83 protein-coding genes (1 of these 83 running past the window's edge) are annotated in these 115,343 nt (G+C 40.3%); 38 read left to right on the top strand and 45 right to left on the bottom strand.

Annotated elements, in window-relative coordinates:
- The first annotated feature begins 126 nt into the window (after window positions 1–126).
- The 3 genes from I8748_RS29650 (at window position 127) to I8748_RS29660 (ending at window position 3,486) form a co-directional block, all read left to right on the top strand.
- The gene (locus tag I8748_RS29650) at window positions 127–969 is read left to right on the top strand and encodes a methyltransferase domain-containing protein (RefSeq protein ID WP_198128071.1); all 843 of its coding nucleotides are present in this window, start codon (window positions 127–129) and stop codon (window positions 967–969) included.
- A gap of 261 nt (window positions 970–1,230) precedes the next feature.
- Window positions 1,231–2,565: a TrkH family potassium uptake protein gene (locus tag I8748_RS29655; RefSeq protein ID WP_198128072.1), complete on the top strand. Its 1,335-nt coding sequence runs from the start codon at window positions 1,231–1,233 to the stop codon at window positions 2,563–2,565.
- Between the two features lie 225 nt (window positions 2,566–2,790).
- A complete protein-coding gene (locus I8748_RS29660) occupies window positions 2,791–3,486 on the top strand; it encodes a potassium channel family protein (protein WP_198128073.1) in 696 nt (231 codons plus the stop codon).
- A 73-nt stretch (window positions 3,487–3,559) separates the two neighbouring features.
- Here I8748_RS29660 and hemW read toward each other — a convergent pair whose 3' ends face one another.
- Complete coding sequence (gene hemW / locus I8748_RS29665) at window positions 3,560–4,753, bottom strand: radical SAM family heme chaperone HemW (RefSeq protein WP_198128074.1); 1,194 nt, start codon at window positions 4,751–4,753, stop codon at window positions 3,560–3,562.
- A 253-nt stretch (window positions 4,754–5,006) separates the two neighbouring features.
- Between hemW and I8748_RS29670 the strand changes: the two genes are divergently transcribed.
- Window positions 5,007–6,083: a PIN/TRAM domain-containing protein gene (locus I8748_RS29670; RefSeq protein WP_198128075.1), complete on the top strand. Its 1,077-nt coding sequence runs from the start codon at window positions 5,007–5,009 to the stop codon at window positions 6,081–6,083.
- Between the two features lie 208 nt (window positions 6,084–6,291).
- Here I8748_RS29670 and I8748_RS29675 read toward each other — a convergent pair whose 3' ends face one another.
- From I8748_RS29675 to I8748_RS29700, 7 genes are all read right to left on the bottom strand, one after another.
- Window positions 6,292–6,894, bottom strand: coding sequence for a hypothetical protein (locus I8748_RS29675; protein ID WP_198128076.1), 603 nt, complete (start codon window positions 6,892–6,894; stop codon window positions 6,292–6,294).
- A 110-nt stretch (window positions 6,895–7,004) separates the two neighbouring features.
- Entirely contained in the window at window positions 7,005–7,559 is a 555-nt protein-coding gene (locus tag I8748_RS29680; RefSeq protein WP_198128077.1) for a methylmalonic aciduria and homocystinuria type D protein, read from the bottom strand.
- 295 nt (window positions 7,560–7,854) lie between these two features.
- A complete protein-coding gene (locus I8748_RS29685) occupies window positions 7,855–8,061 on the bottom strand; it encodes a glycogen debranching protein (RefSeq protein ID WP_198128078.1) in 207 nt (68 codons plus the stop codon).
- Window positions 8,062–8,081: 20 nt separating this feature from the next.
- The gene (locus I8748_RS34760; protein WP_214662811.1) at window positions 8,082–8,300 is read right to left on the bottom strand and encodes a hypothetical protein; all 219 of its coding nucleotides are present in this window, start codon (window positions 8,298–8,300) and stop codon (window positions 8,082–8,084) included.
- A 116-nt stretch (window positions 8,301–8,416) separates the two neighbouring features.
- Window positions 8,417–8,821: an ExbD/TolR family protein gene (locus tag I8748_RS29690; RefSeq protein WP_198128079.1), complete on the bottom strand. Its 405-nt coding sequence runs from the start codon at window positions 8,819–8,821 to the stop codon at window positions 8,417–8,419.
- A complete protein-coding gene (locus tag I8748_RS29695; protein WP_198128080.1) occupies window positions 8,805–9,458 on the bottom strand; it encodes a MotA/TolQ/ExbB proton channel family protein in 654 nt (217 codons plus the stop codon). The genes I8748_RS29690 and I8748_RS29695 overlap by 17 nt, the downstream gene beginning before the upstream one ends.
- Before the next feature lie 137 nt (window positions 9,459–9,595).
- Window positions 9,596–10,390 carry a DUF928 domain-containing protein gene (locus tag I8748_RS29700; protein WP_198128081.1) on the bottom strand — a complete coding sequence of 265 codons (795 nt, stop codon included), beginning with the start codon at window positions 10,388–10,390 and terminating at the stop codon, window positions 9,596–9,598.
- A 421-nt stretch (window positions 10,391–10,811) separates the two neighbouring features.
- Between I8748_RS29700 and I8748_RS29705 the strand changes: the two genes are divergently transcribed.
- From I8748_RS29705 to I8748_RS29715, 3 genes are all read left to right on the top strand, one after another.
- Complete coding sequence (locus tag I8748_RS29705; RefSeq protein ID WP_198128082.1) at window positions 10,812–12,518, top strand: CHASE2 domain-containing protein; 1,707 nt, start codon at window positions 10,812–10,814, stop codon at window positions 12,516–12,518.
- Window positions 12,515–12,811 carry an ArsR family transcriptional regulator gene (locus I8748_RS29710; RefSeq protein ID WP_198128083.1) on the top strand — a complete coding sequence of 99 codons (297 nt, stop codon included), beginning with the start codon at window positions 12,515–12,517 and terminating at the stop codon, window positions 12,809–12,811. Before I8748_RS29705 ends, I8748_RS29710 begins: the two co-directional genes overlap by 4 nt.
- Before the next feature lie 174 nt (window positions 12,812–12,985).
- Window positions 12,986–13,750 (top strand): MinD/ParA family ATP-binding protein, encoded by a 765-nt coding sequence (locus I8748_RS29715; protein WP_198128084.1) that lies wholly within the window; start codon window positions 12,986–12,988, stop codon window positions 13,748–13,750.
- A gap of 58 nt (window positions 13,751–13,808) precedes the next feature.
- On the opposite strand, the gene I8748_RS29720 is transcribed toward I8748_RS29715, so the two are convergent.
- The gene (locus I8748_RS29720) at window positions 13,809–14,555 is read right to left on the bottom strand and encodes a class I SAM-dependent methyltransferase (RefSeq protein WP_225896587.1); all 747 of its coding nucleotides are present in this window, start codon (window positions 14,553–14,555) and stop codon (window positions 13,809–13,811) included.
- 225 nt (window positions 14,556–14,780) lie between these two features.
- Entirely contained in the window at window positions 14,781–18,755 is a 3,975-nt protein-coding gene (locus tag I8748_RS29725; protein WP_225896588.1) for a CHAT domain-containing protein, read from the bottom strand.
- Window positions 18,756–18,972: 217 nt separating this feature from the next.
- Between I8748_RS29725 and I8748_RS29730 the strand changes: the two genes are divergently transcribed.
- Window positions 18,973–20,775 (top strand): tetratricopeptide repeat protein, encoded by a 1,803-nt coding sequence (locus I8748_RS29730; RefSeq protein WP_225896589.1) that lies wholly within the window; start codon window positions 18,973–18,975, stop codon window positions 20,773–20,775.
- A 414-nt stretch (window positions 20,776–21,189) separates the two neighbouring features.
- Here I8748_RS29730 and I8748_RS29735 read toward each other — a convergent pair whose 3' ends face one another.
- Window positions 21,190–23,169 (bottom strand): ATP-binding response regulator, encoded by a 1,980-nt coding sequence (locus I8748_RS29735; protein ID WP_198128087.1) that lies wholly within the window; start codon window positions 23,167–23,169, stop codon window positions 21,190–21,192.
- Between the two features lie 1,767 nt (window positions 23,170–24,936).
- On the opposite strand from I8748_RS29735, the gene I8748_RS29745 reads away from it, so the two are divergent.
- Complete coding sequence (locus I8748_RS29745) at window positions 24,937–30,858, top strand: translocation/assembly module TamB domain-containing protein (RefSeq protein ID WP_198128089.1); 5,922 nt, start codon at window positions 24,937–24,939, stop codon at window positions 30,856–30,858.
- Window positions 30,859–30,960: 102 nt separating this feature from the next.
- Here I8748_RS29745 and aroF read toward each other — a convergent pair whose 3' ends face one another.
- The 6 genes from aroF to I8748_RS29775 form a co-directional block, all read right to left on the bottom strand.
- A complete protein-coding gene (gene aroF, locus I8748_RS29750; protein WP_198128090.1) occupies window positions 30,961–32,019 on the bottom strand; it encodes a 3-deoxy-7-phosphoheptulonate synthase in 1,059 nt (352 codons plus the stop codon).
- A gap of 111 nt (window positions 32,020–32,130) precedes the next feature.
- A complete protein-coding gene (locus tag I8748_RS29755) occupies window positions 32,131–32,643 on the bottom strand; it encodes a PAM68 family protein (protein WP_198128091.1) in 513 nt (170 codons plus the stop codon).
- Window positions 32,644–32,654: 11 nt separating this feature from the next.
- Entirely contained in the window at window positions 32,655–32,924 is a 270-nt protein-coding gene (rpsO, locus tag I8748_RS29760; RefSeq protein WP_096554880.1) for a 30S ribosomal protein S15, read from the bottom strand.
- A gap of 339 nt (window positions 32,925–33,263) precedes the next feature.
- The gene (locus tag I8748_RS29765) at window positions 33,264–34,934 is read right to left on the bottom strand and encodes an alpha-amylase family glycosyl hydrolase (RefSeq protein ID WP_198128092.1); all 1,671 of its coding nucleotides are present in this window, start codon (window positions 34,932–34,934) and stop codon (window positions 33,264–33,266) included.
- Window positions 34,935–35,456: 522 nt separating this feature from the next.
- Entirely contained in the window at window positions 35,457–36,311 is an 855-nt protein-coding gene (locus I8748_RS29770) for a cyanophycinase (RefSeq protein WP_198128093.1), read from the bottom strand.
- Between the two features lie 342 nt (window positions 36,312–36,653).
- On the bottom strand, window positions 36,654–36,857 hold the full coding sequence (locus tag I8748_RS29775; RefSeq protein ID WP_096554874.1) for a hypothetical protein: 204 nt from the start codon (window positions 36,855–36,857) through the stop codon (window positions 36,654–36,656).
- A 315-nt stretch (window positions 36,858–37,172) separates the two neighbouring features.
- On the opposite strand from I8748_RS29775, the gene I8748_RS29780 reads away from it, so the two are divergent.
- Window positions 37,173–39,083, top strand: coding sequence for an ATP-binding protein (locus tag I8748_RS29780; RefSeq protein ID WP_198128094.1), 1,911 nt, complete (start codon window positions 37,173–37,175; stop codon window positions 39,081–39,083).
- 664 nt (window positions 39,084–39,747) lie between these two features.
- Here I8748_RS29780 and I8748_RS29785 read toward each other — a convergent pair.
- Complete coding sequence (locus I8748_RS29785) at window positions 39,748–40,050, bottom strand: acylphosphatase (RefSeq protein ID WP_198128095.1); 303 nt, start codon at window positions 40,048–40,050, stop codon at window positions 39,748–39,750.
- A 378-nt stretch (window positions 40,051–40,428) separates the two neighbouring features.
- On the opposite strand from I8748_RS29785, the gene I8748_RS29790 reads away from it, so the two are divergent.
- The 5 genes from I8748_RS29790 (at window position 40,429) to I8748_RS29810 (ending at window position 45,197) form a co-directional block, all read left to right on the top strand.
- On the top strand, window positions 40,429–40,806 hold the full coding sequence (locus I8748_RS29790; protein ID WP_198128096.1) for a DUF1823 family protein: 378 nt from the start codon (window positions 40,429–40,431) through the stop codon (window positions 40,804–40,806).
- Window positions 40,807–41,099: 293 nt separating this feature from the next.
- A complete protein-coding gene (locus I8748_RS29795; RefSeq protein WP_198128097.1) occupies window positions 41,100–42,758 on the top strand; it encodes an alpha-amylase family glycosyl hydrolase in 1,659 nt (552 codons plus the stop codon).
- Window positions 42,759–43,159: 401 nt separating this feature from the next.
- On the top strand, window positions 43,160–44,200 hold the full coding sequence (locus I8748_RS29800) for a 3-deoxy-7-phosphoheptulonate synthase (protein ID WP_198128157.1): 1,041 nt from the start codon (window positions 43,160–43,162) through the stop codon (window positions 44,198–44,200).
- Between the two features lie 71 nt (window positions 44,201–44,271).
- Window positions 44,272–44,457: a hypothetical protein gene (locus I8748_RS29805; protein WP_198128098.1), complete on the top strand. Its 186-nt coding sequence runs from the start codon at window positions 44,272–44,274 to the stop codon at window positions 44,455–44,457.
- Window positions 44,458–44,693: 236 nt separating this feature from the next.
- Window positions 44,694–45,197: an Hsp20/alpha crystallin family protein gene (locus I8748_RS29810; RefSeq protein ID WP_198128099.1), complete on the top strand. Its 504-nt coding sequence runs from the start codon at window positions 44,694–44,696 to the stop codon at window positions 45,195–45,197.
- Window positions 45,198–45,622: 425 nt separating this feature from the next.
- Here the strand turns inward: I8748_RS29810 and I8748_RS29815 are convergent, their stop codons facing one another.
- A complete protein-coding gene (locus I8748_RS29815; protein WP_198128100.1) occupies window positions 45,623–47,626 on the bottom strand; it encodes an amylo-alpha-1,6-glucosidase in 2,004 nt (667 codons plus the stop codon).
- 626 nt (window positions 47,627–48,252) lie between these two features.
- Window positions 48,253–49,083 (bottom strand): dienelactone hydrolase family protein, encoded by an 831-nt coding sequence (locus tag I8748_RS29820; RefSeq protein ID WP_198128158.1) that lies wholly within the window; start codon window positions 49,081–49,083, stop codon window positions 48,253–48,255.
- A gap of 559 nt (window positions 49,084–49,642) precedes the next feature.
- Here I8748_RS29820 and I8748_RS29825 point away from each other — a divergent pair.
- The 5 genes from I8748_RS29825 (at window position 49,643) to I8748_RS29845 (ending at window position 52,117) form a co-directional block, all read left to right on the top strand.
- Window positions 49,643–50,254, top strand: coding sequence for a Uma2 family endonuclease (locus I8748_RS29825; RefSeq protein WP_198128101.1), 612 nt, complete (start codon window positions 49,643–49,645; stop codon window positions 50,252–50,254).
- 89 nt (window positions 50,255–50,343) lie between these two features.
- Complete coding sequence (locus I8748_RS29830; protein ID WP_198128102.1) at window positions 50,344–50,838, top strand: hypothetical protein; 495 nt, start codon at window positions 50,344–50,346, stop codon at window positions 50,836–50,838.
- 216 nt (window positions 50,839–51,054) lie between these two features.
- Window positions 51,055–51,345, top strand: coding sequence for a prevent-host-death protein (locus I8748_RS29835; protein ID WP_198128103.1), 291 nt, complete (start codon window positions 51,055–51,057; stop codon window positions 51,343–51,345).
- Entirely contained in the window at window positions 51,329–51,724 is a 396-nt protein-coding gene (locus I8748_RS29840; RefSeq protein WP_198128104.1) for a type II toxin-antitoxin system VapC family toxin, read from the top strand. Before I8748_RS29835 ends, I8748_RS29840 begins: the two co-directional genes overlap by 17 nt.
- A 177-nt stretch (window positions 51,725–51,901) precedes the next feature.
- Window positions 51,902–52,117, top strand: coding sequence for a hypothetical protein (locus I8748_RS29845; RefSeq protein ID WP_198128105.1), 216 nt, complete (start codon window positions 51,902–51,904; stop codon window positions 52,115–52,117).
- 171 nt (window positions 52,118–52,288) lie between these two features.
- Here I8748_RS29845 and I8748_RS29850 read toward each other — a convergent pair whose 3' ends face one another.
- The 9 genes from I8748_RS29850 to I8748_RS29890 form a co-directional block, all read right to left on the bottom strand.
- Window positions 52,289–53,311 (bottom strand): hypothetical protein, encoded by a 1,023-nt coding sequence (locus tag I8748_RS29850; RefSeq protein ID WP_198128106.1) that lies wholly within the window; start codon window positions 53,309–53,311, stop codon window positions 52,289–52,291.
- Window positions 53,312–53,365: 54 nt separating this feature from the next.
- On the bottom strand, window positions 53,366–54,847 hold the full coding sequence (locus I8748_RS29855) for a hypothetical protein (RefSeq protein ID WP_198128107.1): 1,482 nt from the start codon (window positions 54,845–54,847) through the stop codon (window positions 53,366–53,368).
- Window positions 54,848–54,864: 17 nt separating this feature from the next.
- Window positions 54,865–55,200, bottom strand: coding sequence for a hypothetical protein (locus I8748_RS29860; RefSeq protein ID WP_198128108.1), 336 nt, complete (start codon window positions 55,198–55,200; stop codon window positions 54,865–54,867).
- Between the two features lie 12 nt (window positions 55,201–55,212).
- Entirely contained in the window at window positions 55,213–57,966 is a 2,754-nt protein-coding gene (locus I8748_RS29865; RefSeq protein WP_198128109.1) for a CHAT domain-containing protein, read from the bottom strand.
- A gap of 277 nt (window positions 57,967–58,243) precedes the next feature.
- On the bottom strand, window positions 58,244–58,873 hold the full coding sequence (locus I8748_RS29870) for a response regulator (RefSeq protein ID WP_198128110.1): 630 nt from the start codon (window positions 58,871–58,873) through the stop codon (window positions 58,244–58,246).
- A gap of 6 nt (window positions 58,874–58,879) precedes the next feature.
- A complete protein-coding gene (locus I8748_RS29875) occupies window positions 58,880–61,288 on the bottom strand; it encodes a cache domain-containing protein (protein ID WP_198128111.1) in 2,409 nt (802 codons plus the stop codon).
- A 619-nt stretch (window positions 61,289–61,907) separates the two neighbouring features.
- Window positions 61,908–67,403 (bottom strand): trifunctional serine/threonine-protein kinase/ATP-binding protein/sensor histidine kinase, encoded by a 5,496-nt coding sequence (locus I8748_RS29880; RefSeq protein ID WP_198128112.1) that lies wholly within the window; start codon window positions 67,401–67,403, stop codon window positions 61,908–61,910.
- A gap of 523 nt (window positions 67,404–67,926) precedes the next feature.
- Window positions 67,927–68,655: a hypothetical protein gene (locus tag I8748_RS29885; RefSeq protein ID WP_198128113.1), complete on the bottom strand. Its 729-nt coding sequence runs from the start codon at window positions 68,653–68,655 to the stop codon at window positions 67,927–67,929.
- Window positions 68,656–68,824: 169 nt separating this feature from the next.
- A complete protein-coding gene (locus I8748_RS29890; RefSeq protein ID WP_198128114.1) occupies window positions 68,825–68,998 on the bottom strand; it encodes a hypothetical protein in 174 nt (57 codons plus the stop codon).
- A 304-nt stretch (window positions 68,999–69,302) separates the two neighbouring features.
- Here I8748_RS29890 and I8748_RS29895 point away from each other — a divergent pair, with 304 nt between their 5' ends.
- Together I8748_RS29895 and I8748_RS29900 are read left to right on the top strand one after the other, a co-directional pair.
- A complete protein-coding gene (locus I8748_RS29895; RefSeq protein ID WP_198128115.1) occupies window positions 69,303–70,637 on the top strand; it encodes a KamA family radical SAM protein in 1,335 nt (444 codons plus the stop codon).
- A 38-nt stretch (window positions 70,638–70,675) separates the two neighbouring features.
- The gene (locus I8748_RS29900; RefSeq protein WP_198128116.1) at window positions 70,676–71,650 is read left to right on the top strand and encodes a DMT family transporter; all 975 of its coding nucleotides are present in this window, start codon (window positions 70,676–70,678) and stop codon (window positions 71,648–71,650) included.
- A 206-nt stretch (window positions 71,651–71,856) separates the two neighbouring features.
- Here the strand turns inward: I8748_RS29900 and I8748_RS29905 are convergent, their stop codons facing one another.
- From I8748_RS29905 to I8748_RS29940, 7 genes are all read right to left on the bottom strand, one after another.
- The gene (locus I8748_RS29905) at window positions 71,857–73,500 is read right to left on the bottom strand and encodes an acetolactate synthase large subunit (RefSeq protein ID WP_198128117.1); all 1,644 of its coding nucleotides are present in this window, start codon (window positions 73,498–73,500) and stop codon (window positions 71,857–71,859) included.
- A gap of 152 nt (window positions 73,501–73,652) precedes the next feature.
- On the bottom strand, window positions 73,653–75,020 hold the full coding sequence (locus I8748_RS29910) for an NAD-dependent succinate-semialdehyde dehydrogenase (RefSeq protein ID WP_198128118.1): 1,368 nt from the start codon (window positions 75,018–75,020) through the stop codon (window positions 73,653–73,655).
- A gap of 284 nt (window positions 75,021–75,304) precedes the next feature.
- Window positions 75,305–76,921 (bottom strand): adenylate/guanylate cyclase domain-containing protein, encoded by a 1,617-nt coding sequence (locus I8748_RS29915; protein ID WP_198128119.1) that lies wholly within the window; start codon window positions 76,919–76,921, stop codon window positions 75,305–75,307.
- Window positions 76,922–77,218: 297 nt separating this feature from the next.
- Window positions 77,219–78,106 carry a ribosome biogenesis GTPase YlqF gene (gene ylqF, locus I8748_RS29925; protein WP_198128121.1) on the bottom strand — a complete coding sequence of 296 codons (888 nt, stop codon included), beginning with the start codon at window positions 78,104–78,106 and terminating at the stop codon, window positions 77,219–77,221.
- A gap of 501 nt (window positions 78,107–78,607) precedes the next feature.
- Window positions 78,608–79,045 carry a cupin domain-containing protein gene (locus tag I8748_RS29930; protein WP_198128122.1) on the bottom strand — a complete coding sequence of 146 codons (438 nt, stop codon included), beginning with the start codon at window positions 79,043–79,045 and terminating at the stop codon, window positions 78,608–78,610.
- Between the two features lie 637 nt (window positions 79,046–79,682).
- Window positions 79,683–80,384 carry an SDR family NAD(P)-dependent oxidoreductase gene (locus tag I8748_RS29935; protein WP_198128123.1) on the bottom strand — a complete coding sequence of 234 codons (702 nt, stop codon included), beginning with the start codon at window positions 80,382–80,384 and terminating at the stop codon, window positions 79,683–79,685.
- A gap of 298 nt (window positions 80,385–80,682) precedes the next feature.
- Complete coding sequence (locus I8748_RS29940) at window positions 80,683–81,129, bottom strand: GNAT family N-acetyltransferase (RefSeq protein WP_198128124.1); 447 nt, start codon at window positions 81,127–81,129, stop codon at window positions 80,683–80,685.
- A gap of 967 nt (window positions 81,130–82,096) precedes the next feature.
- Between I8748_RS29940 and nifD the strand changes: the two genes are divergently transcribed.
- The 4 genes from nifD (at window position 82,097) to purB (ending at window position 87,350) form a co-directional block, all read left to right on the top strand.
- On the top strand, window positions 82,097–83,587 hold the full coding sequence (nifD, locus tag I8748_RS29945) for a nitrogenase molybdenum-iron protein alpha chain (RefSeq protein ID WP_198128125.1): 1,491 nt from the start codon (window positions 82,097–82,099) through the stop codon (window positions 83,585–83,587).
- Window positions 83,588–83,688: 101 nt separating this feature from the next.
- Window positions 83,689–84,426, top strand: coding sequence for a DUF3598 family protein (locus tag I8748_RS29950; RefSeq protein ID WP_198128126.1), 738 nt, complete (start codon window positions 83,689–83,691; stop codon window positions 84,424–84,426).
- Window positions 84,427–85,336: 910 nt separating this feature from the next.
- Window positions 85,337–85,825: a hypothetical protein gene (locus tag I8748_RS29955; protein ID WP_198128127.1), complete on the top strand. Its 489-nt coding sequence runs from the start codon at window positions 85,337–85,339 to the stop codon at window positions 85,823–85,825.
- Window positions 85,826–86,054: 229 nt separating this feature from the next.
- Complete coding sequence (gene purB / locus I8748_RS29960) at window positions 86,055–87,350, top strand: adenylosuccinate lyase (RefSeq protein WP_198128159.1); 1,296 nt, start codon at window positions 86,055–86,057, stop codon at window positions 87,348–87,350.
- Window positions 87,351–87,542: 192 nt separating this feature from the next.
- On the opposite strand, the gene I8748_RS29965 is transcribed toward purB, so the two are convergent.
- Window positions 87,543–88,148, bottom strand: a complete 606-nt coding sequence (locus tag I8748_RS29965; protein WP_198128128.1) for a DedA family protein — start codon at window positions 88,146–88,148, stop codon at window positions 87,543–87,545.
- 110 nt (window positions 88,149–88,258) lie between these two features.
- Window positions 88,259–89,230 (bottom strand): alpha/beta fold hydrolase, encoded by a 972-nt coding sequence (locus tag I8748_RS29970; protein WP_198128129.1) that lies wholly within the window; start codon window positions 89,228–89,230, stop codon window positions 88,259–88,261.
- Between the two features lie 270 nt (window positions 89,231–89,500).
- Between I8748_RS29970 and I8748_RS29975 the strand changes: the two genes are divergently transcribed.
- From I8748_RS29975 to I8748_RS29985, 3 genes are all read left to right on the top strand, one after another.
- Window positions 89,501–90,283, top strand: a complete 783-nt coding sequence (locus tag I8748_RS29975) for an ABC transporter permease (protein ID WP_198128130.1) — start codon at window positions 89,501–89,503, stop codon at window positions 90,281–90,283.
- Window positions 90,284–90,763: 480 nt separating this feature from the next.
- Window positions 90,764–91,141, top strand: coding sequence for a hypothetical protein (locus I8748_RS29980; RefSeq protein WP_198128131.1), 378 nt, complete (start codon window positions 90,764–90,766; stop codon window positions 91,139–91,141).
- A gap of 29 nt (window positions 91,142–91,170) precedes the next feature.
- Window positions 91,171–93,660 carry a caspase, EACC1-associated type gene (locus I8748_RS29985; protein ID WP_198128132.1) on the top strand — a complete coding sequence of 830 codons (2,490 nt, stop codon included), beginning with the start codon at window positions 91,171–91,173 and terminating at the stop codon, window positions 93,658–93,660.
- Between the two features lie 26 nt (window positions 93,661–93,686).
- On the opposite strand, the gene I8748_RS29990 is transcribed toward I8748_RS29985, so the two are convergent.
- The 5 genes from I8748_RS29990 to I8748_RS30010 form a co-directional block, all read right to left on the bottom strand.
- Complete coding sequence (locus I8748_RS29990; RefSeq protein WP_198128133.1) at window positions 93,687–93,908, bottom strand: type II toxin-antitoxin system HicA family toxin; 222 nt, start codon at window positions 93,906–93,908, stop codon at window positions 93,687–93,689.
- Window positions 93,905–94,114, bottom strand: a complete 210-nt coding sequence (locus tag I8748_RS29995; protein ID WP_198128134.1) for a type II toxin-antitoxin system HicB family antitoxin — start codon at window positions 94,112–94,114, stop codon at window positions 93,905–93,907. The genes I8748_RS29990 and I8748_RS29995 overlap by 4 nt, the downstream gene beginning before the upstream one ends.
- Before the next feature lie 255 nt (window positions 94,115–94,369).
- A complete protein-coding gene (locus tag I8748_RS30000) occupies window positions 94,370–95,176 on the bottom strand; it encodes a Uma2 family endonuclease (protein WP_198128135.1) in 807 nt (268 codons plus the stop codon).
- An 84-nt stretch (window positions 95,177–95,260) separates the two neighbouring features.
- Window positions 95,261–95,899, bottom strand: coding sequence for a Uma2 family endonuclease (locus I8748_RS30005; RefSeq protein WP_198128136.1), 639 nt, complete (start codon window positions 95,897–95,899; stop codon window positions 95,261–95,263).
- A gap of 243 nt (window positions 95,900–96,142) precedes the next feature.
- Complete coding sequence (locus I8748_RS30010) at window positions 96,143–96,493, bottom strand: hypothetical protein (RefSeq protein ID WP_198128137.1); 351 nt, start codon at window positions 96,491–96,493, stop codon at window positions 96,143–96,145.
- Window positions 96,494–96,745: 252 nt separating this feature from the next.
- Between I8748_RS30010 and I8748_RS30015 the strand changes: the two genes are divergently transcribed.
- From I8748_RS30015 to I8748_RS30030, 5 genes are all read left to right on the top strand, one after another.
- Complete coding sequence (locus I8748_RS30015) at window positions 96,746–97,651, top strand: DMT family transporter (RefSeq protein ID WP_198128160.1); 906 nt, start codon at window positions 96,746–96,748, stop codon at window positions 97,649–97,651.
- Window positions 97,652–98,385: 734 nt separating this feature from the next.
- Entirely contained in the window at window positions 98,386–99,279 is an 894-nt protein-coding gene (locus tag I8748_RS30020; protein ID WP_198128138.1) for a fatty acid desaturase, read from the top strand.
- Between the two features lie 118 nt (window positions 99,280–99,397).
- Complete coding sequence (locus tag I8748_RS30025; protein WP_198128139.1) at window positions 99,398–101,083, top strand: M14 family metallopeptidase; 1,686 nt, start codon at window positions 99,398–99,400, stop codon at window positions 101,081–101,083.
- A 671-nt stretch (window positions 101,084–101,754) separates the two neighbouring features.
- On the top strand, window positions 101,755–101,907 hold the full coding sequence (locus I8748_RS34765) for a hypothetical protein (RefSeq protein WP_214662814.1): 153 nt from the start codon (window positions 101,755–101,757) through the stop codon (window positions 101,905–101,907).
- A gap of 104 nt (window positions 101,908–102,011) precedes the next feature.
- Complete coding sequence (locus I8748_RS30030; protein ID WP_198128140.1) at window positions 102,012–108,203, top strand: calcium-binding protein; 6,192 nt, start codon at window positions 102,012–102,014, stop codon at window positions 108,201–108,203.
- Between the two features lie 287 nt (window positions 108,204–108,490).
- Here the strand turns inward: I8748_RS30030 and I8748_RS30035 are convergent, their stop codons facing one another.
- Window positions 108,491–109,384, bottom strand: coding sequence for a 2OG-Fe(II) oxygenase (locus I8748_RS30035; RefSeq protein ID WP_198128141.1), 894 nt, complete (start codon window positions 109,382–109,384; stop codon window positions 108,491–108,493).
- Window positions 109,385–109,706: 322 nt separating this feature from the next.
- A complete protein-coding gene (locus I8748_RS30040; protein WP_198128142.1) occupies window positions 109,707–110,384 on the bottom strand; it encodes a class I SAM-dependent methyltransferase in 678 nt (225 codons plus the stop codon).
- Between the two features lie 67 nt (window positions 110,385–110,451).
- Here I8748_RS30040 and I8748_RS30045 point away from each other — a divergent pair, with 67 nt between their 5' ends.
- The 4 genes from I8748_RS30045 to I8748_RS30060 all read left to right on the top strand — a co-directional run.
- Window positions 110,452–110,859, top strand: coding sequence for a hypothetical protein (locus I8748_RS30045; RefSeq protein WP_198128143.1), 408 nt, complete (start codon window positions 110,452–110,454; stop codon window positions 110,857–110,859).
- Between the two features lie 476 nt (window positions 110,860–111,335).
- Complete coding sequence (locus tag I8748_RS30050; protein ID WP_198128161.1) at window positions 111,336–112,109, top strand: hypothetical protein; 774 nt, start codon at window positions 111,336–111,338, stop codon at window positions 112,107–112,109.
- A gap of 527 nt (window positions 112,110–112,636) precedes the next feature.
- Window positions 112,637–113,395 (top strand): hypothetical protein, encoded by a 759-nt coding sequence (locus I8748_RS30055; RefSeq protein ID WP_198128144.1) that lies wholly within the window; start codon window positions 112,637–112,639, stop codon window positions 113,393–113,395.
- A 194-nt stretch (window positions 113,396–113,589) separates the two neighbouring features.
- Window positions 113,590–115,343: the 5' portion of a TIM-barrel domain-containing protein gene (locus I8748_RS30060; RefSeq protein ID WP_198128145.1), read on the top strand. Its footprint extends 1,333 nt past the window's final position; only the first 1,754 of its 3,087 coding nucleotides appear in the window; its start codon is at window positions 113,590–113,592; its stop codon lies beyond the right edge, outside the window.

Here is a 115,343-nt window from a genome sequence, read left to right on the forward strand (position 1 = left end):
CCATGCCCAATGCCCCATGCCCCTAAAAAAAACATATTCGTAGGCTACCATGTATGTTTTTAATTAAATAAGGATGTTTTTGGTTCCAGAGAAGATCACCCCATCACCTTTACCACTGCTTTCCTCATGAGTGCAACACTATACCAGCAAATACAGCAGTTTTACGATGCTTCCTCCGGTTTGTGGGAGCAGATTTGGGGCGAACACATGCACCACGGCTACTACGGGGCTGATGGTAGCCAGAAAAAAGATCGCCGTCAAGCGCAAATTGATTTAATCGAAGAAATACTTAATTGGGCTGGGGTACAAACAGCGGAGAATATTCTCGATGTGGGTTGTGGCATTGGTGGCAGTTCTCTTTACTTAGCAGATAAATTTAATGCTAAGGCAACAGGGATCACTTTGAGTCCAGTGCAAGCTGCAAGAGCCGCAGAACGCGCCCAAGAGGCTGGTTTGAGTGCCAGAACTCTGTTTCAGGTGGCTAATGCTCAAGCAATGCCCTTTGCAGATAATTCTTTTGACTTGGTGTGGTCTTTGGAAAGTGGCGAACACATGCCAGATAAAACTTTGTTTATGCAAGAATGCTATCGAGTGTTAAAACCTGGTGGTACTTTGATTATGGTGACATGGTGTCATCGACCAATTGCTGAGACACCACTAACAGCAGATGAACAAAAACACTTGCAGGATATTTATCGGGTGTATTGTTTGCCTTATGTAATTTCCTTACCAGAGTATGAAGAAATTGCTCGTCAACTACCATTAAACAATATCCGCACTGCTGACTGGTCACAGGCTGTTGCCCCCTTTTGGAATGTAGTCATTGATTCTGCGTTTACTCCCCAAGCGATTTTCGGCTTATTGCAAGCTGGTTGGACTACTATTCAAGGTGCGTTATCGCTGGGGTTGATGCGTCGCGGCTATCAGCGCGGGTTAATTCGCTTTGGCTTATTGTGCGGGAATAAATAGTTATTGGGCATGGGGAGATGAGGGGGATGAGGGGGATGAGAGAGAATATTCCCAATGCCCAATGCCCCATGCCCAATGCCCCATGCCCCTAAAAAAAACATATTCGTAGGCTACCATGTATGTTTTTAATTAAATAAGGATGTTTTTGGTTCCAGAGAAGATCAGCCCCACTGCTCCTCCTGGTAAGAATTTCTCAGTTTTACCATAAGCAACCGTCAGCAGAGAGTTGTGAAATTTTTAATTTTTCATTGTTAATTGTTTATGACTGTTCCTCGCACAGTTTGCCTAGGATTTATAGCTGTCATCACCATAGGAACCATTCTGTTGATGATGCCTTTTTCTACTAGCGATGGAACTTGGAATGACCCAATTGTGGCGCTGTTCACCTCGACATCCGCAGTTTGTGTTACTGGTCTATCAGTGGTTGATCCTGGTACTTATTTTTCCTTTTGGGGTGAGTTGTTTATTATGCTGTTAGTTCAAATTGGCGGTTTGGGCTACATGACAAGCACCACCTTTCTCATTCTGCTGATTGGACGCAAATTTGATTTGCGGCAAAAAGTCGCCATTCAACAAGCTTTAGACCGACCAGGAATGCATGGCAGCGCTCAAGTTATTCGCTCAATTATTGCCACAACTTTAATTTTTGAAATCACAGGAATATTTTTACTCTTGCCTGTATTTGTCCCTGATTATGGTTGGGATAAAGGTCTGTGGTTGGCGATTTTTCATAGTGTAAATTCATGGAATAATGCAGGTTTTAGTCTATTTAAAGATAACTTGATTGGTTATCAGTCATCTTTTTTAGTAGTCTTCACTGTGACACTGTTAATTATCTTTGGAGGAATTGGTTATCAAGTAATTTTAGAAATGTATATTTGGTTGCGCGATCGCCTACTCAAACGCCAGGTATGTCTAGTATTCTCTCTAGATTTTAAAGTTGCAACTAGCACAACCTTAATACTTTTATTTTTGGGTACAATTGCATTTTTATGTATAGAGACAAGAAACCCAGAAACATTTGGCTCACTTAATTTCAAAGACCAGTTATTAGTAGCTTGGTTTCAATCTGTGACTCCTAGAACTGCTGGCTTTAACACCATTGATATCGGCAAAATGACCACTGCTGGTCTATTTATCACCATTGCCCTGATGTTTCTTGGTGCAAGTCCAGGTGGTACTGGAGGCGGCATCAAAACTACTACAGTGAGAGTTCTTACCAGTTGCACTAAAGCAATTCTCCAAGGAAAAGAAGAAGTTTTATTGTATGACCGGAAAATAGCAATAACTTTAATTTTGAAAGCCGTTGGCGTTTTAGTAGGTTCTTTCGCTACTGTAATTCTGTCTACAATTTTAATTGCTTTGACAGATCCAGAATTGGATTTTATTAAGATTTTGTTTGAAGTGGTATCAGCCTTTGCAACAGTAGGTCTTTCTACAGGTATCACAGGCACCGTTTCTACAGCAGCAAAACTGATCTTAATTGCGACAATGTATGTGGGAAGAGTAGGTGTCTTACTACTGATGGCTGCTGTACTAGGAGACCCCCGCCCTAGCAGGGTTCACTATCCTGAAGAAAATTTACTTGTTGGGTAATTGGGAATGGGGAATTGGGAATGGGGAATTGGGAATGGGGAATTGGGAATGGGGAATGGGGAATGGGGAATGGGGAATTGGTAACGAAGGGAATAACAACTGACAACTGACAACTGACAAATGACAACTGATAAAATAAAATATTAGGCAAAAAATAAAATTTTAATAATCTGGTCTAACCGTTTTTTGCCCTAAATACAGGGAGTTAACACAAGGATATTAACTGTGAATCTTTCATCGTTAGGTTTTTTTCGCAGTTTACGTAAAGATAACCACCAATTTGCTGTAATTGGGTTAGGTCGTTTTGGTAGATCTGTCTGTTCAACACTAAGTAGATTAGGTTATCAAGTGTTGGCGACAGATATTGATGAAAAACGAGTATCACAAGCATTGAATGATGAAATAGTTGGTCATGCTTTACAACTGGACTCAACTGAACCTGGTGCGCTGAAAGAAGCCGGAATTTTTGAATTTGATACGGTAATTATTGCAATTGGAAACTATATTCAAGAAAGTATCATCACCACTTTAAATGTTAAAGAGGGCGGTGTACCCCATGTGGTTGCCAAAGCCTCTAGCGAAGTTCACCAAAAGTTGTTAAAACGAGTGGGAGCAGATCATGTTGTATTTCCAGAATATGAAGCAGGTTGTGCCTTAGCACGAACACTCACTAAACCATCTATCTTAGATAGATTTGACCTTGATCCAGATAACAGTATTGTTGAGTTAATTGTACCTGATGAATTTCATGGCAAAACAGTTGCTGAACTGCAACTTCGGAACCGCTATGGTTTGAATTTACTGGCGGTGAGTCAGGATGGTAAATTTAAAATTAATCCTGAACCAAATAGGCGTTTAGAACGTGGTTCAGCGATGGTAGTTATTGGTTGCAACAAAGATATTAATCGTTTACCAATTTAGTCATTGGTCAGTAGTCAGTAGTTAGTGGTGAATTACAACTAACTCTGATAACTAACAACTAACAACTGACAAATCACCCCAAAGCACTAAATAACTCTGCTAACATGACATTAGAAAATAAAAATCCTTGGGGATCGCACAAGCGTAATCTCCCTTCTACAACTTCTACCAAACCTTGATCAAAATACGATCGCAAACACTGGTGAATTTCCTGCACCTTATCCTCACCAAACTCCCTGGCTAAGGCGGCTAAACTCACACCTTCTGCTAAACGCAACCCCAACATTAAGGTTTCTAACAAAATTTCCTCTGGTGGTGTAACTTGACAATCAATCACGCCACCATTGGCAATTAAATCTTGCACCCATTGATAATATTCCTGAGTTTTACGCGGACGAGTGAAGCGTTTCCCCTCTATATAACTCGCTGCACCCATACCAAAGCCATAATAAGGGCGATTTTCCCAATAAACCCGATTATGCTTGCACTGATGTCCTCTTTGGGCATAATTGGAAATTTCATAATGTTCAAAACCTGCACTAGTCAAAACTTGCTGCCCCATCTGGTACATTTTGACTGTGGTTTCATCCGTTGGTAAAGGACTGTCACCAGGTTTGTAGTAACGATGAAAAGCTGTGCCTGGCTCAATGATAAGATCATATATGGATATGTGAGTTGGTGCGATCGCTACGGCTTTATCTAAAGATTCTTGCCACTGATCTAAAGACTGATGCGGCAAACCTGAAATTAAGTCTAAACTAAATTCGGGAATCTCAGCTTGCTTGATTAATTCTACAGCTGCAAAAATATCGCTAACTGAGTGCGATCGCCCAGCAATTTTTAACAATTCAGCCTGAAACGCTTGTACACCAAGGCTTACCCGATTCACACCTGCGTTTCGATAGCCTGCTATATGCGCTAAATCAAATGTACCTGGGTCAATTTCCATCGAAATTTCCGCACCAGAAGCAATGCCAAAATGCTTGTCTATAGCTGTTAGTATACGTTCTAGCTGTTCTATTGATAGCAGTGAAGGAGTACCACCGCCAAAGAAAATTGTCTTGAGGGGTTGACCAAAGGCTGGTGAAATGGCAATTTCTTCACATAGCACCTCAACATAATGGGAGATAGTACCAGATGTTTCACCCCGATTGCGATCGCCCACCACAAACACAGGAAAATCACAATAAAAACATCGCCGTCTGCAAAAGGGAATGTGTATGTAAGCAGAAGTCGCAATGCTAGAAACATTAATTTTTTGACTCATTGTGATCAAGAATTAATTAATTCAAGAGAAAATTACCAATAATGCGAATTAATACTTTGTTTACAGTTTTTTATCGTTTTACTACAAAATTATGAAAAATATTAACAGAAAACACTTTGGTTATAATGTTTGCAGATATTCCCTGCTCAAAACCCTAATGTAAGCAAATATTGATTAATCTCTCTAATTGGGAAAATGAAAGATACTTGACTTGATCTATCGGGTAACACAATCGCAGGAAAACAAGACAACCATGCTTGACGCCATTATCATTATCTCATTTATCGTAGCAGCAGCGGGAATAGGGTTCTACAGCATAGAACTACTACCTTATGGCGCCCTAGAACGGGTGACAAACCTAGAAGCTTTACGCTTAGTTGTTGCAGTCTTTGCCGCCATTATCGGCGGTGCTGTCGGACTCAGCTTTCAAACCACATATCGTCGCATAGAAGCACAAGTTCGAGAACTACCCCTCGAAGTCATTTTAACTCGTGCCATTGGCTTAGTAATTGGGCTATTGCTAGCTAACTTAATGCTGGCGCCACTATTTCTGCTACCCATTCCCACAGACTTTAGCTTTATTAAGCCGCTAGTGGCAGTTGTTGGTAGCATTATACTTGCTGTCACTGGGATGAATTTGGCAGATACCCACGGTCGCGGCTTATTGCGGTTTATTAATCCCAACACCGTGGAAACAATGGTAGTGGAAGGAACACTAAAACCTGCCAATACCAAAGTTTTAGATACTAGCTGTATTATTGATGGTCGTATAGAAGCACTACTAGAAACAGGTTTTCTGGAAGGGCAAATTATCGTACCACAATTTGTTTTGCAGGAGTTGCAACAAGTCGCCGATGCCAGCAAAGACCAAAAGCGGGTACGGGGAAGGCGAGGATTAGAGATTCTCAACCGCATTCGGGAAGCTTATCCAGAACGCATTCTCATCAACCCAGTAGACTACGAAGATATTTCTACCGTAGATGCAAAATTAGTGCGTTTTGCCCAAGAAATCAGCGGTACACTATTAACCAATGACTACAACTTATCGAAAGTTGCCAGTGTTCAGAAAGTACCTGTATTGAACGTCAACGATTTGGTAAACGCCGTTCGTCCCACTTATTTACCTGGCGATAACCTTGACTTGAAAATTCTCAAAGAAGGCAAAGAACCCAGTCAGGGAATTGGCTATTTAGACGACGGCACAATGGTAGTTGTTGAGGAAGGTAGCAGCTATGTAGGTGGTGAATTGCGGGTAGTAGTCACCAGTGCTTTGCAAACCTCAGCAGGAAGAATGATTTTCGCTAAACCCCAAGCTTCAGCAATAGCGTGAGGGAAATGTCCGGGAAAATTCAATTTCAATTGTTTAATCGGTGCAGTCAACCTGCACCGATTTTATCTACTGATTTTTGCTCTCTGGTGCTGTTTACTGTCTATGCTAGCGCCTATACCAAGAGAGCTTTTTTACAACCTACCCAACTTTTAAAACAACCTCTAAATGTATCTATTAGATTTATTAAATATTGAGTAGGCTTTTTTTCTTATTCACTGTCTTTAAATCTTTGCCTGACAGCACTGCGGATATTTTTGAAGGTTTCATCCTGAATTACATCTTCAGATGTATCTGTACCATCGATATTATATTTGCCGTAGTAAACACCAATGGGAAAATAAGTTTGACCATCAAATCCTTTTTTCAAGAATAAAAGATAACGCCCTTTCTTAAAGGGCTGATAGTCATCAATAGCTCGAATATAGGGTTTTCCGTCTTCAGCCGTTAACACAGCTGCTTGTTGTCCAATTGTAATTGTTTGACCTTTAAGGAAAAAATTGCCTTTAAAAACTTGGCGAATTTCCCCCTGCACTTGAGAAATTGGTGCGCCAATAGTACCATCAGCAGCGACTTCCGGTACGGACTTGGCTTCTTCAATTGATTGATTTATTTTAGCGATAACAACCAAATCAGAGGTGCTAATCAGACCATCTAAGGTTTCTGGAGCAATGAAACTGCCACTTTGTCGATATACGGGAATACCGTTAATCTGCTCTTGAACATTATTAGATGTAGGAGGCTTAGCGATAGATACCGCCTCTATTCCCACAAAACCAATACAAAATAAAATCAACAATAGTTTAGTTTTCATTAATCTCCCCATTTGGCGCGTAGGTGGTTCTATTTTCCGTTACCTGTGCGTAAGTCCTGAAGGGTGATATGCCAAACATCATATGACAACTAACAACTAACAACTGACTATCAACTAACTTCCTTCCATCCATGCATGGGTGCTATAGATTTTGTCACCGATTCGATAATGAATGGGGGTGCTTCTGAGATCAAGATGCTGGGATAAACTGCTGTACCCCAAACAGGATGCACTAGCACACAACATTTATTTTTAATAACTGGATATTTTAGTAAAGCTTTGACAACTGCTGTATCGTTGTGGGGAATTACTCCAGGGTGGGAAAGTAAAGGATAGCCTGTGCGGGGGTCTATGAGATCTGCTAAGTAACCGCGATCGCGTAAATTAAAGGCTAGGTCACAGCCAAATCTCATAAACTTTTCTCGTAGGCGTTCTTTTTCTGTTTCTATTTCTGGGGTAGATTCCACCAATTGATATCGTGATTGTTGTAAGACAATCACAACCCACAAAAAAGGTTGCTGTTTCCAATCTGGTAATACCTGTTCGCGGTTGGCACAGATATACTCACTGGGAGGATGAATTGAAATTTGAACCGCTTGTCCCGTTTTGCCAACCAAATTAATAGGACAGCCTTGCTCCGAAATGTAAACTTGAGGATAGTTCACTAGAGTAATTCGGTTTTTGCAAGTTGTTAATTTATTCCTTGGGATCGATGATAACTCTTAATACTTCATAAAAATCATTAAATTTACCTCACAAGTAAGATTTTTTTAGCTGTTTTAAATAAAATTTATAACTTTAACCTGATTTTTATAGTTTATTAACCTTGAAAGTTAAGAGTGCTGAGTTAGGAGTTTGGAGTTGGGAGTTAACAGTTAGGAGTTAGGAGTTGGGAGTTAAAAGTTAAATTATTTACCCATGCCCCATTCCCAATTCCCCATGCCCCATTCCCAATTCCCATTAATCAAGTTTTAAAGCATTAACTGGAACTTCATCCCAAGAATCGACTATCCGTAGTCGTGCTATCCAACCTGTTGATTTTTGTGTCTCAGTCAAATTTTTCTCAAAGGATTCATGACAATCTTTGGCTTGAGACTCATCACAACAAGCAATACAGGCATAAATCATGCCAGAAGGATCTATCTGCTCATTTACCCAAATGGTCATGGACTATCCTCTAAAAATAATCATGGTGCTTTTAAAATACTATTAAAAATGGCAAAGTAGGTAGGCACAAATAAAGCTAAAAGGTAAAGGTTGTCATTTGTCATTTGTGAGCCACTGCGGTCTTGGGGTCTCACGCCACATGCGCGGCTGTCGGCAGAGCGCGATAGCGCACTGGCTCCCCAAGTGAACCACGTGGCGTCATTGGTGAGGGTTCCAAGTAAATTGACATCTTGTAACATAGTTTTGCCTTCGGGTGAATCCTTCTCCAAAGGAGAAGGGGGTTCCCCCCCGTTGAAGGAAGTGGCGTGGAAACCCCCTGTACCTGCGCCTCCCTCACCAATTACCTATTCTTTAGTTATGGTTTTTGGGTAGCGATCGCTAATTTTGCTCCCTGCACCTGACGCACCTGATCCATTACTGCCACTACTTTACCGTGAGATACAGTTTCATCAGCATTAATAATTACTAATGATTCAGGGTTACTACCAACTAAAGCCTTGACTCGCTGTGTCAAATTCTCAACTGCAATTGCTTCCCGGTTAACGCTGACTTCTCCTTGTTTATTTACCGTAATGGTAATTTTAGCGGGAACTTGCTGTTGTTTTGCCGTTGCTGCCTTTGGTAAATTTACTGGTAAACCTTCTGAACGCGTTAAAAATAACGTTGACATGATAAAAAATGTCAATATTGCAAATATCACGTCAATCATCGGCACGATGTTAATCTGTGCTGGTAAATCTGGTTCATCTTGTAGACGCATAAGTTTTTTCTCCTCTTTCATAGCGACGGCGGTAGATTAATTCAAGTTGTCCGCCATATTCCTGAATCTGTGCTATTTGACGCTGATATAATCCCCGAAAGGCATTGGCAAAGAAAAGTATAAATATAGCAACTATCAATCCTGATGCTGTTGATACTAAAGCTTCACTAATCCCAGAGGTTACGCCTGCTGTTTTCGTACCTCCCACATCACCGAGATTGAGAGAAGCAAATGAGGCTATCAATCCTAAAACTGTGCCGAGAAGACCTAAAAGGGGTGCAAGACTGATGATTGTATCGAAAATGTTTTGAAAGCGTTTGAGTATTGGTATCTCAGCTTGCGCTTCGCTTTCTAATGCCAAACGAAATTCCTCTGGTGTGGGTTCCTCCAATTCTAAAGCGGCAAGAAAAATACGTGCCATTGGTAAATCTGCATTTTGCTGAAGTTTATCCATTGCACTGACGACATTATCATGTCGGTAGAGATTTAACACTTCTCGCACTACACGGTTTTGACGTTTGTTAAGCTTCAGCCAAAACCTGACACGTTCAATGATCAATGCTACACCCAACACCGAAAACCCCAATAGCGGCCACATGACCACGCCACCAGCTGCAAACAGATTACTAATTGCCATCTACTCTTTTTCTCTCAATTAGACATTGCACACCTAGATTATCAGATTACTTACTGAAAATATTTATCTTTTGTTTACCGAATAATTGCCTTAAATCCAGTTTCCATAACATAAGTACGGCGATTTTGATGTTCAACTTATTGAGAAGCTGTAGCAGTACTCAGTTGAATTATAGGTTGGTTAGCGATCGCATCTAGACCGACAGATTTGAACAAGTCTACCCAATCACGAAGCAAGGTGAGGTCACTAGGATTTGTGGCACGTAAATCAGCGAGAGTTTTTAAGGTATCATTCCAATAACCGTTGTCTGCGTAAATAAACACACGTTGTCTATTTGTCGCTGTTTGCAACTGTTGAGTTACCGTTGCAGTTGGTTGCACTCGTTGTATCCAACCGCTAGTAACTGGATCACCGCTGCGATCGCCTCCGGTAGGATCGCAAAGTAGGGAAAAGCGCCAACTGTATTTCTGACCAACCTTTAACCCAGGAAAATCGGCTGGTAGAGTATAACTCATAATGCCTTTATTAGCATTTAAAGGCACTGTTTTCTCTAGGAGTATTTCGTCTCCTGTTTCATTTTGCAGGAGAAATGCTGCTTGTGTTGCCGAAGTTTGAGGTACACTGACAAAAAATGTCGGGCGATCGCTTAATGTTAATTGCACTGGAAGGTCAGTAGATGCCATTGTCACAGGTTTAGCCGGTACCACTGCACTGATTTCTTGAGGACTGCATTCCCCACGCGCTGCACCAGATTCTAAATTGCGGGAACCCCGAATATTAGGTACTTTGAATCTTAGTAAAGAACGGCGACGCGGTACAAATCTTTGGGCAATTGTATTTGCAGGAATGGCTGTTGCTGCTACAGTGGTGAGCAAAAAATCTGTGGATAAAGTTAAGCCTAGTGTCAGCAAAAGTAAAGTTTTTTTAAGCATATTTTGTCAGAGGCAGAAGGCAGAAGGCAGAAAGCAGAAGGCAGGAGGTAGAAACTCTCGATATCTGAATTTTGAGTTATAGATTTTCTACCTCAGTTAAAAGCAAACTGTTGTAATTATGTTCACCTACTTAGCAAAAGTCAGTCTGCACAGATGTAAATTATTTTTATTACAAAAAATATCATGTTTGAACAGTATATTTTTGAGCTAATGACTAGCTCATTTTTAGGAAAGTTCCTATTTTTGTATAAAATCATTAAAGATTCAATAGTAATATCAATTTAATTAAAGTTTACGACACATAGTAGGGGCGTACAGCTGTACGCCCCTACTAAAAACATTTTTTACCAAATTAGTGAAAAAATCAGGATCAATGTTATAACTTTACCTAATCTACAGGGAGTTTTGAGGGAATACACTCATGGTAGGTGATAGTTCAAAACCTCACAATTTACTTTCATCATTGTTGAGTGTAGGCAGTACTGTAATTGTTACTAGCTTAGCGATTACAGGGATAATCATGGGATTGCGGACGTTAGGTAGCTTGGAAGGACTGGAGTTAGCTGCTTTCGATCAGCTAATTAGAATGCGTCCTGATGAAGGCCCAGACAACCGCTTTTTAATAGTTGGCATCAATGACGTAGACATTCAAACACGCAAAGAGTACCCGATTCAAGATGGTACATTAGCCAAGGTTTTGGCGAAACTAGAGGAACATGAACCGCGTGTAATTGGTGTAGATATTTTAAGAGATGTGCCGCAAGGTGCAGCAGCAGGTCGTGCAGAGTTGGTTAAGCGGTTGTCTCAGGGCGATCGCATTGTAGCAGCTTGTGTGGTAAGTAAAGCCGATTCTCCTGGGATTGCCGCTGCACCAGGCATTCCAGAAGACCGTGTGGGAGTTGCCGACTTTCCTGTAGATGCTGGTGGAATTGTTAGACAAGGTATGGTGATTACCATTCCTCAAGCCTCGAAACTGCCAGCAGCCAATCAACATATCTGCAATTACGCCAATGCAGAAAATCAACTGCCATCCTTGAGTTTTCAAATGGCAGTGCGTTACTTAGAAGCAAAGGGAATTGAAGCGAAACTGACAAAATCTGGCGAAATACAATTTAATTCCACTGTTATTAAACGTTTATCACCTAATGCCAGCGGTTATCGCAACGCCAATACCGGAGATTACCAAATACTACTGAATTATCGTTCTGCCAAAAACGTCGCCAAGCAAGTATCAATCAGCGACATACTTGCAGATAAAGTTGATCCAGCTTTAATTAAAGACAAGATTGTGATGATTGGTTACACAGCACCCATTGTCAAAGATGATTTTTACACACCGTATAGTGGGGCAGCCCAAGACAGTCAAAAAATGCCTGGAGTGGCGGTTCATGTACAAAATGCCAGTCAGATATTGAGTGCAGTTTTGGATCAGCGATCGCTATTTTGGTATTGGGATCAGTGGCAAGAAAATGTGTGGATCTTCGCTTGGTCTTTGGTAGGAGGATTCTTAGCCTGGCGGATTCGCAAACCTTGGCTGTTAATTTTAGGTACTGGGGTTGCGATCGCTGGCTTATTTGGCAGTGCCTATATAATATTTCTCCAAGCTGGTTGGATACCCTTAATACCGCCAGCATTGGGACTATTAATAACTGCTGTTGGTGTAGTGTTGATAGATAGATATGCTGCGACAATTGTCAAGACTGTGAAAGGTTTCTTAAAAATCAATATTGAAATTGACGAAGCCAAAAAGGATGCAGAAGTAGCTGCGATCGCAGAAAGTGATTATTTTTTGGAATTGCAGCAAAAAGCCAAAGATTTGCGGAATAGAGACAACAAAGAAGTTTCGCCAACAGCAACCACACCTATTGTCACCGACAACTTAGAATCAAATAATCTGAGTCTCCAAGAAGTAATTGACATTCCAAAAACTTCTCAACCAATCGCAGAAATAGATTACTTGCAACAGGTGCGTGATAGACGTAATCAACTCAATTTACAACAAAATAATACTGATACCAACAACTTAGAAACAAGCCAGACACAAACAACAGTTGAAGATCAAGAAGAAATAGAATATTTGCAGCAATTACAACGCCGAGGTAAAAAGCTAAGAGAAACTGAAAAATGAATAACCAAGACTTTGAACAATCATCAGCACAAGAAAGTATTGCAGACCTGATAAATTTACCTGATGAACAGCGACAAATTGTAACTTTCATCATTCGTCAACAAAAAGCCACTTTAGCAGAAATTGCAGTTCATACAAATCTGCCAGAAGGAGTTATACAACAGCACCTAAATAACCTAATAAATCAAACATTTATTCAGGAAATAATTGAAACTGACACTATTTACTATCAACCTAAATTGCCTAGTAAAAATAAAAATCAACTTAATCAAAACATTTGGAACAAACTTTAAAACCTCAAAATGTATACTCTCTGCGTCACGGACACTTTCCTCAACGGGGAGGAACCCCCGCACGGAAGTGTCCTCCTCTGTGCCTCTACGTGAAATAAAAATTCATGATCATTTAAAAACAAACAAGTAATATCAACTGACAACTGACAACTGACAACTGACACAATACTAATTATGTCAAAAATTGTATCAATTCATTCATTTCGGGGTGGTACAGGCAAATCGAATTCAACTGCTAACCTAGCCGCAATAGTTGCTCGTCATGGGTATCGCGTCGGTATTATTGACACTGACATACAATCACCAGGTATTCACGTCCTTTTTGGTTTTGATGAGCAGAAAATGAAATACTCCCTCAATGATTATCTATGGGGACGCTGTAATATAGAAGACACTGCCTATGATGTTAGTTCAATTTTAGGTAAAACCAAACAAGCAAATAGCCATATTTACTTAATTCCTTCCAGTATTAAAGCTAAAGATATTACCAAAGTGTTGCGGGAAGGCTTTGATTTTAATTTGCTCAATGATGGCTTTCAAGAACTACTTAATACACTAAAGTTAGACTACTTATTTATAGATACACATCCAGGATTAAACGAAGAAACTTTACTTTCAATTGTCATTTCTGATATTTTGGTACTTATACTGCGTCCCGATCGCCAAGATTTTCAAGGTACTGCCGTTACAGTTGAAGTAGCCCGTAAATTGGAAGTCCCAAAAATGTTACTGTTAATTAACAAAGCATTACCAGCGCTAGATTTTGATGCTTTGCGCCAACAGGTAGAAAAGACTTATAACGCACCTGTAGCTGGTATTTTGCCAGTAGCAGAAGAATTAATGCAATTAGCAAGCAGCGATGTTTTCTGCTTGCGTCACCCAGAACACCCCTTTAGTAAAGTGATGGAAAAAGTTGCTCAAATGATTATGCAAAAATAAAGGGAATTGGGAATTGGGAATTGGGAATTGGGAAAAAATTTCTCCCTCATTTTATCAACTATTTAATGCATTCAATACCAATTAAAGGCGGATAGTTAAGGAAATCTTGCCAAAACTCTTGACTCTCTTCCTTTAGCGCATCTGGAGAAAGAAGTGGTTTTTGCCACCGCACTTGTTTAAATCCGGCAGTTTGAAATGCCCATTCATAAGTATCTCGGCTCAAGTAATAATTATCGAAGCTGAATTCTTCACCATCAACAACAAATGTGAATTTGATAGGTGTACCTTCTGCAAGCGGTTCAGAAATGCTTTTAATAAATCCATATTTTTCTGTTGCCAGAAAAGAATCTGGGGATTGTTCATTATTATCATTAACAGTAACAAAACGCCCGCCTGGTTTGAGGTTGGCGTATATGCTTTGACACATCAAAAGCAATTGTTCTTTGGTTTGGGTATAATTTAGTAGATATGCAGCCACTACCAAATCAAAGCTACCAATCACACCCAGTTCTTGTACATCAGCAATGATATATTTAATTCCTTGTGGTTTTAAGGCTTCTTGTTGTCTTGCTAGTTCGATCATTTTTTCGGAATTGTCCACTCCAACTACAGATGCAGCACCCTGGAGTTGGAATTGTCTAGTATAAAATCCTTCACCGCAAGCCAGATCCAAGAGTGATTTGCCTGCGATATCACCTAGCAGATGAAAAAATGTATATGCCTCTACATGGAGTCGAAAAGGCAATTCTTTAGATTTTTTATACTGCTTAGCTATAGTGTCATAATCAGTTGTCATTTTCGTCATAAGTGCCTAATTCCTATCTTTGTGCGGGCAGTCCGTTCAAGTCGGCAAAGCCTTTCGGCAGTTCCTCCTGGGGGAAACCCCCAAGATCGGACTGCCGACGCTCCTGCGTCGCTAACGCTGCGCTAACACCACACGGCTGCCCTTGTCTTAGTGCCTTTTGTGGTTTAAAATTTTTTACCACTAAGACACCAAGACACAAAGTATTTTCAAGTTAGTTATTCCCCTTCACCACGGGTTACCAATCATTGTAAAGGCAGACCAAAAATAGGGATGTTTTAAGTTTTTGTTGCCGAGTTTGATAAGGGCTGGCGGTAGATTGATATTAAGACTAGAGGTTTTGAGTTTACCATCTTCCAAGCGCACCTGTCCTTTGAGCATTGCTATTTGTGCTTGGCGGAGTGCTTCTGCTTTAATGGGGGCTTTTTTTAATTGTTCGTAGAATTCGCTGATTAATCCTAATGTGCCTTCATCTGATACGTACCACAAACTCGCCAGTGCTGACTTGGCACCAGCTTGGACTGCAAAACCAGCAAAACCTAACTCTGCTTCTCTATCACCTACGGCGGTACGACAGGCGCTTAGTACTACTAACTCTACAGGAGGGTTATTCCAACCGAGTTCTCGCAACTCATTCATTTTTAATTGTTTATCCCATAGTTGAATGAAGGAATTAGCGGGGACACCAGGCTTAAATTGTCCGTGGGTAGCTAGGTGGATAATGCCAAAGGGTGTTCGCTGACGTTGTGCTTGCAGATTTTTCAAGGTAAAGGCTTCGTTTAAGAAAGATTTGCCTGGCCACAAGCTTGAGGTAATTGTAGTCAATTCTGTAGGTACGGCTGGTAAAGGCTGTTGGTTGGTGAATTCAGATGCACCCATACCCAAAACTTCAGCTTTTTTAATGTCTACATAGCGAGTATCGGTGAGGCTAAGGCTAGGCATTAAGCCGACGCTGTAACGTTCTACTAAGTATTGTTGACCATCGTGAAGGGCTGCTACAGGTAAGCCTCGCAATCCCTCATCCATGATAAATACTAGATTGGTGATTTTTCGGTCTTGGAGGTCGGGGTCAATTGATGCAATTAGCCATTTGTATAATTGCTGGGCTGGTTCTAAGTAGTTTTTCAGTAATGCTGGATTTGTAACTCGAATTTTAAAGGTTTGGGCAAGTTCGATAATTTCCTTGCGCGTGATTTTTAATACTTTGCGAATTGGTTGACCTTTGGCGGTGACAATGAGCAATTCTAGGCGATCGCTTGGGGATGCTACATTTAATAATCTGGTTTGCTGTTGCTGATTGTCAGCTTTGAGTGTAACTGGTACAAAGCTGACGTAGATGAGTGCAGGTTTGACGCCAGTTGCTTTTTCAATATTCTGCAAGATATCTTGGGCTTCGTTGAGGCTTTTAATCTCAGGTTGGCTGCTAATTCCCAAGTATTGCTGAACTTGGTTTGTAAAACTGGCGTCAATTTGTGCTGTCTCTGTGTCGAGTACACTTGTTGGAGAAGAGTTGTTCACCACAGGTAGTTGTTGTGTGGTGGGGGTTTTTTGCAAGATTTCTGGGTTAATAGAATCTATGGATGTTGGTGTTGGCGTTGGTGTTGGTGTTGGCGTTGGTGTTGGTATCGGCGTTGGGGTAAAGTTGAGAGTTATTGCTTGTGCGGATGAGTAAGAAACGCGATCGCTTGCTTTAATTGTAAAACCTAAAATGTTACCAGTGGTGTTTGCTGGCGGTGTGTAAACCAAAACTGTATCATCTGTAAGAGTGGTTCCCTGTGTGACTGGCGTACCATCTTGTAATGTCAAAGTACCAGATTTTAACTCATCAAAAACTACGCTGATATTGTCTTGATTATCATCCTTACTTGTGACATTCAAATCTCCAAATTTGAATGTGACTGACTGATTTTCTTCAGTTGTGGGTATGCTAACATTCGTTGTCACAGTAGGCGGAGTATTAATATAAATAATCGAAATACCGCTAGGTGTACCATCAGCAGTTCCTCCATTTTCTAATACTGGAAATGAGTTGATTGTCGAAGCTGGTGTAATTGCATTAATTCCTGTATTAATACTTCCCTTTGTACCATTTTGGCTAGCATCACCAACAATAAATGGGACATTATCAGGCCCACCATCATGTTGAATTACCACAGATCCTGGTTCACTGTCTCCACTCGTCAAGATAGTATTACCGGTTGCAGTTTCACCATCAATCAAAACTTCTCCTATACCTTTGACAACTCCATTAGCTAAAACATTGACATTACCACCTTTAGCACTACCAATAATAAAAGCATTAGCACTAGTGTTGATACTGTCAAAAGTGATATTACCTTTTGCTTCTAAAGTTACATCTTCACCGACAACAGTACCATAGTTACTGGATGCAGAGGCATTAATAGCATTGGTAACGATATTTCCTTGGGCAATGATGCTGATTTTTCCACTTGTACTGTTGCCAGTAGAATCATAATAGCCATTATTTAGAATAGCCCAGGTATCAATATTACCTGTTGTCACATTTCCTGACGCTTGGATGTCTACCGAACCAGCAATAGAATCAATAGTGATTTCGCCAGGTAAATTGTTAGTTGACGAAGAATTAATCTTACCTGTTGTAATATCACCATTTAAAGCTTCTAAAATAACTCTACCTGCTAATCCCAAATCCGAATCGCTTGTATTAATATCACCAACTTGAATATTTGCAGGTGATGATGTAACTCCTGTTGCACTAAAAGTTGTACTAGATTCTATTAAATCAGGAGGAATATTCGCGGCTGATTCTAAACTACTCAAACCTGCTCTTAAAATTAAAGCTGGTTCATTAGCTAAAATCTGCTCATCTGCCGAACAATCTGTACTGCATATTTCATAATCTGGACTGGTAATTGTAATATTTCCCGCAGTAATACTACCTCTAGATTCGACTTTCAAAGCTGGGCCTACATAATCACCAAAAGTTACATCTTCTTCAGAACTAATTATTGGATCATAAAGACTGATAAAATTGCCAGCTTCACCTTGAGAATTGAGGATTGAAAATTTACCAACACTGAAAAAGTGAGCATCAATAGAAATTGTGCCATCACTAACTAAAGTTAAGTCACCACCACTAATTAAAGGAGTATTATCAAGATGATTTAATGCTAAAATATCAATACCTTGACTACCTTGAATATACAGATTACCGCCAGCAATAGCAGAAAAAGGATTTGCAGCACTATCACGAACTCTGACGGTATCTTTTGCAAGTAAATTTAAGTTACCATTTGTAAAAAGTTGACTTTCTGGTAATGTTAAATTGTGATTAGCTGTGAGGATTGCAGTATCAGCAGTTGCTTTGTTGACTACGACATCGCCATTTTCAACTCGCAAACCAGAACCAGTCAGTTCTACCTCACCATTATTGTTAACTATCAATTTTGAAGCATTACCACCGCCGCCACCAGTCAGCAATGTAGCTAGGGAATTTGGTGATTGATTGTTGGTGTTAGCGGATGCATTAATTGGTTGAATTTCTAAACTTAGGGGGTTTCCTGGAATGCTGAAACGTACCAAACTTGTACCAGGTACAGCAGCAACGCTGATGTTACCATTTGGTGCAGAAAGTTCTCCTGTACTGGCTACAGTACCGCCTAATAAAGTTAAATTACCTGATTGAACTGTGAGATTTCCTTGATTTGCGATCGCACCCACAATATTAGAATCAAATGCAAAGCTATTAGGTGTACCAACCAGTGTTGCGTAATTATTCCAGCCGCTAGCATTAAACCAGTTTTCGCCAAAGCCGATGCGGTTAGCAGTGGTAGCTGTAAAAGAGGCTGGTACATTTAAACTAGCATTGGCACCAAATATAATTCCAGCTGGGTTCATTAAATATAAGTTGGAATTACCACCAGTGACAGAAATGATTCCGTTAATTAATGAAGCCTCGCCACCTGTAACACGCCCTAAAATATTTTGAATTGATGGCTGTGAAAGAAAGTTTGCAGTTTGATTGGCATCAAGTCCAAATTTTGAGAAGCTGTGAAATAAGTTAGCGCGATCGCTACTCAAACTTCCACCACTAATATCAATATTATTGCCTTGGTTTATAATAACTGTACCTGTGCCATCATTAGCAGGAATAATTGATTGTGCTTTGGCTGAATCAGGAAACAGCCACAGCAAGTAAAAAGGAATAAGTAAAAAAGTCAAATAATTACACTTCACTATAGCCATCCTCAACAATTCTTAAAAATCTCTCTTGGCGTCCTTGGCGACTTGGCGGTTTATTCAATAAAACTTACCCTTTTATAAAAAGTTTAGTATACTATAGTACTCCTATTTATTTTTTGAAATTTACGTAGATATAGTAGGCAAAGCCCAGCTAAATTAATAATTATTAACAAATTGACAAAGATTAAGAATATTTATGAACTATTTTTGCTTAAAAACTAGAAAGCGTCTGCTATCAAATCCTATCAATCGCATTCAGACATTCCCTATGTGGTTAATAAAAAATATCTTGAGTAAAAAACTCCAAGCAAGCAATTTAGGCTGGATGCTGACTTTTGCTTTTTTAATGGCTAATGGATGCGTCATCAAAACTGTATTAGCCGAAGAAAAGTTAGAAATACAAGATTTTGATTACTGGGCAAGTTTTTGTAACTTACTGCAAGAAGAAAAGAAATATCCTGAAGCGATCGCAGCTTGCAATCAAGCGATCGCGCTGAAGCCAGAATCACCAGAAATCTGGATGAAGCGAACTGAAATATTAATCAAACAAGCAAATTATACTGAAGCTTTGGTGTCAGCAGATCGTACCTTACGCCTGAAACCCAAATATGCTTTAGCTTTAGCCCAGCGGTGTCAAGCATTATTGAACTTAGGAAAATATGCAGAGGCAATTGCTGCTTGTGATTTAGCACTACGTGCAGATGAAAATTGGGGAAATAATACAGCAGTCATAGCATGGTATCATAAAGGTTTAGCAGAAAGTAAATTAGCACAGTTTAATGAAGCATTAACCTCATTTAATCGTGCCCTAGCAATTAATCCCGAAAGTTCTTTAACTTTAGTTGCTCAATGCCAAGCTTTATCAAATTTAGAGAGGTTTACTGAAGCGATAAAAGCTTGCGACTTGGCAATCACAACTAATAAAGATTGGGAAAATAAAACCCCAGCAATTGCATGGTACACCAAAGGTTTATTACAGAAAAAGAATGGAGAAATAGCAGCAGCGATCGCTTCATTTGATCAAGCGATCGCCATTAATCCCAAAGAAGCTGATATCTGGCTGGAACATGGCAGATCTCTATCTTTGTTAGAGAAGCCAGAACAAGCAATCATTTCTTATGAATTTGCCGTGAAACTTAGTCCTAATTATTCCTTAGCCTTGGCAAGTCAAAGTACAGCCTTGAATAAATTAGGCAAATATAAAGAAGCACAAACAGCTAGCGAACAAGCACTTCAAGGTGATAATCGTTGGGGTGATACCAGTGCTGCACTCGCTTGGGAACAGCGAGGAATTGCCTTAGCAGGACAAGGGAATTATGAAGAAAGTATAGCATCTTTAGACAGAGCGATCGCTTTAAATCCTAAATACGCCACAGCTTGGAATAATCGTGCAGCGACACAATGGTATTTAGGCAGATATTCAGAAGCAATTGCTAGTAGCGATCGCGCCACTACAATTAATCCTAAATATGCTCAAGCTTGGTTTAATAAAGGTAGAATTCTGAGAACATTAGAAAAATATCCAGAAGCACTAGCAGCTTACAACAAAGCATTAGAAAATACAACTAATTTAACTGATAATTCGCTGTTAGCAAATATTTGGGCAAACCGCAGTGTAGTGTTGTGGCATTTAGCCAGAAATCAAGAAGCTTTAGTTTCTGCTGATCGCGCCATTAGCATCAATCCAGAATTATCACAAGGATGGTATAACCGGGGTGTAGTGTTATTAGATTTAGCAAGATATGAAGAAGCAATGATAGCTTACAATCGTGCCAATAATCTTACACCCAATAATGCTAACATATTAGCTGGTAAAGGAGTAGCCTTGCTAAAAATGGGCAAATTTAAAGAAGCGATCGCTGCATTTGATGAAACTTTAAAACTTGACCCCAAAAACACTTTAGCCCAAACCAATCAAAGTATTGCTCAAAAACGTTTACAAGAACAGTTAGAACAGCAAAAACCTAAAGTATTACCAGCACCGAACAAAGGTGTGTAAACTCTATGGCAAATGCAATATAGCTGTTCTCACTTCGTTGCAATACAGTCAAAACCCTACCTGCATTTGCTTTTTGCAAACGCTACCCTCTTCGCTTGCAGGGAGGGTTGAGGGTGGGGTCAAAGCGTACCATATGCAAAGTATTTAGAAATACTAAATGATTTAATAATCATGTGTATCTTGAGTTAGAGGATTATTGCATAAATTAGATGTTGTATTTGAATAAAGCAATTCTCAATTGGTTTCATTTCAAACATTGCTATTAAGGTCGCAAAAATTTGCACCAATACAATGTAATGAACACAATCGAGAAAAGCTATGTGTGTAAGGAGTGATGTGAGGAGTAAAGACAAAAATATTCTTTACTCCTCATCCTTTATAAAAATATTTATTATAGTCTCCTGTTTTCCTTTACTATTTACTATTAAGAACTTTTTGTACATTATTTAATAAGTCACTTGAAGTATAAGGCTTAGCCAGAAAAGTTTTGATATTATTACCAAACACTTTAATTTTTTCCTGATATGAAGCTAGCCCACTAACACCAATAATTTTGACTTCTGGATTTATCTTTTTCAACACCTGGATAGTAGTTGGCCCATCCATTGAGGGCATCATCATATCCATCAAAACTACACTAATTTGTTGCTGATGTTTTGTATATAAAGCAATAGCTTCAATGCCATCACTGGCAACTAAAACTTTATAAGCATTTTTTTCTAATGAGATTCTAGTAATCTCACGAATTGTATACTCATCATCGACAACGAGAATTAATTCTCCGTTTCCTATAGGTAATTCTTGATAGCATTCAAATGTATCTTCTATGCTTTCTTTTATTATTTCCTGTGTCACAGGTAGACAGACTTGAAACTCTGTTCCTTTTGCTATTTCACTAACTACATTTACAAAACCACCATGACTTTTAATGATGCCTAGTACAGTTGAAAGCCCAAGCCCTGTGCCTTGACCAACTTCTTTAGTTGTAAAAAATGGCTCAAAAATTCTTTCTATAATTTCTTTAGAAATTCCTCTGCCTGTATCAGCAACAGAAATCAACACATAAGAACCTACTTTGGCATCAATATTCATACGAGCATACTGGCTATCTACCCAAAAATTCCTTGCAGAAATTTGCAGAGTACCACCATTAGGCATAGCATCACGCGCATTAATACAGAGGTTCATCATTACTTGGTGCAGTTGAGTAGGATCACCAGATATATGCCAAAGTTGTTGTTTGGAAATATTAATGTCGATTTTAATATTTTTGGGAAATGTTTGCTTAATCATTTTTTCTGTTTCCAAAATTAAGTCCTTCACCTGTAAGGTTGTAAACTTATCTTGGACTTTTCGTGAAAACCACAGCACTTGTTTGACCAATTCTGCTGCCCGTTTTATATTTGTTTCCATAATCGACAGCCATTGTTGGCTTTTTTCGTCGAGGATTTTTCTTTCGAGAAGTTGAATTGACATCATTATTGGTGTCAGCGCATTGTTAATGTCATGTGCAATACCACTGGCTAAAGTGCCAAGACTCTCCATGCGCTGAGCGCGAAGAAACTGTGCTTCGAGTTGTTTTTTTTCTGTAATGTCGGAGTTGACAATTAAAATAGATTTGATTTGCCCTTGCTCATCGTGTACTAATGTCCAGCGACTATCAACAATAATTTCCTCGCCTTGTTTGGTGATTTGATATAATTCACCTTGCCATGAACCAAACTCAGCTACAGATTTTTGGATATTTTCCAGTTTGGCTAAAGTTTCTTTGGGATACAAAACTTGATTAGCATTTTTTCCGAGTACTTCTTGTGTCATCCATCCATATAGACGTTCTGCTCCTTTGTTCCAAAATTGAATTTGGTTATCCAAATCTCGGACAAAAATTGCATCTTTTGTAATGTCGAGTAAAGCAGCTTGTTGGCGGATTTTCTGTTCTGCTTGCTTGCGCTCAAAGATTTCTAACTCTAAACGCTCATTTTGCTCTGTAAGTTTTTTTGTGAGATTTCGCAAGTGCAGATGAATATTCACGCGAGCTAAAACTTCTTCGTGTTCTAGTGGTTTGGTGATATAGTCTACTGCCCCAATATTTAACCCTTTGACTTTATCTATTTTGTCAGCCAAAGCAGTTAAAAAAATTATCGGAATCTCTTGAGTTGATGAAGAATTTTTTAAACGACGGCAGGTTTCAAATCCGTCAATACCCGGCATTAATATATCTAATAAAATGAGATCTGGTGATGCATATTCTGCCATTTCAACCGCACTTTCTCCATCTTCAGCCACCAGAACTTTAAAGTTGGCATCTTCTAATAAATTGAACAATACTTCTAAATTAGTTGGAGTATCATCGACAATTAATATGATTCCTTGTTCTATTTTATTAAAATCCATTTCTGCCTCTTATTAAAGATTTTTTGAAACCCTAAAATTTTTTTGATTTTAAAAGCTGAGCAAATTGATGCAAATGAGTAGTAAGTAAGTCGGTGGAAATAAACCAAACTATGTTACGAAACGTAAAAGGGCTTGAAACCCTTACAAAACTATGTGAATAAAAATGAACTAAACTAAAACCCTCTTCCCTCCTGCCTTACCCCAACTACAAATATTTACACCAACCTACTTATTGTCTTCATTGTTGATACTTTCTTTTACCTGACGGTAAGCCATACTCTACCCTCCAAGAACGCTCTTCGAGGGTACGGATTCTGCGTTCGCGTAGCGTCCCCTATAAAAGGAGTACGAGTTCTGCTTTGCAGTAGGGGTTCGGAGATAATACTCGTATCTTGAGATCGCAATCTACGAAAACCCTTACGCGCGAGGCTCATTCCTCCCTAAAGGTAATGGCAGTTTCTCTACTTCGAGATACTCACTGCGATCGCATTTACATCTTTTTCTTCATCAAGTCATGACAACTCTCAGTCAACCTGTAATTTTTGTAACAGGGTGGCTTCCAAACCATTTATCACAAGTGTTCCCATCTCTTTGCTACTGGCTAGGTAGTCTTCTAGTTTAGCCGTTCTCAGTTCTGCACTCACAAGCCCGGCTCCTGTTTTATTTTGCCAACAGATAATATTTTCTGACAAATTCTTTCTATCTGCACTAATTATGTAAATGAAAGTAAAAAGAGTTAATCAAAAGTAAACTAACTTCAAAAGGCCACAGCTATAGCTACAGCTGGTTGAGAAACCAGGTAGCCGATGAGCTAAGTTGATAGTTTTGTGCGATCATCGCTAATTGCAATTCTAGCTCGTCAATCTATCTAAAGCAGCTCAATCTCAATCTTCAGGATTTAATAATTATTCAACTGCAAAAATTTTTAGCTGGCTTTGTGAGTAATCACTATCACAAGATAATTTGTGGATAAAATTGAATATGACAAAACTCCTCACTATGAAAATCTCACCCACAAAGCAAGAGAGGCATAAAGAGAAAGATTGAGTTTTTATAGTTCTGTATAACAACCTCATAATATTTACGTAAATTATATTACGCTATTTCTATTGGATTCCGTATAGATACATAATTCATAAATTTGTTAAATGCTCTCTAGCTATTAAGAAATCATTCTAAGTTAGAATATTTTGAAAGGTGGGAATACTGAATTAGAAGTATGATTTAATTCAAGGTATCAATAATGGGGATGAAGATATGCAAATTTACTTCTACTTGACTGAAGATTGAGAGCAATTTTACTTAGCCCAAAGGCTTCTGCACAGGAATTAACTTTGGCAAAGGTAGCAACGCAAGACCGCTTCCAGTCGCTAAACCATGACTGTGGAAGTGTCCTTCTGTGCGTGAGATAAATCATTTGACAAACACGCAATGGCAATAAAAAACTCATGACAGCAAAAAAATTCTGCTTGTCCCTGTTTCTTTGCGTCCCTACTTCTGTCAAAATGCAAAATCTATGAAACCTCCAGATTTAACAATAGAGTACAAAGGCAAGGGAAACAACATAAGTGAAGTGTGGAGCAATTTTGTGGATTGATACAAGTACTAGACAATGAGAAATGAAACACGAGGCCACTATCTTAACAGCCACCCAGGTAATCCAAAATTTCAAATTGGTTTGTATGCTGGAATTGGCATTGTGAATCCATGTGTTCGTTAGCGCTAGTAGTCTGCCTGCTACATCCAGCAAGTAAAAAGTGAAACCACATGACTAAATCTTCTAATCAAGAACATCACTTAAATTCTCCCGTCCGCAGGCGTTTGTGGTTGCTGGTGTTGACTCGCGGAGGCATTGCCTTTGGCGGACTTTTGTTGGTTGGGGTAATAGGTGGTATTTGGCGGTTGTGGATATTTGTGCAAAAAGATTTAACGCCATTGGCACAAACAAATCTCACAACCACACTCAACCGTCCAGTAAATCTGGGAAAAGTCACAGGATTTTCCCTTAAAGGAGTACAGTTTGGCCCTTCAGCTATCCCAGCCACACCACAAGACCCAGACAGGGTTGCAACTGACGCTGTGGAGGTGGGTTTTGACCCATTGCTATTACTTTTCAAACGCCAGTTAAAACTAGATGTGACTTTAGTCAACCCCGACGTTTACGTTGAACAGGATGAGAAAGGGCGCTGGATTAGCCTTAGCATCAAGTCTACTGGTAAAGGCGGGCCGATTAAAACCGATTTGGACAAACTGCATTTCCGCAATGGGAAGTTGGCACTGTTACCGCATCCGAAGGCTGGGGGAGCAGAGGGAGCAGGGGGAGATAAGGAATCAACATCCTCCTCATCCCCCTCATCTCCCTCATCCCCCTCATCTCCTGTGAAGTTTTCGCAAATTGGCGGCACTGCCCAACTTTTGAACAAAGGCCAGCGGATCAGATTTGATGTGGAAGGTAAACCAGATGATGGTGGTGGTATTTCGGTTCAAGGAGAAACACTTTCTAAGGTATTAGCAGGTACCTTCCACTTACGAGGACAAGACTTACAAGCTTCTAATGTGACTCGCCTTGTCAAGTTACCTCTAACTTTAGAGACGGGTTTAGTCAATGGCGACTTACAAATTCAACAGGAACCGCAACAGAAGCCCTTGTTGTATGGTAGCGCTGAGTTACAAGGGGTAACGATTCAAATACCCAAAGCACCACAACAATTACTCAATACTCAAGGAAACCTCCGCTTCCAGGGAACGGAAATACAGTCAGACTATGTTACAACTAGCTACGGCAAAATTCCCTTAGTAGCTGGGGGAACCATTGATACTCTAGCTGGTTTTAAGGTGGCGGGGCGTGTGAATTCGGTGAGTTTGGCAAACGCTCAGGAAACTCTGAAAATTAAATTGCCTGTACCTACCAGCGGGAAAGTAAAAGCAGACTTGCAGATTTTGGGGCCTCCCACTAACCCGGTGATCTCTGGTACTGTAAGGACAATTGATACTGCTAGGGTTGACAAAGTTGATTTTAAGAGCATTAGTGGTGAGTTTGAGTTTCCCACGACTGATGCTTTTGTCACCTTGAGAGATATTCAAGGGTTCGCAAAAGTTGGTGGAGAAATCACAGGCGCAGGTAGAATCGATGTTGGTAAAAATCCTCAAGTAAATTTGAATTTCGCAGCTAAGAATGTTCCTGGTAATGCGATCGCTCAAGCTTACGATGCAACACCCGGCTTTATAATTGGCAATGTCTCTGGTACAGCCCAATTGTCTGGGCCTCCCACTAATGTCAAGACTTTGGTAAGATGGCAGGCTCCTGAAGCAACCTATCCCGGAACTGGTGAAGTAATTGTCCACTCGAATCGCACTTACTCGTTTCGTAATGTGCTTCTCAATGTCGGCGGTGGTGTAGTCCGGGCATATGGCAGTTTTGACGACCAACGTTGGCAAGCCTTTACCCAATCTTCAGGTGTACAGGTAGAACGCTTTGTCGATAAAAGTCAATTACAAAATGTCTCTTTAGCGGGGGCAGAATTTCAGGGTGGTCTTGTTCTCTCAGGCAATAGAACACCATTTGAAATTGTCAGCATTCGCCCTCAAGGAGCAAAAGTGCAAATTGGTGGCGGTACAGTTGCAATTTCTCAACTCCAACTGCAAGACCAAGGCTTTTCTGCTCAATTAATCGCCAATAATATACGATTAGGGCGGATCTTGCAAAATTCTCCCCCGGCTTTGGCTGGGGCTTTGGCGGGTAAATTCCAAATCGCAGGTGACAGAGAAAATTTCAGCCTGAAAACTCTGCGTGGTACTGGTACGGGAAAACTCAACGTTGCTGGTGGCACAGTCACAGCCACAAATATCAACTTAGCTAATGGTGTATATCAAGCGCAACTGTTAGCAAATAATCTGGCTGTACAGGAATTGGCAACAACTCCCAAGCAATTTCAAGGCAGGTTAAATGGTAAGTTCAACGTGGCAGGTTCGGTTGAATCCTTCCAACCGCAAGCAATTCAAGCTACTGGTCAGGCACAGGTGAATGTTGCTGGCGGGACAATTACCGCTGCTAACATCCAACTGGCTAACGGTCGTTATCAAGCCCAAGTCAAAGCTAACAAAGTTCCTTTACAACGTTTAGCAACTGTGCCACCACAGTTTCAAGGAGCCGTCAATGGTGAATTGAATGTGGCAGGCTCGGTTGAATCTTTTACACCACAAACAATTCAAGCTACTGGTCAGGCACAGGTGAATGTAGGAGGTGGTACAATTACAGCCTCTAATATCCAACTGGCTAACGGTCGTTATCAAGCCCAAGTCAAAGCTAACAAAGTTCCTTTACAGCGGTTGGCGGCTGTACCACCACAGTTTCAAGGAGCCGTCAATGGTGAATTGAATGTGGCAGGCTCAGTTGAATCTTTTGCACCACAAACGATTCAAGCTACTGGTCAGGGACGAGTGGATCTTGCTGGTGGGACAATTACAGCCTCTAACATCCAACTCGCTAACGGTCGTTATCAAGCAGCTGTGAATGCTGGGGGTGTGCAATTAAATCGGTTGAATCAGCAGTTGCGTGGTCAGTTTGGCGGTCAGTTGCAAGTGGCTGGTACACTAGGAAGTTCTGCATTAGCTGATGTGCGTGCCGCTGGTCAGGTGCAGTTATCCCAAGGTTTGGCGGGAATTGAACGACCTCTGACTGCCTCGGTTGCCTGGAATGGCCAAAAGCTCTCCATTGACCAAGCGACTGCCCCTGGCTTAAGTGTTAGTGGTGATATTTTAGCCAATGCAAGAACAGCAGGCATACCGGAAATTACGCAGTTAAATCTCAACATCCAAGCACAAAATTACGATCTCAAACAGTTACCTATCAACTTGCCTCAGCAAGTTGGTTTGGCAGGGAAAATAGATTTTAACGGACAAGTTACTGGTAAGCTGCCGTTGCCTAATGTTAAAGGTCAAATTGCTGCACGAGATTTGGTTGTCCAAGGTTTCGCTTTTGAACCCTTGCTACGTGGAAATATTGTCTCAGCACAAGGACAAGGTTTAAATTTAGACTTAATGGGAAATAGCGATCGCATTGACTTTAACCTCGATGCCAATAATCGCCCGAAATCCTTCTTAGTCAAGTGGCAGCAAGCAGTAGCCATCGGTAACACTCAAGGTGATAATTTGGCTCTCAACCTCACCAACTTTCCCTTACAAGTATTGAATTTGACACCACCAGCAAGTCTGCGTTTGGGCAAGGGGAAAGTGGCTGGCTTGTTAAGTGGGGATTTGCAAGTGAACCAGCAGACATTAGCAGCCAGTGGTAATCTAGCGATCGCATCACCGAAAATTGGACGCATTCAAGGCGATCGTTTAGCTGCTGTCTTCAACTACGCTAATGGTAAAGCTACCCTCGCTAGTAGCGAATTTGTCAAAGGTGACAGTATCTATGCGTTTGCTGGTAGTGTTGGTCAATCCTCCCAAGGGCCACAACTGCAAGGTAAACTCAACGTCAAGCAAGGTAATATCCAAGATGTGCTGACGGTAGCACAGATATTCGACTTACAAGATTTGCGACGTGGTGCAGGAGAGTCCAACTATGGCACCGCAGCAGACCTAACCACCAACCCCGCAGGTTTGCCAGGTCAGCCTTTATTAGATCAGATTAAGCGCTTTTATGAGATAGATGCCAAGTTAGCAGAACAGCAACAGCAGCGCATCGATGCCAACCCAGTGCCGGATTTAGCAGATTTAAAAGGAACTTTCAACGGCGAAGTTGCTTTAGATACAGCCACAGCCAACGGTTTGTCAGTGCAATTTAATTTGAATGGTCAAAATTTTGTTTGGGGTAGAGAAGACGAACCAACCCGTTATTATACTGCCAACCAAATCATTGCTGAAGGCAGTTTGGAAAAAGGTGTTTTGAAGTTGCGACCTTTTCGCATTGAATCTCAAAATAGCCTGTTTGCCTTCAGCGGTAACATTGGTGGTAACGAACAAACCGGACAATTACTGGTAAATAATTTTCCCATCCAGCTAATCAATAATTTTGCCAAACTGCCGATTGATATCACAGGTAATCTCAACGGTTCAGCAGCTTTGGCTGGTAGCCTCGCCAATCCCCAAGCCAGAGGCGAATTGGCAATCACAGACGGAACACTTAATGCCAAGCCAGTACAAACCGCAACAACTAGTTTCAGTTATAACAATGGACGCCTGGACTTTGGCAGTACTGTCTCGGTTGCTGGGCCGGAACCTGTGAATATTACAGGTAGTATTCCTTACCAGTTGCCTTTTGCTACTGTGGCACCAGATAACAATCAAATTAGTTTGGATGTGAAGGTGAAAAATGAGGGATTAGCACTGTTAAATCTGTTGACTAATCAAGTAGCCTTTGAGAAAGGTGAAGGAGAAGTAGACCTCAAGGTCAGGGGAACCATACAACAGCCAGAGTTAAATGGAATTGCCACTGTTAACGATGCCACTTTTTCAGCGCAAGCTTTGCCAGGAAAAGTCAGACGTGTCACAGGCAAGGTTAATTTTAATTTTGACCGCATCTCAGTAGAGAATCTTCAAGGTAGGTTTAGCCGAGGTCAGGTAGAAGCTGCTGGAGACATTCCCATCTCTAATAAACAACAAGTAACTATCAACAATCCTCTCACTGTTAAAGCCGATCAGTTAACCATGAATCTCAAGGGACTTTACCAAGGTGGTGCTAGTGGCAATTTGCAGATCACTGGTTCTGCACTGAATCCTTTAATTGGCGGTAAGGTGAATTTGTTTGATGGTAAAGTGTTGCTGGCAGAATCTAGCAACTCTAATCAATCTGCTGATAACAATATCAATTTATCACTGATAAAAGAGAATAAGCAGAGTAAAACTGAAACTGGAAATGCCAATACCAAGTTTAATAATCTAGAAATAGAGTTAGGCAAAAATGTAGAAGTTACTCGTCCGCCAATTCTTAGCTTCCAAGCAACTGGCAATCTCATAGTTAATGGGTCATTCGCCGAACCGATACCTGATGGCACTATCCGCCTTAAACAAGGTGGAGTTAATTTGTTTACTACCCAGTTTAAGTTGGTTGGTGGCTATGAAAATACGGCAACCTTTAAATCTAGTCAACCTCGTGACCCCATCTTAGATGTGAAGTTATTTGCCAAAGTCTTAGACGTAGTTCAAAGTAGTGACTTCAGCCGTGCAAATACTGTCGGCTTAGCAGCCTTAGATAGCGTCCGAGTCGAAGCCAGTGTGAAAGGCCCCGCCAGCAAACTCAACGAAAATCTGGAACTAACAAGCAGTCCTTCACGCAGTCAAACAGAAATTGTGTCTTTGTTAGGGGGTGGGTTTGTGGATACTGAGGGACGTGGCGATAGTACTTTAGGTCTAATTAACATAGCCGGTTCAGCTGTATTTAACAACTTTCAATCAGCTTTTAATCAAATTGGTAGTGCCTTTGGTTTAAGCGAACTGCGGATATTTCCTACTATCATTTCGGATAATCCTGAAGCGGGAAAGAGTACTTCAACTTTGGAATTGGCAGCGGAGGCTGGGATTGATATTTCTAGCAAAATTTCAATTTCTAGTATTAAAATTTTGACAGCAAGTGATCCTTTTCAATGGGGTATAAATTACCGCATTAATGATCAATTTCGTGTGCGTGCTTCCACTAATTTAGAAGATGACAGTCGCGCAGTAGTGGAGTTTCAAAGGCGGTTTTAATTAAAGGGAATTGGTAATTGGGAATTGGGAATTGGATTTTAATATTAGTCATCACATCTGGCCCATTACCCATTACCCATTCCCCATTCCCCATTCCCTAACCTAAGCGATCGCTACTGCTGGTTGTGGCCAACGTCCCACTGCTTTACCAATCACCGCTAATTCTTGCATTAAGTGGTCGAAACGGTCTGGTGTTAAAGATTGGGGGCCATCTGATAAAGCTTTGGCGGGGTTGGGGTGAACCTCAATCATTAAGGAATCACAGCCGGCTGCGATCGCTGCCATTGCCATTGAAGGCACAAATTCAGACCAACCTGTACCATGACTAGGATCAATCATAATTGGCAGGTGAGTCAATTTTCGCAATACTGGCACTACCGATAAATCCAGGGTATTTCTGGTATACTGGCGGTCAAAGGTGCGAATTCCTCGCTCACATAAAATCACGTTGGCATTGCCTGCTGCCAAAATATATTCCGCTGCCATCAACCAATCTTCAATTGTTGCTGCCATTCCCCGCTTTAAGAGAACCGGTTTCGGCTGTGCGCCCACTTTTTTCAGCAAGGAGAAGTTTTGCATATTCCTTGCCCCTACTTGAACTACATCAGCAACTTCCACGATTTTATCTAAGTCGGCAGCATCCATCACTTCTGTAATAATGCCGACTCCGGTAACTTCCCGCGCCTTTGCCAATAATTCCAAAGCACTCTCGCCGTGTCCTTGGAAGGCGTAAGGTGAAGTTCTGGGTTTGTATGCGCCACCACGCAAAAACCTAGCGCCTGCTGCTTTGACACGCCGCGCCGTTTCCACAATCATTTCTTCATTTTCTACGGAGCAGGGGCCAGCAACCACTACCAAAGGATGATGTTCCCCAAACACAACGGGGCCTTCAGGGGTATCAACCACTACCTCAGAAGCTTCTCCATGTCGATACTGGCGGCTAGCCCGTTTATACGGCAGTTCTACCCGCAATACTTGCTCAATCCAAGGGCTAACTTCCTGAATTTGTAGCGGGTCTAAATCGGCAGTTTCTCCTACTAGACCAATTACTACTTTATGTTGACCGATAATTTTTTCTGGTGTCAAACCCCAGCCTTTTAGCTCATCACTAATGCGGTTGATTTCCGCTTCCGGGGAACCACTCTTCATGACTACGATCATAGTTATAGAAGTATCATAAATTTTTAGTTAGTAATGTTGAAGTTATACAAAACTTCAACATTCTAAAATGTAACAAACATCGCAGTTATCTGAATACCTGAGCGCTGAGCGTCATGTGTTCTTCTGCCGAGTTTCGCGCCAAACTGCTACCATTCGTCCCCAATTGGTACCGAATTCACCCAAGCCTAGCAGGCTTCCGGCTCTTTCTTCATCCCAAGAGGCAGAGAGAACACCATAAGTGATTCCCAACACTCCTAAACCAAAAAATCCCATATTGACCAGTAACACAGCGATGGGAGGCAGTTTAATGTCGGAGTAGATGGCAAGCAGATAACTAACTACTAAGGTGATAATACCCAAAGCTGTCGGTATACCACAGAATGCAGCCACGCGCCGAATCATCCGCTGGCTGACAACTTGGGGAATTGCCATCTCTTCTTTACTGAAGGGTGGCTGCTTGATTGCCTGTTTTTCAGGCTCTTTTGCTTTTTCTTTTGCCTGTGCTGGTGGAGTACTAGTAGCTTTTACAGGTTTTTGTTTTTGGCGCTTTTTTTTAGGTTCAAAAGGCAAGCTAGTATCGGCAGCAGGAGTTTCGCTTTGGCGCTCAGATTCTTCAGCAGACATAAGCGATTTTCCTATCCACGAATACCGAGACGAGCAATTAAGGCTTGATATTTCTCCCGGCTGTCATTCTGGATGTAAGCTAGAAGACGTTTACGCTGTCCAATCAGCTTTAACAATCCCCGCCGGGAAGAATGGTCTTTTTTATTGGCTTGCAGGTGTAAGCTGAGACGGTTAATCCGCTCAGTTAGCATAGCTATTTGGACATCGGCAGAACCAGTGTCAGTTTCATGAACCTGGTAGCTGGAAATTATTTCTTGTTTGCGCTGTTGCGTGAGAGCCATGATTAATACAATTTGTACTTATTCTAAATGTATGCAGCAGTCTCTCATAATATCACAGCCATCAAGCTGTATGTGGGATTAATATGATTGAACTGGGGACTGGGGACTGGGGAACTCGGGGCCCCCACTACCGCCAGGGAGGAGCCACTGCGGTCTTGGGGTCTCCCCAAGTGGAGTATGTGGCGTTGGGGATTAGGGGCAATGGGGACTGGGGACTGGGGACTGTGATAGTTACTGGCTTGAAAATACTTTGTGTCTTGGTGTCTTTGTGGTTTAAGATTTTTTACCACAAAGGCACAAAGAGTTTTTATTCGTTTTAGTATGCGTAGTTGATGACGGCTACTGAGAAACAAATATTTTAGCTGTATGGGCTGGTAAAGCAGTAATTATACTATTGTTTCCTACTCCTATTTTACTGTTGGTGAACCAATCTCGCCAATGTTCGGCAGTTGGAAAGTCAGGAATCTGATATTGATCTAGATTTTGGTCAGAGAAATTTGCTACAATGACGACACTCGAACCCCATTCATAACACCGATGGAATGCTAGCACTTTAGCGTCTGCATTTTCGTGGATAAACTCTATATTGCCACTTTGTAAGGCTGGAGTTTGCTGCCGTAAGGCGATGAGTTTTTGATAATACTCAAATAAATCACGATTTTCAGGGTTTGCCAATAAAGACCAAGAAATTGGCTTTGGCTGAGTTACGTCTTCACTTTTGGCTTGATATTCGCCAAACTCTTCACCCATCCACAGCATGGGGATACCCATCGCTGTCATCAGAAGAACGACTGCTAGTTTGGCTCTACTGAATGCTTCTGTGTCAAAGATACCGCGATCGCCTAGTTCTCGCAATACACGCTGGCGATCATGAGTTGCTAAATAATTGATTGTATTGATAGCAGTGGTATACCCTTGTTTTCTGGGGTCTAAAATTTCCTTTAATCTTGCTAATTCAAATTGCTCCCCAGTAATATGGGGAATCACAAAATAGCGAAAGCTTTCATGCCAACAACCATCTAATGGCCCTTCTGGTTTGACTACAGTGTTTGTATCAGGAATATGTTCGGCAATGGTGTAAAAGGGTTTGTTACCAGCATGTTTTTGCGCTTGCTTAGCCAGCCAGTCTAGAAATTCAAAGTTAGCCAATTGGCGCACGGCATCAAAGCGAATTCCATCAATGTGATATTCTTGAATCCAAAACTTCACCACGTCGCCGACATATTTCCATGCAGGCTTAACATCTAATTTTTCATCGTAATTGTTATAGTTAAACTCTGGCCCCCAGTAGTTACCTGGGTCTTCAGGATAATGCATGTGTTCGTAGTACCAGTAATTCCGGTCAATCAGCATTAATGGACATTCTTCATCTGTGTGGTTGTAAATTCCATCCATGATCACCCGAATGCCTCTACTATGACACTCGTCAATTAAGCGTTTTAAATCCTCTGTGGAACCATAACTAGATTCTGTGGCAAAGAAATGCCGTACTTTATAGCCCCAGCTATAATTCCCTGGATACTCATTGACTGGCATTAATTCAATGGCATTAATCCCTAATTCGCAAAGATAATCTAACTTTTCAATTACCCCTATATATGTACCTTTTTTGTCTGGATCTACTGCATTGGCTGTAAAATCGGCAACGTGCAATTCATATATGACTAATTCATGATTATTCTGTAAAGGTTTGTCGTCATGCTGCCAAACATAAGTATCAATAATTTTCTGACCATCTTTAATTCGCACTATACCGTGTTTTCCTTTTTCATTGACATCTGTTGCATATGGGTCAATGACATCTATCCATTCATCAGGTGCAAAATTTGGGCTTTTGGTTTGAATACGAAATTTATATTGATAAACACCGTCTTCTAATTTGACTTCAGTCCGAAAATAACCGTCTTCACTTTTTTGCATTGGGATTGGTTGCCAGTCGGAAAAAGACCCTATCAAACTAGATTGTTGATTCCGAGGAGCAAATAATTTAAATTCAATTGAGACAGCCATTTTCTACCTTTATGTTATTAATATTTTCTACTGATACAGATTCTCGATGTTGCACTGAATTTTTATGAAAACGAACCGCCAAGGACGCCAAGAACGCCAAGTAAGAAAGTATATTTATTAAGTGCAAGTTATATCAAGTTGGATAGTTAGTTATGATTACCCATGCTAAAGAAGAACAGAGGGGAGGATGCCGTAAGGCGGGTGGGATACTTGATAATTCTATAAGTAACTAAGCGAACTTGATATTAAAAGAATATTGTATCAATAGAGTTATTTTTTCAGATTAGCTTAGGGAAAACTTCTCGCTCAAGTAATAATAAATAAGCCCCCTTTCTTTCTTAAGAAGGGGGCTATAGTATTCTAGATTTTGATAGGTAAGAGATATTTAAAAGATAAATATCACTATTAAAAAATATTCCATGCCTACTCAAGTTAAATGTATCTGTTACAAGTTATACCCATTCTATGCCTCGAAACTCAGATAATATCTGTCTTTCCTAATTACGAATTACGAATTACGAATTAGTTGATTGTGGAACCAACTGGTACAGATTCGTTAACTACAGAACCATTTGTGAGAATAGGTTGGCGGGTTTTGAGGTCAAATTTGTACCCATGTGGCAATATGTGCAGTTTTGCTCCGAAAATGGCTAGCGGCTCATCTTTCAATATTTCGTGACTATTGTTATAGTGAGCTTCTGATTCATCGACAACGGTGACGCAACCTTCGCCAATGATTTCAATTTGGTCATCGGTAACTACCATAGCAGTATTTTCATCAATGCCGAATCCTAATACCGCAGGTTCGAGGATCAAGGCAGAAATTAAGCGTCCTAGGCGACCACGTTGGGAAAAATGCTGATCAATCACTACCCCAGGTAAAAAGCCCATTCCAGGCCCCATTTCGACAATTTCCATCCGAGGATTGGTTTCGGAATCGCCTTCTACAATCATTTTATCTGGCATGACGGCGGCTCCAGCACTGGTACCTGCGATGACTGCACCTTCAGCAAAACGTTGGTGAATAGCTGTGTCAATCTCGGTGTCTTTGAGGATGCTTGTGATGCGGGCTTGATCGCCTCCGGTGAAGAAAATGCCTGTAGCTTTAGCGATCGCTTCTAAAGCTGTGGATGAAGATGCATCTTCACGGGTTTCTGTATCAACTATGCGAACTTTTTCGGCCCCTAAGCGCTCAAATACTCTAATATAATTCTCTCCTACCTCTCTTGGTAATTCTGTCGCGGCTGTCAGAATCACAATATTCGCTTTTGTACCTCCAGCACGGCGAACAAACTCGCGCAGAATTTGAGAATCTCCGTCTTTATCTTCAGCTCCCCCAATAATTACCAATTGTCTTTTGGTTTGACCTTCTGCCATGATGCCTCCTGAATAAGAGTTAATTCATATTAATATCAATAAAGCATGACAATTCCTGTTATCAAATCGTCCTTTAGGAGGATTACACCGTATAAATTTAGGTTAAAAAATATATTAATTTACTGACTAATGGCTGATTACTGATGACCGACAACAGCCTCTAGAAATAATATTCTAGAGGCTTGATTTTTTTGAGGGTAGAGTGTTAATTCGGTTTCATTATGTTTTTTCAAGTACTATCAGTACTTGAGAGGTAAAACTTTGAGATGAATTACTTCAAAGTAACTCAATTTAGCTATGTGTAGTTGCATCTCCAAAAAATCTAACTTTTATGGTCAATTCCTAAAAATTCCCGCTCCTGTAGAGCAAGTTTTTTAAAAAAAGACGTGCCTGATCAAGTGGAATATGCCTAGGTTTACCTTGGTATACAATCTGATATTCTTTGATGTCCGGGCCATCACCATGTCCAGAAATCAGCTTGCAGCGAAAAGCTTCTTCAGCAAGCTGTCTTACTTCATCTCTGAGAGAAGCTTGTGTGCTATTCATTCTTTGCTGTTTCCTCAAATCTTCATTATTTAACTATATATTTTGTAAAATTAAATTACACCTTTCAAAGGTTATATATTTTATAGTTAATCTCTCTGTAAAGAGGAAACTTGATTTACTACTGACTAATGAGGATAAATTATGCCTTGAGATAGGTGAAAATGCTTAAAATTAGGTTTAAGCTAAAGTTAACCATATTTATGTCAAACCATTCCCTCGCTTGAAAATCATGTGAGCTAATCTACAATCTAGAAGTCTAAGTAACCATAACTTAGAGTCCTAATTTCGGGGTGTTTAGCAGAAGGTTTATCATCAATGGTTCAAGAAAGAAGCGCTAATTTAGTCCGTATTAATGCTAGAAGAAACGATGTATTCGATATTTTCAACTTCAAGCATTACGCTGGGCCTAACCCGTACTTGGAAACCGGGGCGCTAGTATTTGATTTTGCGGTAATTGAGTATAAAGAGCCTCTGCCTATTGAGGATTATGTTTCAATTATTAGCGATCGCTATGCCCACCTGAGCGAACAAACCTATGAATCCTATGCCCATTTGTTTGCTCAAGTTTTAAGAGAAGTGGGAAAGCTGGATATGGGTTTGCACCTCAATCGTTGGGCTGTCAAAATAGATACAAGACATGCAAGGATTAGCATCCAATCGCTACATGAACGCACAACCAGAGAGGTGGTTTATTTTGTTTGGGATTGGTTTGAAGCCATTACTCAAGACCAAGACTTCGAGTTTGATGAACAACTGGTGAAGTTACAAAACAGATTCCGGCAATCTGTGTATGGTGGCCCTACAGTATACGCGCTATTACGAACAGCCTACGAAAAAGGTATTCCCTGCTTTTATTTGTGGGAAGAAGGATTAATGCAATATGGACTGGGAAGAAAACAGATTCGGGGTGTAGCGACAACATTTAATTGTGATAGTCATTTAGATTCGGATTTCACAACCCGCAAGGATGACTGTAAAGCATTTCTCAACACTTTGGGTTTCCCAGTACCCAAGGGTGAGATTGTCATTTCCGAACATGAAGCTTTAGGAGTAGCCAGAGAAATTGGCTATCCAGTCGCAGTTAAACCCGTGGTAGGTCATAAAGGAATTGGTGTCACCGCTGACGTGCAAGACTCCAGAGAACTAGAATCTGCTTATCAAAGGGCATTTGCAGCGATTCCCGAAGACCAGCCTACGCGGATAATTGTTGAGAAAAGTATAAAAGGAAAAGATTTTCGCTTGTTGTGTGTTAATGGCAGATTCGTCGCCGCCACAGAACGCCGTCCTGCATCAGTTGTTGGTGATGGCTACTTAACAATTGCGGAATTAATTCGTAAAGAAAACCGCAAACCTGAACGTTTAGACTCACCAACCTCCCCCATGAGTAAAATTCAGGTTGATGAAGCGATGGAACTGTACCTAGATGAACAGCGTTTGTCATTGGACAGCGTTATTGAGAAAGGGCGTACTGTTTATCTACGTAAAGTTGCCAATCTTTCAGCTGGTGGTATCAGCATCAATGCCACCCACACAGTTCACGATGACAATATTATTTTGGCACAAGACGTTGCCCAGCATTTCCAACTAACTTGTCTTGGCATTGATGTCATTGCCGAAGATTTATCAGAATCTTGGAAAACCAGCAACTTTGCCATTTTAGAAATCAATGCTGCACCGGGAATTTTGATGCATCTTAACCCTTCTGTTGGTGAAAGCGTTGATGTACCTTCCCATATCCTAGAAACCTTTTTTCAGTCGAGTGCAGATGCTAGGATACCGATTATTACCTTTAATAAAATTTCAGTTCAAGAATTGCAAGAAACCATTGACCATATTCTCTTACAGCATCCCGAATGGACAGTAGGTGCAATTTGTCGTGATGCCGTTTTTGTGAATCGGTCAAAAAAAGTATTACGCCCTGAATACAACACTAATGTTCAAACTTTGCTACGTAATCCCAAATTGGATTTACTGATTGCTGAGTACCATGATGAAATCCTAGAAACAGAAGGTATGTTTTATCAGGGGAGTAATATGGTAGTTCTGGATAACCCCACCGAAACAGAAATGACGCTGGTGCGGGATGTCCTTGACGGTTCTACTGTAGTGATTAGGAAAGAAAACGACATTTCCATCCGTCGCAAAGGGCTAATTGAAGACTATAGCTTGGGAGAAGATGAACCATTTACACGGGTTTATTTGAAAGAAATCGGCACAATTTCGTAATTTTTTCAACGCAAGTAACGCAGAGTCATAACCTTGTATAGGTAGCCGTCATCAACTGCGTATACTACAACGAATAAAAACTCTTTGTGACGGGCAGTTTGACGCCAGTTGCTACAACGGAGGGAACCTCCGCAACGCACTGGCTCCTCAAGTCGGGGAACCCGCCCACGCAACTGCCCTCGCCTTTGTGTCTTTGTGGTTCTTTGATTTTTTACCACAAAGGCATCAAGGCACAAAGTTTTTTAAGCGGCGTACAGCTTTAGATGTTAAAAGTATATTTTATTACATTAAATTCGGTAAGTTTCTTAATTTAGCGATAAAAATAAGGTAGGCCGATCGCGTATTCTTTGATGTTGCCTGGGTTTTTACACAGAACTGCAAGATATAAAAGAAGACGCGAAAGGTTAGTGTAAGTATTTTAAAGCCAAAAAATAGCAGAAAATCTAGCGATCGCCGAAGCTGAACATGTTTCCCAAGTGATTGCTACTTCCATCACCCACGATGCTTATTACGAGCAAAAATTTATTTCTCTTGAATATTCGGACGAACTGCAAGACTACATCACTAAAAGAGGGCAGCAAATTTGTAATTGAAATACCGATTCATCAACCTGAACCAATGTCGAGTTGGGATACCAAGGTTACTCACCGTCTCTGAATTTAATCTACTCAACTCGTCTGACTTCAAATCCTCGCAAACCTTCTGGTTGTTCGTACTCAATCACAACCTCTTTCACCACGGCCGCAGGTGGCCCGGAGTGACACCAGCGAATCATCTCTTCCACTACCTCCCGCGCCCCTTCAAAGACTGCTTCTACACGGCTATCGGGGAGGTTTCGCACCCAACCTGTTAATCCCAACTGGCTAGCTGTATCCACAGTGGCATAACGATAGCCGACTCCTTGGACTCGGCCAGAAACGAATACATGGGCGCGGATTAGCTTTGGCAAGGATGTGGAATTCTGCATAGACTGGTCAATTGTTTACGAGATCCAGTCTACCTAGTTTGTGAATGCACAATCTGTTTTTAACTCTAACTTGTATAATTAATCGCGATCGCGATCGCGACGACGCCTGTAGTGGCTGTCTTCTTCATCGAAAGCGGCGGAAAACTTAATCCCCGTGTGGGTGGGGTTTTTCATAGTTTGTCTAATGCTTGTTGTGGATAAATCTTCCAGCAGGTGTAGATATCGATAACGATAAAATCATTTTTATGCCTAGCAATTTCTTAATTAAGGTAATAACAAAATGCTTTTCACCACATAGTTGCTGTATTATCAACATCTTAGATACTTGCATCCCAATTCCCCATTCCCAATTCCCAATTCCCCCAATTCTAATTACTTATGTCTAATCTGCCACCACTCAACACAGAAACTATTTGGGCAATTCTCGACGATAAAATTGATGATATTACGGTCAATCAATTGGTGTGGTACTATTTAGGCTATCGTTATGACTCTTCATCTGAAAAATGGGACAATAGCGAAGTTGCACAAGAATGGCGAGATGAGTACCAAAAGCCGCCAGATTTTATCGATAGTCGCCCTGCAACAGTCAAGTTAACTCGTTCTATTCCCACAGAAAACAAACAATTACTAAAAGAAAAACTTGGTTTCAAAGGTTACAAAATCGGTGAATTTGGGCCTCGACAGACTCGCAGGGCGACAGCAGCCAACTGGCTATTAAGCTATTTGCAACAAAATAGCGATAAATTTGAGTAATTTGTGATAGCAAATATTCGGTATTGTATTACCGAATATTTGCTATTTTGGTGAAAAATAATATTTAATTGATTATTTTTAAATTTACATCAGGTGATACTAGGCAGCTACTTATAAAGTCTAACTAGCATAATTTAAACAGTTTTTCAACAATAAATAATCTATTTATAGAGTATAGTTTCATTCGTAAGATAGAGGAATTCTTGATATAAGTATTTCTGGAGACTGATTGGCAAATTGATTATTTATTTAGAAAATAATCAATATTGAGATTAAATATTCCAAACAATAATATGGCAAAACCAATTGAATTTAACTTATTTGCGCCTTACAACAAAGGAGCCACGCTAATAGGTTCTTTTTCTGATTGGCAAGAAATTCCAATGGAGAAAGGCGAAGATGGTTATTTTCGTACAACTGTTGAATTAGAAGATGGCGAATATGAATATAAATTTCGTGTTCAGTCAAACTCATGGTTTTTAGAACCAGAACAGTGGGTTGATGTTACAGATCCTTATGCAACTGATATTAATGAGTTGAGTGGCCAAGATAATGGTATTGTTCGGATAAAAGACGGAGAAAGGATTGTCGATACCTACGTTTGGCAACACGATGATAAACCTTTACCTGCTGACCACGAGTTAGTAATTTATGAATTACATGTAGGCGACTTCTCTGGTGGCGAGGATGATCCTTATGCTAGAGGCAAGTATAAACACGTTATTGAAAAGTTAGATTATTTGTGTGATTTGGGAATCAACGCCATTGAGTTGATGCCAGTAAAAGAATATCCTGGTGATTATAGTTGGGGTTATAACCCTCGTTATTTTTTTGCAACTGAATCTAGTTATGGTGCCACAGCTGGATTAAAGCAGCTCATTGATGAGTGCCATGCTAGAGGTATTCGTGTGATTATGGATGGTATTTATAACCACTCAGAAGCATCCAGCCCGTTAACTCAAATTGACCATGATTATTGGTATCATCATTCTCCCCGTGACCCCGATAATAGTTGGGGCCCTGAGTTTAATTACGAACATTATGACGAAAATTTAGATACTTATCCTGCACGTAAATTTATTGGCGATACCATACGTTTCTGGATTGAAGAATATCATATTGATGGTATTCGCTATGATGCAGCGCGGCAAATAGCTAACTACGATTTCATGCATTGGGTTGTTCAAGAAGCTAAAAATACAGCTGGTGCTAAGCCTTTTTATAACATTGCCGAACACATTCCTGAAACTACCAGCATCACTAATGTAGACGGCCCAATGGATGGTTGCTGGCACGATAGTTTCTATCACTGTATTTTAGAACATATCTGCGGTGATACATTCGATTTGGAGCGCCTTAAAGATGTGATTGACTGTAAGCGTCAAGGCTTTTTGGGTGCTACGAATGTAGTAAATTACCTGACTAATCATGATCACAACCATCTGATGGTAGAGTTGGGCGATCGCCAGATTTTTGACGAAGAGGCCTTTAGGCGAGCTAAACTGGGGGTAGCTATTCTCATGACCGCTGTAGGTGTACCCCTAGTTTGGATGGGCGAAGAATTTGGGGAGTACAAGCCCAAACAACAAGAATCAGCGAAAATCGATTGGACACTATTAGGTAATGATCTAAATCGTGGCTTGTTTGCATACTACTCAGGTTTGATTAATTTGCGGAAAAATAATCATGCCCTCTACACAGAAAATATAGATTTCATCCATGAAAATGCAGAAGCTAAGGTATTAGCTTACAGCCGTTGGAATGATGAAGGTTCTCGTGTTGTTGTGGTGACAAATTTTTCAGAAAACTTCCTAGCTGGCTACCATGTTCCTAACTTTCCCTGTGGTGGAACATGGCACGAATGGACAGGTGATTATGATGTCGAAGCTGGTGACGATGGCATTATAACTGATATCGGGCCATACGAAGCCAAAGTGTTTGTTTGGCAGTAAGAAAATACATCTTTACTGAGTCAGCAGTCTCATAAAGTATAAAGGGGGAGATAATGCCCCCTTTTCTGTTATGAAAATAAAAGAGTTATTATCAGCATTTATTGACATATTTGTCCAAATTATAATCAGAATTTTGTTAATTAGTTAACTCTTATGTCTATCCTGATTAAGGTAAGTTAAACTTTTTTAAAAAATTATTCTTATCTCTGTGCTTTATGCATCCATGCAGTTATATTAATTACTTTTTAATCATTGTGACCCAGAGAACGCAGAGATAAGAGCTAATTGACATAACGACTCTAATGTCTTATGTCTTGGGTTGATGTTGTATCTTTTCATTTAAAATATGTGTATGATTTTTCGCTCATAGACGAAATAGCAAAGTACACATGACTCACTCCATGCACCATCAATTATCTAACACTAACATCAAGCATTCTCACGTATTATTAACTCCTAGTGAGGTAAAATCAAGATTACCTTTAACGAAATCGGCTGAACAAACTGTTTTAAAATATAGAGAAGAAATACAAAATATCCTGGATTTTCAGGATAGAAGAAAATTTATAGTGGTTGGGCCATGCTCAATTCACGACCCCAAAGCAGCACTTGAATATTCACAAAAGCTGAAAGCTTTGTCTGAACGAGTGCAAGACAAATTACTATTGATCATGCGGGTTTACTTTGAAAAACCAAGAACAACAGTAGGATGGAAAGGATTAATTAATGACCCTGATATGGATGATTCTTTCCATGTAGAAAATGGTATATTAATTGCACGTCAACTACTGTTAGAAATTACAGAATTGGGACTACCTACTGGCACAGAAGCATTAGACCCAATTATACCTCAATACATTAGTGAACTGATCACATGGTCTGCGATCGGGGCACGCACGACTGAATCACAAACTCATCGGGAAATGTCCAGTGGACTTTCGATGCCCGTGGGTTTTAAAAATGGTACTGATGGTAATATTCAAGTGGCTTTAAATGCTTTACAATCAGCTAAAAATCCTCATCATTTTCTAGGAATTAATCATAAAGGACAAGTCAGTGTCTTTCAAACTAGAGGTAATGCCTACGGTCATGTAATTTTGCGAGGCGGTAATCAGCCTAACTTTGATCCTGTGAATGTCCAACAGGTAGAAGATAAATTAAAAGAAGCGAATTTACCACCAAGAATTGTGATTGACTGTAGTCATGGCAATACTAACAAAAACTATAAATTGCAAGCTGCTGTGTTGGAGAATGTAATTCAACAAATAGTAGATGGCAATACATCAATAGTGGGGATGATGCTGGAATCAAATTTGTATGAAGGTAATCAACCGATGACTGGCACAAAAGAGGAATTACAATATGGAGTTTCTGTAACTGACAAATGTATTAGCTGGGAAGAGACAGAAAAAATCATTTTAGCTGCCTACGAAAAGCTTTAGGGGAGTCACCTCCGTGGGCGGGCAATGCCCGACAGCCAAAGGGAGTGGCGTGAGCCAGTGCGCTCTTGTGGTTGAAAGACAGTCTTTGCATCTGGCGTTATGCACTGCCCACAACGATTATAAAACTTGATGGCAGGGGCTTGCTCGAAGTGCGATCGCACAACACCACAACAAGAGTAGATTGGGGAGACACTCATGTGCGGGTTCTCCCCGCACCGTTACCATCCACGCCAGCTTTAGTTTTTAGCCTTAACTGAACTGTATTCCATTATTGAATACGGTAAATGCAACTAATCTATGTACGGTTTACCCAATTGTTATGTGATTTTTCTTCAATTACATTACTTGTAGAGAGAAGAAAAAAGCAAACAAAACTTCTCTATATAAAATAAAGGTTTGGTAATTGCTGAATTACCAGAAACCTCTAAATCACCTCTAAAACTTTGTTCGATTACCCCTCAAACGAATTAGAAAGTTAAGGAGAAATTGATATATGGCACTTATTCGTTGGGAACCATTCCGAGAAGTAGAAATTCTGCGTCGTCAAATGGATCAGCTTTTCTCTGAGCTTGCAGCAGTTGAACGAGGTAATTCAGATATTCCCTCATCACGCCAAACTGCATGGGTTCCTGCTGTTGAATTACATGATAAAGGTTCTTTTTTACTATTCAGAGCTGAACTTCCAGGTGTAGAGGGTAAAGATCTGGATATTCAAGTCACTCAAGACGCAGTTTCAATTGCTGGTGAGCATCGTTACGAGAAACAATCTGAATCTAACAATAGCATTCGTTCTGAATTTCGCTATGGCAGTTTTCAAAGAGTAATTCCTCTGCCTACCAAAGTTCAAAATCAACAAGTTAAGGCAGACTTGAAAAATGGAATTTTAACTCTGACTTTACCCAAACTAGAGCAAGAACAGAACAAGGTAGTTAAAATTAATTTAGGTCAATCCCAAAGTGCCACAACTACCATAGAACCGGGTAATGGTAACGCATAACCCAATACTGCATCACAGCCAAGTGTTCAATCTGCTGAATTAAAATACTCTGTTCTGTGTTTTAAGAATTCCTCTATCTTTGGATAAGGTAAGTTTTAATATTAACCCCAGCTCAACTCATCGGCTGGGGTTTTTTGTTGTTGAACTCATAAAAAAGTTGGCGTTGCCGAATTGAGGTTAATACCAATTCTCTAAAATGAGGCAACACATTCAAACCCCGAAAGCCATGCCATATCTGAGTAGAGACGATTCGGCGAATCGTCTCTACAATTACGAATTACCCTTACGGGTGACGCTCGCAAGCTCGCTAACGCTGCGCTAACGGCAGTTACTCCACTTGGGGAAACCCCAAGACCGTACTGCCTCACGAATTACGAATTACGAATTGGTATAAAACCCTCTCTTCTACAATCTGCTGTCATTATTTAACTAGAGGCAACATCAGTGGCTAGCCAAGCGCGTAGCACTTCTGCAACCGACCAAGCTTGAGCGATACAACCTTTAGGTTCTATGGGTAAGTCACCATTGAAGATTTCACTGATGGTTCCTAATCCGGCATTTGTTATATGATGCTTGATGGGTTCTAGGAACTGACGAGCTAATGCTGGGTCTTGGAAAACGTTGAAGTGAGCAAGAACAAATGGCCCAATCAGCCATCCCCAAACAGTTCCTTGGTGATAGGCTTTGTCACGGTGATATTGATCTCCTCCATAAAAACCTTCGTATTGAGGGTTATCAGTAGCTAGGCTACGCAAACCGTAAGAAGTGAGAAGAGTTTGTCCGCAGACTTCAACTACTTTTTGCTGTTGTTCTGGGGTGAGAGGACTTTTTGGTAAGGATACGGCAAAGATTTGGTTAGGTCGTAATAAGTCGTCGTTACCAGTAGGACTATCCAAGACATCGAAACAATAACCCTTGGCACTATTCCAAAACCGCTGAAATCCTTGTAGAGTTGCCTTGGCAAGTTCATCGTACTTTTGGGAAGGTTTTTGCAGATGTTGGGCAAATTCTGACATGGTTTGTAAAGCGTTATACCAGAGCGCATTAATTTCTATGGGTTTACCAATGCGAGGAGTAACTACCCAATTCCCTACTTTGGCATCCATCCAAGTGAGTTGCACACCGTCCTGACCAGCATAAATTAATCCATCTTGAGGATCGAGCTTGATTTGATAACGCGTTCCTTGAATGTGTGCGTCGATAATATCGCTGAGTTTGGGAAACAGTTCTTCTAATAACTGCTTGTCTTGAGTGGCGGTATAATAGCTACGAATTGCTTCAAAAAACCACAGGGTCGCATCAACGGTATTGTAGTCATTGTCTGTTAGTTCTCTGTTACTATCAGGAAAAACATTCGGCAACATGCCGCGATTAATGTATTTAGCAAAGGTGCGAAGAATTGAGCCTGCAATTTCTTTTCGACCGGTAGCCAGAGTTAAACCAGGTAGACTAATCATGGTGTCGCGACCCCAATCGGTAAACCAATGGTAGCCTGCGATAACAGTTTTACCATCTGGATTATCTGGTAGTGGCCGATCAACAATAAACTGATCGGCAGCAAGTACTAATTGATTTACCCAATCAGGAGTTTGGTTAATTTTGGGATTAGCTACTTGCCAACGTTGTATCAATTTTTGTTCATATTGATTGCGCCTTTCTAAGGCAGCAGCACCATTTAAATTAGGATTGGTTTCAGTGCTGGCTACAAAGGTGAAAGTTCCTCCTGGGGGAATGGTGGCTTGAAAAGTGCCTGCAAATAGATTATCGTCAATGTAATCTAACCCGCGATCGCGTTCTGCTGTTAACACAAAATTTCTATACCAGTCGTCCCCACTAGCAGGCACAATACTAGCATTATCAGCTAATAAAAAGAATGTTCTCGCTTGGTTAAAAGCTTTGATACCTAGTCCATTCGTAATACTATCAATTTTCATCCTCCAACTTCCAGCTTGAGTTTTGCTATGATAATCCCGATAGTTAACTAAAGCTTTGATTGATAGAGTTAACGGTTGACTGGCTCGTTTCAATTGATAGTGAATATATGTTGTGTCTGCTCTTGGTTCCATCCAGATGCGCTTTTCTAACAGAGCATCTTCAAACACAAAATCCCATACAGGAATTGTTCCTTCTATGCGAAATCTTTCGATATTCACATAACCATCAGGATTAATCAATTCCCCAGCCCATCGATTAGTGTAAAGACTATAGGAATGATTATTATACTGTGCAGTTTCATCAAGTTTGGTGAGTAATACTGTACGTTCTACTGGCGGTTTGAGTGCTGCTACAAGTAAGCCATGATAACTTCTTGTCAGAGTACCTGCTACTGTGCCAGAAGCATAACTACCCTTACCATTAGTTACTAACCACTCTCGTGCCTCTCCTGTAGCAAGATTTCCACAGATTTCGCGGCCAAATTCAATGCTCATGCAGGTTTTTCCTAAAATTCAACTACAGTAATCATTTATGAGCGGGAATCTGATTCCAAATATTTATTTTTGGCTTGAACAACTTGTGTTAATTACTTGCACACTGACTTGTGAGGGTTATCTTTGGTCATTTGTCATTTGTCATTTGTAAATACAAATGACTAGTGACAGTATTTACTGAATATAGTGCAAGATGTCAACGCATTAGCTTAATGAGATTCGACAGTCTTTAAAAATCTTGAACAGACAGAGTTTACCTCGCTGATTAGGTATTTTCGATTCTGAAAATATCACATGTTGTGACGAATACCGTAGTATAGTTAATATTGTTTTAACAAGTTATTAGCTTTATACTAATATCATGTCTGGTTAATTAGTTATGATTCCCACAGTCATTACACCCCACCCCTAACCCCTCCCCGTTCACGGGGAGGGGAAACAAAGCGTAGCTTTGGTGGGGTGGGGTTCTTCGATTTTAATAAGTAATCAAGCGGACATTATATAACAGTTAGGGAGCATCCGTTAGGTTGAGATATTTGTAGAGGTTGTTGACTTTAAATTATTGAATTGGGCACAGTGGCTGCTTCCTTGCTCCCTTAATGATCAGTCTTTAATTGGACACGATATTACAACCCATGCTCCTTAAACCATACCCAGAGACGTTTCCAACCATCACGAGCGTCTTTTTGGCGATAAGAAGGACGATAATCGGCAAAAAAGGCGTGGGGTGCATCGGGGTAAACGATGATTTCAGATTTGCTGCTGTTAGATTTTAAGCGATCGCGCATCTGCTCGACTGTATCTAAAGGAATACTCGTATCTTTGCCACCGTAGAGTCCAAGAACGGGAACAGAAAGCTTTGAGGCAATATCAACGGGATTCTGGGGCTGAAGTTTGGTTGCATTAGCTACCAGTCGACCGTACCATGCCACACCTGCTTTTACCTTAGGATTGTGTGCGGCGTACAACCAAGTAATCCTACCACCCCAGCAAAAGCCGGTTATCCCCACTTGATCAGCTTTTCCCTTAGCTGACTTCACTGCCCAGTCTACTGTAGCATCGAGGTCAGATAGTACTTGGGCATCTGGCACTTTTGCCACAATTGGGCGAATTTCGTCTATACTGCTTAATTTAGAGACATCGCCTTGACGGACAAATAATTCTGGTGCGATCGCTAGATATCCCAACTTGGCAAAACGCCGACAGATATCTTGGATATGCTCATGTACGCCAAAGATTTCTTGAATCACTAGCACTATCGGGAATTTTTCACTAGTGGCAGGCTGCGCCCTGTAAGCTGGAATTTGACCATCTGGAACAGGAATTTTCACTGCACCCGCGATTAATCCTTTTGTATCGGTGGCGATCGCGTTAGCAGAAATCGGTTGCACTGCCAGAGCAAAACCTGTCGCAAGGGTAGCAGTTGCGATAAAATTGCGGCGCGTTATTTCTTTTATCATCTTTATGCCTTGAGCTAGCCGGGTTCAATCTTCTTTTTTTAAGGTATGGTCAACTTCAGTCAGCAGTCAGCAATGCACAGTTTAAATTATTGGATACTACAAATAATGGTATCTATTTAGATCAACTAACAATTAGTTTTACACAAATTTCAATTACCACATATTTTATTGTATCGGCTAAACAAAGGAAGTCCCTTCAGATAACGCTTGTGACCCTCCATAACTTGCTAAGGTTACAGTCGCCTACTTTGGGCTAACTGTTCCACGCACATAGGATCAATGACAATACGGTTCGGTTAAAGGGGAAAGGGGAAAGGGAAAAGGGGAAGAAAAACCTTTAACGCAAGCCTAGTAACCTTTTCTCCAAACCCTATTGTGAGTTTAAAATGCTTATCCGACCCCAAGATCGCAGTGACTCCACCCTGCGGGTTTGCCGTTAGGCGTTCTCGAAGAGTAGCCGCAGAAGCGTCTACAGCACTCAGCACTCAGCACTTTGCTATACCAGTCAGAAACTTAACTTATAATCAAAACAACTTGCCTTCAGGAGATTGACTCAATGGCATATATCTCCCCAAAAACCCTTACATTTGAAGATTTTCTCTCCCAATACCGAGACAATCCCCGCTATGAACTGGCAGACGGAGAATTAATTGATATGGAACCAACTGGCCCTCACGAAACGGTGAGTGGCAAACTTGCAACCCAAATTGGTATCTACCTTGTTGCAGAACAACTCCCCTGGTTTATTCCTCGCACTTGTTTAATTTATCCCTTTGCAGATACAGCTACAGTTCGTCGTCCTGATGTCGTGGTTCTTGATGAAACCGTTCTTGACCGTGAACCTCTTTGGCAGCGAGAACCCGTAATTACTCTTGGACGCTCAATTAAACTGGTAGTGGAAGTCGTTAGCACCAACTGGGAAACTGACTATGCACGGAAAGTTGAGGAATATGCGCTTTTAGGCATCCCTGAATATTGGATTGTGGATTATCGAGGATTGGGCGGTGTGGCATTTATTGGTAAGCCCAAACAACCTACCTTCACTGTTTGTCAACTAGTTGAGGACACTTATACTCAACAACAATACCGATTGAACCAATCAATTAATTCACCGCTTTTGCCTGGTCTTCAACTTCGCTTAGATGATATTCTGCCTCGTTCAGTGTAGGTGCAGAACAACAGTGAAAAGCGATCGCTTAAACTAGTGGAAGTCGTTAGTACCAACTGGCGATTCTGAGCATTATTGACTGCTGCACTATGATTAAAATTTTTACCATAGCTTCATTATCTGCTTTTATATTTGCTGCTACTACTAATTTATTGTTAGTGCAGGCAGTCACAGCTAAACCAGTACAGACAAAAAAGCAAGCTAATCCAGCAAAACCAATCAACTCAGAAGTACGAATCTATCCTGCAAATAATAACCTACCAGCAAGTCGCTTGATAACCATTGAAAGTGTTATCAAAAAGTCTAGTAAGATGCGAATAACAGAAGCAAAACTGACAACCTATGAGGAGTTTGCATCACAAACAGGACAGTACAAATCATCGATTTCTACCGACAGAATGGTGTGGATAGTGACTGGTTTTGTCCAAGGAGAATTGAGAATGGCCAGAGGTAGAATTGTCTGTACTGATAATGCCAAAATTGTGCAAGTAATCGATGCAGAAACCGGTGATTCTTTTGGTAGAACTATTTACTGTACCCCAAACAACGAGATAAATTTTATGCACATACCCCAGACACCTTAAACCAACCAATTAACTCGCCGCTTTTGTCCAGTCTCCAACTTTGCTAAAATGAGATTTAGTCTAGTTAAGGGTTGAGTGTCCGTAATTACGCTTTTTGCGATCGCCCCGTTTAACCCTATCACCAGAACTGCCTAGAAGCGGGAGCAACGCGCAAAGAGCGTCGTAAAATTGACGGCGATTAGCAGAATAAGCTAACAAAACTTGGAGATTTTTAGAATGAAATGGACACTTGAAGAAGCCCAAAAACAGCTATCCTTAATAATTAATGCGACTAGTCAAGAACCTCAGTTAATCTACACTCAAGAAGAATTAGTGGCTGCTATTGTAGATCCTGAGCTTTTTAAAGAATTTTTAAACTGGCGACAACAAGCTGCGAAAACATCTCTAGCTCAAGTCTTTAAAGAACTTCAACAGTTATGTGCCGAAGAAAATTATAGTTTAGAGATACCAGTACGAAGTGATCGCCACAATCCTTTTACTGGCGACGAAAATGAGCAGTCTTTGTGACACTAATATTATCAGTGAATTAACTCGACTGATACCAAATCCAGGGGTGACAGCATGGATAAGTACAGTAACATCAATTAACTTAAGCGTTATTACAGTTGAGGAAATCTATTATGGTTTAACAGCCAAGCCTAATGCTAGAATCCAAGCTTGGTTTGAAAACTTTTTGACAACTCACTGTGAAATTTTACCTATTACCTCAGAAATTGCCAAGTGTTCGGGTGAATTGAGAGGCTTTTTGAGAACTCAAGGTAAACCGCGCTCGCAAGCTGATATACTTATCGCCGCAACAGCTAAAATACATTCCATGACTCTTGTTACTAGAAATATTAAGGATTTTGAGGGTTGTGGTATATCTACATTGAATCCCTTTGTTTGAATATTTCTATATAAAGAGTGCGTAGGCATAGCCCGTCGTAGACATCGCCTGGTTTAACTCTATCACCAGAAGTGCGTAGACGCTGGATCAGCGATAACCAATAATTACACGTTTAGCGATCGCTATTAAAGGATAGAGCTAAAATTGAAATATATCAATATGTAACAGAGTTTAAAGATGTTTAATGCACTAGAGTTTCAAGCAAAAATTCAAAATGGTTTAATTCAAATCCCCGATGAATACAAACAAGAACTCAGTGAAGGAGATGATATTAAAGTAATTGTTTTAGTTAAGAAAAAATTATTGCGAAAAAAAGACATAATTGATGAATTGACTGAAAATCCTGTTCAAGTGAATGGTGTACTCAGCCGTGAGGAAATATATAGTCGCTAGTTATGACTACAGGTTTAACCCAAGTGCAAGAAAATGCTCATGACTTCAAGGGTAATCAAGGTTTAAAGAGAGGTTTGCTGTTTGTGTTCTTAGTTTTCAAGAATTGGTGAAACGCCAAGAGAGATTGCTGCACTTGTAAGAGTATGCAGTATTGATTTTCTTCAACTTGCTTCAAAGGTTGCTTCCGGCGGTTCTTGATCTATTCCGTCTCTGGTTACTTGATCTAAGACCTGAATTATTAGACTTTATTAATTTTAACTCCTGATTGACCAGCGAGGTTATTAGCTTAACCGAATCGTCTAAGTTTTGGTTCATGGTATCACTTACAGCTTTTTCAAGTCCTGGTATGTCTTCAGCTTTTCTAATTTGCTGTGTGGCAAATTCTACAAATTTCTTTTCGTGTTCTGCGATCAAAACTTTGTTGTCTAGATTAGGAATACTTGCGTTGAATTGTTGTACTAATGCTTCAGAATTAGATAATTCCTTAATGTTATTTTCTAAATCAGAACGAACTTGGTTACTTATTGTATTGTATTCAGGATAATTGTCCAATTTTTTCATTGCTTCTAGTGCATCTGAAAATGTTTTCAAGTATGTCAATTTGGTTCTAATATCTATGTATAGATTACGGCGAATAGCATCATCAAGAATTTGTTGTGTTAACTCAGACTGTGCAATTGTAGAGTAGCTACCTGGAATCATAGCTACCTTTGTAGCTCTCAAAGGAAGCGGATTAAGAACTATACTACTCCGAATTGAATCAAAAATTTTTTCTCCATGTTTTGCCAGAATGTAGGGAGTTTCCATGTTTGAACTAACTAACCCAGGTGACTGCTCAAAAGTTTTTTTCATAGTCAGACCATTAACTACACTTCGTCCATAATCAAAAATTCCTTGGACTACTGACCCTATCTGTTCTGGCCAAGAACCCTGAACTTGTGTAGGCGAAGTCGTTCCTGGCGAGGGAGTCGGCAGAGGAGTCGGATCTTGTACAATATTTATTATGAAATTTTTAGCTTTAGATTCTGGTAGCAATACTTCAAAATTTTCGTCTTCTCTGACTTCCTCACATAGCTTAGAAAGAACGTTAGTATCATTTTGGCATAATTGTCTAGGAGTGTTTCCATATACTACAGTCACTGTGGAAAAATAGAAAAGAGTAGCTCCTAAAAGAAATTTGGTGTGTTTCAACATATTTCGCTATTTATCTCACTTAAACTACAAAGTATTGCTCGAAAAATTTAATATTTAGTTCGATGACGAACTTCTTATTTTTTCTAATATCAGAACTATACACCTTCCAAAAATCAACCCCCCCAGCAGATGAAAACCAACATCAATTAGGAAACTGAAACCACCAATACTACATTTGAAACCTGGTGGTAAAGTCTCGCTAGGTTTAGGCATAACTGCCGCAGAAACACTACTAAAAGCTAAACCAGCACCCACTCCAGCAATCAGTAGTTCTAATTTTTTTTCTCGTTCTTGAGCCTTAGCTTCATGCTCCCGATCGTGTTTTGCCTTTTTATCTTCTAATTCAGCCTGATCAACTGCAACCATACCTCGAATTGTATCAATTAGTTGTTGAAGTAACTTAGCATCAGGTTCTAGATACTGCCGCTCAATTTGTAACTGAGCTTCATACGTATTGTGGGTTAGTTCTATAAATTCTTCTAAGAATGATAAATTGTTATGTGGCAACTTTCTTAGTTTTTTATAGCTAGATTCATAGTTCTTAATATTGGTAGCAATCGTAGTCTCGTAATCTGCTATGTACCATAGGCATTTAGAATAGTCAATTGCTTTTGTAGCCAGTATTGCTAATAATTTTTTGAACTCTTTAAGTCGATCTTCAAGTTTGTAGGATTGATTTGTTGCAATATTCTCGAAGTTCTTAACGTATTCTTCCAATTGGCTGTAGAGATTTTTGGCTTCGTTATTATACGGTTGATAGTCGTTATAGGCAGATAATATTTTGTGGCGGGCGCAAAGTAAAGTCAGTAAATGCGGAAATACCTGCTTGAATTGCTTCTCTGTTGGAGTGTATTGATTTATAAACCAAATCAAAAGGTGGCATCGTTTGGATGAATCTATTTCCAGAGTTTCATATTCAAAAATTAGGTTATTTAGTAGCTTTCCCTTACTATTAAGTTCAAGTTGAATACCATCAACCATAAGTTGGGCAACATAATCATCTGCTAATTTCTCTAATTGCTCATCGTCTTCACAAGGTGCGGCAAGTTTGCCATATAGAAATAAAGTTTGACCTATAGATGCTTGGATATATTGAGGCGGCAAAAGTTCTTTTGGATTAAGCTGCTTTAGCTCATTTATAGATATAGTATCATCACATGACAAAGTGAGGTCTATAGCGTAAGTGTCGTGAAGCCGAAAAGCGCCGAGTTCGCCATTGAGTTTTAAATTTTTGCCTGTTATAGATCTAATCAGATCAAACTTAAAATCTTTATTTTCTGGTTTAAGCAAGCTTCCCCGTTGAAATATCAATTGGTTTTCTGCTGTTGGCTCATACTCACCGTGTGAATTGTAGCAGATTAATTTTTGTTTAAGGTTTTGCAGTAGAGAGATATTGAGAGTTTTTCCTAGTTCTACCAACCCTTCCCAAATTTGATCGGCTTCGTCTGAGAGCTGCTCTGCTCCTTTACTAATGTCAGTTCGTAGATGGTAGGCGTACAGGGTAAGACTTGCCTGAGCTAAGACTGTTTTGCTCATTTATTAGGTAGGAATGATTATGGTTGGTTGCGAGGTTTGTCTTGGGAAGGTAGTTTTCTTTGGGGAAACCTATTATTTAACTCGGCTTTAATTTGCTCTACTGTAAGCTCAGTTTTATAACCTCCAGGTGCGCGATCGCTTCCTAGAATAGAGGAAGGTATCTGTGTGAAAGCATTGTAGATTTCGGGGTATTTTTCACACCATTCAAATATTGCATCTGATATTTGCTCAATATCATCTGGGAGATTGGGTAATATATTGGCTATGGAAGCGGAAATTTCATCTGTAAATAGTTGAAGATTCTTTTGTGAAAAATCAATAAAATCTCTAATGGTTTGTGCATGTGAAGTCATTTGCTTACTCCTTTATTTACCAATAGCGCAGAATGCAGCCCAATAATAGGGTTTGTAAAATGGTTTCTCATTATTTTTTTCATATTGATTAAAAATCTTGATTAGATTTACTTTATTAGTATGGCTGAGGGGCAGATTCTCGATCCTCTGCATCAATTCTGTATTTGTTACATCCCGCAACCAGCACTGAGCTTGGTTGAGCGCAATTGCTACTGCACCCTCTTCTGGTTGAAAAGGCTTCTGCCTATGCTCTGTTAAGTTTTCGTAAAATTTGCTCATCAAAAAGGCAGTAGAAATGTCATCTACTCTCCAGAGACTAGCTACAACGCTGGGACTGCCTGCAAACATGAAGCCACTGGGTAAACCAATGTATTCATCACTGATGCTATCAGGATCTACCATGCCTGTTTCGCAAGCAGAAAGAGTGACAAGACGGCATTGATCAAGAGTCAGTTCAAAAATTTCGCGTAGGGTAAGTCGTCCATCTTCTTCTAGTTGTTGATCTTTCGCTGAGGATTTGTGTTCTGGCTCATATTCGGCTAATAAGAGTGCTGATTCTACAGGAGATTTTAGATCAAATTTACCATGACAAGCAAAGTGGCAACAATGAGATGAAAGCAACTTATCACTCTCTTTGAGGGCAACTTCGCTAGCATTTTCCTGTTTCAATACTTCAGAATCAGAAAATAATTTACAGATAGCGTCAACTTCTAACTTGGCATAATCCAGGGACTTTAAATTAGCATTTTTGGGATTCTGTATAGCGAACAATTCTCTAAATTCAGTACGTTGTAGTCCTTGGCTTATTTGCAGCAATTGGCAACTAGGAGCATAACCTACGCCTCCCTTAAATTTGTCTAAAAGGCATTGATCTTGTTTTTCAGATAAAGGTAGAGCATGAAGAGGCAACAAGTGCAAGAAGCGATGGGGAACTAGTATCAATCGATCGCAGGTTTTAGGAATATGAGAAAGGATGTCGTTTATGTGCAGAATCTCTGCTAGTTGTTGAAAGCGAATAGTTAGTCCATCTTCCCACTGCTTTTTTAATTCTGCTTTTTTATTATTATTTTCCTGATTATCATCTTTATATTCTTTTAGCCTCGGTGCGTAGTATGCCTCGAAATATTCTTTACACCATTTAATTAAATTATCTAAGTCTTCAGATGAAGATGCCCAAAAAGGAGGTTCTTTTTTGATCTTCCACTCTTCATTGTGGGTAATGATAAAAGTGATAATTTGATTATTGGTGATATACCACTCAATGATTGCAGTATGTTGACCAACAAGGGCTTTAATTTCGCTAAAAGAAATTTCATTAAGCTTTTGGGTAAATTTAAAATTTGGGTCTATTTTGTTGATTTTCTGTATTAAATTATCTCGTTTTTGCATCAATTTTTCTAACTCTTTGTTGATGCATTCTATAGTTTTTTTGATTGCTTTTATCGGCTCATTTGATTCTTGTAAAAATTTTCTCAATCTTTGTTTACTTTGTTTTTGCCACTGTTTATTTAATATTTCTATCCGTAAAATATTAAGCTTTCTACAATGTATTTGGTACAATTTTTTGTTTGAACTATAACAATTTTCTATAGGATATAAGTTTTTTTTATTCAGAAGTTCAACAAGGTTGCGAGCTTTACTACGTTCAGCGTATTCTATCGCATGGGCAAAGTAATCTGGCTGCTTTTTAGCTAAGTTTAAACAAGCTTCCAGAATACCTTGATAATGAGGATTCCATTTTTCAGCTAGGTTTTGCTTATCAAATTCAATACCAGAGCCAAAGATTATCTCCAAGCGCAGGAAGTCTACAATATTAATTGTATCTGCAAAAGCCTCGTAAGCTTTAGTGTACTCTTCTGCACTTAGGTAAGCTTTTCCGATACTAGCTAAAGTTATTGCCAATTCTTGAGGAAAATAATCATATACGTAAATTTTTAAAGCAGATTTAAATGCTTGAATTGCACATTTTAAATTTTCCTTTTTATCCCCATTTCTCTTTTCAAGATAAATAATACCAAGATTATTTTTAATTCTTCCATATTCGTTAGAATTTTTATCAAATATTTTTAAAGTTGATTCAAAAGCTTTTATAGCTTTTTCCAGATTCTCATCTTTATTTCCTTCTTTTCTTTGACGATAAGCATTACCAAGATTTTTTTGAGTCGTAGCCCATTCATAAGAATCTTCTTCATTAGAAAAAACATTTAATGCTGATGTGAAAGCATTAATCGCTGCTTCTTTTAGTAAACTATCAACTTTCCCTTTCTTTTCTATTTTTAGGTAAGCATTTCCCAGTTCATTTTGAATCTTAGCCCAATGTTCAGACTTAGGTGTACAAACTTTCAAAGCTAATTTGAAACACTTAATAGCTTTTCTTAAATTATTAGCTTTGTTGCCCCTGATACGATGACAGTAAGTAATGCCAAGATTTATTTGCGTTTCTGCCCATTCTTTTGGATAATTCTCACGAGTTCGGACTTGTAAAGCTAATTTAAAAGCTTCAATCGCTAGTTCAAAATTTTCCGCTCTTTCACCTTTCATCCGAAAACTGTAAGTATAGCCAAGTAGATTTTGAATATACGCCCATTCTTTGGAAAGAGGCTTATGGGCATATAGTCTTTGTGCCACCTGATAGCCAGCAATAGTTATTTCTAGTTTCTTAGCTTTACTGCCTAGAGGAAAATACAACATTTGCCTACTAAATTCAACAATAACTGTGGCAATTTGTTCTTTATTTTTTTGTAATAGTTTCTCTAAAAAATTCATGATTTATAGATATAATTTATTCTAAGTAATAAGTAATTTTTAGTATAAATTACGTAGATGAGTAGGATTTATATTCGCAATTTCCACTTGCAAGATCACCTGTCTGAATAAACTTGCTCCTTTTTCAACTCCTCATCCAAGTATTTTGAACGCCCCTCATACATCTATACAAACCAAAACTAAGTGAATATCCTGAGCATAGAAAATAAACCCAACATTATCACTAGCAAAATGTTGGGTTTTAAACCTATCAAAATGTGAGGTCTCGAAGATGCAACTACAGCCTGACAATTCCCCGATGCAGCGCAGTGACTAGGGCTTGAGTCCGATCGCTCACATTCAACTTGCCGAAAATATTGTTAGCATGGAACCTAACGGTACTCTCAGCGATATTTAAGTCAGCGCTAATCTGCTGGTTATTCTTACCCTTGGCAATCAGGCGCAGCACCTCCAACTCGCGATCGCTCAATTCTTCACTACCCATTCGCTCGGCTAGCTTGGCTGCTATACTGGGCGGAACGTACTTTTTACCTTGATGAACGGTGCGAATCGCATCCAAGAGTTCATTCGGTTCCGCCCCCTTCAGGATATAACCCTTTGCACCAGCCACTAGTGCCTGATAGATATCTTCATCGCCATCAAAGGTAGTCAACACAAGGATTCGGGCTTGTTTAAACTTAGCACAGATAGTCGCGATCGCATCAGCACCTTCCATCTTCGGCATTTGCAAATCCATCAGCGCCACATCTGGCTGATGTTGACGGAACAGTTCTAACGCTTCTTGCCCATCATAAGCATGTCCGACTACAGTCATATCAGGCTCACATTGGAGAAACATTGTTAAAGCTTGTCCTAGAATCGGATGATCGTCAGCAATTAAAATGCGAATAAGATTAGGCTGGCTCATGATGGTTTACTCCCGGTAGACTAACACTGAAACTTCCGTTCCCTGTCCTGGCGAACTCTGAATTGTTAACTTTGCGCCAATACGTTCAGCTCGTTCGCTCATGACTAAAAGGCCAAAGCTGTTGATAATAGATACACTGTTCATATCAAACCCTTGTCCATCATCTTTGATTCGCAAGCTGCACTGTCTTTCTTGATACGCCAGTTCAATTTGGATTTCCCCGGCTTTGGCGTACTTGAAAGCATTAGTCAATGCTTCCTGTCCAATGCGAAACAAGTTGTTTTCCACATCTGGAGGTAGAGGATAGATTTCGCCTATTAGTTGACAGACAATATGTGTATTGGTAGAGGAAAACATCTGTGTGGCGAAGCGATTGAGAGCATAAAAAATGTCGCCGTCTTCTAATAATTGTGAGCGTAGTGCTTTAATGGAACGGCGTGCTTCAGTCAGCCCAGAGTGCGCCAAGTCGCGCCCTGCTTTGATTAATGCCTGTGCTGCTTCTATATCTGTGGTCAGTTTCCGTGAGGCGGTGTCTAAGTGGACAATGACAACGGCGAAGGCTTGCGCTAAAGTATCATGGATTTCCTGTGCCAAGCGGTTGCGTTCTGTTAAGATAGACCGTTCAGCGATTTCCTGTTGTAATTCTTGGGTACGTTCTGCAACTTGTTGTTCTAAAATAGAATTATAATCAGCTAGGAGCTTCTGTGCTTGTTTGCGTTCAGTAATATCAATAGAAGCTGCGATCGCATATACTAATTTTCCAGTCTCATCAAAAATTGGCGTGCTAAAAACTTCTAGAGGGATAATTTTATTGTCTTGATGCAGTTCTAAATTATCAACGTGAACAGTTTCACCTGCTAAAGAACGCATGATTGGTAATTGGGCAGTAGCATACAACTGGTCACTTTCAGCCAGATAAATCTGATAAAATTCTGCTAATTGTTCGCTTTCGACTTCTGCTAATATCTCAATGCCGAGTAACTGTTGTGTAATTCGATTAGCATAGTAGAGTTGCCCAGTAGAATCATGTATGGAAATACCTACAGGCACAGCTTCAAGAAATTGCTTCAGGCATCTTTCACTCTGCAACAAAGCTTTGTTTAAATCCTGCATTTCCACAAATCTTATTTGGAGTTGATGCGCCATACTATTAAATGACTTGGCTAATTCCCCCAACTCATCAGAACGCTTTATTTCTATCCTCTTTTCCCATTCACCTTTTGTAAGTGCTAAAGCAGATTCTTTTAGAGTTATAATTGGTTGAGTTATCCACCGTAAAATTAGAACACCAACAGCAACAGCCACTATTAAAGCAATAATACAAAGTAATATAGTAGTGCGGGTATTAGTATTAATTTTCTCCATAAAATCATCTTCTGGGACTACTACCACAATTAACCAGTCAAGTTTCCGATGATCTTGGAAAGGTAACACTTGGATAAACTGACGCTTACCATTTATTTTAAAATCTAATTGCTGTTCACTTTTAATTGAGTTAAAATTACCAAATTTGGTTTCTAAATATTTAGCAATGGCTTGCGTCATCACATCACTACTATCTTTAGCCAATAGTCGCTTTACTTTTTTTTCTGGCAGTGCTATAGCTGCTTTTGTGAACTGGAATGGCTTTTCTTTTGTTGAAGTTGCCACTAACATTCCCGAACGCTCAATAATAAAACTTTGTCCTTTTTTACCAATCTTTAAACTTTTTAAAAAAGCCCCAATTTGTAAGAGATTTAGATTGGACAACAATACTCCTACTAATTTGCCTTTTCTATTATAAATCGGCTGGCTAGCAGCAATATATAAAGTAGAACCAGTAACATGAGGATAAATCTCGCTCCAGCTTTGTTTACCTGTCTGTAAAGGTTTTTGATACCAATCGCGCTTTTGGGGATTGTAGTTTTTCCCGCTGTCGATGATATTGAGACGATTACCTTTACTATTAGTTCTATAGGTACGCAATTCATAGCCAGTAGATTTACTAGATTCTCTAATTGTCAGTGAGCCATCAGAGTACCTTTCTGCTGAAAATAACTCTCTGTTTAGATTAGCAAAACCAATTAAATTTACACCATCGAATATTTTTAGCTGCTCAAAAAAGTAATGTTCTAATTTTGTAGTATTTTGTATATCTAATTCACCAATACTAATAGTTACTTCGTTAGCTTGATTAAGATTGTGAAGAGGCTCAAGGTAACTTTTTAGGTTCTGTTCAACACGTCGGCTAATTTCAGTTTGAAGTTGTGCTGCGACATCATTGACTGCTTTTTGTCCATTTTTCAATGAAAGATAACCTGTCAAACCCACCGCAGCAGAAATTTGCAGAATAAAGGGTACTATCAGAACAGTTCGCAGAGAAAGTTGAGTAGAAATATTAGTCAAGGCTTGAATAAATAAGTTTTTATTAACCAATAAACTTTTCCTTTTTTTTTACAAAAAAATAAAAAATATTACGTTTTTGAAAAATACAACATGTATATTGGATTTGAGATTATTCTACAGTCAACATTTTTATCGGGATAACAAATATGCAATTTTTCGAGTAGTAAAAAACATTTTTGCATAACTAGTTTTCAAAAATGCATACAAAAAGAGTAAATATAAAAAATCTATCTTTAGACAGATGCTTATTTTATTTGATAAATTTCATAAACTTTATAACTACAAGAAAATACAAATAATTTCCGCATATCTGCGAAATTAGCAGGATACACTCAATCTGAACCTCCGTTAGCCAGTAGGGTGCGTTATGGACGGAACGTCCTAACGCACCGCAAATCTTTGGCGGTGCGTTACTACTAAATTAACTAGAATTGTTATAATATCGAGTTTGCTTGATTACTTGCTAAACACGAACAACCCCACCCCACCAAAGCTATGCTTTGTCTCCCTGCCCCTAATCCCCAGAGGGGGCCCCGACTTCCCCTTGCTAAGGGGAGGGGTTGGGGGTGGGGTGCAATGACTGTGGGAATCATAACTAATTAACCAAAATTCGCATAAATCCTAACTCAATATCATACAACCTGCATCCTTATTGACGAAGGGGAATGCGGATTTGAAACTCTGCTCCGGCTCCTGGTTGTGATATACAAGAGAGTGAGCCGCGATGTTTTTCAGTGACAATTTGATAGCTAATCGATAAGCCCATACCCGTACCTTTGCCCACAGGTTTTGTAGTAAAAAACGGATTGAACAAGCGTTGGCGAACAAACTCTGGCATCCCTTGACCATTGTCTGCAATGCGAATTTCAACATGATGTTCATCAACTAATTCAGTATAAATAGTAATAGTTGGGGTAATGCTTTCTCCTTGACTGCTTGCTAATGAATCTTCTAAAGCATCGATCGCATTACTCAACACATTCATAAATACTTGATTCAGTTCCCCAGCATAGCATTCCACCACAGGCAAGTCGCTGTATTTTTTGATTACCTCAATACCGATACGGTCTGACTTGGCTTTCAGACGATGTTGCAGAATCATCAGTGTACTGTCGATACCCTCATGAATATTAACGGGTTTCATCTCGGCTTCGTCCATGCGCGAGAATGTCCGCAGAGATGCGACAATTTTACGAATCCGGTCTGCGCCAACCCGCATTGAAGACAGTAGTTTGGGCAAATCTTCCATTAGAAATTCCAAATCAATTGCCACAGCTTCTTGTTCTATCTCTGCATGGGGAAATGGGTAATGTTTCTGGTAAAGTTCCAGCAGTCTCAGTACCTCTTGGGTATACTCATTGGCATGAGCTAAGTTGCCAAAAATAAAATTCACCGGATTGTTGATTTCGTGGGCAACGCCTGCTACTAATTGCCCTAAGCTTGACATTTTCTCAGTCTGCACAAGTTGAGCTTGGGCTTGTTGTAGTTTACGCAGATATTGTTTGAGTTGTTCGGCTTTCTCGCGTTCTCGCTTTTCTGATGCTTGCAAAGCTTCATTTTTTGCTACGAGTTCTTGTGATTTGGCTTCTAGTTGTTGCGAGTAAATTTGCAAATTGGTGTAGAGACGGGCATTATCGATCGCAATGGAAATTTGGGCTGTCAATAAATTCAGCACGTTCACTCGTTCTGGAGTAAAAGCACTACTGATCAGATTATTTTCCAGGTAAAGAATACCAGTAAATTTGCCAGAGTGAATCAGCGGTAGACACAAAATTGACTTGCATTGATGGGTGACAATATAAGCATCTGCGGCAAAGCGGGAGTCTTTGACAGCATCATCTATAACCAATTTGTTTTGAGTTATTTCTACATAATTGAATAAGGCAATCGGCAGCAAGGGAGAATTAGTTTGATCTTCTGAATTCACCACAACGCTAATATCTTGACCTGTAATTATTCCTGCTGCTTCTATTCTCCACTCATTCTCATACTTGGCAATCAAATAACCTTGTTGAGCGCCTGCATTTTCCATGACAATTTTCATCAATTTTTCCAGCAGGTTACTTAATACCATTTCTTCTGACAAGGCTAAAGCGGCTTTCATCACCGTCATCAAGTCAAGAATGTGATTACCTCCGGTAGTTGTAGAACTTGTTTGAGTCAGTTCTAGATAATTTGTTTCTAGCTTTTGTGTTTCTGGAGAGCGTGTGATTAATTGTGGATATTTTGACTGTAAATCTTTGACTTTCGCAACAGCCCCCCAACGACCATAAGTATAGTAGGCATTAGTCATGTAGGTTTGGGCGATCGCTTCTTTACCCCATGACAGATAAAATTTAGCCGCCAGTTCGTAGGCTAAGGCTTCTTCATTGATGTACTCGTTTTCTTTCGCCAGCGCGATCGCCTGCTCATACATCTCAATTGCTTCTAATTTTTCACCTAAAACCCGATGCTTTTCTGCCTCTACTAAATAGAATTTATGCAAAAAATTCATGGGAGCATAATGTGCCCATTTATGCATTTTTTCTTGATTAGTTTTGACTCGTTCAAGAATATTTTTTTGCTCTGATTCTGTACTATCTGCATACACTGCTAGATGCACTAGAGAATCGTAGAAATAAAAGATTGCAAAACTTATTTGTCCTATTGCTGCACTCAACGAACTTTCTACTGTAGGAATATTTTTAACTGCTTCCGAGTAATTTTCAAATACATAACAAAGCACAAGTTTGTGCAAATATAAATAATGAATTGCCATTTGGTCGTTGTTTTGCTGATGTAGCGGTAGCATCATCTCTTCATCGTAAGCTTTACCCTTAATCAGGCAGGGATTTTCCGCTTTTCCCCTCATGTTTAAGACAACCTGCCAAAAAATTTCTTGAGCATAAAGTACCGTTTGTTGCTTGATGAGATGAATCGCATTCCTAGAGGTTGCCATTTCTGTTTCCAGCAAAGACAATTCTTTACCACTCAAGTATGCATGAGTGCAGTATACAGACAAACCATAAGCGCCATATTGTAAATCTCCTGTCTCTAGCCCAATAGAGTAAGATGACAGCAAAGGTTCTAAGCTTGCTCTTAGATGCTCTTGCCAATGTCGGATTGTAGAATTTACATTTACTTCTATCTTGGCTTTGATTTCTTTAGCATTCAATTTTGACACGAGATTTACAGCCAATTGACCAAACTGATAACCCGAATTTATATCTCCTAGAACACTGCAAAGAATAAAACCATATATGGTATATGCAAAAAGAGAGAAAGGAGCATTGCCATATTGAACGGATAAATTGATCTGTTTACATACTAATAAAGGCAACAGTTGCGGCGCAGCCATGTATGAGGGAGGACAAATATTTGACAGCAGCCGCATCGTTGCTAGTTGATTAGGATCGCTCATTAGAGGTAGATTGAGCAAGTCTCCAATTGGCTTACCACTCAAAATTGATGCAGTTTCCGCCAGTCCCTGTTCAATATGCGATGGACTTGGCTGTTGGGGAAACTCTACTCCTAACAACTTTAAAGCTTGTAGCCCTGTATTAACTGCTTCCAGCAGCTTGTTCTGGGCCATATCAGCTTGAATTTTGACTTCATATATTTTCACTTTATCTAGTAGTGAGGTGGCGCAGTTCTCTACTACAGCAATGAATCTCTGCATTGCAGCAAAATCACCACTTAAAAATGCTGCTTCTGCTGCTTCTTCATGCAGCGCTAATGTTAGTTGATAGTGACTTTGCCAACTATCTTCTGCTAATAGTCCCAAACCCACTTGCAAATATTTGACGGCGGAATCGTGTGCTGTGGCTGCTTTAGCTCTCTGACCTGCGATAAGATTGAGTTGGGCTAGTTCGTATTTTTCTGTTTCAATTGTTAGTAAATCAGTACCATAATTGAGTTGGTTGACTAGAGCAAATATATTTTCTTTGCGTGCTTCTTTTGAAGTATTTTGTAGTAGTAATTGACCAATTTTGAGATGCGTTGCTTTTTTCTCTTGATCAGGAATCAGAGAATAAGCTGCTTGCTGCACTCTATCATGTAAAAACTTGTAGTCAACTTTGATATCAGTTAAGGCAATCTCGCCAGATTCCTCTTCATTAAATACTAAAGGAATTTTATAATCTTGATTTAACGGCAGAATTAACCCAGCTTGCAGCGCTGACCACAATTGCGTCGCAGTGGTTAGGGAAGATGCTTGATTAACGATCGCTAATACTTCTAAGTTAAATGTGTTACCAATACAAGCAGCTAATTTCAGCACTTTTTGCGTTTCTAGTGACAGTTTGCGAATGTTTCTTGCCGTTAGTTCTACAACATTCAGATCAGTAATGCCGATCGCCTGAATCTGTTGTATATTCCACTGCCACACCCCAGATTGAAACTCATAGGTTAACAAGTCTTCCTGATGCAGGGTTTTCAGAAGTTGTGTTAAAAAGAAGGGGTTGCCTGCGGTTTTGTGATATAATAACTCTGCCAGTAATTTGCTGCTGTCTGTGTCATTCAACGTATCGCCAATTAACCGTTCTACATCTGGTAACTGCAACGGTGACAAGACAATATTATTCACCACAGTATCTGCTGTTTGAATTTTGTCCAAACTGAGCATGAGTGGATGGGTGGGTGATACTTCGTTATCGCGGTATGCTCCGATTAACAATAGATATTTGCGATCGCGATCGGTCATCAATAACTCAATTAAATTCAGCGAAGCCGAATCTGCCCACTGCAAGTCATCGAGAAATATAACTAAGGGATGGTCTTGAGTGGTGAATACGCCAATGAATTGCCCAAAGACGCGATTGAAACGATTTTGAGATTCTGTTGCACCGAGTTGTGTTATGGGTGGCTGAGTCCCAATAATTAATTCTACTTCTGGAATCACATCGATAATAACTTGCCCGTTTTCACCCAAGGCAGTTAACAGTTTCTCTTTCCATACTTGGATTTGGGCAATACTTTCAGTCAATAATTGCTGAATTAAAGACTGGAACGCCTCAATCAAAGATGCATAAGGAATATTGCGTTTGAACTGGTCAAACTTACCTGCAATGAAATAACCCCTAGCTCCTACAATTGGTTTATGAACTTCATTAACCACACTTGTCTTGCCAATTCCCGAATAACCAGAGACAAGCATGATTTCTACCCCCCTCTTGGTAAGGGGGGATTCCGCAGGGTAAGCCACACGGTTAAACGCAGCCATTAACATGGCTACTTCTGTTTCGCGTCCGTATAGAGTTTGTGGAATCAAAAATTGCCCAGATTTGTCCCGTCTTCCTGGTACAAAGTTTTCAATCTTACTAGTGGTTTGCAGCCTAAACAAGCATTCCTCTAAATCTGCTTTTAGCCCCCAAGCACTCTGATAGCGTTCCTCTGCTGTTTTCGCTAATAACTTCAAAATAATTGCACTAATTACCTCTGGCACCTCTTCCAAAACACGACACACAGTTTTTCTACAAGGTGCAGCTGGCGTTTTGGCAATGTGACAGTGTACCAACTCCATCGGGTCGGTAGCATTAAACGGTAAAGCACCCGTCAGCATTTCATACAAAGTCACACCCAATGAATAAAAGTCGGTACGGTAGTCAATTGCCCTATTCATTCTGCCCGTTTGTTCAGGCGACATATAAGCAAGGGTACCTTCGAGCAAATTAGGATTACTCAAAGTAGGATTTTCTTTATCAAGACGTGAGGAAATACTAAAATCAATCAGTTTGACTTCTCCAGAGTCGGGGTCAATTAAAATATTGTGTGGCTTAATATCTTTATGAATAATTTGTTGGGCGTGGAGTTCTCCTAGAGTGTGTGCCAGATTAATCGCCACCTTCAGGAAAGTAATCAAACTAATTGTTTGAGTAGCAATCAATTCTTTCAGCAAGCAACCAGGAATGTCTTCTAAAACCAAAGCCAAACCATGCTGATAATTCTTTAACTCGTGAGGTTTAACAATGCCAGGAATTTGCAGATGTTCAATAATTTGATATTCGTGGCGCAGTCGTGCAATATCTTCTAAAGGTGGATGTTCGCAAGCAAGAGTTTTGATAATGACCGAAGCGTTATCAGTTTCTCGTCGTCCACGATAAATGACTGTCTTACCGCCGTAGTGAAGAGTTTCGAGGATTTGATAACCAGATAAAGTAGCTGTCATTTGTTTCTCTTGCAATGTAAGCATACTTAATATGCCCATGCAAGTCTAACTTCTTAATGATTGATACCAAAATATATAAAAATATATAAAAAATTACAAAAATTTATTACTTAGATCCCGGATTTCTTCTTTGAAGTCAGGAATAGCAAAGGTTTGAGACTGCCACTGCTGCGAAACTTCCTTGAGAGATAATGGCTATATCAACAAAGTTATTTATACAAGTTTAAGGTGCAGTTTTTTCACAACTTCGGGAAAGGCCACATATACTAAGTGTCCACCAAGCTATATGCGTAAATTGGGCGCATTCAAACCACGTAAAGGTAAAGACAAAGTAAGCAATCAAGACTGCTTCAATTCCACGGTAAGGAGACTTGAATACTTGCCACAGACACCATCCTAACAAAGCTAGGTAAGATGCCATTCCCAATAAACCTACAGATAAGATTGTATCTAAAATTAAATTATGTGCCTTAGTCTTGCTTGCGTTCCAAATAGATCGAAATTCTAACTAAAATTCAGTTCACTATTGGATAAGGCGAAACTCAAGAGGTAAAGTAAATATCTCACCCACCCAGACATCTTCTATTTTGAGAATCTCAGGTGGTAGGTAATTGTTTCTTGGCAGCTTTCGCATTGGCATTAAAGAAATAATTCCATCTCCCCAACTAGCTTGTTCCCAGGCAGGATAAGGATTTTCATATATGACATTAATCGAGTATGTACCAGATTCAAAATTGCCATACCACCAGTAGGTAGCATCTTTTCTCATAAATTTAAACTTCAGTTCATTTTTAAACCATTCAAAATATCCTTCAACTAAGAAATTCACACTTTCTCCAGACAACAATAATTTAAAATCAGATAATTCTGGAGATGCAGATCTGTTAGCAATAGGCCCAAACTGTGACACCTTTTGTTTGTTTAATTTGAAGAATTCTGGACGCGCTGCGAAGAGTAAGAAATTACAAGGTTTTGCTCTGTTATTAGTGATACGAATGCCAAACTGAACCTGAGTTTTAGCATTAGACAACTTTGGTGGAATTCGGAGTACACGCTCAGGCATCACTGTTTCAAATTGAATTTGATCTACTTGAACGGTATTATTACTGTTTGATTTAAAAGATGACATGTAGGCTACCTTCTCAGCTTCTATTTTTTCATGCGCCATCACCTTGATTGGTGTATGACTTAATACTATTATTCCAATAAATATTAAAATTACAGCTAAACCTACCGCTTTTGAATGACGCATGAAATATTTACTAAAGTTTAGTAAATATGTGGAAAATAAATTAAATTAAAAATAAATTAGTATTTTTTGTACTTAAGGATAACCAATAAATTACCTAATTCTAAAGACAGGGATCTACTGAGTTATATAATCAAGATTTACAGAATGTTTATCAAGTAATACGCATGATTCATTCAACATGAGCAACTGCTGTGAGAACCCCAATGGACAGTTCGCTCAAGTCGGGAAACCCTGACTGTGCAACTGTCCTTTGCAACGCACTGGCTTTTCTGCCAGGGCGAATGCATCTTGTCAATAAAAGTAGTCTATTATCAATAAACTCTGAAATAATCGCATTAGGCATAGCTTATTGACTTAGTACTAAGTCTTGATTATTACTGGTTTATACTTATATGGGAAAGAAGCGATCGCTATAAATCCGATTCTTTCATTGACCACATGAGTTTAGTTTTTTGTCAATATATTTTTGTGAAATTTAGATGCGTTCGCCCTGGAAATTGCATAGTCTTTTGGCAAAAATCTCGCAGCCGACTGCTAAATTGCAAGAATCAGAAAAAAAGTAGAAAGAGTAAATCAAAGTGCTGCTTAAATTGTAACCTTTTACTTTAAACTATAGACTATAGCTAATTTTTATGGAAAAAATAAAAATGAAAAATCTTAAGCATCGTGAGCTTCAAGAAGGCGAATTTTGGCGTAAATTTCCTGCTTTTGCCGAAGTTTCTCAAGACGAATTTATCGACTACAAATGGCAAATAAAGAATTCAATTTCCGACTTGAAAAAGCTCGTCGAGACAATAGAATACTTTGTTAGCGACGATTTTCTTCTAGCTATTACCAAGGGATTTCATTTGGCACCAATGACTGTTCGTGTCACTCCCTATTTGCTGAGTCTGATTGACTGGAACGACCCTTGGAATGACCCAATTCGCAAACAGTTTATACCCGCAAGCAACCGACTGATTGAAGACCACCCGATGCTGACACTTGACTCTCTACATGAGCAGAAAGATTCTCCAGTATCAGGTCTGACACACCGCTACAGTGACAAAGCACTTTTTTTAACAGTAAATTCATGCCCAGTTTACTGTCGTTTCTGCACGCGCAGCTATGCTGTTGGCGCGGACACTGAAACTGTTAAGAAAATGGATTTATACCTCAATTCTAAACATTGGGAAACCGCATTTCAATATATTGAGTCCTGTCCAGAGCTGGAAGATATAGTCATTAGTGGTGGTGACACATATAACTTATCGGCTGAGGCTATTAAAAAAATAGGTTTTCGGCTACTTCAAATACCCCATATTCAACGCATTCGCTTTGCAACCAAAGGGCTTGCGGTCATGCCAATGAAAATTCTCAGCGATGAGAAGTGGGTAGATGCACTCACGGAAGTAGTTTGTTTAGGACGTAAACTACACAAGCAAGTAGCCATCCACACCCACTTCAATAACGCTCAAGAAATCACGATGATATCCAAACTTGCTATAGATAAGTTGTTTGAGCGTGGTATAGTTATACGTAACCAGTCAGTACTTCTACGTGGTGTCAATGACACTTCTGAAGAAATGCAGCTGCTCGTCAAACGATTGAGCTATATTAACGTCCAACCTTATTATGTCTACCAACACGACATGGTACAAGGTGTCGAAGATCTTCGTACTTCTGTGCAAACTACCATAGAAATTGAAAAGAATGTACGTGGTGTGACTGCCGGTTTCAACACCCCAACATTTGTTTTAGATGCCCCTGGCGGTGGTGGCAAGCGTTGCATTCATTCTTTTGAATACTATAATCCTGAAACAGGCGTTAGTGTCTACACAGCGCCATCGGTCAAGCCAGGTAAGTACTTCATGTATTTCGATCCCCTCCACAGTCTGTCAGAAGAAATTCGTCAGGCATGGAGAGACGAAAACAAACGACAACAAATGTGCTTAGATGCAATCTACCATAGCGGCGTGGCAGTGCGATCGCACTTTGCCTGAGAAGATGGGGATTGGGAATAATGAAAGACAGATAGTCTATGACATTTATTACAGAAACTCACAAACACACTCTGGGACTTGTATTGATCGTTGTTACAGCTTTAATTTTGGGAACTATTCCTGCGGCAATTAAAGAGGCGATCGCTAGTCTTTCACCAGCTACACAATTCGCAATTCGCTTCACAATTGCGGCAATAATTCTTACCCCGTTCCTTCGTAATCTGAATGTAAAGTTAGTGCGTGACGGAGCAATGCTCGGAGTATTACTTTTCGGGGTCTTTGCTACTGCAACCATTGGATTGGAAACTATCTCTGCTAACCAAGCTTCATTTATCTTCGGTCTCAACATGGTCTTTGTCACCCTGTTTGAGCTACTGTTTCGCAAGCGCATATCCATGAGGGCGCTATTAGCAGTGATCCTGGCTTTTACTGGAATTGGGGTGATGTCTTGGAAGAGTGGAGAGTCTGCGATCGGCAACTTATGGTTATTGAGTTCTGCCCTCAGCGATGCTGCTTATATCATTGTGCTGGAGGTGTTTTCGCCAAACCACTCACCTATACCGTTGGTGACAATCCAGCTTTGGGTTGTAGCAGTGTTAGGCTTATTGTGGGCAGCTCCCGAACTGACTCAACACATTGAAACCATTCAAGCAAGTTTAGGTGTATTAATTTACCTTAGCGTAGTTGCCACTGTCTTAGTGCTTTTATTCCAAACCCTTGCACAGCAATGGATATCTGCCCACGAGGTGGCGCTATTCTTGGCTCTAGAACCTGTTTTCGGGGCAATTTTCGCCTTTTTGCTCCTCGGCGAAACCTTTTCAGTTCGCAGTTTCATTGGTGCGGTAATAGTGCTAGTTGGAATAAGTCTGATTTTGATTCCTGCCAAAATTGACGAAAGTGATTCACAACCCCCACAATTACAGGAAAGCACGGTTAGAGATGGTACGCCACTAAAAGGCGAAGTTTTGTTAGGCGTGCTAAATAATGAGCGGGAAATTGAGGAGCTGTTTTAATTTTTTTTGATAGCGTATTATTCAGTTTGGGAATTGGGAATTGGGAATAGGTAATTGGTAATTGGATTTTACTATTAGTCATCACATCTGGCCCATTACCTATCACCCATTACCCATTACCCATTACCTATTACCAGGCAAACCTACTATATCGTAAGTAATTAGCCGAACTTGATATAACTCCTAACTCCTAACTCTTCACTGAATTACACAGCACAACTCAACTCGCCAGCTTTTTGGGTAAAGAGGCGGTTTTCTCGATAGTCTACAGGACAATCAATTACAGCAGGCACATCTTGAGAAAGGGCTTCTTTAAGTACAGGTATTAAATCAAGAGTAGATTCAACTCGATAACCTTTTAAACCCATACTTTCGGCTAATTTGACAAAATCTGGATTACCAAAATGCACAAATGAGGAATTTCCTCTGCCAAATTGATTTTCTTGTTTCCACTCAATTAACCCATAGCCACCATCATTAAAAATTAAGGTGACAAACGGAGTACCAACACGCAAGGCTGTTTCTAATTCCTGGCAATTCATCATAAAACCGCCATCACCAGTCACCGCTACAACTTTGCGGTCAGGATAAACTAGTTTTGCTGCTAAAGCACCGGGAATGGCAATACCCATGGCCGCAAAGCCATTGGAAATAATACAAGTATTAGGGCTATAGCAATGATAATGACGCGCCATCCACATTTTATGTGCGCCAACATCAGAGATAACAATATCATCTGGCCCCATTACCTGCCGTAAGTCATAAATTAATTTTTGTGGTTTGATGGGATAACCTTCATCATGGGCATACTGTTCATAATCAGCACGAATATTTCCCCGTAAACTAATGGCAAAAGGATTAGGTTTACCCTGACGGTCTGCGAGTTTTAAGATTTCATAGAGAGAATCAGAAATATCTCCCACGACTTCAGCATGGGGAATATAACTACTATCAATTTCCGCCGGATTTAACCCAATATGTACAATGGGTATTTTGCCATCAGGATTCCATTTTTTCGGAGAAAATTCGATTAAATCATAGCCAATAGCAATTACTAAATCTGTGTTGTCAAAACCGCAGGTAATGAAATCTCTTTGTTGTAATCCCACTGACCACAAAGCTAAATGATGAGTGTAGGGAATCACACCTTTACCCATGAATGTATTGGCAACAGGAATATTCATTTGGGTGGCAAATTGCGTTACTGCATCACTTGCTTGAGCGCGAATTGCACCGTTTCCTACTAAGATAATGGGGTTAACTGCCTGAGAAATAACTGCTGCTGCTGCCCGAATGCTAGCAAAAGATGCATAAGTTTTTTCAATTTCATCTTTACGCAAAGGTTTGCCTTCGACAGGCATAGCAGCAATATTTTCTGGTAAATCGATGTGAACAGCACCAGGTTTTTCACTTTGCGATCGCTTGAATGCTTTCCGCACAACTTCTGGTGTAATACTCGGTCTGACAATTTGCTTATTCCACTTAGTCACGGGTGCAAACATTGCCACCAAATCTAAATATTGATGGGATTCAATGTGCATTCTATCTGTTCCCACTTGACCGGTGATTGCCACCAAAGGCGCACCATCGAGGTTAGCATCTGCCACCCCAGTCATCAAGTTAGTTGCCCCAGGCCCAAGAGTAGAAAGACAGACTCCAGCTTTACCTGTTAAGCGTCCGTAGACATCCGCCATGAATGCCGCACCCTGTTCATGACGAGTAGTAATAAATTTTATGGAAGAATGTTTAAGTGCTTCTAAAACGTGCAGATTTTCTTCGCCAGGAAGTCCAAAAACGTATTGCACACCTTCATTTTCTAGGCACTGCACCAACAATTCAGCTGTATTCATTTTATTTCCTTACTCACAATAAAAATATGGGAATTGGGAATTGGGAATTGGGAATTGGGAATTGGATTTTACTATTAGTCATCACATCTGGCCCATCACCCATTACCCATTACCTATTACCCATTACCCATTACCCATTCCCCAATCCCTAATCACTTCACCCACACAGTTTTAACATTGACGAATTCATGTATACCCTGGATACTCAATTCTCTGCCATAGCCAGAACGCTTAATACCACCAAAGGGTAAGCGGGGGTCAGATTTCACTAAACCGTTGATAAACACTGCACCAGCTTCAATTTCCTCAACCAAGCGATCGCGTTCTTGATCGTCGGTTGTCCAAGCACTTGCACCTAAGCCAAAGGGTGTAGCATTAGCGAGTTTAATAGCAGCATCGATATCAGGTACACGGAATAATAAAGCCACCGGGCCAAAGAATTCTTCTTGGGCAATTGGTGCATCAAGAGGAATATCTATGATAATGGTTGGCGGATAAAAGTTTCCAGGACGATTTGATAAGGGATGTCCACCCGTGAGGACTTTTCCACCACTTTTGAGGGCGGTTTGCACTTGCTGGTCTAAATCTTGCAGAATATCAGGGGTTGCTAAGGGGCCTAAGTCGGTGTCTAATTCTATTGGATCGCCGACTTTTAGCGTCTCGAATTTTTCCAATAGCAGCTTTTCAAACTTATCTGCGATCGCTTCTGCTACGATAAAACGTTTCGCTGCAATGCAAGATTGCCCGTTATTCAACATCCGTGCTCTAGTGGCTGTGACAACTGCTGTCTCTAAATCAGCACTTGGTAAGACGATAAATGGATCACTTCCTCCCAATTCCAAAACGGTTTTTTTAATTTGTTTGCCGGCGGCGGCGGCGAGGGATGCACCCGCTGGTTCGCTTCCTGTTAAGGTAGCAGCTTTTACTCGGTCATCAGCCATGATGTCAGCAACTTTCGCAGCACCTATCAACAGTGTTTGAAACACAGCTTTGGGAAAACCTGCCCGTTGAATAATATCTTCTATTGCTAAGGCACACTGCGGCACATTAGAAGCATGTTTCAGTAAGCCGACATTACCCGCCATCAGTGCCGGTGCAGCAAAGCGGAACACTTGCCAAAAAGGGAAATTCCACGGCATCACCGCAAGAACCACACCTAATGGCTGGTAGCGCACAAAACTATGACTTGCATCGGTATTTACAGGCACATCAGCCAGAAAATTAGCAGCTTCTTCGGCATAGAAGCGACAGACAGTAGCACATTTTTCGACTTCTGAGACTGCTGCCTTAAAAGGCTTACCCATTTCCAGAGTCATTAATTTAGCAAAGTCTGCTTTTTCTTGTTCTAAGATATCCGCAGCTTTTAACAACCAGTGCGATCGCTCCTCAAAACTAGTTTGACGGTACTGCTCAAAAGCCTCACCTGCCAAATCCAGTTTAGCGGCGATTTCTGCATCCTTGAGCGGCTCAAAGGTTTTGAGCGTTTCCCCAGTGGCGGGATTAATGGTGGCGATAGCCATTGCCTGACCTCCCGTTAAAAAGTAGCTTCAGGTAGCTTCCTAGTGTTACACATATTAATTGGGGAAGCCACCACCCAAATTCTAGTCTTTTAGTTCAGAAGTGGTTGCAAGATATTACAATTTCGCAATTAAAATAGAAACAAAATATACAATTTTGGTATGTATTTTTATTGGGGAATTGTCAGTTGTCAGTTGTCAGTTGTTAGTTGTTTTTCCACTGACCACTGACCACTGACCATTATTAGTTGTTAGTTGTTTTTCCACTGACCACTGACCACTGACCATTAATACAATTTTGTCTGATAAACTTTTACTAATCTATCAATACCTTTGAAACGATAATCACCCATTTCGTAAAAATCCTCAGATTGCGAAAGCATTTTATGGGTGACTTCACTAATGACGCATTCGTCGGGAGGACAAACTGCTTCCATACGGGCAGCTAGATTAATCGTAGCTCCTAATGCTGTATAGTCTACTCTTTGGGAACTACCGACATCTCCGACGACTGCTTTACCACTATTAATCGCAATACGTAATTGTAAGGGTTCCTGCCAGAAATTATTGGCATTGAGATATTTAAGACGAGTCAGCATACCTTTAGCGGCGGCGGTAGCGCGATCGGCATGATCTGCTTGCAATTCTGGAGCGCCAAAAAATGCCATAATACAATCGCCAATATACTTATCCAAAGTCCCACCACAGGCAAACACTTCTTGCAACATCTCTTCAAATAAATTATTCAATAATTGAGCGATCGCAGTTGGTGTTAATCTTTCAGAAATCGCTGTAAAGCCAACCAAATCAGCGAACAAAATGCTGATTTCGCTTTCTGTGGGGGCTAAACGACCATCTGGCAACCCACCTACAGCTATTAACTGCTGTACAACAGATGGAGAATGATAGCGTTCTAGGCGGTGACGAATGACTTCTTCAGTTTTGAGTTTCTCTGCCAAGAGCCAACGTTGTACGCTGGAAGCAACAAGGTTTGCTAAAGCCGAAAAAAAGCTGAGTTCTTCCTCGCCGTCATTTTCCCAATGGTAAGAAGAAATATGACCATCGGCATAGAGAACACCCACAACTTTATTTTCATCCCATAAAGGCACTGCCATAGCGCTGCGAATGCCTTTGACCAAAATACTGTGTTCTCCAGCAAACCGTTTATCTTTATGAGTATCAGCAGTTTGAACAGCAAGTTTTGCTTCAAATACATTTTGGCAGATACTACGACTAATCCAATTTCCATTAGTTGCTAGATATTGCTGTTCATAAATGTTTCTACTACCAGCATTGACTAATTCTAAGTGACCGCTGCCACTAACATCAATTAATAATGCCAAGCGGTCAATACTATTAAGGTAACGAAATGCAACTTGTTGCACCTGAAAGAAAATCTCTTCGATGGATGCTGCTGCACAAAGATTTTTGGCTATATCTACCAAATCTTTAAGACGGGCGATGGTTTTGTCTTTATTGCTGGTTTCACCATTCTTACTATCAGCTTTTATCCATTGTTGTTGCAGTTGTTCGACGTTGCGAAAAATCGTTCTTTGCTCAGTGGGTTCGGGAACAACCGTATAATTATCTGGCAAATCTGTAGCAGGGTGAGCAAACAACACTACCAAGTTCACATTCCCCAGCCAAATAATATCGCCGTGGTGTAACTGTTGGCTGGTAGTGACAATAGTTTGATTAACTTGCGTTCCGTTTTTACTGCCCAAATCCTCAATTATCCACCTACCATCAGCCATTTTCACCAGCTGGGCATGTTTACGGGAAACACCTCCATAGGGTAGGTACAAGTCACATTCCGGTAAACGACCAATCGTGAATTGATCGTGATTCACAGTCACCGATGTTTCGGTATCTCCCTGTTGAAGGCGTAACGTGAGTTCAGTCATGAGTATGGGAAGGGGAAGGGGAAGAGGAGGAAGGGGAAGGGAATAATAAAGAAGATTGACTGGTTTAAGTCTTCGCCTTGTAAGTTCCCCTTTTCCTTATAACTCAATACAGTTCAATTAAGCATTTCTTTCTTTTTTCTGCGTTCTTGATAGCCAAAACCCTTATTCTCATGTAGCGGCAATTGATGAATTGCTCCTCTTGGTGTGTAGTGTTGCGTAAGTCCTAAAAATTTGACTTTTACTAAAAGTTTTAGCCTTAACAGAACCATATTGCCTTCCCCTTCCCCTTCCCCTTCCCTAATTAACAGGTAATTCCAAAGGTATAGTACCCAATAATCCTTTGCGAAAATCTGTTAAAAGTTGCCTAGCAGCTCTTTCTACATCACCTTTGTAACGATGCTCTGCTAAAGCATGTAAGTACGATTCTCCTGTATAGTTTGTGGAGTCTAGTTCGTAACGTGTTTGTAGTGGAAGTTGTGGTAATAAATCAGGAGCCGTAGCTTGGAGTTCATTCACTAAATCTACGAAAGCTGATGCTACGAGTTGATTGTCGTAGGATGCTTGACCAATATCGTCGCAAATGGCTAATTTCAAAGCAGCATCCTGATTTTGTAATTTTGCAGGGATGACACCAGGAGCATCCAGTAATTCCAATTGTTCGGAAATTCGCACCCAACGTAAAGAACGAGTTACCCCCGGACGAGCTGCACTTTCTACCACACGTCGTCCCAACAAACGGTTAATTAAGGCTGATTTACCAACATTAGGAAAACCAATAACTACTGCACGCACTGGACGGGGTAACATACCGCGATCGCGTCTTCTTTGATTGAGTTCTACCCCAGCGGCTTGTGCTGCTTTGGAAATTGCCGCTACGCCTTGACCTTGTTGGGCATTGGTAAAATAAGGCACTTCTTTTTGAGTTTTGAACCAGTCTACCCAAAGCGATCGCACTTGGGGAGTAATCATATCTACCCGATTCAGCACCAAAATTCGCGTTTTACTGCCCACCCACTCACTCATTTGGGGATGGTGTGTCGCTAAGGGAATCCGAGCATCTCGTACTTCAAGCACCACATCTACCCGTGAAAGCTGTTCTTTGAGATTCTTTTCAGCTTTGGCAATATGTCCTGGGTACCATTGAATCAGATTTAATTTATAGTTATTTGTGAGTGAACTACGCAAAATCAATACCTCCAGTCTATTATCTCTCTAAAATGCTCGTTTAATGCTTAAAAAAGCAATTCTTCGTTTTCTAAAGTATTTTTTTATACTTTGAACTCGGAAAAGACATGCTCAATTAATGCTCATTTTGAGAGCGTAACATACTCATCAGTTTATCTTTCCATTTTAAAATTTACTTCAACTACTAGTCCAATTGAAAACCACCAAATTATAGATTTGGTGGGGTCTTAAACTTACTTATTCATCTGCGGCTTCGTACAGAATTAAAGGCTGTATTCTGACTCCTGACAAAGTAAATTCTCTTTGAGAATTGTGTATAAAAATAATTCAGAATGAATGCTTAAACAAGAAATCATTGGCAATTGTGTGACTTAATTTTTGATTATTAACTATGAACTGCTGATAACTCTAACCTTTATTCAGGATACTAATTGTGTAAGTCCTATGATTTTGATGTACTACAGTTACTTGCAATTTGAGGATTGCTATGTTCTCGTAGCATTATGTAAAGGGTCGAGTTCCAGACGGGGCAAGAACTTCGTCGCCGATTTCGGCGGTAATGCGTTGAGCTAGCTCTACATTCGGTACTTCTTCCTTACCTACAGTACCCACTGCTGCAATTAGCCGAGCAAGACCACTTGGCGCAGCAACAACTAACACGCGAGCTGGCTGATCTTTGAGGACAGCAGCCATGTGGGGTGTGCCAGCAGGAATTAGCAAGCTTTCACCAGTACTTAACACTACCTTGTTCTCACCTGCCCAAACTGTTAACTCTCCTTGGAGTACGTATAGTTGTTCGGAATAACGATTGTGGCGATGCAGAGGAGTTTGTGTGCCGACCGGAAAGTAAGCTTCGATCAGATCGTACTTGCCTGTGGTTGTGGTGTGATCGGCAACGATGTCCGCACGGGAACCAAATAACCATAGTGATTGGGCCATGAAATTGCTCCCTATTGATCAATGAATTGTGTAATAAATAGTAACTGGAGAAGGGCGATCGCCTTTGGCGGGTCGGGCGTTATAGCCCTAAAGAAGTTTGGGCTGTCTCAAATCAAAGATTGGAGATACTCACAAAATAAGTCAAGCACAATCTGACTATCGCGTAACTACTTTTCTAATTTGGCAATCTGAGCTTGCAGGGAAGCCATCATCACTTCAACTTCTGAATTCTACCGTTCATTCGGTATAAAGTTAAAGAGATTGTGGATTAACCTACAGCTTTGTTTGGATCTAGTCAAAAAACATGAGTGCTACACTCACTACTTCGTCTATTGCCAGATTACTGTTGCCTACAAATACGGTTTTGTCTGAATTTCTTTTGGAAAAAGATGTACTTTTGACTCCAGCATTAATATTTATATGCATATTAGAGTTGATTATCCTGCATTGCAACTAGTTAAATATTTTGATTTTTTATGAAATACATTATTAATTAGATTGATTTACTTGAAAATCGGGATAAATATCTATTTTGCATCCTGCTTGTTTGTGATTCTAATCAAGCTTTTTCATGAACAATGTGTGATTTACTGAAATTTCTTGAATATTTAATAATTTCGGTGCAGTGCGAACGCATCTAAAAAGAAACTACTTTGCGATCGCGGAAAAATTTGCCGCTCTCACTGGCTGGAGCCTCAGTAGCCAGCCAGATAGCAGTGTCAGCTCCTTGTTCAGGTGATCTTGGTGCTGATGGCCCACCCATATCCGTTCTCACCCAACCCGGACACATGGAATTTACAATAATCCCTTTGGCGTGCAAAGCTTGTGCCAGCATAATTGTTGCGCCATTTAATGCTAGTTTCGATAAGCAGTAACTGGGTACATCGGCAGATAAGCCTTCCAATGCTCCAAATCCGCTTGAAACATTAACGACTCTAGCATCATGAGTTTTTTCCAACAAAGGTAAAAATGCCTGTACCATCCGAATTGCGCCAAAAGCATTGGCATTCATTGTGGAATCAAGCAACTCACGGGGAATGGTGAGAATATTCACACCCTCGTCTGGATACACGCCTGCATTATTGATCAAAACATCTAAGTGATCAATCTTCTGGTGTAGGGTTTCTACTGCTTGGTTGATAGAGTGATCATTGGTGACATCTAACTCGATGGGAATCACCTTACCTTGCAGTTTCTCAGCTACTTGTTTGGCGTTATCGAGTGAACGTGAAGTGATTATCACTCCATAGCCTTTTGCCAGTAGACCTTGAGCTATTGCCAACCCGATTCCTCGGTTGCTACCTGTTATCAATGCCCATTTGTCTTGTATGGATTCCATATTATGTTTTCCTATTACACTGCTATTTAACAATAGTAGTCATTCAGTGCCCAGGAATTGTACCCATAGTGGAATACTAGCTTCTATCCAGATGGTTTAGTTCCAATGATGCAGCGATCGCAGTCAGTTAAGGAGCATCCGTTGTGTTGACTGTAAGGCGATCGCTTTCTATAGTGCTTGAATGATCGCCTTTCCCTGACCCACTAACGATACACGAGAAGGCTTGTGATTTGTGAGAGAGTGCGCCTTGACGGCGCTGGCTTTTGTTACTATGGGCTGAATTTTTGTTTAAACACCGTTAAATGAAGCGTCTTAGAGGAATCATCGGTGATTTAGCAAATCCATGCTTTTCATAGAAATGAATTGCTGAATAATTGTCAGCGTCTGTCAAGAGCGTAATCCGAGATACACCTTTACTCTGACAAAATGCGATCGCTTGAGTAATGAGCGCTGAACCAATACCAGCACCTCGATAATCAGTATCTACTACCATATCTTCTAAAATGGCAACTAATCCTCCTTGAGCTGTGCTAATTGTAAATAGAATGTTCACCATACCGATAAATTTGTCTTGATCCCGCGCCACTAAAATAGCTCCTACATCAGGCTGTGTTACGATTGCCTGCAAGCCTGCGGTTTGTTTATTTACATCTGGCTGGAACTCTGCTTCTTGGGTGAACAAGGAATTGAGCAGTGGGATAAGCGCTGGAATATCTGTAACTGTTGCAACCGAGACTGTGAGCATAATAAATAGTTGCTGCAAATGTATTAACTCTCATGAGCATAAAACTTCTAAATCCTCAAAGCCAACAGCAAAACAGCTAGACAAGCTTAGCAATGTTGATTTTTTCCTTAAGCTTGCCAAGAAATTCATTACCTGATAAAGTCAAAGTATGCGTCTATCTTAAGGATAGCTTCAGGTCTAAAAAACTCTCTGCATCAGCCTGTTTTACACCGTCTTAGCTCATAATCTTGCATTTGAATAGGTATTAATTGTGCCAAATTGTTTAGCACTTTGTTGACAATGCTTTGATTCTGATATGCCATTGTCACAATTGATTTCGCTTGATTTTCTCTCATGGAATCCTAATTCAGGAACTATAGAGATTTGAGCAGTAACTTTCACAAATATAGCCCTGCATCTAAATATCAGGTAAGTTGTAAATCTATTAATTAAACTTAAATTAGTCTTCTGATTTATCTATGACAAACAATCTCATAATAGTTTTGCAAAAGGTAGATTGTTTGCCATACTAAATGTCTAATTGAAGTTTCTAATATTTCAACTGCTTGATGCTTTATTAACGTGAGTTCGACAAACCTCTCCCTCCTAACCTCCCTCTCCTAAAAGGCGAAGGAGGAACAACGAAAAAATCACTCTTTTACCCCCCTCTCCTTGTAGGAGAGGGGTTGGGGGAGAGGTCATAACTGTACTCATCAAACTCACGTTTTATTAGCCCATCATAACAACTAACTGTAGTCAGTATCTTAAAACATCAAGGTACTGCATATATGTTAATGCTTTCAACTATAGAAGTTTATGACTATGGTCATATAGCGAAGAATAGGAAGCAACAAAAAGAATAAATAATTGCTGATTTTAAGAGTTATTGCTTCCCATACTTTTGTTAGAAAGACCCTTATTTTCTGTTTTTGTACCATCAGTTTTACTGACCAATAATTACTAATCAACATAGCTTGGAGATAGAAATATGCTTCACCAAACAAATCAACAACAAACTGACATTGCACAACAAAGAAAACAACTAATTGAAGAAGTTCTCAAAGCTTATCCAGATAAATCTCGTGAAAAGCGAGATCAGCAACTCAATGTTTACGAACAAGGCAAATCAGACTGTGGCGTTAAGTCAAACGTCAAATCAATTCCTGGTACAATGACTGCTCGTGGTTGTTCCTATGCTGGTGCCAAAGGTGTAGTCTGGGGCCCAATCAAAGACATGGTTCACATTAGTCATGGGCCTGTAGGTTGTGGTTACTGGTCTTGGTCTGGTCGTCGTAACTATTATATTGGTACTACTGGAATCGATTCCTTTGGTACTATGGATTTCACCTCTGACTTCCAAGAACGGGATATTGTATTTGGAGGCGACAAAAAACTTACCAAAATCATCAAAGAAATTGAAGAACTTTTCCCACTCAACCGAGGTATTACCGTTCAATCTGAATGTCCTATTGGTCTGATTGGAGATGACATCGAAGCCGTAGCCAAGAAGTCTAGTAAAGAGATTAACAAGCCGATTATTCCTGTACGTTGTGAAGGCTTTCGTGGTGTTTCTCAGTCTCTAGGTCATCACATTGCTAATGATACTGTGCGTGACTGGTTGTTTCCTTATGCTGAACGCGCCAAAAAACAAGGAAAACTCATCAGTTATCAACCCGGCCCTTATGATGTTGCAATCATTGGCGACTATAACATTGGTGGTGATACTTGGTCTAGCCGCATCCTCTTGGAAGAAATTGGCTTGCGTGTAATTGCTCAATGGTCAGGTGATGGGACTCTGAATGAGATGATGCTCACACCTCAAGTGAAGCTCAATTTAATTCACTGTTACCGTTCAATGAATTATATTACTCGTCACATGGAAGAAGCTTATGGCGTTCCTTGGTTAGAATACAATTTCTTTGGCCCCACCGCAATTGCTAATTCCTTACAACAGATTGCTGCTAGATTTGACTCCAAGATTCAAGAAAACGCTCAGAAAGTAATTGCTAAGTATGAACCTATAATGGATGCAGTCATTGCTAAATATCGATCGCGTTTAGAAAACAAAACTGTGGCGCTGATGGTCGGCGGACTACGCCCTCGTCATGTGATTCCTGCATTCAACGATTTGGGTATGAAGCTTGTGGCTACTGGCTATGAGTTCGCTCATCATGACGACTACAAACGTACTACTAACTATGTTGAAAACGGTACTATCATTTATGATGATGTAACTTCCTACGAGTTTGAGGAATTGATTAAAGCACTCAAGCCTGACTTAGTAGCTTCTGGTGTTAAAGAGAAATACGTCTTCCAAAAAATGGGTTTACCTTTTCGTCAGATGCATTCTTGGGATTATTCTGGGCCGTATCATGGCTATGACGGTTTTGCTATTTTCGCTCGTGATATGGATATGGCTCTAAATAATCCTTCTTGGCGATTGATCCCGACTCCTTGGAAGCAGGCTAATAAAGATTGATCAAGACCGCGCCCTTAAGGGCGGGGTTTACTATTAGACAGTTTCAGGCGCTTTGCATAATTGCTATTATTTAGCAATAGTAATGTAGACAAAAAGTAACAATGAATTCAGACGCCATTACAAATGCCCAACTTCAAAACTGGGATAATTTTTGTAATCATATTGGAGACTGGCATGGAACCTGGAATGTTTATAATTTAGAGGGTGAATTAATTCGCTCTCATCAATGTGTCAGAAGCTTCCACTTAACCGATGATGGAAGTGAAATGAATCATCAGAATTACTCTACTTATTCTGATGGCACAAGCAAATTAGAAACCTATGGGCCACATAAAAAACCTCATATAAAAGCGCTTCATTTTCACGATAGTTTTTCATGGGGTTCCCAAGAAGTAAAAACAGGTTCAGTATTCTTTTTTGAGACTGGTTTTAAATATCAAGATAGGCGTAGGAGTGCAGTTGTCAGATATAACGAGAACGGTACTTTAGATATTTTGATAATTTCCGAACATTTAGGAGAAAGAAAGAATGAACCTACTCTACCTCCAGCAAATCAATTTACTGGTTGGCAAGGAATAATAACCAAGATGACACCTGACTGGATAGTATCACCCGCAGTCCCAACTGAATGGATACAACTAGAAGATTTAAATAAGAATTATCTCAGCTTGCACTTGAAAGATGGGGTATCAATCAGTATTCCACAACATATAGAGAGTAAAACAGAGTTTTTTCTAGTAGCAGAATGGCTTGTAAATCCTACTTTATTGCTGCGAGGTATTCGCAATTTCGATACCTCTGGATTTGCAAGCTTCTCCTTAGAAATATTCAAGCGCTGATGCAAGCTTGACGAGTATGATTAATATGATGCAGGTAAATTTTCTCGTTATCAAGGAATTTAACCTACAGTAACCACAGCTATAGTTTTGCTTAAGTAGCGTTGTAGCGATCGCCTCATCATAGTGTTTCGATTGATGTTTACTCAAGCAGGCGATGTTCTCATTGAATGGTGAAGCATCGCCTTTAACGTTCATAAATCGGTCGTAAAGCAACTAGCATCATACCACAATCACTCGTAAGTATGAAAACCATACTCCTATGGGATGATGAATCATGATAAATAATTTGATGATCTGAAAAATAAACACTCAGAAATTACCTACAGCTTTATACAACTACTAAGGTAGAAAGAGATATGGCAATCTGATGTGAGCCGTAAAAAAAGTGAGTTGGAATTTGGCTACTGTAGAAATCTTGTTGAATTTATAAAAAGTGTTGAAGATAAAAGCATTGCTGGATAAAGCTTTGAATTTCAGTATGCTTTCAAAGTTCAAGTAGGATTTTTATAGAAACAGCCATGTGTTCGTAACTTAAATTTTTTATAGTCTCAATCAACACATTCAGAAATTTATATCTTGTACCAGTTGCGTTATTCAAAAGATGTGTATGTTGCAAACGAATACTCAGCATTTGAGGCATTAATTTACAAACCAATTAATGATTCTCGATCTGTGATTGTTTTAGAGCATCAGTAGAGCGTTAGCGATCACTATGCATTAATCACATCTTTTTTGACAAAAGGAAAAAAGCCAATAACACATACTCACTAGCACATCTTGAACAGTAATAGAAGTAGGTTGTGCGGTAGTAGCCTAAGACTGTATTCCTTCTACTACTGCTCAAATGAAGAGTTGATAAAGCTTCTGGAAAACTTGAAATAAAAAGAACACCTCTAGGTGAATTTTGATTATGTTCAATTTAAACCGCATTCTTGTATCAAGTTTGCTCGCCATATCTACTACCGTACTTACTCTGAGAATCGGTATCTCTACTGATTTTGGTGGCAGCACTTCTTTTTCCTTTGGCGATAATAGAGCTGTAGCTCAAAGTGTTTCTCCCCAACAAGCGATCGCCCTGCTGTCTAATAAACGACTAACCTACGAGACGGGGAGTACTTTTAGCAGCGATGGTTATGTTGGTGGCTACTCAGCCAAGTATGTAGTTGATCTGTATGGTGATGGGCAGTTTCAGGGTTTTTATCAGTCGGACACTGACGCTCCATCTACGGACTCGACCAATCGTCAGTTCTCAGGTAATTGGACGGTAGTGGCAAATCAGGGTCGGCTTGTGTTGGTCTTAAATACTAACCTGTGGGGTTCTCAATATTTTGTCATTACCGGGGCATCTGGCAACACTATTTACCTAAATGGAAATGCTGTTCAGGTGACTTCTCTTTGAATCAGTTGCCTGTTTTGTTAGGCGACTCTACCGAAAGCCTTTGCAACTGGGGTTAAAGTGTCTGTGGCGCAGAGAACACAGAAAAGGAGGAAAAGAGAGATTCTAAAACTTGGTTTTTCAAGCAAAATTGATTTAATAGAGTACTAGTTCGTTTTATTTGCCCGATCGCTTACATGCACTAAATGAACTAAAAACTGTAGAATATGACAGTTGTATTCTGCCGCGAACGTTGATTGAGCGTTATACTTTGCCCGAAATGGGCAACCTGTGGACTGAATCTTATAAATTAAAAACCTGGCTCCAGGTAGAGATTGCAGTTTGTGAAGCCCAAGCTGAATTGGGTTATATTCCCTCTGATGCAGTTGCAGAAATTAAGGCTAAGGCAAATTTTGACCCTAAGCGGGTGCTGGAAATTGAGGCTGAAGTCCGTCATGATGTCATCGCTTTTTTGACTAATGTCAACGAATATGTTGGCGATGCCGGACGCTATATTCATCTGGGTTTAACTAGCTCGGATGTACTAGACACTGCTTTAGCGCTGCAATTGGTTGCTAGTTTGGATTTGTTAGCGCAGCGCCTAGAAGATTTAATTGGGGCAATTCGCCACAAAGCACAAGAACATCGTCATACGGTGATGATTGGTCGATCGCATGGCATTCACGCTGAACCGATTACTTTTGGTTTTAAGCTAGCTGGCTGGTTGGCAGAAGTGTTGCGTCACCAAGAACGCTTGAAGATTCTCCGCGATACTATTGCCGTGGGTAAGATTTCTGGTGCTGTTGGCACTTATGCCAATATTGAACCACGCGTGGAAGCGATCGCTTGCCAAAAACTCGGACTCAAACCTGATACAGCCTCAACACAAGTTATTTCTCGCGATCGCCATGCTGACTATGTGCAACAATTAGCCTTAGTAGCAGCATCCATTGAACGCTTTGCTGTAGAAATTCGCAATCTCCAAAAAACAGACGTTCTGGAAGTTGAAGAATTTTTTGCTAAGGGTCAAAAAGGCTCTAGCGCTATGCCGCACAAGCGTAACCCCATTCGCTCAGAACGACTGACAGGAATGGCACGACTTGTGAGAAGTCATGCAGGTGCAGCTTTAGAAAACGTAGCCCTTTGGCACGAACGTGACATTTCCCATAGTTCTGTGGAACGGGTAATTTTACCAGATGCTTGCATTTTGACACACTTTATGCTGGTGGAAATCATCGACTTAGTAAAAAATTTGTTGGTTTATCCCCAGAACATGGAACGCAATCTCAATTGCTACGGTGGTGTGGTATTTAGTCAGAAAGTGCTGCTAGCTTTGGTAGACAAGGGATTGAGCCGTGAAGAAGCTTATGCGATCGTTCAAGGGAGCGCTCACGCCGCTTGGAACAAACCAGAAGGCAATTTCCACGACTTGATTAGTAAAGACCCGCGTGTCACCCAAAAGCTATCACCAGCAGAGATTGAAGTATGTTTTGACCCCCAGCAACATCTGCGGCATTTAGAAGAAGTTTATCAAAGACTGGGTATTTGAGCAGAGGAGTAGGGGAGCAGGGGGGAGTGTTTTAAAGTTTTTGCATAGATGCAGGAATAGTAAGTGGTTAGTGGTCAGTGGTCAGTTGTCAGTTGTCAGTTGTTATTCTCCCCCATCTTCCTCATCTCCCTCATCTCCTCCATCTCCCTCATCTCCCTCATCTTCCCCACTTGAAGTAATGGGAGATGAATTTTATTTTTTGCTACCTCGATATTCTTGAATTACATGAATAATTGATGGCAGTAGGGAAACTACAATAATTAATCCAATAATCGGTAACAAATATTTATCTACTTGTTCAGCTGGTAGAGTTTTTCCTAAGAAAAAACCTAACAGAGTGATTCCGAATGTCCAAACTAAACCGCCGATTAAGTTGTAAAACATAAATGTCCGATAATGCATCGCACCAAGTCCAGCCACAATCGGCGCAAATGTCCGCACAATCGGTACAAACCTTGCTAAAACAATCGTTTTTTTACCATGCTTTTGATAAAACTGTTGGGTTTTAACAACATGTTTTTTATGAAATAACCATGAGTCTTCTTTCTGAAACAATCTTCTGCCGAATTTATGACCTGTAGTATAACCAACATTATCACCAAGAACTGCACAAATAAAAGCACCAATTATCAGAATCCAAATGTTTAATAAATTCTGAGATGCAATAAACCCAGCGGTGAATAATAAACTATCTCCTGGCAGAAAAAAACCAACCAGTAAGCCAGATTCAGCAAAGATAATTCCCCATACACCAAAGTAGCCTAGTGATTTAATTAAATGAGGTAAGTCAAAATGCATAACATCTCACATTGTAAAGAATATGCATACAACATCTTAACGTTCAGCAATTTTTATAAATGCTTTTTATTGTTAAGTTTAGGTAAATTTATTCAGGTATGCAATATTGGTCAGTCATCTGATCGTTGAGAGCCAAAGTCTTTAAGAAAACCAAGCAAAGCTTCGTTGACTTCTTGGGGATATTCTGCGGGAACCCAGTGACCAGCACCAGGGACGATAACCTGTCCTTTCAAGTTCGGAACAAACTGAGTCATTGCATCCAAATTCATTCCTGGAAACTGCAATACAACGTCTTTTTCACCGGCAATGAACAATGCTGGTTGCGATATCTTTTTGTCTGACAACTGGGGAGTAATTTCCATATTACGATCAAGGTTGCGATACCAATTCAGGTTGCCACGAAAGCCGCTTTGTTGGTACTGTTCAATATAATAGTCTAGATCCTCTTGGGTCATGCCTTTTGGTAGCTGTTCGGGATCAATCAGTCCGTCAAGAAAACCAGAAGTTGATGGTTTCGGATTAAGGATAAGTCCTTCAGGAGCAGAAGCGCTAATACTATAATGAATCATGCGTAGGGAACGACGAATATCTGTTTCAAATTCAGCTTCGGCAATTCCAGGTTTTTGGAAGTAGACCATGTACCAGAAGTTGTCCCCAAAATTCTCTTGCTTTGTGAATGCTTCAGTGGGGTAACGGAAGTAAGGAACACTCATTCCCACGACAGCACTAACTCGTTCCTCATATAGTAATGCTGTATTCCAAGCTACAATTGCACCCCAATCATGTCCGACAACAATAAAATTTTTGTGACCAAGAGCGTCAGCAATTCCTACCACGTCCCCTGTTAAATTAAGTATGTCGTAAGCTTCGATTTCCTCTGGAGCATCGCTACTATCGTATCCCCTTTGATTGGGAACGGCTACTTGAAAGCCTGCTTCTACAAGCGGATCAATTTGATGACGCCATAGATACCAGCACTGAGGCCATCCATGAAGCAAGATAACCAAAGGCCCCTCACCCTCAACAACCGTATTCAGACGAACCCCATTTGTTTCAATCGTGCGAAAGTTGCGCTTGTTCATATTGAAACCTGTTCTATTTGGCTATCGACATACCCATCGGCTATCAAATAATTTACATGAGAATCACTATAGTAATCCGCTTTGATTTTTGAACTAATTGGTGGTAGGGATGAGGGAGATGAGGGAGATGAGGGAGATGAGGGAGATGAGGAAAATGAAGAATAATGTTAATTTACCCATTCCCATTTCCCCATTCCCAATTCCCAATTCCCCATTCCCAATTCCCAATTCCCCATTCCCAATTCCCAATTACCAATTTTAGGGTGCAAAATGCGAAGATATTGGAAAGTACTAAAGCTCTTTTGGAGTACCGCTATAGCAGCAGAGATGGAGTATCGCCTCAACTTCATCATATCTACCCTTACCAGTTTGGGTAATCTTGGAGGCAGTCTTTTTGGACTATTTTTGTTTTACCGCACTGGCTACACTTTTGCTGGTTGGTCATGGGAAGCAGCTTTGGTTGTTGTAGGAGTTTTTACCTTGCTACAAGGCTTTTCTACTACGTTTCTGGCTGCAAATTTGAATCGCATTGTCCGCCATGTCCAAGAAGGTACTTTAGATTTTGTGCTACTCAAACCTATCCGCAGTCAGTTTTGGCTTTCCACTCATACCCTTTCTCCTTGGGGTCTACCTGATATAGTTTTTGGTGGTTGCATAATTGGGTATGCAGGTAAACGCCTTGGCTTGGAAATCAGCAATTACTTGTTTAGTGTAGTGCCGTTGTTATTCGGCTTGGTGATTCTTTACAGCTTGTGGTTTATGCTGGCTGCAACTAGTATCTGGTTTGTGAAAATATACAACGCTACAGAAGTGCTAAGGGGTTTGTTAGAAGCTGGAAGATATCCTATCGCAGCTTACCCTACGGCTTACCGCTTTTTCTTTACATTTGTTGTACCAGTGACGTTTTTAACTACTATACCAGCGGAGATTATCTTAGGGCGAGGTCAAATTACTTGGTTAATAGGTGCAGCAGTGTTGGCATTAGTGCTGTTTTTTGTTTCTACCTGGTTTTGGCGGTTTGCTCTACGATTTTATACCAGTGCTTCGAGTTAAGAGATATGGCAAAGTGGTGAGTGCCTTTCTGAGTGCTGAGTGCTGAGGAGCCACTGCGGTCTTGGGGTCTCCCCAAGTGGAGCATGTGGCGTTGCTGAGTATTGTTTTGCGACTCGTAAATCAATTTTTGCGACTCGTAAACCTATTTTTGCGACTCGTAAACCTATTTTTGCAACTCGTAAACCAATTTTTGCGACTCGTAAACCAATTTTTGCGACTAGTAATACCAATGGCAAGATGTCTACGCCACAAAAATTTAATGAAATTTAGTTATGCAAACTAAATGTCTTTTAGCTTTATGCTGACTCTCAAGTTTTAAACCTATTTCAGAGCGATCGCTCTCAACTCTGCATATCTTACCAATTCCTGTAAAAATTTTGAAAAAATTTGAGTAATTTTACATAGCATATATGATGTCAATAGTGAGATTACGGTAATTGAATTAACTCTCAACAGCGAAAAAACCTCAAAGGGTAGAAAATGAGTTCTGAATCTAACGTCAAACTAGCGATCGCTCTTTCTAATTCAGACCTAGATCTAGAGGAGTTAGAACGAGAAACACGAAATTTACTGCGGGAAATCAGAGACTTAGATGTAGAAAGTGCTGAACTGGTAGCAGTTACAGAAATACCCGAAACAGCCAAATCTGTTGGTGGTTTTTTAGTGGGAGTGTTGCAGGCTGAGGTGAGTATAGCCAATTTTAAGAAATTGTTGGGATTTTTGAGCGATCGCTTAGGTAACAAAACTATTGAATTGGAAGTTGAGGCTAACGGTAAGAAACTCAAAGTCAAAGCTAGCAGTCAACAAGAGTTAACCGCCGCCATTGAACAAGCCCAAAAGTTTATCGCAGGTAATTAAGAAATTCATCAGCAAGGAAAAATAACTAGATGGCAAAAGTAGCCCTGCTAATTGGAGTCAGCGAGTATGAGCCTGGTCTTATCCCATTGCCAGCTGCGATAAATGATGTCGAGGCGATGCAGGAAGTTTTACAACACCCTGAGATTGGTGGTTTTGATGAAGTAACAGTGCTGGTAAATCCTCAACGACAAGAAATGGAGGAAGCCGTTGAAACTTTATTTGGTGGTCGTCAAAAAGATGATCTCGTACTGTTATTTTTCTCTGGTCATGGAATTAAAGATGAAGAGGGTAATCTTTACTTTGCTACTCATAATACCCGCAAAACATTACTGAAGTCTACAACAGTGCGAGCAAGATTTGTGCATGATGTTATGAACAAAAGTCGCTCTAAACGCGAGGTAGTGATTCTTGATTGTTGTTTTAGCGGTGCATTTGCTGAAGGAATGTTAGCCAGAGATGATGGTTTTGTGGATGTTAAAAACCAATTAGGCGGAGAAGGACGAGCTGTTCTCACTTCAAGTACTTCAACTCAATATTCTTTTGAACAGCCAGGAGCAGATATTTCAACTTACACCCGCTATATAGTTGAGGGACTAAAGACTGGTGCAGCAGACCGAGATGAAGATGGTAAGATTTCTGTTGATGAATTGCATGAGTATGCCAAAAGTAAGGTTCAAGAAGCTGCTCCGGCAATGAAGCCAGAAATATATGCTATCAAAGAAGGTTATAAAATCAACCTTGCCAAAGCACCTATTGATGATCCTGAACTCAAATATCGTCGAGAAGTTGAGTTTTGGGTAGAAAGTGGTAAAGGTGAGATTTCTGATGCTGGGCGTGATGTGTTAGATGAGTTACGGCATAATCTGGGACTAACATCTGAGGAAGCTGTGGTAATTGAGGGCAAAGTTTTAGAACCTCACCGAGAGTATCAGAGAAAATTGAAGCGTTATCAGGAAAGATTTATTAAAGAAATTCAGCGAGAGTATCCTATTAGTGATAATACTCGCGAACAATTAAAACGTTTTCAGAAAGTTTTAGGATTTACAGACGAAAATATAGCCTTAATTGAAGCTCCGATAATTGCCAAAAAGCCGCTTACTCTTCCTCCAGTAAATCCTCTACCCCGCCAAAATAATAATTTTCTCCAATATGTAGGAGCGTGCATTATCGGCGTAGTGATTGGCGGTACTGTAATATACGCTCTTTTACACAAAACTATACCTCCAATAGTAGTTAACTCTTGTGTTAAAGAGAGTTATATTGTGGGCGATAGAATTAGCTTAGGCGAAAAAATTTTATTGGTAAAGGATACAAACTCAGATAAAGAAGCTGGAGTTAAAGCATTTGCCAACGGTGATTGCAAAACTGCTATTGATAAGTTCAATGCATATCGTACAGCTAACCGCACAGATCCAGAAGCATTGATTTATTTAAATAATGCTAAAGCTCGTCAGCAGCAGCAACAGCTGAAAATTGCTGTAAGTGTACCTATTGGTACAAACCCAAATGTTGCTAAAGAGATATTGCGCGGTGTGGCTCACGTTCAAGATCAGGTAAATAGCACTGGTGGTATAAATGGCAAAGCTTTAGAGGTAGCGATCGCTAATGACGATGATAGCGAAGATACTGCTAAAGAAATTGCAACCGTCTTAGTCAATAAACAGGACATATTAGGTGTAGTAGGCCCTTGTTCTAGTGCTGCTTCCAAAGGAGCAAGCACAATCTATAACAATTCAAAACTTGTTGCTATTTCTCCTACGAGTACTGCTGTTACAATACCTGGAGCTAATAACAGTTATGTTTTTCGTACAGTTCCTAGTGATGCAGTTGCAGCAAAGCAATTAGCCGATTTCATGGTGAACAAATTGCAAAAAACTAAAGTAGCGTTTTTCTACAATTCCAAGAATAACTACAGTAAATCTTTCATATCTCAATTTAAATCATATGCTGGTTTTGATATTAATGGAGATAACCGTTTAAATTTTGACTTATCCACCGAGGATTTCGATCCAAATAATAGCATAAAACAAGCTAGTCAAGAAGGTGCTGAAGTCTTGTTAATAGCCCCAGATTCGCATTCCCTCGACAAGGCACTACAAGTAGTTCATCATAACAACAACAAAATTCCTATATTAGGAGGAGATGATGTTTATAAAATAGAAACTCTCCAAGTTGGCAAAAAAGCTGAGAAAATGATATTGGCAATTCCCTGGCATATTCAAAATGCTCAAAACTCCAATTTTGTCAAAAATTCTGATATTTTGTGGAAAGCTCCAGTAAGCTGGCGAACAGCTACGGCTTATGATGCAACTATGGCAATTATCACAGGTTTACAGCAAAAAACTACTCGTGATGGGCTAAAGCAAATGTTGCATAGCCCCAATTTTTCAGCTGATGGTGCTACAGGAAAAATTAAGTTTGCACAATCAGGCGATCGTGCAGACGCTCTCACAATTTTAATCAAAGTGCAACAAAAACCTGGCACTGATCAATACGAGTTTGTGCCAATTCAACCTTAATTTTGCAGCTGGAATAGAAGAGCGATTCAAAGTAAATCGATAAACTCATCAACACTCAGTCCAACCTGTCTGATAATTGCTCGTAAAGTTCCTCTATCTAATTCTTGATGATTGGGAACAACGACTTCAGCAAATGGCTCATTTCGACGTAAGATAATATGGCTTCCACGTTGTCGCAAAACATAAAAACCTGTCTTTCCTAAAGCTTTAATACACTCTTGACCTGAAATGATTGGTAACTTGCTCATACATCAATCAAAACAGTTTCCAGATAATCTTCTGGAATAGGCCGACCTTCTTGTTGTAAAACCTCAATATATAGTTCTATAGCTTCTTTGATGTTGGCAATCGCTTCTTGTTTGGTCTTTCCTTGACTGATACAAGCAGGTAAACTAGGACATTCAGCCACCCAGTAATCGTCTTCTCCTGGATATATAATTACTTGTCTCTTCATAATAAAATAAGTTTGTGCCAATTCAACCTGAAAGTATAACTCAGAGAAAATTTATAAATTAAATCTTAGTAGGGTGTGTTACTGCTTTAGCCTAACGCACGGCATATCACATGGTGCGTTAGGCGCTCATATCATTATTTTTGTGATAAATCATATCGCAATATGCGCCTAACACACCCTACAGTAGTATTAATTTTACTTTATAAATAACCTCTCAAAACTGTAGTCCAAACACATCAAAAAAGCCAAAATCTGTCACAAAACATCTGGATTTTCCCCTAATTCTCTTAATCTAGCCGCTAAACGAGCCACCTGTGCAGCAGCCGCTTCTTCTCGTACAGCAGCCGCTTCTGCTTCTGCAACTGCGGCTTGTGCTTGTGCAACAGCAATTTCTGCCTGTGTGACTGCGGCTTGTGCTTGCGCGGCTGCGGCTTCTTCTGGTAACAAAACCAAATTGCCAGCTACATCATAAAACCTTAACCATACCGCCGTTTCTCTGTCTATTGTTCCCTCCCAAATGCCCAACCATAAACCTAACTTTTGACACCATAGCCAGCCGCGATCGCTTGGGGTCAAAGGCTGATACTGTTGATTAGCATCTAAATGCCAGCCCTGCAAAGAATTAGGATCAAAGGGGTCATAGACAAAATAATCTGAAGTGCGAAAAGTTTGTTCGTAAAGGTTTTTCTTAATACCCTTGTCTATTGCTGCGGTAGATGGTGACATTAATTCGACGATGACATCAGGATAGCGGCCGTTTTCTTCCCACACTACCCAGCCTTGTCTAGAGTTATTACCATCAACATTGAGGACAACAAAAAAATCTGGCCCGCGAAAATCACGATTACGAAGTTGGGCGCTACTGTAGTAAATAAACATATTGCCGCCTGTGAACAAATCATTGCGGTCAGCCCAAGCTTGTTGTAATGACCGAATCAGGACATTCATGCCAATACGGTGACGATTTGATTCCAAGGGTTCACCATCATCAAAAATTAAATCTGTAGGTGGCGTGGGGGGTTCCCAGTCCACAAAGGCTGTTGGGTTATTTTCGGTAGTCATGAGCGATCGCCTTTCTCAAAAAGCCTTAAATTCTATGATAATCTGATGATAGTTACCTTAATTAAGATATCCATTTTTTAATGGTTATAAAGTCTCTTGCATCCAATTTCTAAAATTACGAATAGTTTGACTTCTACCAATGGTTAAACATTGCTGAACATACTCATTGACTAATTTAACAATTGGAATATTAGGAAAATTAGGGCTAGATTGAGATTGAATATACTTGCCATCTTGTAGCAAATAAATTTCTAAACCTTGTTGTGTATATCGCCAAAGTTCAGGAACTTCTAAAATTTTATAATTCTCAAATCGAGTGCGTGAGCTAATATCAATCTCTATTGCTAAATCTGGTGGCGGGTCTACAGTTAAATCAAGTCGATTTTTCCCAATGACCGCAGCTTGATTTTGAATATAAAAAGAAGTATCTGGTTCTACTGCTTGCTGCATTTGTTCATTTTTCAATGTTGTAGAACCGAAAGGTTCAAAATCAATTTGCAGTTTATCTAATAAAATTTTGACTAAATCACCAATTAACTCTTTATCTTTTTCATGTTCAGGTAGGGGAACCATAATTTCTAACCAGCCATTACTGTAAGAAATGCGTGTAGCACTTCTTTCTTCTAATTCTTCTAAAATATTTTCTAATTGCTGCCAACTAATATCCTTGAGTAACATTTGTTGTCCAGGCTTGACGATAATTTGTTGCAATTTTACAAGCATATAGAATTCTTATTTTATTTTTGTAATAGAGGTAGTGGGCTTTTCTTCCCATACACAGGTTGTAGTAGGCAAAGCCCGTCCTAATTTTATTTTCTCATACATATATGATTTAGCTATATTGCTTATGATAATAAACTGTAGCGGTGCGTTGCGCTGCGCGACAACACACCCTACTGATAGTGATCATTAGTCATAGGGAAAAATTACCAATGCCCCATGCCCAAAATATTTATACTAAATTGCTTACCACTTCTTACCTAGCAGGGCTTCAAATTCAGCTTGCAACGCTGTGATATCAGCTAGCCTTGCCACTAATATATTATCGTTACCAGCATCACTTAAACGTGCTTTCCAATAACGAATAGTTTCCGCGTTATTCATCCAAAATTGCACTACTGTGTCTATCACTTGGTCGGTATTCCAATTCCATTTGGCTGGAACTGGTTCCACAGTTTCTATAAATGCATCCAGGGTGCATTTCTGTGTTCCCAAATATTCTACTCCTTTGTGTTGTGGCTTTTGCAGGCTCTCTTGTTGATTAGTAAAAAAATGCCAAACTGGAGACACGCCTATAATGTCAAAAGTGTATTTCATCTCAGTTCTCCTAATTGGTAATTAGTTGTACGGAAAATTTAGGTTTTTAAAAAAAGTATGAAATAAAAAACATGCAATTGCTATCTGGAAAAAGTATCATTTCCGCCTATGTCAGAGGAATTAAACTTTATCCAAAAATTAGCACTTGCTAGCTTTGAGTGCTAATTTTTATGCAATTGTTTGATGTATTATTAAAGAGTTTCAGGCATAAATTCAGGGGCGGATATTATTTTTAATAATTATTTAAGTTTTATACTCACAGATGGTAAAGGTGAATTAGCAGCCTTAGCTGCTGCTGGTTTGTGGGCTGTGGCTTCGGTAGTGTATGGAGTTGTAGGACAAAGGATTCCACCACTGCAACTAAACTTGATTAAAGGGATAATTGCGATCGCCCTGCTTTTGGTGACAATCTTGCTGAGTGGCGAACTCTTGCCAAACATTGCCCTGAAGCCTTTGTGTCTACTATTTCTCAGCGGTGCAGTGGGTATTGGTTTGGGTGATACAGCTTTCCTTGCTGCCATAAATTACTTGGGGGCGCGTCGGGTTCTACTTATAGGAACTTTAGCTCCGCCCACGACTGCGATCGCAGCTATGATATTGCTTGGTGAACAGCTAAATATGATTGCTTGGTGCGGTATTTTGCTTACCATTCTGGGAGTTGCGTGGGTGGTAACAGAACGAGTCCCCAGTACCAGCGATTATTCTACAACGCACCTATGGCAAGGCATCGGCTTTGGCTTATTAGCAGCAATTACCAATGCGGCTGGCACAGTTATCTCTCGCTTAGCGTTTGCTAGTGGTACTGTTGCACCGTTATGGGCTGCCTTGTTGCGGTTAAGTGCAGGTGTGTTGATTATCCTGATATCGATATGGTTTTCTCGACTGAGGCAAAAGACATCATATTATTTTTACTGGCAATCTTGGCAAGTAATTCTTGCAACTTGCCTTGCTGCTTTTTGTGGAACTTACTTAGGAATTTGGTTGCAACAGACAGCAATTAAATTGACATCTGCGGGAATTGCTTCCACATTGTTGCAGACTAGCCCACTGTTTGTAATTCCCATCGCTGTCTTCATGGGCGAAAAAGTCAGTTGGAGAGCGATCGCTAGTGTGATAATAGCGATCGCAGGGATTGGGTTATTATTTTATTTCAAGTAGCACATATCAAGCAGGATGGGGAGATAGGGAAAATAAGTAGTAGCCTGCCAAAAAGATTTTGACAGGCACAGGAATTGGGTAAGGGGAAAAGGGTAAAGGTTTTTAATTCCTTTCCCTTTACCCTTTACCCTTTACCCTTTAAGCGGTCTTCACCTGTCAGCATTTGCGTGGTGAACAAGTAGTATCAAGATCCCCCTCATTCCCCTATCCCCCCTGCTATCCAGATACCCTCTGTTTTTTATACCTAATAGCAAATAAATCCATTTTGTTGCACTTAGTCATGCAATAGACATGCACATTTCTATCAGCAAGAGCAGAGTAATCCTTCTGCTGGGGTCAATTTAGTATGTTAATCCTTCTATTTGTAAGAGTTTCTCTGAATTAGTGCAATATATCAAATTAAGTATTATGTCTGAAAAAATTGTGATATACCTATTGAATTGCATCCCTTGCAAGTTGAAAAATCAGTATTATGTCTACAAAACTTATTCACTTGCTGTAATTTAATTGTTGATTTAACAATGTGTTCATTCAGTATTCTGTCTGCAAAATATATTCAATTGCTCGATTTAAATTAGAAAATTGTTGCATGAAACTTGACTTAATATTTTTCTTTTGAAAAAATTAATTCATTCTCAACAACTGAGAGCAAGAATATTAATTGATTGAAAGTTAAAAGCTTTTCTAGAAGAATTTAACTCTTCAAGAACAGTTATCCTGTGGATCAGTAAAGTATGAAAGATATTACTAAAAGCCAAATTCCAAACCAACAAACTATACAAATTTTGTTTGCTTCATTTACCTGGCTCATATATCTATTATTTGTCCCCTATGTATATGTCCAATTGAAGATTTTTTCATTATTTTTTATTATCTTCCCAGGAGTTTATTTATTTTGCTGGCTAGCAGTCTTTATGCATGAATGCTGGCATGAATATTTATCCAGTATTCACAACAAGTTTTTTTACTTACTTTTATCTTGGATGATGTTTCTCGATCACCAAGTTTTTAGCATAGCTCATCCTTCTCACCATTCTCAAGTAAATACCTACAAAGATATAGAGTTTCATCCTCTAGGAAAAATTAAAAATCACTTACTACGAGTTATTTATAACTTCTGTGAAATCATTTTAGGGAATATATTTACGGTTATTCTAGCTACTTATACAATAACGCATCAGCCACAGTTGAAAAAACAATACTCGCATCAACAACTAATAATTTCTATTCTGATGCGGATGATGATTTGGGGTGGAATTGGTTATAGTTCCCATCTGATATTCCAAGTTACTACGGCTCAGATTGTAATTCCTTATGTGATTACTTGTTGGATGGGATCTCTAGCAGTGCATCATAGTGAACTGATAGAACATGGAAACCTGATTATAGAAGGAAAATTAGAAGAACGTAATTTAAAAACTCGGAACTTGAAACCGTCTGGTATTTGGGAAAGATTGTTTTTATTTATCACTCACAATCATTCCTTAGAACATTCATTACACCATGTCAGCCCTAAAATCTACAATCGACCATTTGCTTATGCAAATATGATGCCAGATGAAACAGTCTATATTTCCTTTGGTGAATATTTAATCATTCTCAAAGAGATGCTGACAGGCAAATTTTAAAAAATTGAACGTCAGACAGATTTTACGTAAAGATGAGCTTAACAATTGCAGTGTCAGTTGATTTATAGTGTAAACTGTTGATTCATTCCAAGCCCCATTTGCAAGCAGATATTCAGTTATGCCAAACGTTCGGTTTGATAAATACTACCGTTACGAAGACCTGACACACATTCTGCACAGTTATGCACAGGAATTCCCTCACTTAGTCCACATAGAAAGTATCGGCAAGAGTTACGAAAGTCGTGATATTTGGTTATTGACTGTTACTAACTTTGCTCTTTGTTCACATCAAGAAAAACCAGCCCTGTGGGTTGATGGCAATATCCACGCCACCGAACTAGCAGCGTCGAGTGCATTGCTGTACCTTCTGCAAACATTAGTTAAAGGCTACGGCACACATGCAGACATCACCCGTTGTTTAGACACCCGCACCTTCTACATTTGCCCTCGTGTCAACCCTGACGGTGCTGAATTGGCACTTGCAGAAAAACCAAAATTTATTCGTTCTAGCACCCGTCCCTATCCCTATGACGACGAACGCAACGATGGGTTAGTGATGGAAGATATAGATGGCGATGGTCGGATTTTATTGATGCGAATTCCTGATGCCAATGGTGCTTGGAAAATCTGTCCTACAGAACCTCGTTTATTAGTGCGTCGTGAACCGACAGAAATCGGTGGTCAATATTATCGCGTACTACCTGAAGGCAAGATAGAAAATTATGACGGTGTAGAAATTAAAATCCAACGTCCCAAAGAAGGACTAGACTTGAACCGCAATTTTCCAGGGTTGTGGCGGCAAGAATCACAGCAACCAGGAGCAGGATCTTATCCTTCATCGGAAACAGAAGTGCGATCGCTAGTCCAGTTTATTACAAATCATGCCAATATTACCGGCGCGATTACTTTTCACACCTTCAGCGGCGTTCTCATCCGCCCTTACACCCACCTCAGTGATGAAGAATTTCCTGTCAATGACCTCCGCACTTACCAGCGCATCGGTGAAAAAGGTACTGAACTTACCCAATACCCAGCCATCTCTGCATTCCATGAATTTCGCTATGATCCTAAAGATGCAATCACAGGTACATTTGATGATTGGGTTTATGAATATCAAGGTTTATTTGCCTGGACAGTAGAAATTTGGAGTCCTCAGCGACAAGCTGGAATTACTAACTATAAATACACAGACTGGCAACGAGAACATCCTTTAGAAGATGACCTCAAGCTGCTGCGCTGGAATGATGAACAACTTGCAGGCAAAGGTTATATAGACTGGTATGCCTTCGACCATCCCCAACTCGGTCAAGTCGAACTTGGCGGTTGGGATAGCATGTATGCTTGGACAAACCCACCCCCGGAATTTCTAGAGAAAGAAATAGCCCGCTTCCCCGACTGGGTAGTGTGGCATCTATTAATCTCTCCTCGTTTGGAAATTTACGAAGCCAGCATTCATAGCTTGGGTGATAATATGTATCGAGTGCGGCTAGTTGTACAAAATACAGGCTGGCTACCTACCTATATAACTCAAAAAGCCTTGGATAAAAAGTTGGTACGAGGTTGTATCTGTGAAATTGAATTGCCTGTTGGTGCAACTTTGGAAACAGGTAAGCTTATAGAAGATTTAGGTCAATTAGAAGGACGTGCCTACAAGCCTTCATCTCCCACTAGAAGGCAAAGTGACCCAACTAAAGATCGGGCGAAAGTCGAATGGATAATACGTGCTACTCTAGGTGGTACAGTTAAACTTTTAGCTCGTCATGAACGTGCTGGAGTTGTGCGTACTGAACTGATAATAGAGTGATGTTATCTGATCAAAATTTACAAGCTATTTCACATAGTTGACTGATGACTGATGACTGATGACTGATGACTGATGACTGATGACTGTCACCAGTTATCGGTCAACAACCCTATCTTTTAGTTACTGCTGCGTGTAACTTGCTTTATACAGTTTATCTCTCTTTACAGCAATTTTCAAATCAATAGACCATACCACTTCCTACTCCCTACTCCCTACTCCCAGCCCTAGCTGTGGTCTATGCATCTGAAAATGTCTGTAATATACCTCTTGCAAAAGTCCTTCTTCTAGCATTCTTCTTTACACCTACCCTGCGGGTTCCGCGTTAGCGGTGCAAGTCGGGAAACCGCAAGGGCGCACTGGCTCAACTTTGTGTGAGGCAAAAAAATATTTATGCAAGAATTCTAATCACTACGAATAGAGAAAAATACTATCCCCAACCTGAACCTGAAACGAAATCGCATTCCTGATTTTCTCTTTTAATTATAGTTGTTAAAAAAGTATTTAGTAACAAGATTTAGGGATTATTTTGTGCTGAAACTCACAAGCAAAGAAAAGTACCCTCAAGGGTAATATCACAGATAAATTTCACAATTTATGTTACATTACTAAGCGATCGCATTCATCGCCCTGAAAATAAGTAAACCCAAGCTCAGGAAGTAAATAAGTAAATAATGATGAAATTTAGACTGATCATCAGCTTCTTAAACTTGATTGGGCAGCACTTGCATTTGCGGACGACAATCGTTCAGCTAACAGAATTGACATCAATACATCGGACTTGGAATTACCTCACAGAAAGTCAGCAAACAGCTGTCCCACCCTAGAAAGGGATAGCTTTCCTGGCGACTTGGAACATTGGACATGAATCTCTGTTCCCAATTCGCCACACTTTGTCCTGGCATAAACATCTAACAAAGGAAAAACATCTGTGGCTAATTTTATTTACGGTACATCTGGCAATGATACACTCGCTGGTACTGTTATCAATGACTATATTTACGCTGGAGGAGGTAACGACTCAGTTAATGGTGGTGCTGGTAACGATAGTCTTGATGGCGATACTGGCAATGACACCCTAAATGGTGGTGATGGCGATGACTCAATTGAAGCCAGTGATAGCTATGGCACCGTGAATGTCGAACAAATCGATGGTGGGCAAGGCTATGACTACCTGAGACTTGATAATTCCGCTGCCACTAGCAACTTAACTGTCACCTACACCAACTCCACAAATGGTACAGTTTCCAATGGCACTACCTTTAAAAACATAGAAAGTCTCAGGCTAGAAACAGGTAGCGGTAACGACACCATTAATGTCACTTATGTGGGTGATGCCAACATAGATGGCAATGATGGCAATGATTCCATCACCACAGGCAATGGTAGTGATTACCTTTATGGAGGTAGTGGCAATGACACCCTCAACGCTGGTGCTGGTAACGATACCCTTGGCAATAGCCTTTTTGGTGAGGCTGGTGATGATGTCTTCAATGCAGGTGATGGCGATGACACAATTTACGCTAGTGATGGCAGTTTGAACATCGAAAAAATCGACGGTGGGCAAGGCTTTGATTCTCTAGACTGGGATATTTCCGATGCCACTAGTAACTTAACTGTCACCTACACCAACTCCACAAATGGCACTATCTCTAATGGTTCTACCTTTAAAAATATCGAAAGTCTAGAACTAGCAACTGGTAGCGGCAATGACACAATTAATGTTACTGCTGCGGGTAATGCAAACATTACTGGCAATGACGGTAATGACTCCATCACCACAGGCAATGGTACAGATACCCTAGATGGTGGTAATGGTAATGATACCCTCAACGCTGGCGCTGGTAATGATAACCTTTATGGTGGTGCAGGCAATGACATCCTCAACGCTGGTGATGGCGATGACACAATTTACGCCAGTGATGGCAGTTTGAACATCGAAAAAATCGACGGTGGGCAAGGCTTTGATTCTCTAGACTGGGATATTTCTGATGCCACTAGTAACTTAACTGTCACCTACACCAACTCCACAAATGGCACCATTTCTAATGGTTCTACCTTCAAAAATATCGAAAGTCTCAGCCTAGAAACTGGTAGCGGCAACGACACCATTAATGTCACAGCTGCGGGTAATGCAGACATTAATGGTAATGACGGTAATGACTCTATCACCACGGGCAATGGTTACGATACCCTAGATGGTGGTAATGGCAATGACACCCTCAACGCTGGCGCTGGTAACGATAGACTTTCTGATGGTGCGGGAAATGACATCCTCAACGCTGGTGATGGCGATGACAATATTTACATCAATGTAGGTAGTGCGGGAGTCGAAAAAATTGACGGTGGGCAAGGCTATGACTACCTAGAGTTAGATATAGGCGATCTCACTAGCAACTTAACTATCACCTACACCAGCCTGGCAAGTGGCACAGTTTCTAATGGTACTACCTTTAAAAATATCGAAAGCCTAAAACTAGTAAGTGGTACCGGCAACGACACCATTAATGTCACAGCTGCGGGTAATGCAAACGTTGCTGGCAATGACGGTAATGACTCCATCACTACAGGCAATGGTAGGGATACCCTTTATGGAGGTAGTGGCAATGACAGCCTCAACGCTGGTGCTGGTAATGATATCCTTGGCGATAGCTATTATGGCGAAGCTGGTAATGATGTCTTTAATGCAGGTGACGGCGATGATAGCATTTACGCCAGTGATGGCAGTTTGAATGTCGAACAAATCGATGGTGGACAAGGCTATGACTACCTGAAACTTGATAATTCTGATGCCACTAGCAACTTAACTGTCACCTACACCAACTCCACAAATGGCACAGTTTCCAATGGCACTACCTTTAAAAACATAGAAAGTCTCAGGCTAGAAACAGGTAGCGGTAACGACACCATTAATGTCACTTATGTGGGTGATGCCAACATAGATGGCAATGATGGCAATGATTCCATCACCACAGGCAATGGTAGTGATTACCTTTATGGAGATAGTGGTAATGACACCCTCAACGCTGGTGCTGGTAACGATACCCTTGGCAATAGCATTTTTGGCGAGGCTGGTAATGATGTCCTAAATGGTGGTGATGGCGATGACTCAATTTACGCCAGTGATATCTATGGCACCGTGAATGTCGAACAAATCGATGGTGGGCAAGGCTTTGACTACCTGAGTTTAGATAATTCTGCTGCCACTAGTAACTTAACTGTCACCTACACCAACTCCACAAATGGCACAGTCTCTAATGGCACTACCTTTAAAAATATTGAAAGTCTCAAGCTAGAAACTGGCAGCGGTAACGACACCATTAATGTCACTGCTGCAGGTAATGCTGACATTACTGGCAATGGCGGCAATGATTCCATTACTACAGGAAATGGTAACGATAACCTTAGTGGTGGTGATGGCAATGACACTCTCAACGCTGGCGCTGGTAATGATTACCTTTATGGTGGTGATGAAAATGACAGCCTCAACGCTGGCGCTGGCAACGATTTCCTGAATGGCGGTGATGGCAATGATGTCATCAATGGTGGTGATGGAGATGACCAAATTGACTATGGTGGGATTTTAGCATCCCCAGGAGTAGACACCATCGATGGTGGGCTGGGTAATGACAGTTTGGATATTGATTTTTCCTTCAATAGTAACAACTTCACCATCACTTACACCAACACAGCATCGGGAAGCATCTCCAACGGCACAACTTTTAAAAATATAGAAAGTTTGACTGTAGAAACCTATACTGGCAACGACACAATCAACCTCAGTGCAGCTACTTATGCTAATGTACAGACCAACGCTGGCAATGACTCTATTATCACCGGTGGCGGCAACGATTATCTCGAAGGAGGTAATGGCAACGACACCCTCACTAGTGGGGCTGGTGATGACTATATTTCTGATGGGTATGGTGTAGACACAATAGTTGCTGGTACAGGTAATGACCGTTTGGATTTGGACATTTCCTCCGCCACTAGCGATTTAACTGTCACTTACACTAGTACTACCAGTGGCACAGTGTCCAACGGCACAACATTTCGGGATATTGACCGTTTGTACTTAACAACAGGTATTGGCAACGACAACATTAATGTGACTGCTGCCAATTTTGCCTCTGTTAATGGTGGTGTTGGTAATGACACTATCACCACTGGCATCGGCGATGATAGCTTGACTGGGGATGATGGTAACGATAGCCTTAATAGCGGTGCTGGAGATGACAACCTTTCTGGTGGTTATGGTAACGATACCCTAAATGCTAGGGCTGGTAATGACAACCTTTCTGGTGGTGATGGGAATGATAGCCTCAGTGGTGGGGCTGGCAATGACTCGCTTTATGACGGTTCAGGAGTAGACACAATTAGCGGGGGTTCTGGCTATGACTATCTCAATTTAGATTTTTCCAATTACATTGTGCCATTAACCGTTACCTACACCAACTCCACAAATGGTACAGTTTCTACTGGCACTAACTTTAGAGAAATTGAAAGCCTGGAACTACAAGCCGGTAGCGCCAGCGACATTATCAACGTGACTGCGGCAGTTGCAGAAATTTATGGTGGTTACGGTAATGACTCAATTACCACAGGTGCAGGTAACGATACGATCTATGGTGGTACGTCCTCTGTTACTGGTTATGGTAATGACACCATCAATGCTGGTGCTGGCAATGACTATATTTATGATGGTCAAGGTGGAGTAGACAGTATCGATGGTGGTGCTGGTTTTGACTTTTTACAATTAGACTTGTCTAATTACATTGTCTCTCTCACCGTCAACTACACCAACACCACAAATGGTACTATTTCTAATGGCACTACCCTCAAAAACATTGAAAGCTTAAAGTTGTATACAGGTGATGCCAGCGACGTTATCAATGTTTCTGCTGCGGCAGTCGCAGAAATTTATGGTGGTTACGGTAACGACTCGATTACTACGGGTGCAGGTAACGATACGATCTATGGTGGTACGTTGTTTGACGGTTATGGTAATGATACCATCAACGCTGGGGCTGGCAATGACTATATCTATGATGGTGAAGCTGGAGGAGTAGACAGCATCGATGGTGGCGCTGGCTATGACTACCTAAGTTTAAATTTGTCAGATTACATTGTTCCCCTCACCGTCACCTATACCACCTCGACAAATGGTACAGTTTCCAATGGCAGTACCTTTCAAAATATCGAAAGTCTCAGCTTGACAACAGGTAGTGCCAGTGACAGTATTAACGTGACTGCGGCGGTTGCATATGTAGATGCTGGTTACGGTAACGACTCAATTACCACTGGTGCAGGTAACGATACTCTCTATGGTGGTGATGGTAATGATACCCTCAGTGCTGGTGCTGGAGATGACACGATTTACGGTGGTGGGGGAATAGACAGCATTGCTGGTGGCGCTGGCTATGACTACTTAAATTTGGATTTGTCTAATTACATTGTCCCCGTGACTGTCACTTACACAGACACTACAAATGGTACAGTTTCTAATGGCACGACTTTTAAAGAAATAGAAAGTCTCAGCCTGACAACAGGTAGTGCCAGCGATACTATCAACGTAACTGCGGCGGTTGCCTCTGTCAGCGGCGGTTACGGTAACGACTCAATTACTACAGGTGCTGGTAACGATAGTCTCTATGGTGGTGATGGTAATGATACTATCAGTGCTGGTGCTGGGGATGATACGATTGATGGCGGTGCAGGAGTAGACAGCATCGCTGGTGGCACTGGCTATGACTATCTGAGTTTGGATTTGTCTAATTACATTGTCCCCTTGACTGTCACTTACACAAATACTAGCAGTGGTACAGTTTCCAATGGCACGACTTTTAAAGAAATAGAAAGTCTCAACTTGACAACAGGTAGTGCCAGCGACAGTATTAATGTGACTGCTGCGGTTGCCTATGTCAGCGGCGGTTACGGTAACGACTCAATTACTACAGGTGCTGGTAACGATAGTCTCTATGGTGGTGACGGTAACGACACTCTCAATGCTGGGGCTGGCAATGACTATATTGATGAAGGTGCAGGAGTCAATACTATTGATGGTGGTACTGGTTCTGACTACCTGAAATTAAATTTGTCTAATTATATTGCCTCCCTCACTGTCACCTACACCAGCCTGACAAATGGCACTGTTTCCAATGGCACGACTTTTAAAAACATTGAAGGTCTGGAGTTGAACACAGGTAATGCTAACGACACTATTAATGTGAGTGCTGCGAGTTATGCCGTAATTGATGGTGGTGATGGTAATGATGCGATTACTTCTGGTGTAGGTGATGATACACTTTATGGCGGTTATGGTAACGACTCGATTACTTCTGGTCTAGGTGACGATACAGTCTATGGTGGTCTAGGTAATGACACCATCAATGCTGGGGATGGGGATGACTCAATTTATGATGGTGCTGGAGTAGATAATATTAATGGTGGTTCTGGTGCAGACTACCTGAATTTGGATCTTTCCTATGCCACCACAAACTTAAACGTCTCCTACACTAGCACCACCAATGGAACAGTTTCCAATGGCATAAAATTTCAAAATATTGAAAGTCTTGCATTATCTACAGGCACTGGCAACGACGTGATTAATGTAACTGCTGGGGTTGCCTATGTTGAAGGTAATAGCGGTAATGACTCAATTACCACCGGTGCTGGTAACGATACACTCTACGGCAATTTTGATAATGATACTCTCAATGGAGGTGATGGCGATGATATCTTGTACGGTGGATATGGTTCTGATTCTTTAATTGGTGGTGCCGGTGACGATGTTTTGGTTGGTGAATTTGGCTATGATACCTTAACTGGCGGTGCTGGTAATGACTACTTTGTTTACTCAGAGTTTACCGAATATAGGGATACAATTACCGACTTTAATACGAGTGCTGATGCGATTGTACTAACATCTTTGTTGCAAAATGCAGGTTATGTTGGTAGTGATGCGATCGCAGATGGATACGTAAAATGGATACAGTCAGGTACAAATACTCTTGTCCAAATTGACGTTGATGGTTCAGCAGGTACTTCAGAAGGTTTTGGTACTTTAGTAACTTTGAATAACATCACTGCTACTAACGTCACTGCTAGCAACTTCGTGTTCTAATTCTCAATTTATCTTGCAGCAGCCTTTTTAACCTCAATTCCTAACTAATGTCTAAGTCAGAGAATACCTCTCTGGCTTTTTACATTTTTTGAGTTCAACAAGTTGTTTTGACCTCTCCCTACCCCTCTCCTCGCAGGAGAGGGGAGTAATAAGCTAATGTGCATCCAAGTTGCAAAATCACGCTTTTAAGACTGTCATTAGTCATTAGTCAAAAGTATTTACAAAGGACTTTGGACTAATGACAAAGGACAACCACTAGGATATTTTCAAATACAAAATATTTCAATTTATTTCAGATTTTTTTGCCAAAAAAGACACTGCTGCTGTTGCTCAGAAAGGTTTTGAGATAGTAAAACTAAATCTTTATGTGGCAGAGTAAAATTGATATAATTTAAATCTTGTTTTCGTCTGGAAGTGTAATCAAAAAAGATAGTATATCTATCTGAAGCTTCAGGTGGCTTGCCTCTGTGGAAAATATTACCAGTAGAAGCAAAAACTACTGTCCCAGAATTCCCTATGCATGATCTGTAATGAGTTGGTGATATAACTTTTTGCATAGTGCTGTTTTTAATATAACCATAAGTATATTTGAGAGATTGAGCTACTTTTGCAGTTAAAGGTTGGGGAATATATTGAAACGGGCCTTCGCTTTCACCAATATCATTCAAATAAACTATAATTTTTAATACTTTCCGGTCTTCTGGATCTATATGCCAAAGCCTAGAACCTATTTCTAATTTATTAGCGATATCTCTACGAAAATATGCACCATGATATGCTATTGGTAGTTCGATATAATGTTCTACTATATTCAGTAAACGTTGTTCTAATCCCCACAAAAAAATTTGGGGATGTTCCATCAATTGCGGGGAAGTAGCATGAATAACAAATTGATTTTTTTCAATAGAGTTATTGGCAGCCATTTTTACCATTAGGTTTTTTGCTGAATCAATAAGTTGTAAACTAGATAAAATACCTAAATCATCTAATGAAGTAATTACAACTCCTTCATTTTTAATTTTCTCAACTAATTTCAGGTCGTCTTGGGAAATAGTCGGCAGGTAGTTTTTATGATTTTCCACTGCTATTTGATATGCAATATCAGCTTGATGTTGCACAAATGGGATTTGATTAATTTTTTTGATAACTCTTCTTCGTATTTTTTGCCAGACCATATGCATACATTTATTCTTTGCTCCACATATTATGTATTTAGATAACTGGAAAATATCAATTTTTTAGAAGCTATTCATAATTGAATGTAGCTGAATTTACTCCCAAAATTAGGCTTGTTTTGTCACTTAATCAAGATAGTTAATTGACTTTTAAAAAAAATCTTACTTGAGTTATATTTTTATTAAAAAATACTTATAACTCTGTTGTTTATAAAACTTATTGCCAAAAATATTTGAAATAAAAAGGTTGAGAACTATGCTTTTGACATCACCTGATTCTCAATCCTTTTTTGTATTACTTTCAAAAGTAACTATTTATATTACTCAGTTATAGTATGTCTTCAGTTCGCTTGAGTGCTAAAGTCAGCCCATCTCCAATAGGCACAAGAGACAGCGTTACCCGGTCATCATCATGTAACTTTTTGTTAAGCGCACGGATAGCTTGGGTACTTTCGTCTTGAATTTGGGGATTGGCAACTCGTCCAGACAATAAGACATTATCAATAGCAATCAATCCACCCGGACGCAATAGTTGCAGCGATCGCTCATAATAGCCATCATAATTTTCTTTATCAGCATCGATAAAGGCAAAATCAAACGTCCCAGCTTGACCATCTGCCAATAGTGCATCTAAAGTTTCCAAGGCTGGTGCTAATCGCAGGTCTATTTTATCGGCAACCCCTGCTTGCTGCCAATATTGCCGAGCGATCGCAGTAAATTCTTCACTGACATCACAAGCAACAATCTTGCCATCAGCGGGTAACGCCAAAGCTACAGAAAGGGAACTATAACCAGTAAATACCCCAAGTTCCAAGGTTTTTTTCGCACCTAAAAGTTGCACTAACAATCTCATAAACTGTCCTTGTTCCGGTGAAATCTGCATTCTGGCGCGAGGATGACTAGCAGTTTCTTGGCGCAACCTCCAAAGGATCTCCGGTTCCCGCACAGAAGTAGATAAAAGGTAGTCGTAAAGCTGAGAATCAAGATTAATCGTCTGTGATGACATAGCTGATTAGAGAATTGAACACATCTACCGCTATACTATCGCTGGAGAGTGAAATATCGGAAATAACATGGTGCGGCTCGTTTTTACAGCAATTTTGCTGGTACTATTGACAGCTTGTGGCAGTATTGGACTACTACCGACTAGCCAGTTAGTGCAAAAAGCGATCGCACTTCAGTTATCGCTAACCCAACAGCAACTCAGCCAACAAGTAAATCTAGACTTTCGAGGATTGGAAATCAAACGGCTAGCAATTACCCAAGAACAACCTCTAACCATTGAAAATTTACCCGCTTTCCGTGTTCGCGGAAATTATGACTTAATTGTCAAGCTACCTCAAAGACAGTTGACGCAACCGCAACAACCATTCGACCTTTACCTGCAAATTCAGCAAGAAGGTAAAACTTGGCGCTTGCTACTTCCAGATAAAGGTAGTAAAGATAATCAACGTATCTGGCGTAGCTATATGATTGAATAAGGGACTGATAGAATTTTGGATTTTGGATTTTGGATTTTGGATTGCAGAAAAGTTATTGAATAAGCTTTTGGGTATTCTATCTGTCACAATCATTGATAACACAAATAAAAAATATTCCATTGTAATTTTTCATCTCTAAGAGGATGTTTGGAAAGTAGAAAAGTATACTAAGAACCCCACTTCCATTCCTCTCCCCCACAGGGAGAGAGGCTTTGAAAGCCCCATTCCCTCGTAGGGAAGGGGGTAGGGGGGTTAGGTTTTTTAGGCTTTGATGTTAGCAATAATACTTTTCAAACAACCTCTAAGAGTCACCAGTCATCAGTTATAGTCTTCAATCAACAACTTCAAGCGGGATAATTGGTTTTTGAAATTTCCCCAACTAGGATGTGCAACTAGAAAAAGCATCACAACCATTTCCGTATAAATAAAGACAGCTAGTCATGATCGAGGTGATAGTTTCACCGGAGGTAGGTAATATGTATTTCAGCCTATTGATCAGTTCCGTGACGGGAATTGTAGTTGTAGTGCTACTAGCTTTTGGATTATTGCAATGGTTGCACATACCCGCAGGTAACTTTCTTGACTGGGTAATTGGTGGTGCAAGTTTTTGGTGGTTATTGGTGATTGTAACTGTACCTTGGAATGTGCATTTTCAAGCCAAAGAAGTGTTAGCAGAAGCAGCACAGTCGGCTGAGAAAGGCATTCCTGTAGATGAAAAACAAGTAAAATATGTCAATTTGTTGGCAAAGCGATCGCTCTGGGTTGCCATTGCCTTACACTTATTTTCAGCCGTTGGACTTTATACCCTCGCTGCCACTGGTATTAGTGCTGTAGGATATATTAGTTCTGGTGCAGCTTTGTTGTTAACCGTTTTACGTCCAGCTATCCGTGCTTACGAATATTTATATGCACGGTTGACAATGATTCGTACTGAATGGAAATATCCCCGTGAAGATATTGTAGAACTGCGCGATCGCTTCAATTCTTTAGAAGAGAAAGTCCGGCAAATAGAAGACCAACTTAATCCAGAACAACCTTATTCTTTAACTGCAACTCAACAACGTTTTAGCGAAGAAACTCGCCGAGAATTAGCTAAGATTACCGCAAGTTTAGAAGAATTACGAGCTACAAATCAAAGCGAACATGAACGTTTGGGGAGAGAAGCAAAAAATGCGATCGCCCAACTTTCCACCGACGGACAATTTCTCGATCATGTCCGCGAAATTATTCGATTCTTTAAAACAGCGTGAAGAGTTCCCTGTTCCTTTTTTGTTACCTTCGGCAGAGAATAATCTCAAACCCCTATTTTTACGTCTCTTTTCAACCAAAAACAGTGAATTAAAAACTTAGTAAAATTTTTTTACAATTCGGAATCTAAAGTCCTTATACATCAGGCGGATAAACACTGAAACAACCGCAAGCTGCACTGAGGATAAAAACCAGAGTCAACTCAGAATCAAAGCTAATTATAATATCATCTTTCCGGCAAGTTTGAACCTACACTCTGATATACGTCTGGTATATAGCAGTTAGGCACTTATTAAATTAATCTTAAATGTTTGCTTAACTGTCTTAACTGTCTTAACTGTCCTTGCATTTGCATAAAAAATGTAATAACGTGTTGAACAGAGTTTTCAGTAATGCCCGCTAGGGCGTGTCATCAATTAGCTTCGGTGGAGCAAGTGCCACCGACAGTTCGTATTCAAACAGTAAGTAAATGCTTTTAACTGCTTTGTTTGCTGTGAGTAGATTTTGTCGAGCAGAGAAGAAGTAAACCATGACAAGCACGCTGGCATATAACGTGGAAAAGCAGTTAAGCTTTTCCGGTTCGCACATAGATGCAAAATACGTTGAAAATGTGAATAATTATTACATTAACAACGAAACCATTGTAATCAACCCCCACATGTGGGATGTATCCGTTGGCCAGCCCGTTAGAAATATTATTCCTGCTTTCTCCTCAACTATCCTTAAAGACATAACCATTGAGAAGGCTCAAGCACTGATATTGATCGAAGTCAAAGACACCACCAATATCGGGAATATTATTTTGGAACAGGGTTGGTTTCTATTAGGCGATACTATTGAAGATTCGCCTAGTAATGGCAATACAAGCGAATTACCTTACCCCAAGAATACACCTCTATGGAAATCGCCACAAGATGACGCGGGTATTGTAGAGATTGACCCGTATTACATGACAAGGCAAGCACAGACGCCAGGTCAAAAGCAAAGCTTTGTCGTTAAACTCAACTTATGGTTTGCCCCCTCACACACCAATTGTTTCATACACAACAAGCATGACTTTATCGAAATCCACACAGAGATATTCGGTACTGGCAGAATGCAGAAGTTCAAAGCTCAAGATTATGGCACTCTCTACGAAGACATGTTGATGAGTCCAGGCTTCACAACTGTTGTGCCATTTTGTCAAGTTGAAGAAAACAACCAATACATTTATCCGTGGCATCAATATTACGCAGATACAGATTGCATTTGGATGGCAATAGAATATCACCCGTTGGCTAAAGCTTAAACTCAGTAACTTGATTGAGGGAGATTGCTTTCCTAATTTTGACATGGCGATCGCTAACACCAAGCAAATCTTTTGTCCTTGGCTCCCACAGATTACACAAATTAATCTTGAGAGTCCAAGGTAGAAATTTCAGCTAGATTTACCTCAGTTAGTCTTGCAGACAAATTCCTTTAATATCACGAGAGGTTTACTATATGTCAGGGCCAATTTTATCTGATGTCTACAAGTTCGTTACAGTCGAAGAATATTTCAACAACATCAAAAGCTGGCAAACTCTTAAGAAAGCCTCTTCTTATCAATACATAGACCAAGAACAAACACTCATACTTGAGTTTCAAAACAGCAATGGCAATACCTGTGCCATGCTGCTTCAGTTCGTTCAGAATGATACCTTCCGGGTTCGTTTCAACCCCAAAAAACGCAAAGAAGATTACAGCAATAACAACACTCGTGCGTTAGTCCAAAACACCTTCACTGAGTTAAAGGACGCAGCACAGCAGGGAGATGAAGAGTTTTATATAGATTACGAAGACAAAGGTGGTTACGGCTGCATACTAACTACAAAAAAGCAGCAAAATAATGAAGCTATCATGCAGGTAGTAGTTACCACAGATCCATTCCAAATTAATGTGATTAACTGTGAACCGGACGGCACTACCTTTAAAGTATGGGAGACATCACTACCTGGGATATTGTACACTCCCAACGGCAATGACGATTATGCCATTATCCAGTCTGTGGATAAACCTGCACCAGCCAAATATATTGGCTTTGGCGAACAAGGTGGTAAATCACTATGCCGCAATAGTGGGCAACTAAACTATTTCAATTTCGATAACATGCGGTACCGGCAGGTCTATAATTACGGCCCCTTAGACGGACGGGAACCGCTTTACCACTCAGAACCGTTTTTCATTGAATTTAACGGTGTTCCTGAAAAAGATTGCGTCACTGGCATATACGTTGACAACCGCGGTCAAGTCCTGATGGATATTGGCTACCAGAACTCCAGTCACTATCTGGTTGGTACTCGCTTCGGCGACCTTGACTATTATTTCTTCATGGCAGACACTCCAGCAGAGTTGATAGAGAGCTTTACTGAGATTGTCGGGCGATCGCGGCTAAAACCCAGATGGGCTTTAGGATATCACCAAGGATGCTATGGATATGAAGACCGGGGCGCTTTGGAATGGACTGTTCGCAAGCATCGTGACTACCAAATTCCCCTCGACGGTCTCCATGTGGATGTAGACGTACAGGATAACTATCACACCTTCACCATTAATACACAGAAGTTTCCTGATCCCAAAGGCATGTTTGCCACTTTAAAAGCGCAGGGTGTGAAGTGTAGCACGAACATTACCCCAATTATTAGCAGCAACCAGAAAACGCCATACAAATCCTACACCGAAGGTATAGAAAAGGGCTATTTTGTCAAAGATAAGCGCTTCTTCGGTGATCTCAATCTGAGCAACCCTGAAGACCTGAACAAAGGTTACAGCTACCAGAATTACGATCCACCTGGACAGCAAAGCGTTTTCTTCGCACACGACCCAGAACACAACGCCAATACGGGCAATCCTTATATTGGGGAAGTTTACTACGGAAATGACCGACATACAGGTCTAGAAATGGGTACCCCCGGTCATTACCCCGATTTAGGACGGCAAGAAGTGCGTGATTGGTGGGGTAAGCAATATCAATATCTCTATGATATGGGACTGGAAATGGTTTGGCAGGACATGACAACACCTGCGATCCGTTCTCGTCGTGGGGATATGCGGGGCTTCCCCTTCCGATTGTTGGTTACTGACGACTCTATTGTGGGAGAACAACCCAAGCTGACGCCAGCCATTAAGGTGTGGAACTTGTATTCATACAATCTCCACAAAGCGACCTACTACGGCCTCAACAGCCTTGTCTACTCAGACCAGTCAGATAAACCAGG

Source organism: Amazonocrinis nigriterrae CENA67, assembly GCF_016056305.1.
Classification (GTDB): Bacteria; Cyanobacteriota; Cyanobacteriia; order Cyanobacteriales; family Nostocaceae; genus Amazonocrinis; species Amazonocrinis nigriterrae.

Coding starts and splice junctions, on each gene's coding strand:
- I8748_RS29710 (WP_198128083.1), top strand. CDS start 12,515: ATGAATAACCAAGACTTTGAACAATCATCAGCACAAGAAAGTATTGCA.
- I8748_RS30025 (WP_198128139.1), top strand. CDS start 99,398: ATGCCAAACGTTCGGTTTGATAAATACTACCGTTACGAAGACCTGACA.
- I8748_RS29975 (WP_198128130.1), top strand. CDS start 89,501: ATGCGAAGATATTGGAAAGTACTAAAGCTCTTTTGGAGTACCGCTATA.
- nifD (WP_198128125.1), top strand. CDS start 82,097: ATGCTTCACCAAACAAATCAACAACAAACTGACATTGCACAACAAAGA.
- I8748_RS29675 (WP_198128076.1), bottom strand. CDS start 6,894: ATGAAAACTAAACTATTGTTGATTTTATTTTGTATTGGTTTTGTGGGA.
- I8748_RS29860 (WP_198128108.1), bottom strand. CDS start 55,200: ATGACTTCACATGCACAAACCATTAGAGATTTTATTGATTTTTCACAA.
- I8748_RS29795 (WP_198128097.1), top strand. CDS start 41,100: ATGGCAAAACCAATTGAATTTAACTTATTTGCGCCTTACAACAAAGGA.
- rpsO (WP_096554880.1), bottom strand. CDS start 32,924: ATGGCTCTCACGCAACAGCGCAAACAAGAAATAATTTCCAGCTACCAG.
- I8748_RS29670 (WP_198128075.1), top strand. CDS start 5,007: ATGCTTGACGCCATTATCATTATCTCATTTATCGTAGCAGCAGCGGGA.
- I8748_RS29765 (WP_198128092.1), bottom strand. CDS start 34,934: ATGGCTGTCTCAATTGAATTTAAATTATTTGCTCCTCGGAATCAACAA.
- I8748_RS29735 (WP_198128087.1), bottom strand. CDS start 23,169: ATGGATTTTAATAAAATAGAACAAGGAATCATATTAATTGTCGATGAT.
- I8748_RS29825 (WP_198128101.1), top strand. CDS start 49,643: ATGGCATATATCTCCCCAAAAACCCTTACATTTGAAGATTTTCTCTCC.
- I8748_RS29755 (WP_198128091.1), bottom strand. CDS start 32,643: ATGTCTGCTGAAGAATCTGAGCGCCAAAGCGAAACTCCTGCTGCCGAT.
- I8748_RS30040 (WP_198128142.1), bottom strand. CDS start 110,384: ATGTCATCACAGACGATTAATCTTGATTCTCAGCTTTACGACTACCTT.
- I8748_RS30055 (WP_198128144.1), top strand. CDS start 112,637: ATGACAAGCACGCTGGCATATAACGTGGAAAAGCAGTTAAGCTTTTCC.
- I8748_RS29705 (WP_198128082.1), top strand. CDS start 10,812: ATGGTAGGTGATAGTTCAAAACCTCACAATTTACTTTCATCATTGTTG.
- I8748_RS30050 (WP_198128161.1), top strand. CDS start 111,336: ATGTATTTCAGCCTATTGATCAGTTCCGTGACGGGAATTGTAGTTGTA.
- I8748_RS29965 (WP_198128128.1), bottom strand. CDS start 88,148: ATGCATTTTGACTTACCTCATTTAATTAAATCACTAGGCTACTTTGGT.
- I8748_RS29685 (WP_198128078.1), bottom strand. CDS start 8,061: ATGACCATTTGGGTAAATGAGCAGATAGATCCTTCTGGCATGATTTAT.
- I8748_RS29900 (WP_198128116.1), top strand. CDS start 70,676: ATGACATTTATTACAGAAACTCACAAACACACTCTGGGACTTGTATTG.
- I8748_RS29865 (WP_198128109.1), bottom strand. CDS start 57,966: ATGAATTTTTTAGAGAAACTATTACAAAAAAATAAAGAACAAATTGCC.
- I8748_RS29695 (WP_198128080.1), bottom strand. CDS start 9,458: ATGGCAATTAGTAATCTGTTTGCAGCTGGTGGCGTGGTCATGTGGCCG.
- I8748_RS29935 (WP_198128123.1), bottom strand. CDS start 80,384: ATGGAATCCATACAAGACAAATGGGCATTGATAACAGGTAGCAACCGA.
- I8748_RS29830 (WP_198128102.1), top strand. CDS start 50,344: ATGATTAAAATTTTTACCATAGCTTCATTATCTGCTTTTATATTTGCT.
- I8748_RS29985 (WP_198128132.1), top strand. CDS start 91,171: ATGGCAAAAGTAGCCCTGCTAATTGGAGTCAGCGAGTATGAGCCTGGT.
- I8748_RS30020 (WP_198128138.1), top strand. CDS start 98,386: ATGAAAGATATTACTAAAAGCCAAATTCCAAACCAACAAACTATACAA.
- I8748_RS29840 (WP_198128104.1), top strand. CDS start 51,329: ATGAGCAGTCTTTGTGACACTAATATTATCAGTGAATTAACTCGACTG.
- I8748_RS30035 (WP_198128141.1), bottom strand. CDS start 109,384: ATGCATATGGTCTGGCAAAAAATACGAAGAAGAGTTATCAAAAAAATT.
- I8748_RS29950 (WP_198128126.1), top strand. CDS start 83,689: ATGAATTCAGACGCCATTACAAATGCCCAACTTCAAAACTGGGATAAT.
- I8748_RS29835 (WP_198128103.1), top strand. CDS start 51,055: ATGAAATGGACACTTGAAGAAGCCCAAAAACAGCTATCCTTAATAATT.
- I8748_RS34765 (WP_214662814.1), top strand. CDS start 101,755: ATGATGAAATTTAGACTGATCATCAGCTTCTTAAACTTGATTGGGCAG.
- I8748_RS29745 (WP_198128089.1), top strand. CDS start 24,937: ATGACTAAATCTTCTAATCAAGAACATCACTTAAATTCTCCCGTCCGC.
- I8748_RS29650 (WP_198128071.1), top strand. CDS start 127: ATGAGTGCAACACTATACCAGCAAATACAGCAGTTTTACGATGCTTCC.
- I8748_RS29940 (WP_198128124.1), bottom strand. CDS start 81,129: ATGCTCACAGTCTCGGTTGCAACAGTTACAGATATTCCAGCGCTTATC.
- I8748_RS30005 (WP_198128136.1), bottom strand. CDS start 95,899: ATGCTTGTAAAATTGCAACAAATTATCGTCAAGCCTGGACAACAAATG.
- I8748_RS29980 (WP_198128131.1), top strand. CDS start 90,764: ATGAGTTCTGAATCTAACGTCAAACTAGCGATCGCTCTTTCTAATTCA.
- I8748_RS29970 (WP_198128129.1), bottom strand. CDS start 89,230: ATGAACAAGCGCAACTTTCGCACGATTGAAACAAATGGGGTTCGTCTG.
- I8748_RS29785 (WP_198128095.1), bottom strand. CDS start 40,050: ATGCAGAATTCCACATCCTTGCCAAAGCTAATCCGCGCCCATGTATTC.
- I8748_RS29780 (WP_198128094.1), top strand. CDS start 37,173: ATGGTTCAAGAAAGAAGCGCTAATTTAGTCCGTATTAATGCTAGAAGA.
- I8748_RS29775 (WP_096554874.1), bottom strand. CDS start 36,857: ATGAATAGCACACAAGCTTCTCTCAGAGATGAAGTAAGACAGCTTGCT.
- I8748_RS29890 (WP_198128114.1), bottom strand. CDS start 68,998: ATGCCTAATGCGATTATTTCAGAGTTTATTGATAATAGACTACTTTTA.
- I8748_RS30000 (WP_198128135.1), bottom strand. CDS start 95,176: ATGACTACCGAAAATAACCCAACAGCCTTTGTGGACTGGGAACCCCCC.
- I8748_RS34760 (WP_214662811.1), bottom strand. CDS start 8,300: ATGTTACAAGATGTCAATTTACTTGGAACCCTCACCAATGACGCCACG.
- I8748_RS29930 (WP_198128122.1), bottom strand. CDS start 79,045: ATGGCCCAATCACTATGGTTATTTGGTTCCCGTGCGGACATCGTTGCC.
- I8748_RS29990 (WP_198128133.1), bottom strand. CDS start 93,908: ATGAGCAAGTTACCAATCATTTCAGGTCAAGAGTGTATTAAAGCTTTA.
- I8748_RS29955 (WP_198128127.1), top strand. CDS start 85,337: ATGTTCAATTTAAACCGCATTCTTGTATCAAGTTTGCTCGCCATATCT.
- aroF (WP_198128090.1), bottom strand. CDS start 32,019: ATGATCGTAGTCATGAAGAGTGGTTCCCCGGAAGCGGAAATCAACCGC.
- I8748_RS29770 (WP_198128093.1), bottom strand. CDS start 36,311: ATGGCAGAAGGTCAAACCAAAAGACAATTGGTAATTATTGGGGGAGCT.
- I8748_RS29895 (WP_198128115.1), top strand. CDS start 69,303: ATGAAAAATCTTAAGCATCGTGAGCTTCAAGAAGGCGAATTTTGGCGT.
- I8748_RS29730 (WP_225896589.1), top strand. CDS start 18,973: ATGAACTATTTTTGCTTAAAAACTAGAAAGCGTCTGCTATCAAATCCT.
- I8748_RS29870 (WP_198128110.1), bottom strand. CDS start 58,873: ATGAGCCAGCCTAATCTTATTCGCATTTTAATTGCTGACGATCATCCG.
- I8748_RS29790 (WP_198128096.1), top strand. CDS start 40,429: ATGTCTAATCTGCCACCACTCAACACAGAAACTATTTGGGCAATTCTC.
- I8748_RS29910 (WP_198128118.1), bottom strand. CDS start 75,020: ATGGCTATCGCCACCATTAATCCCGCCACTGGGGAAACGCTCAAAACC.
- I8748_RS29845 (WP_198128105.1), top strand. CDS start 51,902: ATGTTTAATGCACTAGAGTTTCAAGCAAAAATTCAAAATGGTTTAATT.
- I8748_RS29855 (WP_198128107.1), bottom strand. CDS start 54,847: ATGAGCAAAACAGTCTTAGCTCAGGCAAGTCTTACCCTGTACGCCTAC.
- I8748_RS29690 (WP_198128079.1), bottom strand. CDS start 8,821: ATGCGTCTACAAGATGAACCAGATTTACCAGCACAGATTAACATCGTG.
- I8748_RS29905 (WP_198128117.1), bottom strand. CDS start 73,500: ATGAATACAGCTGAATTGTTGGTGCAGTGCCTAGAAAATGAAGGTGTG.
- I8748_RS29810 (WP_198128099.1), top strand. CDS start 44,694: ATGGCACTTATTCGTTGGGAACCATTCCGAGAAGTAGAAATTCTGCGT.
- I8748_RS29885 (WP_198128113.1), bottom strand. CDS start 68,655: ATGCGTCATTCAAAAGCGGTAGGTTTAGCTGTAATTTTAATATTTATT.
- I8748_RS29800 (WP_198128157.1), top strand. CDS start 43,160: ATGCACCATCAATTATCTAACACTAACATCAAGCATTCTCACGTATTA.
- I8748_RS29995 (WP_198128134.1), bottom strand. CDS start 94,114: ATGAAGAGACAAGTAATTATATATCCAGGAGAAGACGATTACTGGGTG.
- I8748_RS29880 (WP_198128112.1), bottom strand. CDS start 67,403: ATGACAGCTACTTTATCTGGTTATCAAATCCTCGAAACTCTTCACTAC.
- hemW (WP_198128074.1), bottom strand. CDS start 4,753: ATGAGTCAAAAAATTAATGTTTCTAGCATTGCGACTTCTGCTTACATA.
- I8748_RS29700 (WP_198128081.1), bottom strand. CDS start 10,390: ATGCTTAAAAAAACTTTACTTTTGCTGACACTAGGCTTAACTTTATCC.
- I8748_RS29720 (WP_225896587.1), bottom strand. CDS start 14,555: ATGACGAAAATGACAACTGATTATGACACTATAGCTAAGCAGTATAAA.
- I8748_RS30010 (WP_198128137.1), bottom strand. CDS start 96,493: ATGAAATACACTTTTGACATTATAGGCGTGTCTCCAGTTTGGCATTTT.
- I8748_RS29655 (WP_198128072.1), top strand. CDS start 1,231: ATGACTGTTCCTCGCACAGTTTGCCTAGGATTTATAGCTGTCATCACC.
- I8748_RS29815 (WP_198128100.1), bottom strand. CDS start 47,626: ATGAGCATTGAATTTGGCCGCGAAATCTGTGGAAATCTTGCTACAGGA.
- I8748_RS29915 (WP_198128119.1), bottom strand. CDS start 76,921: ATGACTGAACTCACGTTACGCCTTCAACAGGGAGATACCGAAACATCG.
- I8748_RS30045 (WP_198128143.1), top strand. CDS start 110,452: ATGGTGCGGCTCGTTTTTACAGCAATTTTGCTGGTACTATTGACAGCT.
- I8748_RS29850 (WP_198128106.1), bottom strand. CDS start 53,311: ATGTTGAAACACACCAAATTTCTTTTAGGAGCTACTCTTTTCTATTTT.
- I8748_RS29715 (WP_198128084.1), top strand. CDS start 12,986: ATGTCAAAAATTGTATCAATTCATTCATTTCGGGGTGGTACAGGCAAA.